Below are 115,343 nucleotides of genomic sequence, written 5' to 3'. Positions count from 1 at the left end.
GCGGACCCGGCGCCGACTGCCGGCGCTTGAACTCGTTCAACAGCACCAGCCGCACCACCCGGCGCACCACGTCGGCATGGAAACCCTGCGCCACGATCTCCGCCTGCGACTGCTCGGCCTCGATGAAGCGGGCCAGGATCGCGTCCAGTTCGTCGTACGGCGGCAGCGAATCCTGGTCGGTCTGGTTGTCGCGCAGTTCGGCCGAAGGCGGGCGTTCGATCACCGCCGGCGGAATCCGTTCGGCTTCGCCGGCGCGCACCGCCAGCGCATTGCGCCAGCGCGACAGGCGGTACACCACGGTCTTGTAGACGTCCTTCAGCGGCGCATAGGCACCGCACATGTCGCCGTACAAGGTGGCGTAGCCCACCGCCATCTCGCTCTTGTTGCCGGTCGCCAGCAGCAGCCGGCCATGCTTGTTGGACAGCGCCATCAGCATCGCGCCACGAATGCGCGACTGCAGGTTTTCCTCGGTGGTGTCGGCGCCCTTGCCGGCGAACGCCGGAGTCAGCGCCCCGATGAACGACTGGTAGGTCGGCTCGATGTCGATCACGTGATAGTCCACGCCGAGCAGCTCGGCCTGCGCGCGTGCGCCGTCCAGCGACAACTGCGAGGTGTAGCGGGTGGGCATCATCACCGCGGTGACCCGCTGCGCGCCCAACGCCTCGACCGCCAGCGCCAGCGTCAGCGCGGAGTCGATGCCGCCGGACAGGCCCAGCAGCACGCCACCGAAGCCGTTCTTGTCGATGTAGTCGCGGGTGCCGCGCACCAGTGCCGCGTACAGCGTCGCCTCCAGCGAGGCGTCGGCGGCAACCGGCCAGTCTTCCGCCGACAAGGTGCGTGTGGCCGGATCGAACTCGGCCCACAGCAGCGCATCGACGAAGGTCGGCGCGCGCGCGGCGACCGAGCCATCGCCGTTCACCAGCAGCGAGCCGCCGTCGTAGACCACCTCGTCCTGCCCGCCGACCAGGTTGAGGTAGGCGATCGCGCAGCCGGTTTCGCGCGCCCGCGCCTGCAGCACGGCCTCGCGCTCGGTCTGCTTGCGCTCGTCCCACGGCGAGGCGTTGATCACCACCAGCAGCTCGGCGCCGGCCGCTGCGGCCTGCGCCGCCGCCTCCGGCTGCCACACGTCCTCGCAGATCAGCAGGCCGACGCTGACGCCATCGATCACGCTCGTGACCGAGGCGTGGCCGGGGCGGAAATAGCGCTTGTCGTCGAACACACCGTAATTCGGCAGCGCCTGCTTGTGCGCGGTGCAGTCCACCCTGCCGTCGCGCAGCAGGCTGGCCGCGTTGAACACCTCGCCCTCGCTGTGCGGGTGGCCGACCAGGGCCGCGATGCCATTGGTCGCCGCCGCCAGGGCGGCCAGCTCGCTATCGCAGGCGGCCAGGAAGCTCGGCCGTAGCAACAGGTCCTCCGGCGGATAGCCGCTCAGGGTCAATTCGGGAAACGCCACCAGCGCGGCGCCGCCGCTGCGCGCCCGCGCGATCAGGTCGCCGGCTTTGGCGGCATTCGCCGCCACCGCACCGACCGGGAAATCGTATTGGGCCAGTGCCAGACGCAGCCTTGCCATGAACGTGCTCCAGAAATGACGAAGGCCGCGACGAATCGCGGCCTTCGCATTTTAGTTCACCCGGTCCCGACTTACTTCATCAGCTTCGCGAGTGCCTTGCCCAGATCCGCCGGCGACTTCACCGTGGTGACGCCGGCCTTCTCCAGCGCGGCGAACTTCGCCGCGGCGGTGCCCTTGCCGCCGGAGATGATCGCGCCGGCGTGGCCCATGCGCTTGCCGGCCGGAGCCGAGGCCCCGGCGATGAACGAAACGACCGGCTTCTTCACGTACTCGCCGATGAACTCGGCGGCGTCTTCCTCGGCGCTGCCGCCGATCTCGCCGACCATGATGATGCCTTCGGTCTGCGGGTCGTCCTGAAAGAGCTTGAGGCAGTCGATGAAGTTGAGCCCGTTGATCGGGTCGCCGCCGATGCCGATCACCGTGCTCTGGCCGAGGCCTTCGTTGGTGGTCTGGAATACCGCTTCATAGGTCAGCGTGCCGGAGCGCGAGACCACGCCGACCCGGCCCTTGCTGTGGATGTGACCGGGCATGATGCCGATCTTGCATTCGCCCGGGGTGATGATGCCGGGGCAGTTCGGCCCGATCAGCACGATTTCCGGATGCTGCTGCAGCACGTTCTTCACGCGGAGCATGTCCAGCACCGGGATGCCTTCGGTGATCGCCACGATGACCTTGATGCCTGCGTCGATCGCTTCCAGGATCGAGTCGGCCGCGAACGGCGGAGGCACGAAGATCACGGACGCGTCGGCGCCGGTTTCGAGCACGGCTTCATCGACCGAGTTGAAGACCGGCAGGCCGATGTGCTCGGAGCCGCCCTTGCCCGGGGTCACGCCGCCGACGACCTGGGTGCCGTAGTCGAGGCACTGCTGTGCATGGAAGGTGCCCTGCTGGCCGGTGAAGCCCTGCACGATCACCTTGGTGTTCTTGTTGACCAAAACGCTCATTCGATTACTCCTCAGGCCTTCGCGGCAGCCACGGCTTTCTGGGCCGCGTCGTTGAGATCATCCGCCGGCGTGATCGCCAGGCCGGAATTGGCCAGCAGTTCGCGGCCCTGATCGACATTGGTGCCCTGCAGGCGCACCACCACGGGAATCTTCAGGCCCACTTCCTTGACCGCGGCGATGATGCCCTCGGCGATCAGGTCGCAGCGCACGATGCCGCCGAAGATGTTGACCAGGATGCAGCGCACCTTGTCCGAGGACAGGATCAGCTTGAACGCCTCGGTCACGCGCTCCTTGGTGGCGCCGCCGCCGACGTCGAGGAAGTTGGCCGGCTCGCCGCCCGCCAGCTTGATCACGTCCATCGTGGCCATCGCCAGGCCGGCGCCGTTGACCATGCAGCCGATCGAGCCGTCCATCGTCACGTAGTTGAGGTTGTACTTCACCGCGGCGGCTTCGGCCGCGTCTTCCTGGGTCAGGTCGCGCATGGCGGCCAGGTTCGGGTGACGGAACTCGGCGTTGTCGTCGGAGTTGACCTTGCCGTCGAGCGCGGCGAGATTGCCGTCTTCCAGCACCGCGAGTGGATTGAGCTCGACAAGTGCCAGGTCCTGCTCGTTGAACAGCTTGTACAGGCCCAGCATGATCTTCGTCAGCTGGTTGACCTGCTTCGCATTCAGATCCATCGCGAAGCCGAGCTGGCGGCACTGGTACGGCTGCAGCCCTTCGACGAAATCGATCACGATGGTGTGGATGTCTTCGGGCGTGTCCTTGGCGACCTGCTCGATGTCCACGCCGCCGTGCTTGGAGGCGATGAACGAGACGGCCTTGCTGTCGCGATCCACCAGGATCGACAGGTACAGCTCGCGGGCGATGTCGGTGGCGTCGGTGACCAGCACCAGGTTCACCGGCAGCGCGCGGCCGGCCGACTGGTAGGTTTCCATGTTGGTGCCCAGCATGCCCTTGGCGGCGGCGCGCACGTCGTCGAAGCTGCGGCAGAACTTCACGCCGCCGGACTTGCCGCGGCCGCCGGCGTGGATCTGCGCCTTGACCATCCATTGCGTGCCGCCCAATGCCTTGGCGGCATCGACGGCGGCGTCGGGGGAGTTGGCGACCTTGCCCGGCGGCACGGCGATGCCGTACTGCGCGAACAGTTCTTTGGCCTGGTATTCGTGGAAATTCATTCGATACCTCGAGCGAACGGAGAAACGATGGCGGCCGCACGCATGTACTTCAGCGTGGGTCAGGAAGGTCGGACGGCGGATGGACGCGCTGCCGGAATTGCAGTGCGCCGCCGGATGAAACCGGCCATACGCGCAATACGGCCGCCTATTTTCGCGGAAGCGGGCGCCGATGGAAAGGGCCGCCCGCCCGGAACGCCCGCGCAGGGCGCTCCAATGCGCTTCCCGGCACGACGGCACAGGGCCGATCAGCCCGTCTATACTCGGCCGGAACCCTCGGGAATGCCCTGATCCATCCAGTACAGGCGGCATATGTCCAGCTCAGCACCCTTGACTGTCCCGCGCGCAGGCACCGCGACGATCCGCCACGAGCTCTCGTTCCTCAACGCCTTCCGGCTGGTGCAGGCGCTGGTCTACGTGGGCCTGGCATTCAGCCCGCCGGGTCTGGGCTGGCCGGAACTGGCCACTCCCGATTTCGCCCGCGCCGTGACCACGGCGTATCTGATGTTTGCCTTGGTCGCCCTGCTGTTCAACCGGCGCAGCATGCCGTATGCGCGCACGGTGGTGGCGACGACCCTGGCCGTGGACATCACCGCCGCCGTGCTGGCGATCGCCGCGATGCACGACGCGCGCATCGGCATCGCGATGATGCTGGCGGTGAACCTCAGCGCCGGCGCGCTGATCCTGCCGCTGCGGCTGTCCAGCTTCTTCGCCGCGCTGGCCACGCTGGGCATCCTCGGCCACACCTTGTTCGGCACATCGGCGAACAACCCCGGTGACCGCGACCTGCTCGAAGCCGCGCTGTTCGGCCTCGCCTACTTCGCCACCACCACGCTGTGCCACGTGCTGGGCCGGCAACTGCGCGCCACCGAGGCGCTGGCCGAGCAGCGCAGCACCGACCTGGCCAACCTGGCCCAGGTCAACGAACTGATCATCCGCCGCATGAAGACCGGCGTGCTGCTGGTCGACGACGCCAACCGCATCCACCAGATCAACGAGTCGGCGTGGATGCTGATGGGCAACCCCGGCGCCGACCAGCGCGACCTGGGCCAGCTGGCGCCGGAGCTGTCGCGCCGGCTGTACCACTGGATGACCTCCGGCAAGCTCGACGAAACCGCCACCCAGCTCGCCGACGGCGTGCCCGAGGTGGTGCCGCGCTTCACCCGGCTGGCGCCGAACGACGACTCGCACGTGCTGATCTTCCTCGACGACACCTCGCTGCTGTCGCGCCGCGCCGAGGAGCTCACGCTCACTTCGCTGGGCCGGCTGTCCGCCTCGATCGCGCACGAGATCCGCAACCCGCTGGCAGCGATCCGCTACTCGGCGCAGCTGCTGGCCGAGTCCAAGAGCATGGACGCCACCGACCAGCGCATGGTCGAGATCATCAATAACCACTGCATCCGGCTCAACGAGATCATCGAGAACATCCTGCAGCTGTCGCGGCGCGAGCGCTCGCGCCCGGAGACGCTGGACCTGGGCCACTGGGCGCAGAACTTCGTCGACGAATACTGCCAGGGCAACGACCTCGGCGCCGATTCGCTGCGGGTGATCGCCGGCAGCGGCGCCCCGGTGGCGGCGGTGGCCGACCCGCAGCAATTGCAGCAGGTGGTGTGGAACCTGGTGCAAAACGCGCTGCGCTACGGCCGCCTGCCCGGCGAACCGGCACGGGTGATGGTGGTGACGCGGCAGGGCGAGCACGGCGTGCCGATTCTGGAAGTGATCGACCGCGGCCCCGGCATCGCGCCGAAAGTGGCCGCGCAGATCTTCGAGCCGTTCTACACCACCCACGAATACGGCACCGGCCTGGGACTGTACCTGGCCCGGCAGATGAGCGACGCGAACCAGGCGGCGCTGGAGTACGTGCGCGTGGCCGGCGGCGGCAGCTGCTTCCGGCTGGTGCTGACTCCGCCGGCGCGCAGCCCGGCCGACGCCGCCGAAACCGCCCAGGCCGACGCCACGCGCTGAGCGAAGCCCGCGGACAGGCTCTCAGGTCGAACGCACGATCAGGCTGACCGGCAGGCATTCCGATTTGGCCGCCTCGCCATCGATCAGCGCCAGCACCTTGCGTGCCAGCAACATGCCGCCTTCCTGCCAGTCCTGCCGCACCGAACTCAGCGGCGGCAGGAAGCTGGCGCCCAGCGGCATGTCGTCGTACCCGACCACCGAGACATCGGCCGGCACCGAGCGCCCCAGGTCCAGCGTGGCGCGGATCGCGCCCATCGCGAGCAGGTCGTTGCAGGCGAAGATCGCATCGAAGCCGACCTTGCGCTCATGCAGCGAACGCACCGCGTCCATGCCCGAGTCCACGGTGAACTCGTCGCGCCGCATCAGCAGCGGCTTGATCCCGCGCACCGCCAGCGCGTCGATGAAACCGTTCAGGCGCTCGAAGATTTCCGGGTGGCTGGGATTGCCGATGAACACCGGACGGCGCCGGCCCAGCGCGATGAAGTGCCGCGCCACCACCGCGCCGCCGAGGCGGTTGTCGCTGCCCACCACCACGTGCGCGTCGCTGGCCGACTGCGCGCCCCACACCACCATCGGCAGGCACAGCTTGTCGAACCGGCGCACCGCGTCCTGGTGCGCGCCCTGACCCAGCAGGATCAGGCCGTCGGCCGCCTGCACCGCCGCCGCACTGGCGCCCTGGCGGGTGGTCAGCAGCACGCTGTAGCCGGCTGCGGTGAGTTCCTGCGAAATGCCGCCCAGCAGCACCAGCGGGTACGGGTCGAACATGGTGCGATCGGTGGACGGCTTCATCTCCACGATCACCGCCACGGTATGGCTGCGGCGCAGGCGCAGGTTGCGCGCGCTGATGTTGAGCTTGTAGCCGCGCTCGCGCGCCAGCGCCTGGATCCGCTCGCGGGTTTCCGGGTTGACCAGCGGGCTGTCGCCCAGCGCCCGCGAGACGGTGATCTTGGATACCCCGGCCAGTTGCGCCAGGTCGGCCATGGTCAGGCCGCCTGACGCGTTCTTGCGCGCGCCCTTCTTGCTCAACTATCTGATCCTTCATTGGCTTGGCCGATCCGATGCCGCGACGCTGCCGGACTGCAGCGATGGCGCGAACCGGCGCTTGCAGTGTGTCGACATTCGTCACGCCGATGCAACCTCGCCCCGGCCCGCCGCCGGCCATACGCCGCTGCGGATGCAAAGTTACGAACCCACGCCCCTCCTTCGACCCGGATCGTGCTCATGACAAGTCCGTGCAACTAAATGTTATCGGTATCTTGATACCGATAACATTTGCTGCCAAGCTCGCCGCCAGCCGCGGCCTGGCGGGCCCATCGGCCTGACGCGCCAGACGGAGAGACGGGGGTTCTATGGTGGATCACTACGCAGCGGTGCCGCTCGATGCCGAGGTGTTGACGCTCGGTGGAAGGGCTGCGGCCGACCCCTGGCTGCTCGTTCGCCACGGCACCGACCCGGCTGGCTTTGCGCAGGACGAAAGCCTTTTCGCGCTGGCCAACGGCACCCTCGGCGTGCGCGGCAACCTCGAGGAAAGCGACAGCGCGAGCCAGGCCACCCTGCTGTCCGCCGTATGGGAACGCAGCCCGATCGAGTACCACGAGCGATTCCCCGGCTTCGCCACGCACACCGACACGCGCATCCCGGTTGCCGACGCTGCGCGCATCCACCTGCGCCTCGGCGACACGCCCGTGCGGCTCGACCAGGGCGAATGGCTGTATTTCGAGCGTGCGCTCGACCTGCGCCAAGGCTGCTACCGGCGCCGGCTGCGCTGGCGATCGCCGGAGGGCGCCACGCTGGAGATCGAGGCCGAGCGCATCGTGAGCCTGGAGGATGCCGGCCTATTGGCGATCCACTATTGCGTGCGCTCGCTCGACTACGCCGGACCGATCACGCTGGAATCATCCATCAGCACCGCGCGCGAAGCCGTCGAACAGGGTCTCGATCCGCGCATCGGCAGCCGCATCAATGGCGGTCTCGGCACCTGTGACGCCCACGCCGAGGAAGACCTCGCCTGGGTCGGCCAGCAGACCACGCATAGCGGCATCCGGCTGGTCTGCGCGCAACGGCACCGGCACGCCGGTGACTTGCAGTTCCGCTACGCCAACCTGGCGCCGCACGGCGTCACCCAGGTCTACGAGGGCGTCCTTGCGCCGGGCCAGACGGTCACCCTGGACAAGTACGTCGCCTACGCCTTCACCTCGCCGTTCGCCGGAGACCAGGCAAACGATCTGCTCGCACGTGCGCAGGCCTCGCTGGGCACGGCCAGCGCACTCGGTTATCCGGCGCTGCTGGCACGCCAGGCCAGGGCGCTGTCCGCGCTATGGGCGCAGGCCGACCTTGCCATCGACGGCGACCCGGCGACCGAACAGGCGCTGCGCTTCAACCTGTTCCACGTGTTCCAGTCGAGCAGCCGCGACAGCCACGGCAGCACCGCCGCCAAGGGCCTCACCGGCGAAGGCTACGAAGGCCACTATTTCTGGGACGCCGAGGTGTTCATGCTGCCGGTGCTGGCCACCCTGGCGCCGGAGCTGGTACGCGCGATGCTGACGTATCGCCACCGCACGCTGGACAACGCGCGCCGCCACGCGCGCGAGCTCAACCATCCGCGCGGCGCGCTGTACGCGTGGCGCACGATCAGCGGCGACGAGTGCTCCTCGTACTTTCCCAGCGGCTCGGCGCAATACCACATCAACGCGGCGGTGGCGTGGGCGATCCGCCTCTACGTCGACGCCAGCGGCGACGACGCGTTCCTGCTCGAATGCGGCGCCGAAATGCTGTTCGAGACCGCGCGCGTCTGGCTACAGGTCGGGCACTTCAGCGCGCGCCATGGCGGCGCGTTCTGCATCCACGAGGTGACCGGGCCGGACGAATACTCCGCCCTGGTCGACAACAACCATTACACCAACCGCCTGGCGCAGCGGCACCTGCAGGACGCCGCCAACGTCGCCGACTGGATGGCGCTGACGTACCCGGTCGAACACGCCGCCCTGCGCGCACGGATCGACCTGCACGCCGACGAGGTGGCCCAGTGGCGCCGCGCCGCCCAGGCGATGCACCTGCCGATCGACGCCATACTCGACATCTTTCCGCAGGATGACGGCTTCCTCGACAAGCCGCGTCTGCCGGCCGGGCTCGCCGGTACGCCGGGCAGACAACCGCTGCTGTTGCGGCTGCATCCGCTCACCATCTACCGCCACCAGGTGTGCAAGCAGGCCGACACGCTGCTCGCCCTGATGCTGGCGGGCGAACAGGTCGATGCCGCCGCGAAGCGCCGCAACTTCGATTACTACGAAGGCATCACCGTCCACGACTCCACCCTGTCGGCATCCACGTTCGCGGTGATCGCGGCCGAAGTGGGCTACGCCGACAAGGCGCATCGTTACTTCCTCGACACCTTGCGCGTCGACCTGGACGACCTGCACGGCAACGCGGCACATGGCCTGCACATGGCGGCGATGGCCGGCAGCTGGCTGGCGCTGACCTGGGGTTTCGGCGGACTGCGCGTGCACGATGGCCTGCCCGCACTGGCGCCGCGGCTGCCGGCGGCGTGGAGAAGTTACCGCTTCGGGCTGCGCTGGCGCGATACGCATCTGCGCGTGGAGGTCGATGGCGACGGCGTGCTGTACACCCTCACCGAGGGCAGCGCACTCACCTTCCTGCACGACGGCCTGCCGCAACGCCTGCACGCGGGCCATCCCCTGCGCCTGAAGTGCGCCGGCTTCGTCGATGCCGGGGCGGTGCCGCTGAAGGCGGTGATCTTCGATCTGGACGGCGTGATCGCCGACACCGCGGTAGTACATCACGCCGCCTGGAAAAGACTGGCCGACGAGATCGGCGTGCCGTTCGACGACGCCACCGGCGAGCGCATGAAAGGCGTCGACCGGCGCGGCTCGCTGGACATCCTGCTACAGGCCGCGACGCGCCCCTACACGGAAGCCGAGAAGCACACGCTGGCTACACGCAAGAACGATTATTACCGCGAGCAGATCGAGCATTTAGGGCCGCGGAACCTGCTGCCCGGCGCGCGCACGGCGATCGAACAGGTGCGCCAGGCCGGGCTCAAGGTGGCGCTGGCTTCGGCCAGCCGCAATGCCGGCTTGCTGCTGGAGCGCCTGGGCATCGCCGATCTGTTCGACGCCGTCGTCGACGCCAACCGGATCAGCCGCTCCAAGCCCGATCCGGAAATTTTCCTCGCTGCGGCAAACGCCCTCGGGGTGGCGCCGGACGAGTGTATTGGCGTCGAAGACGCCGCGGCTGGCATCGCCAGCATTCACGCCGCGGGGATGGCGGCGGTGGGAATTGGCCAGCCACTGGCGCTGGCCAAGGCAGACCTGGTGTTACCAAGCATCGCAGCATTCGACATCGGCACCTTTACAACAACCCGAACGGCCAACTGGCGTGGACCTGTCGTCAGACAGGCCGCGACCCAAACTGAAACTGATGGGGAGGACGTGACATGGGCAACAGCAAGCAAATGAATCGATTGATACTGTCGGCGGCCATCACGGGCATTCTCATGTCCGCGACGGCGATGGCGCAGGACAGCACGCAGGCGCAAGACACCCAGGCGACCACCACGCCGGCCACCGCCAAGAAAACCCCGCCGCGGCAGGCCAACGCCAAGACCACCACGACCCTGCAACAGGTCGTGGTGACCGGTTCGGCCACCGGCGTGAAGAAGATCGACGCGAGCTACACGCTGACCACCGCCGATGCCGAGCAGATCAAGCAGGCCAATCCCAAGAGCACGGCCGACCTGCTGAAGATCGCGCCCGGCCTGTGGCCCGAATCGACCGGCGGCCAGACCGGCGCCAACATCGAGATCGCCGGCTTCCCGGGCGGCGGCGACGCGCCATTCAACACGGTGCAGATGATGGGTTCGCCGCTGTACGGCATGCCGACCCTGTCGTTCTTCGAGCAGACCACGATCTTCCGCCTCGACGACACCATCGAGCGGGTCGAGATCCTGCAGGGCGGCCCGTCGGTAGTCTTCGCGGACGGCCAGATCGGCGCCACCGAGAACTTCATCCTCAAGCAGGGCACCGAGGTGCCGTCCGGCAGCATCGGCGTCACCTACGGCTCGGAAAACCTGAAGCGCGTCGACGGCTTCTACGGCTTCCAGCTCGCACCGAACTGGTACGGCAGCGTGGGCGGCTTCTATCGCGACTCCGACGGCGTGCGCGACCCGCAGTTCGCGGCCGACAAGGGTGGCCAGCTCACCGCCACGCTGACCCATGATTCCGACAACGGCACGATGATGTTCTACGCCCGCCGGCTGGACGACAAGAACCAGTTCATCACGCCGATCCCGCTGATCCAGAATGGCACCGACAACTTCAGCGCGTATCCGGGCTTCGATCCGCTCAAGGACACCTACAACAGCAAGTACATCCAGCATGTGTTCCTGGCGGGCTACCCGGGCGGCGGCACCCACGCCGACCTCGCCAACGGCCGCGGCGCGAAGATGAACTTCTTCGGCGGCAACTTCGACTACGACCTGGGCAACGGCTGGACGATCAGCGACAAGTTCCTGATCGACGCCGGCGACGTCGACACCAACGCGCTGTTCTCCGGCTCCAACCCGGCCACGTTGAACGACGAGCTGTACAACACCCCGAGCAGCCAGGGCGGCTTCGAGCTTCCGGCCGGGTCGGCCACGGCGACTTACGCCGGCCCGGGCGGCGGCGCGGTCGATCCGAACCAGAGCGTGATCCACCAGGGCTGGTGGTACATCCACAAGCACCTGAAGAACATCAACAACGACTTCCGCCTCAGCAAGGAGATCTTCGAGGGCAACACGCTGACGGCGGGCGTGTACCTGGCGCACTACACGATGGACGACAAGTGGGCGCTCGGCAACCAGATGCTGATGACGAATACGCCCAACGCGCGTCCCATCATGGTGAGTTACAACGACGCCGGCACCATCAAGCAGCTGACCGACAACCAGGGTTTCCTCGACAACGGCGGCTTCAACATCGCCCAGCACGGCAAGGCCACCAACAAGGCGTTCTATCTGTCCGATTCGTGGCGCGTAGGCCCCTGGTTGTTCGATGCCTCGGCGCGTCTCGAGAACCAGGACGCGACCAACAACGTATGCAATCTCACCAACGTCCCGCTGGACGGCGATCCGAACACGCTCTACAACAACTCGGTACCGGTGTGTAACGGCACTTTCGCCAACACCAACTACAACAAAACCCACACCTCGTGGACCGTCGGCGCCAACTACCAATTGGCCGACAACATGAGCGTGTACGTGCGTGCCAACAAGGGCGTGCATTTTGCCGACTTCGACAACGGCATCCGCGGCGCCACCACCGGCAACACCGCTCCGGTGCAGAAGATCCAGAACCTCGAGGGCGGCTTCAAATACCAGTCGGATCTGATCTACGCCGATATCAGCATTTACCACAAGCAGTTCAATGGCCTGTCGTTCCAGCCCACGGACGGCGCCGGCACGCCGGTGGGAGCGCCGGCGCTGTACGGCTCCGATTCCAAGGGCATCAACCTGTCCGGTGCGATCACCCCGATCGAGAACTTGAAGCTGATGCTGGTGGCCAATTACCTCGACGGCCACTACTCGCACAATAATTCCTGCTTCAAGTTCACCAACGTGGTGACCGGCGTGAGCGGCTGTCAGTTCATCAATGGCGTGCAGTTGCAGCGCCAACCGAAGTTCCGCTACATGTTCACGCCGAGCTACCGGATACCGTTCGCATGGGGCGACGTGACCGCCTTCGTGACCTATACGCATGTCGGCCCGCATACGCAGGATCAGTCGGGCCTGCAGCAGCTTGGCACTTACAGCACATGGGACTTCGGCGTGATCGCCAACGTCCAGAAGAACTGGCAGCTGCGCCTGCAGGGCACCAACGTCACCAACGAGCTGGGCCTGACGGAAAGCAACTCGCGCATCTTCGGTACCGCCGTTTCCGGCGGCGTGATCCTGGCCCGGCCACTGGAAGGCCGCGAGATCAACTTCCAGGTGAAGTACCTGTTCTAGTTCAGCGGCACGCGTGGTCCGGGCCGTACCTCAGAGCGGCCCGGACCGCGCTTTTCCGAAGCACGACTTTCCTGAAGCCGGACACGCCGTAGCACCGGGGGTGACATGAACCGAATCCGCATGATCATTGCGCTGGCGCTGATCTACATGATCTTCGCGATCCTGCTCAACAGCGTTGGCACGGTGATCCTGCAGTCGATCGCCACCTTCGGCATCGACAAGCCCGAGGCCAGTGCGCTGGAACGCTACAAGGACCTCACGATCGCGTTCACCTCGTTCCTGGTCGCCTCGTTCCTGCCCATGTTCGGCTACCGGCGCTCGATGATGCTGGCCCTGGCCATCGTCGGCGGCGCCTGCCTGTTGATGCCGCTCTACCCCAGTTTCCTCACCACGCGGCTGCTGTTCGCCTGCGTGGGCGTCGGCTTTGCGATGACCAAGGTCTGCGTGTATTCCTCCATCGGCCTGCTCACCACGGACCGCATCGCCCACTCGCGGCTGACCAACACCATCGAAGGCCTGTTCATGGTCGGCGTGCTCGGCGGCAACTGGATCTTCAGTGCATTCGTCGACCCGCTGCACCCGGGCAATCCGGTGTGGTTCAACGTGTACTGGCTGCTGGCCGCTGCCTGTGCGCTGGTCATCTTGCTGCTCGGGAGCAGCCGGCTGGACGAAAGCGCCGCGCATGCGCACGGGCACAACAATTCATTCTCCGACTCGCTGCTGGAGATGCTGCAGCTGTTCGTACGGCCGCTGGTGTACGTGTTCCTGGCCTCGGCGTTCCTGTACGTGCTGATCGAACAGAGTTTCGGCACCTGGCTGCCCACCTTCAACAACGAGATCCTGAAGCTTCCCAACGCCATGAGCATCCAGTTCGCCAGCATCCTCGCCGGCATGACCGCGCTGGGACGCATCGGCGCCGGCGTCGTGCTCAAGCGCGTGCGCTGGCATGTGCTTCTCAATGTATGCGTGGTGGCGATGGCCGTGCTGGTCATGGTGGTGCTGCCGTTGGCGCGCGGTGTCGTGGCGCAGCCGCACGTCGGCTGGTTCAACGCGCCGATCGCAGCGTACCTGATCCCGCTGCTCGGCCTGCTGATGGCGCCGATCTACCCGGTGATCAACTCGGTGGCGCTGAGCTCGCTGCCCAAGCCGATGCATGCGGCGATGACCGGGTTGATCGTGGTGTTCTCCGCGCTCGGCGGCACCATGGGTTCGTACATCACGGCGCGGGTGTTCGCCAGCTTCGACGGCATCCACGCGTTCTATTTCTCGCTGCTGCCGATGACCCTGATCCTGGTCACGCTGTTCTTCTTCAAGCGCGAAACCGACCGCGCCGCCGTCCCCGCCGTCTCACCGGCAGAAGCGCTGCCATGAGCCTCAGCCGCCGCGAATTTCTTGCCGCCAGTGTCGCCGCCGCGGGCGCCGCACTGGGGCCGGGCATGGCCGCGGCGACACCCGCCCGCGCCGCCGCACCTGCGGCCAGCCGCCAGGATGATCGGCCCGGTCGCAACGTGCTGCTGATCGTGGCCGACGACCTGGGCTATGACCTGGGCTGCTGCGGCGGCATGCTGAGGACGCCCGTGCTCGATCGGCTGGCCCGCGAAGGCAGCCTTTTCACCGACGCGTATGCCGCCGTGTCGTCGTGCAGTTCGAGCCGCGCGACGCTCTACACCGGCCTCTATTCGCACACCAATGGCATGTACGGCCTGAGCCACGACGTGCACAACTTCTCGCTGCTGGACAACGTGAAGACCTTGCCGTGGATGCTGAAACAGGCCGGTTACGCCACGGCCCTCGTCGGCAAGCTGCACGTCAAGCCGCTGGCCTTGTTGGACTACGACGCGTGGCTGCTGCCGGAGCAGGCCGGCAACCGCGACGTCGCCGCGATGGGCCATGCAGCGGGACACTGGATGCGCGCGCAGGCGGGACGGCCGTTCTTCCTCACCGTCGGCTACAGCGATCCGCACCGCGCCGGCGATCCCTCGCAATTCGGCAACACGCGCGACTGGCCCGAAGTGAAGCGCGAACGCTACGCGCCGGCCGACGTAGCGGTGCCGTCGCACCTGCCCGACCTGCCGGAGGTGCGCGCCGACCTGGCGCAGTACGGCGAAGCGGTCAGCCGGCTCGACAGCGGCGTCGGCGTGCTGTTGCAGGAACTCGAAGCCAGCGGCCATGCGGACGACACCCTGGTGATCTTCCTCAGCGACAACGGCCGGCCGTTCCCGGGCGCGAAGGACAACCTCTACCACGAAGGCATCCGCCTGCCCTTGATCGTGCGCTCGCCGCAGCAGCGCAAGCGCAACCTGCATAACCGGGCGATGGTCAGCTGGATCGACATCACGCCCACGATCCTGGCCTGGGCCGGTGCGGCGGTGCCCGCGGACTACCATTTCCTGCCGCTGCCGGGGCGCTCGCTGCTGCCGGTCCTGGAGCACGAGAACCCCGCCGGCTGGGACCGCGTGTTCGCCACGCACAGCTTCCACGAGATCAACCAGTACTACCCGATCCGCTCGCTGCGCACGCGCAGCTACAGCTATTTCCACAATCTCGAGCCGAGCCTGGAAGTGCCGATCGCCAGCGACGTGGCGCTGTCGCCGAGCTGGAAGGCGATCGTCTCGACGCCCGGCGTCCGCCTCGGCAAACGCACGCTCGAAGCCTTCCGGCACCGTCCTGCCGAAGAACTGTACGACCTCGCCGCCGATCCCGACGAGGTGATCAACCTGGCCGACGATCCCGCGCAAGCCGCCGCGCTGGCCGACCTGCGCAAGCAACTGGCCGCATGGCGCACTGCCACGCACGACCCGTGGATGGCTGGCGTCACCGACCCGTTCGGCCCCGCGCATTGAACCGCCCCGCCCCGTGACCCGAGGAGCCATGTCGAGATGATTTCGCCACGCCACCACCTGCTTCCAGGCATCGCGCTCGGCCTGTTGCTGGCCAGCGCCAGCACGCGCGCCGTCGCCACCGACCCCAGCTTCCTGCTCACCGGCACGGCGGAAAATTTCGGCACGTATTTCCCCAGCTACCTGGCCAACGGCTATTTCTCCACGATGACCTCGGTGCGCGGCACCGAGGGCAACCGCGCGTACATGGTCGCGTTCATGGATTACAAGCCCGGCGACATCGCGCGTCCCGCCGCGATCCCCGGCTGGAGCGAGATCGACTACAACCCCGGCGGCGGCTGGCTCAATTCGACCCGCATCGACAAGAAGATCTTCGTCGACTACGCGCAGACGCTGGACATGCACGGCGGCACGCTCACCACGAGCTATCGCTTCGACTATGCGAACAAGTCCACCGACATCCAGGTCACCACGTTCGTCAGCCAGGCCTCGAACCACCTGGCGGCGACGCAGCTCTCCATCACGCCACAGTTCGACGGCAGCGTGCAGCTGACTTTCCCGATCCGGCTGTGGTCGGAACACCAACCGCGCTTCCCGATCGCCAGCATGACTGGCGACGAGATGATCGCGGCGGTGATCGCCAGCGGCCAGACGCTGGACAACAAGCCGGTGCCGACGCCCGACCGCGCCGCCGTGTGGTATCCCGGCTACACCCGCGTACTCGCCAGCGACGGCGACACGAAGGCGCTGACGCTGTGGCTGGACGGCCGCGCCGAACACGGCCTGACGATGGCCGAGGCCGCCGCGATCGGGCTGCCGCCGGGTCTCGCGATCGAAAGCGTGAAGCTGGAAAAAGGCCCGTACAAGCTGTCGCTCAACCTCACCGCCAAGGTGCAGAAGGGCAAGACCTACACCTTCACCAAGTACATCGCCGCATCCCGGCAGAACTGGGGCGGCGACGCCCGCGACGACGTGGCGCTGGCCAGGGCCGCGCGCCAGAAGGGCTTCGCCGCGTTGCTCGCGGAACACCAGGCCGCCTGGCATGCGCTGTGGAAGTCCGACATCGTGGTCGACGGCGATCCGGACGTGCAGCGCGCCGTGCATTCGGACCTGTACTACCTGCTGTCCAATTCCACGGTAGGCACGGCCTGGCCGATGGGTGCCTGCGCGCTGACCCCGGGCTACGCCGGCCATGCGTTCTGGGACAGCGATTCGTGGGTGTTCCCCGCCCTGCTCCTGCTGCACCCGGAACGCGCCAAGCCGATCGTGATGTTCCGCGCGCGCACCATGCAGCCGGCGCGCGAGCGTGCCAAGCAGTACGGCGTGAAGGGCACGATGTACCCGTGGGAGGCCGATCCGGAAACCGGCGTCGACCATACGCCGCACTTCGCCTACGGCGTGTTCCGCGAGATCCATGTCAACGCCGACATCGCGATCGCGCAATGGCAGTACTACCTCGCCAGCGGCGATGGTGCCTGGCTGAAGCAGCATGGCTGGCCGGTGATCCGCGAGATCGCGCAGTTCTGGGTCAGCCGGGTCACGTACGACAAGGCGCAGGATCGCTACGAGATCCATCACGTCACCTCGCCCGACGAGGCCTACGACGACGTGCCGAACGACTCGTTCACCAATGCCGCCGCACGCAAGTCGCTGCAGATCGCGATCAAGGCCGCGAAGCTCGTCGGCGCCGCGCCCGATCCGCAATGGGCCACGATCGCCGCGAAGATGTACATCCCGTTCGACGAGAAGAACCAGCGCCATCTCGACTTCGACGCCTCGGTGCCGCACGACAAGATCACCTGGATGGGCTCGTCGCTGGCCTGGCTGATGTATCCGAACCTCGACCTGCCGATGTCGCCGCAGGTGCGCCGCAACGACTTCGCGTTCCAGTTGCACGAACTGAAAGTGCATGGCGACGACCCGAACGAAATGATGATGGTGATGCTCGCCGTCGGCGCCGCCGAATTGGGCGACGACAAGGCCGCCGGCGAGTGGATCCAGCGCAACCTGGTCGGCTTCCTGAAACCGCCGTTCAACGTGCGCACGGAAACCGTCGCCAACAACGCGGGCTACATCCTCGCGACGTCGGCCGGCTTCGTGCAGAGCTTCGTCTATGGCCTCAGCGGCCTGCGCATCGAGGACGACGGCCTGGCCGAGGCGTATGCGCCGGTGCTGCCGCCGGGGTGGAAATCGCTGACGCTCAGGCGCATCACCTTCCGCGGCAAGCACTACGACATCCGTATCGATCGCGATGCCGACGGCAAGGCGAAGCTGACCCGCACCGCGATCTGAAACATCGCCACCATGCCGCACCTGGATGGACCGGGTGCGGCCAGCGACAACCGGCGAGGCCGGGGAGGTCGAGATGAAGCGCGCATCCCGTCGACGGTGGCACCTCGCGGCACTGGCCGTCATCGGCCTTGGCGGTGCCGTCGGCGCGCGGGCCGCGACCGATCCCAGCTTCCTGTTGACGGCCACCGCGAAGGACTTCACCCACTACTTTCCCGGCCAGCTCGGCAACGGCTACCTGTCGACACTGACTGCGCCGCGCGGCACCGAGGGCAACCTGGCCTACCTGGTCGCGTTCATGGACTACGCGAAGGGCGATATCGCACGCCCGGCCGCGGTGCCCGGCTGGAGCGAGATCGACTACAGCACGGGCGACTCGCCGGCCGGCCACTTCTGGCTCAACCAAGTCGCGCTGGACCCGGCCGTGTTCCAGGACTACCGGCAGCAATTGGATATGTACGAGGGCACGCTCACTACGCGCTACCGCTACCTCGACCATGGTCGGGCCACGCGCATCGAAGTGACGAGCCTGGTCAGCCAGGCCTCGCCGCACCTCGCCGCGACCCGGCTGTCGATCACGCCGGAGTTCGACGGCGAGGTGCAGCTGTCGTTCGCGCTGAACCTGTGGGCGCCGCATCAGCCGCGCTTCCCGCTGGCGCGCCTGACCGGCGATGAAATGCAGGAGGCGGTGGCGGCGCACAACCTGAAGCTCGAACCGGTCGCACCGGCCACGCCCGACCGTGCAGCGCTCTGGTACCACGGCGACACGCATGTCACCGCCGCCGATGGCGACGCGGGTGACCGCACGCTATGGCTAGACGGCCACGCCGAGCAAGGTCTGTCGATGGCCGAGGCGGCCGCGATCGACCTGCCCGCGGGCCTGCAGCCCACCGACCTGCGCGTGTACCGAAGCAGCTACCGGCTGGCGCTGAACCTCACCGCGAAAGTGCGCAAGGGACAGACCTACACCTTCACCAAGTTCGTCGCGCTGTCGCGCGCGGGCTGGGGTGGCGATGCGCAGCAGGATCGCGCGCTGGCCAACGCCGCACGCACGGCCGGCTTCGAGCGCCTGCTCGACGCGCACCGCCATGCCTGGAGCGAACTCTGGACATCGGACATCCGCATCGACGGCGATCCGCAGGCGCAGCAGATCGTCCACTCCGACCTCTATTACCTGCTGTCCAATACCACCCCCGACACCGCCTGGGCGACCGGTGGCTGCGGCATGACGCCCGGCTACGCCGGCCACGTGTTCTGGGACAGCGACACCTGGGTCTTTCCCGCGCTGCTGTTGCTGCATCCGCAGCGGGCGAAATCGCTGGTGATGTTCCGCTCGCGCACCTTGCCGGCGGCCGAAGCGCGTGCGCAGGCACGCGGCCTGCGCGGCGCGATGTTCCCGTGGGAGGCCGACCCGCAGAACGGCAGCGAGCAGACGCCGCACATGGCCTACGTGCTCGGCGAGCGCGAGATCCACGTCAACGCCGACGTCGCCATCGCGCAGTGGCAGTACTACCTGGCCAGCGGCGACCGCCAGTGGCTGGCCCGCTACGGCTGGCCGGTGATCCGCGACGTGGCGGATTTCTGGGCCAGCCGCGCGACCTGGGTGGCAGACAAACACCGCTACGAAATCCACCACGTCACCTCCGTGCTGGAGGCCTACAACGACGTACCGAACGACACGTTCACCAACGCCTCGGCGCGCAAGGCGCTGAACATCGCCGTGGCCGCCGCGTCCGTCGTCGGCGTGAAGTCGGACCCGCACTGGGCCGATGTCGCCGCGCAGCTGCACATCCCGTTCTCGGCGAAGGACGGACACCATCTCGATTTCGACGAAAGCGTGCCGCACGACATCGACGCCTGGGGCGCCACCGCCCTGCCGGCGCTCGCCTATCCCTCGCTGGACCTGCCGATGAGCGCCGAGGTGCGTCGCAACGATTTCGACTACGCGATGGGGCTGATCGAGCGGTCGCGGCAGGAGCCGAACAGCATGGGGCTTTCGCCCGTGTCGATCGCCGCCGCCACGCTGGGCGACGCGCAGACGGCCGGCGCGTGGTTCCAGCGCAACCTCACCACCCACGTACTGAAGCCGCCGTTCAACGTGCGCACCGAGACCGCCAGCAACAACACCGGCTATTTCCTGACCGCCTCGGGCGGCCTGCTGCAAAACATCCTCTACGGCTTCACCGGCCTGCGTATCGAACAGGGCGGACTGGTCGAGGCCTATGCGCCGGTGCTGCCGCCGCCGTGGAAGTCGTTCACGCTGAAGCACGTCAGCTTGCGCGGCCGCTACTACGACATCACGGTCCGCCGCACGGCCGACGGCAAGCCGGAACTGGTCCGCCACGCACTCTGAACTGCCGCGCCACCCCGACTTGACGAGGAGAAAGACCATGCCTGCAACACGCGCCCCACGACTGATGCAAACCGTCCTGTTCGGCGCCGGCCTGCTCTGCATCGGCATGTTCGGCGCCCCGGCGTTCGCGCAGGCGCAACGGCCCGGCGTCGACAGCCGCGGCAACGTGAGCGTGCCTGCCTTCGTCGTGCCGTACTCGGCGTACGCGTCGCCCCAGGCGCAACGGCAGTTCCAGCGGATGCTCGAACAAAGCCGGCACGCGCCGGGCATCGGCTCGATCGCTGCCAGTCGCGCCTACTACGACAGGATCAACACCGATCGCGCCGATCGCATGAAGAAACTCTATCCGGTGAAGATCCACACCGAGACCATCGGCGGCGTGCCCACGGACGTGGTGCTGCCGGCACAGGGCATCGCCGCGGGGCAGCGGCACCGGGTGCTGATCAACCTGCACGGCGGCGCCTTCCTGTGGGGCGCGCACAGCGGCGGGCTGGTGGAGGCGATCCCGCTGGCCAGCCTGGGCCGGATCAAGGTCGTCAGCGTGGACTACCGGCAGGGGCCGGAACACGTGTTCCCGGCCGCCAGCGAGGACGTCGAGGCGGTCTACCGCGCCCTGCTCAAGCAGTACCCGGCGCGGAACATCGGCATCTACGGCTGCTCCGCCGGCGGCGTGCTCACCGGCGAGGCGGTCGCGCGGATCATCACCAAAAAGCTGCCGGTGCCGGGAGCGATCGGCACCTTCTGCGGTTCGATCAGCGACCTTGGCGGCGATTCCGCCTACGTGGCGCCCGTGCTGAGCGGCGACCCGCCGCCCGCCGGACCGCTCAAACTGGCCGACCTGCCGTACTTCAAGGGCGCCAGCGCCAGCGACCCGCTGGTATTCCCGGCCAACTCCCCCGTGCTGCTGGCGAAGTTCCCGCCGACCCTGCTGATCACTGGCAGCCGCGATTTCACCCTGAGCTCGGTCCTGCACAGCCAGGCCCTGCTGACCGCGGCCGGGGTGGATACCGAGCTGCATGTCTGGGATGGCATGTGGCATTCGTTCTTCTCGGACCCGGACATGCCCGAATCGCGCGAGGCATATGCCGTGATGGTGCGCTTCTTCGACCGCCGGCTGGGGCATTAGCAGTCTTTGCCCCGCAGCGCGGGGCCGGGTATTCTCTGTTGCATCGATAGCCACGCGCCGTGCCATGAACCCACAGACCGTCCTGGTCATTGACGACGAACGCGACATCCGCGAACTGCTGACCATCACGCTGGGGCGAATGGACCTGCAGGTCGACGCCGTGGGTACCGTCGGCGAGGCACGCCGCGCACTGGCCGAACGCAGTTACGACCTGTGCTTCACCGACATGCGGCTGCCCGACGGCAATGGCCAGGAGGTGATCGAGCTGATCGCCGCCAACCATCCGGACATGCCGGTGGCGATGATCACCGCCTACGGCAACGTCGACGCCGCGGTGAACGCGCTGAAGGCCGGCGCGTTCGATTTCGTCTCCAAGCCGGTCGACATCCAGATGCTGCGCGGACTGGTGCGCACCGCCCTGCGCCTGGCCGAGGAAAAACGCAACGGCGGTGCCGCGGCGAAAACCGGCGATTCCGGCGACCGCCTGATCGGCGACTCCGCGGCGATGCAACAGGTGCGTTCCACCATCGGCAAGCTGGCGCGCAACCAGGCGCCGGTCTACATCGCCGGCGAATCCGGCGTGGGCAAGGAACTGGTGGCCCGGCTGATCCACGAGCAGGGCCCGCGAGCCAGCGGCCCGTTCGTGCCGGTCAATTGCGGCGCGATCCCGTCCGAGCTGATGGAGAGCGAGTTCTTCGGCCATCGCAAGGGCAGCTTCACCGGCGCCAGCGTGGACAAGGAAGGCCTGTTCCAGGCCGCCCAGGGCGGCACCCTGTTCCTCGACGAGGTGGCCGAGCTGCCGCTGCACATGCAGGTGAAGCTGCTGCGCGCGATCCAGGAAAAAGCGGTGCGCCCGATCGGCGGCCGCGACGAGATCCCGGTCGACGTACGCATTCTCTCGGCCACCCACAAGAACCTCGGCCAGCTAGTCGAGCAAGGCCAGTTCCGCCAGGACCTGTTCTACCGCATCAACGTCATCGAGTTACGCGTGCCGCCGCTGCGCGAACGCCGCGGTGACGTGCCGCAGCTGTCCGCGTTCATCCTCAAGGCGCTGGCCGGCAAGAGCGGCGAAAGCGTCGGCCAGCTGTCGCCGTCCGCCCGCGACGCGCTGGACGCGTACGAATTCCCCGGCAACGTGCGCGAGCTGGAAAACATCCTCGAACGCGCGATGGCGATGTGCGACGGCAGCACCATCGAAGCGGCCGACCTGATGCTGCCCCAACGCAGCGCACGGCCTGGCCAGGAAGCGGCGACACCGGGCCAGCAGCCGCAGCCACCGGCAGCCGCCAGCGCCAACGGCGGCCTCGACGACTACATCAGCAACCTCGAGCGCACCGCCATCGTCAAGGCGCTGGAAGAATCGCGCTACAACAAGACCGCCGCCGCCCGCAAACTCGGTATCACCTTCCGCGCACTGCGCTACAAGCTGAAGAAGCTCGGCATCGACTGAGGCAGCACGCTCACACCGAGCGCGTCGCTTCCACCGGCAGCACGGCGGCGGCGCGCCGCGCCGGACCGAACACGGCCAGCTGGCCGAGCAGCCACAGCAACAGCGCACCGACGCCGAGCAGCCACAGCGGCATCCGCGGCAGTTCGTAGTGCGTCATCAGCGACAGGTTGGCGGCGATGCCGAGTGCCACGCCCAGCGCCACGCCGATGCCGACGATCAGGGCGTTCTCGGTCTGGAAATAACGCAGGATGTCGCCGCGCGTCGCGCCCAGCGCACGCCGCACGCCGATGGATCGGCGCCGCTGGCCAACCCAGAAGCTGCTCAAGCCCACGGTGCCGCCGGCCGTCGCCAGCAGCAACAAAACGCATATCGCGCCCATCATGATCGCCACGCCGCGGTCGGTGGCATAAGCCTTTGCGCGTGCCTGTGCCAGCGTAACCACGCCGTCTTCCGGGCTGATCAGGCGCATGCGGTTCTGCGCAAGCAGCGCTGCCGGCGCCGACTGCAGCACCGCGGCCAGTCGCCCCGCCTGCGCACGCACCAGATAGACCACGCCATCATCGGGACTGGCACGAAGCGCCGGCACCAGCACCGTGTCCTCATCGATCGAACGCGTGCCGCTGCCCGCGTAACTGCCTTGCAGCCGATCGACCATACCGATGATCGTGCTCGGGCCGTCGTCCCTAAGATAGATGCGCTGGCCCATGGCTGAACCATCGGGGAAAAGCTTGTGGGCCAGGTTGCGCGTAATGATGATGACGGCTGGCACCACCTTGTCGTTCGGACCCAGGCTGCCAATCTCGTCGGCGCGGAAGTTGCGGCCGGCCACCAGCTTGAGACCGAACGTGTCGAGCGTGTGCTCGTCGGAAAAATAGGTGAAAGCCAGCTGCGGCTTCGCCGTCTGCTCGATCCGACGCTTGATGCGTATCACACGGCCGCCGCCACCAAACGGGTAGCCCTGAGTGGCAAATGCATCGCGCACGTCCGGCAGGCCACGCAAGGTCACCAGATCGGCGCGCATCTGTGCATGAATATGCGACACCTCCGGCTGGTCGATCCACTGGTTGTCGATTGCGAACAGATGCGCCTCGTCGGTACCGCTTGGGCGCGACAGGTGCACCACCCGCGTCTTGACGATGAACAGCGCATTGCTGACCACCGCCAGGGTCAACGCGATCTGCAGCACGATCAGCAGCGTGGCCATCTTGTGCCGGCGCAGCGCGGCAAGGATCGGGTGCAGCTGCATGGTCGCTTTCATCCGTTCGACTTCAGCTGCCACGCCGGTTGCACCTGCGCGGCGCGCCAAGTGGGATAAAGCGCGGCAATCAGCGTGGCGAGCACCGCGACCAGCACGGTCAGCAGGAACAGCGACGCATCCAGCCGCGCCTGCCGGGCGATCTCCGGCTCGAACACCTTGCCGATGCCGGCCATGCCCAGCGCCGTCAGCAGCAGCCCCAATACACCGCCGGCCAAACCGATCGCCGCCGCTTCGGTCAGGAACTGGCGATAGATCACTCCGCGCGACGCCCCCAGCGCGCGGCGCACGCCGATCTCTGGCGCGCGACGCATGAAGCGGGCCAACATCAGGCCGATCACGTTGACGAGGCAGATCAGCAAAAAGCTCACCGAGACGATCATCGATAGCTCTGACGCTTTCGGTATCACGTAGAAGTTATCTTGGTGCAGCCACTGCATGACATCGGACAGGCGCACGTTCGGTGGCCAAGCGAAACGACCGAGGCGTTGCTGCTCGGCCGCGTAGTTGCGCAGCCAGTCGCGGTAACGCGCTGCGTCGGTGCGCGTGGGAAGTTCCACCCAGGCCGCGATCCATGCGCATTCACTGTGCAGGACACTGCTCCAGTCCGGCAGGTCGGGATCGACGGTATTCGTGCTGCAATAGAACTGGCCCGAGGTGGCTTTCTGCAGATCGATGGCGCGGCTGAACGGGAGATAGAGCTGTCGCGGATGATCGAAGGGATAGTACGTACTGGCCACGTCGAAGAAGCGCGGGCGCGGCTCCCAGTCGTCCAGCACGCCGACGATGCGATAGACGTGCGCATCCAGGCTGATCTCACGACCCACGCTGTCGGCGCCGCCGAACAGCTTCTGGTTGAGCGCGCTGCTGATCACCACTACGGCCGCGCGCTGGTCGTCATCATGGACCGACCAACCGCCGCCATAACGAAACCGCGCGTCGAACATCGCGAAGAAATCGCTGCTGACCGCATCGCCTTCCTGCGGAAACGGCGGCTGCCGCGCATCGTCCGGCAGCAAAGTCCACTTGCTGCCGTAGATCAGCACCTGCCTCTTCGCCTGGCGCGCGTGCAGCAACGCCATGGCGTCGGTATAGCTGAGCAGGATCGGCGGCTCGCCCTTCCAGTTGTGCGCCGGCCCGAAGTTGTCGATCTGCGGCACGAACAGCTGGTTCGACTTCCACGGGATCGGGTCGGCCGCGGCAGCGCGGAACACCGCGAAGCTGACCATGCAGGTGGCGACGCCGCAACCCATCAGCACAATCACCAGCGCGGTCAGCGCCTTGCTGCGGCGGAAGCTGCGCAGGGCCAGATCAAGGTAGTACGCGAACATCCCTGTCCTCCCGGTCGCCCCATCCGCGCAACTCACGCATCGGCCGCGTTGCCGGCCGTGTCCAACGCCTTGCGCAAGGTGCGCAGCAGCACCTGGGTGGTGACCGGCTTGTCGATCACGTAGAGGTGTTCCAGCGGGGGCAATTCGTGCAGGTCCGGCGTGGCGCCGGGGCGCGCCAGCAGGATCACCGCGCCGCTGTAGCCCTGCTCGATCAGCGCGGCCAGCGTGCGCACGCCGGTGAACAGGTTCATGTCGGCGTCCAGCACCACCAGATCGGGCAGGCCGGCGGCCTCGATCCATTGCAGCGCGGCGGTACCGCTCTGGCTGGCATGGGCCTGGTAACCGTAGGCATCCAGCGTATCGGCCAGCAGGGACAGCTGGCCGGCCTCTTCCACCACCACCAGCACGCGTTCGGCGGCGCCTTCCAGGTTGTCGCCATCGTCCAGTCGGTCGCCGTCTGCCACCGGTTGCTCCAGCGGGAAATACAGGTCGAAGCGAGTGCCGCGGCCCGGCTCGCTATCCACCCGCATCACGCCGCCATGACTGTCGACGATCCGCTTGCATGACAGCAGGCCGAGTCCGGTACCACCCTCCTTGGTGGTGAAGAACGGCTCGAATATCTGATCGAGCACAGCCTGATCCATGCCGGGGCCATCGTCGATCACGCTGATGCACAGGTAACGGCCCGGCCGCGGCTGCTGCTCCGGCAGGAAGAAGTCCGCCGACAATGACGTCTGCGCCGCCTCGACGCGCAGGTGGCCGCCGTCCGGCATGGCCTGGATCGCGTTCAGGCACAGGTTGAGCAGGCATTGCTGCAGTTCGGTGTGGTTGCCTTCGAACGACAGCTCGGGATCGTCGATGACCAGTTCCATCGATACCGCGCGCGGCACGCTGCCCTGCATCAGCAGACCGAACGCGCTGAACAGCGCGCCCAGCCGCACCTGCTCCGCGCGGCGCGCTCCGCGCGCGAACGACAGCATCGAGTGCACCATGTCCAGGCCGCGCTTGCCGCAGTCGCGCACCAGCTTGCCCAGCCGCGCCAGGCGCGGGTCGTCCTGGTAATCCTGCAGGCTGTCGCCGGCCAGCAGCAGCGGCTGCAGCAGGTTGCGCAAGTCGTGGCTGAGGCCGCCGGCGAGCATTGCCAGGCTCTCGAAACGTTGCGCGCGGATCAGCTCCGCCTCGGAGCGGCGGCTGGCCCGGCGCGCCTCGGCCTCGCTCAACGCGCGGCGCACCGCGCTGGCCAGCCGGGCCGGGTTCTGCTTCAGGATGTAGTCGGTGGCGCCGTTGCGCAGCGCCTCGATCGCCGCCTCCTCGCCCAGCGTGGCGGAGACGAAGATGAACGGCAGGTCCTCGTCGCGCTGGCGCAGCAGGTCGAGCGCGTGCTGGCCGGAAAAGCCGGGCATGCTGAGATCCGACAGCACGATGTGCGGCCTGAACTCGGTCAGCGCGGCGAGGAAGCTGGCCTCGTCGTCGACCAGGCGCACCTCGTAGCTGATGTGGTCCGCGTCCAGCTCGGCCAGCACCAGTTCGGCGTCGAGCCGGTTGTCTTCGACCTGCAGCACCCGGATGGTCGGCATCGCCCGTGATTGCCGGTTTGGCATCTAATTCACCGCTGCTGTTCTGCATCGTTCCCGGCGCCCGCAAACAACCTGCGGACTGCGCGGATCACTGTTTCCCCTTGCCCCGTCGTTCGTTCAGTCCTGTTCGGGCGCCTGGTTGAGCACCGCCCAGAACTGTCCCAGCGTGCGCACCGCATCGAAGAACTGGTCCACGTCGACCGGCTTGATCACGTAGGCATTGGCGCCCAGGTCCCAACTGCGCGCCAGATCGCTTTCCTCGCGCGAGGACGACAGGATCACCACCGGGATCCGCCGCAGCTTCTCGTCGGCGCGCATCGCGGTCAGCACGTCCAGCCCGTTCATGCGCGGCATCTTGATGTCCAGCAGCACCACCGCCGGATCGCCCGGATCGCGCGAGGCCCACGCACCGCGGCAGTAGAGGTAGTCCATGCACTCCACGCCGTCTTCCACGTGCACCACCGGGTTGACCAGGTGCGCCTCGCCGAGCGCGTCCATCGCCATCTCGGCGTCGGCCAGGCTGTCCTCGACCAGCAGGATGGTACGCAGGTCTTTCTTGTTCATGCTCGGCCCTCAGGTGCGTGCGCCGGCGGCATCGGTGGCCGGCAGCGAAAAATGGAAATGGGCACCGCGCCCCGGCTCGGCCTCGGCCCAGACGCGACCGCCGTGGCGCGCCACGATCCGTCGCACGTTGGCCAGCCCGATCCCGTTGCCCGGGAATTCCGAAGCGCGGTGCAGGCGCTGGAACACGCCGAACAACTTGTCCGCATACTGCATGTCGAACCCCGCACCGTTGTCGCTCACCGTGAATTCGTAGTCGCCGCTGCGCCCCTGCTGCACGCTCACCGCGATGCGCGCCACTTCGCAGTGCCCGGTGTACTTCACCGCGTTGCCGAGCAGGTTCTGCCATACCGTGCGAAGCATGTTCTCATCGCCGATCACCATCGGCAACGGCGCTATGGTCCACACGATACGCCGATCCGACACGCCCGATTCGGCCAGCACGCGGGCCTCGTCGACCAGCGACTGCATGTCCACCGCCTGCAGCCGCAACGCGCCGCGGCCGAGGCGCGAGAACACCAGCAGGTCGTCGATCAGCACGGCCATGCGCTGCGCCGAACTGGCGATCACTTCGATGTAATGGCCGGACTTCTCGTCGACATGGTCGCCCAGGTGCTGCTCCAGCTTGCGCGCGAACCCGGCGATGTGGCGCAGCGGCGCGCGCAGGTCGTGCGACACCGAATAACTGAACGCCTCCAGCTCGCGGTTGACGTCGGAGATCTGCGACACCTTGCCTTCCAGCTGGCGATTGAGCTCGTTCACCTGCTGCTCGGCCAGCGCGCGCGTGGTGACGTCGCTGACCGTCAACAGCAGCGCCGGCGTGCCGCCATCGTGCTGCTGCAGACGCCGCGCATTGATCACCACATGCCGGTCGACGCCGTCGACGGTGCGCTGGACCATGTCGTAGTCCCACAGTTCGCGATCGCGCAGCAGCACGTCGTTCAGGCGCTGCAGCAGCACGCTGTCGCTCCAGGCGCCGTCGCCGATCCGCGCCAGCGGCTGGGCGCGTTGCCCCGGGTCCATCCCGTACAGCTCGCTGAAGGCGTTGTTCACCAGCAGGCTGTTCAGGTGCTCGTCGAACAGCGCGATCGGCTCGCGTACCGCCTGGAAGATCATCTGCGAACGCATCACCGCGCGACCCTCGCGGGTCTCCGCCAACTGGCGCCGGCCGATCTGCCGCTCGGAAGCGATCACGATGATGGTCAGCAGCAGGATCTGCGCCAGCGCGGTGATCGAGAGCACGATGCGTCCGTCGAGTGATTGCCGCGTGGCTTCCGCCTGGCGCTGCTTCAGCAGGCCGTCCTCGATCTCCACGATGCCGGCGATTTGCGCATTCATCCCGAACAGGTCGTCGGCGTCACGCAGCGACTGCCGGGCACCGCCCGCCTCGCCCTGCCGCAGCCTGGCCAGCGCCTGGTTCATCAGGGTGACGCGGCCGTTGACGCTGCTGACCAGCGAGCCCATCAGGGTCTGCTGGTCGGGGTTGTTGCGCGTCATCCGGCGCAGTTGCTGCAGCAGCGGCGGCACTTCCTTGACGACCCGCTCGGCGCGCGCATGCGTGGCCTCGTTCACGTCGCCTGCCAGCAACCGGTAGGTCGCAGCCTCGCTGTCATGCACGACATAGGCAACGCGGTAGGCCAGCGACTTCACTTCGGTCGAACGGGTCACCCACTCGGTGGCCCGCTCCGTATCGCGCGACCCCTGCAGCGTGACGATGTACGGCAGGCCGACGATGATCAGCATCGCCAGCAGCAGGCCGGCGGTACGCCAGCGAATGATGCTTCCCGTTTTCATCCCGCTCGCCGCATCGGCAGACCCACGATGGAGGGTTCCCGCCGCATTCTGGCATGTTTTATCCGCGCCTCGCCCAAGTCGCGCGGGCGCCGCTCACCCACCGTAATGGCTCATCGCGGCCGCCCGGTCCGTCGCCGCACGGCCCCAGTCCCGGTTCGGTTCGGCCTGCATGGTGAAATGCAGTTCGCCGCCGGCCACGATCTCGCCGTGGCGCAGATACGTGCGCTGCAGCGGCTTGCCGTTCAGGGTTACCGCGCCGACATAGGGGTGCGCATCGTCCAGCGGCGACGCGGTGATCGTGAACGTGCGGCCGTTGCCCACATGGATCGCGGCGCGCGACACGAACGGCCGGCCGATCGCGTACTCGTCGCTGCCCGGCGTCACCGGGTAGAAACCCAGCGCGGTGAACACGTACCAGGCCGACATCTGGCCGAGGTCGTCGTTGCCGCTCAGGCCGTCGGGGCGCGGTGCGTACTGGCTGTCCATGATCTGCTTCAGCCGCTGTTGCGTCTTCCATGGCGCACCGGCGTAGTCGTAGAGATAGGCGATGTGATGGCTGGGCTCGTTGCCGTGCGCGTACCAGCCGATCAGCCCGGTGATGTCCTCGACATGCTTGAAGTGCGACGGGTCGACCTTCGCCTCGAACAGCGCATCGAGCTTGGCCACGAACCTCGCGTCGCCGCCCATCGCGGCGATCAGCCCGGCCACGTCCTGCGGCACGTACCAGGAGTACTGCCAGGCGTTGCCTTCGGTGTAGTCGCTGCCGTAGCCGGCCGCTTCCGGATCGAATGGCTCGCGGAACGCGCCGTCGCTCAGCCGCGCGCGCATGAAGCCGGTTTTCGGATCCCATGCATGACGCCAGTTCGCCGCCCGCTTGCTGAAGGTGGCGGCGACGTCGGTCTTGCCCATCGCTTTCGCCATCTGCGCCAGCGACCAGTCGTCGTAGGCGTACTCCAGCGTCTTCGAGGCGCCTTCGGGTTCCTTGTCGATCGGCACGTAGCCGAGCTTCATGTAGTCGGCCAGGTCGCCGTACGGCGCGTAGGTGGCGCTGGCCACCATCGCCTGCAGTGCCTTGTCCGCATCGAAGCCACGCACGCCCTTGATGTACGCATCGGCGATCACCGGCACCGCGTGGTAGCCGATCATGCACCACGTCTCCAGCCCCTGGTACGCCCACACCGGCAGGATGCCGAACGGGCTGGCCTCGCGCGCGGCGATCAGCGAGCGGATGAAATCGGTGCTGCGCCCGGGATTCAGCAAGACCATCAAGGGTTGCTGCGCACGGTAGACGTCCCACAGCGACCAGGTCGAATGGAACTCGAAGCCGTCCGCTTTATGCACCGCATGATCCGGCCCGCGGTACTCGCCGTTGACGTCCATGCTCAGCGTGGGCGACAGCATGGCGTGGTACAGCGCGGTGTAGAACTGCGTCTTCGCGGTCTTCGGCGCATCCACGTCGATCACCGCCAGCGCCTGGTCCCAGGCGGCTTTCGCCTCGGCGCGGCGCGCGTCGAAATCCCAGCCCGCGCCATCTTTGTCCAGGTTGGCGAGCGCATTCGCCTCGCTCACCGGCGAGATCGCCACCTTCACCTCCAGCGGCTGCTTCAGCTTGCCGAAGTCGAACACACCGACCAGCGCGCGGCCGTCCTGCGCATCGCGATCCTCGGCCTGGTTGCCCGGCCCCTTGAAGCCCTTGTAGGTGATGTCGGCCTCGCGGTTGAGCAGCTCGCGCGAGGTCATCGGCTGCGAGAAACGCATGGCGAAGCACAGCTCCCGCCCCGGCGCCCAGCCGCGGGTGGTGCGGCAACCCGTGACGGTGCCGTCCGCGTGCACGCGCAGGCTCGACCACAGCACCTTGCCGGCGTAGTCGTAGATGCTCGGGCGCAGGTCCAGCAGCACGTGGGCCGGCTTGCCGGCCGGGAAGGTATAGCGGTGCCAGCCGATCCGGCGCCCGGCGGTGAGTTCGGCGCGCACGCCGTAGTCGCCCAGCGTCACCGCGTAGTAGCCGGCCTGCACCACTTCGCTGTCGTGCGAGAAGCGCGAGCGATAGCCGCTGCCCGGCCTGGCCGGGTCGCCCGGTTCCAGCCGCACGTCGCCAGCAATCGGCATCACCAGCACGTCGCCCAGGTCCGAATGGCCGGAGCCGGAGAAGTGCGTGTGCGAGAACCCCAGGATGCTGCTGTCGCCGTACTGGTAGCCGGCGGCCCACTTGTAGGCGTGCTTGAAATCCGGCATCGCGGTGTCCGGCGACAGCTGGATCATCCCGAACGGCACGGTGGCGCCGGGAAAGGTGTGGCCATCGCCGCCGGTACCGATGCGCGGGTCGACCGCCGCGGCATGGCCCTCCGCACGGGTAGCGGCATGCAGCACGCCGGCAGGTGTCAGCGCCGCCATGCCGACCGCGGCACCAAGCAGACAGGGAAGCACGCCATGCAACTGGATAGTCATCGTCAGTCTCGCTATTGGAACGATCCAAACCGGCACGCTAACATCCGCTGCCGGACAAGGCATGTTGCGCCGCGACGTGCCCAATGGTCCTGGTAAGTTACATTTGGATCGTTCTAACCAGGCGAAACTGCATGCCGAACCATACCCCTGTGGGACGCAAGGTGACCCTGAACGACATCGCTGCCGGCTGCGGCGTATCGCGCGCCACGGTGTCGCTGGTGCTGCGCGGCAGTCCGCTGGTGAACAAGCTTACCCGCGCCCGGGTCGAGGAGGAGCTGCGCCGGCAGGGCTACGTCTACAACCGTGCCGCGGCGAACCTGCGCCGGCGCACCTCGACCAGCATCGCGCTGGTGCTGAACGACCTGGCCAATCCGTTCTTTGCCGAATTCGCCGCCGGCGTGGACGAGACGCTGGCCGCCGCCGGCTTCGTCACCCTGCTTGGCTGCACCGGCGAGTCGCCGGCGCGCGAACAGGCGGTGCTGGGCTCGCTGCTGGAACACGGCCCGGCGGGGATCATCCTGTCGCCGGCCGAACACAGCAAGGCGCACGACGTGCTGGCCGTGGTCGGGCGGCGTGTGCCGCTGCTGCTGTTCAACCGCGAACTGGGCGGCGCGCTGCCCGAATTCGCGCACTGGGACCAGCTGATGCTGGACAACCAGCATGGCGCCCGCCTGGCCACCGAGCACCTGATCGCCCGCGGCCACCGGTACATCGCGTTCTTCGGCGGCCATCACGATTCCAGCTCGTGCCGGCAACGCCACGCCGGCTATGTGGAGGCGATGCACACGGCCGGGCTGCGCACCGAACCGTACTGGCGCATCGAATGCGCACCGACCCGGCTGGACGCCGCCCACCACGCGCCCGCCCTGTTCGCCGGCGCACTCGCCCCCACCGCGGCGGTCTGCTACAACGACGCGGTCGCGCTGGGCCTGGTGCTCGGCCTCAACCAGCGCGGCCTGCGCCCTGGCCACGACTTCGCGCTGACCGGCTTCGACGACATCGCCGAGGCGGCGCTCGGCATGCCGCCGCTGACCACCTTGTCGGCCGCGCCGCACAAGCGCGGCCAGCAGGCGGCGCAACTGGTGCTGCAGCGCCTGCAGCAACCACAGGCCGCCAGCCAGCAGACCGTGGCGCCGGTACAACTGATCGTTCGCGAAAGCAGCTGCCCACCACCTACCGCCTGACCACACCACACTCTCCCGGGGAATCCACATGGCCTTCGCCCAAGTTCCGTCACCGACGCCCGGCTCGCCTGCCCATGGCGAGCGCTATACCGATTACCCGATGGCGATGGGCGTGCTCACCACCATCTTCTTCATGTGGGGCTTCCTGACCTGCCTCAACGACATCCTGATCCCGCACCTGAAGTCGATCTTCCAGCTCAACTACGCCCAGGCGATCCTGGTGCAGTTCACCTTCTTCGGCGCGTACTTCCTGATGGCGCTGCCGGCCGGCCGGCTGGTCGCCGCGCTCGGCTACAAGAAGGGCATCGTGGCCGGACTGGCGATCGCCGGCGTCGGCGCGCTCGGCTTCTGGCCGGCGGCCAGCCTGCACCTGTACCCGGCCTTCCTCGGTGCGCTGTTCGTGCTGGCCACCGGCATCACCGTGCTGCAGGTGGCGGCCAACCCATACGTGGCGCTGCTGGGTCCGGAAAAGACCAGTTCGAGCCGGCTGACCCTGGCGCAGGCGCTGAATTCGCTGGGCACCACGCTGGCGCCGCTGTTCGGCGGCCTGCTGATCCTGTCCAATGTGGTGAAGAGCCCGGCCGAACTGGCCGCGCTGGAACCGGCGCAGCGCCTGCTCTACGACACCCAGCAGGCGCAGGCGGTGCAGTTCCCGTACATCGGGCTGGCCGTGGTGCTGTTCCTGCTGGCGATCTTCGTGTGGCTGTTCCGCCTGCCGGCGCTGACCGAGGCCACCGACAGGGGCGACCATGACCGCCACGGCTTCGTCGAGGTGCTGCGCCATCCGCACGTGCTGTTCGGCGTGCTCGGCATCTTCTTCTACGTCGGCGCGGAAGTGTCGATCGGCAGCTTCATGGTCAACTACCTGTCGATGCCGGAGATCGGCCACATCAGCGAGCAGCAGGCCGCGCACTACGTGTCGTGGTACTGGGGCGGCGCGATGGTCGGCCGCTTCGTCGGTTCGGCGCTGATGGCGAAGTTCTCGCCGCGCAAGCTGCTCGCCCTGTTCGCCGCGATCAACGCGCTGCTGGTGCTGACCACCATGCTCGGCAGCGGCGCCGTGGCGATGTACAGCATCATCGCGATCGGACTGTTCAACTCGATCATGTTCCCGACCATCTTCGCGCTCGGAATCGAACGGCTCGGGCCGATGACCAGCAAGGCGTCCAGCCTGCTGATCATGGCGATCGTGGGCGGGGCGATCATTCCTTACGTGCAGGGCGTGTTCGCCGATCACATCGGCCTGCAGCACGCGTTCTTCCTGCCGCTGCTGTGCTACCTGTACATCGTGTTCTATGGCCTCAGCGGCTCGCGCATCCGCAGCATCGCGGCGCCGGACACCGGCGGGAATCGCTGAGCATGCCCACACGACCCATCCTGTGCTTCGGCGAGGCACTGATCGACCTGCATGCCGACGGCCTCGACGAGCGTGGCTTCGCCGCGCGCTTCACGCCGTTCGCCGGCGGCGCGCCGGCGAACGTGGCGGTCGCCGCCGCACGGCTCGGCGGGCATGCCCGCTTCGCCGGCATGCTGGCGCGCGACCGCTTCGGCGACTTCCTGCTCGACAGCCTGCAGCAGGCCGGCGTCGGCACCGCCGACGTCGCGCGCACCGATACGGCGAACAGCGCGCTGGCCTTCGTCACCCTGGATGCGCATGGCGAACGCAGCTTCAGCTTCTACCGCGACAACACCGCCGACCTGCTGTTCCGGCCGGCCGACTTCCGCGCCGACACCTTCCGCGACGTCGCCGTGTTCCACGTCTGCTCGAACAGCATGACCGACCCGACACTCGCCGCAACCACCCGCGAAGGCATGCAGCGCGCGCATGGCGTCGGTGCGCTGGTCAGCTTCGACCTCAACCTGCGCCCGGCGCTGTGGCCGGCCGATGCCGATCCGCACCCGCTGCTGTGGCCGGCATTGCACCTGGCCGACGTGGTGAAGCTGAGCGCCGAGGAATTCGCCTGGCTGGCGCCGGACGGCGAACAGGCCGCGCTGGACCGACTGTGGCTGGGCCGTACCCGGCTGGTGGTGGTGACCGACGGCGCCAAGCCGCTGCGCTGGTTCCATCCCGACGCCGAAGGCGAGCTGCCCGGTTACACGGTCGCCGTGGTCGACTCCACCGCCGCCGGCGATGCCTTCATGGGCGGCCTGCTGTGCTGCCTGGCCGAACTCGACGCCGACGCCGAACGGATCGACCGGCTGGTCACCGAACTGCCGCGCCTGCACGCGATGCTGCGCTTCGCCGCCGCCTGCGGCGCCCTCACCGTCACCCGCCAGGGCTCGTTCGCCGCGATGCCGCGCGGCGACGAGGTGCTGGCCTTCATGGAACAACAGGCATGAACGCCACCCCCGATTTCCGCTCCGCCGACTTCCTGCGCGAGCACATCGCGCAGACGATGGCGTTCTACCACCCGCGGGCGATCGACCCGGAAGGCGGCTTCTTCCACTACTTCCGGGACGACGGCACGATCTACGACCGCACCCACCGGCACCTGGTCAGCAGCACCCGCTTCGTCTTCAACTACGCGATGGCGGCGATCGAATTCGACAACGCGGCGGCTTCCACCAGCGAATACCTTGAAGCGGCGCGCCACGGCCTGCGCTACCTGCGCGAAGTGCATCGCGACCCGTACACCGGCGGCTACGCCTGGACGATCCGCGACGAGCAGCCGGAAGACCGCACCAACCATGCCTACGGCGTGGCCTTCGTGCTGCTCGCCTACGCCAGCGCGCGCAAGGCCGGCATCGCCGAGGCCGCGGCCTGGATGGACGAAACCTGGAACCTGCTGGAGCAGCGCTTCTGGGACGCCGACGCCGGGCTGTACCGCGACGAGGCCGATGCGAACTGGCACTTCAGCGACTACCGCGGCCAGAACGCGAACATGCACATGTGCGAGGCGATGCTGGCCGCCTACCAGGCCAGCAACGAACCGCGCTATCTCGACCGCGCGTACACCCTCGCCGACCACATGACCCGTCGCCAGGCGGCCCTGGCCGGCGGGCTGGTGTGGGAACACTACGACCGCCACTGGAACATCGACTGGGACTACCACCGCGACGACCCGAAGCACCTGTTTCGCCCGTGGGGCTTCCAGCCCGGCCACCAGACCGAATGGGCCAAGCTGCTGCTGATCATGGAGCCGCTGCTGCGCGCACGCGGCTACGACGAGGACTGGCTGCTGCCCACCGCGCGGCAGCTGTTCGACACCGCGCTGGCGCGCGCCTGGGACAGCGAGTACGGCGGCATCTGCTACGGCTTCGCGCCCGACGGCAGCGTCTGCGACGACGACAAGTACTTCTGGGTGCAGGCCGAATCGCTGGCCGCCACCGCGCTGCTGCATGCGCGCACCGGCGAGCCGGCCTATGACGATTGGTACGGGAAATTGTGGGCGTACGCGTGGCAGCATTTCATCGACCACCGCCACGGCGCCTGGTACCGCATCCTCACCCGCGACAATCGCAAGTACAGCGACGAGAAAAGCCCGGCCGGCAAGACCGACTACCACACCATGGGCGCCTGCCACGAAGTGCTGGCGCTGTTGCGCGCCGGCGGCCAGCCGTGGTCCACCACCCTCCCCCAAGGCACTGCATGATGAAGTTCGCGATTTCCCTCGCCGTCACGGCCGCCACGCTGCTGGCCGCGCCCGCGTTCGCCGCCGACAGCGCCCCCGCGCGCTTCGACCCGCTGCAGACCTTCGCCCCGTACAGCTATCCGCAACCGGCTACCGCGTACCGCTCGGCCAGCGGCAAGCCCGGCCCGCTGTTCTGGCAGAACCGCGCCGACTACACGATCACCGCCACGCTCGACCCGGCCACGCGCCTGCTCAGCGGCAGCGAGGTGATCAGCTACACCAACCACAGCCCCGACGCGCTCGACGTGCTGTGGCTGCAGCTGGACCAGAACCGCTATCGCCGCGACGCCCGCGGCGCGTTCACCAGCAAGTTCCCCACCGAGTTCACCGACGGCTACAAGATTGCCTCGGTCGAGGTGGACGACGCGCACGGCCGCAGGCAGCCGGTGAAATGGCTGGTTTCCGACACGCGCATGCAGGTGCAGCTGCCCACGGCGCTGAAGGGCAACGGCGGCAGCCTGCGCCTGCATGTCGCGTGGAGCTACACCGTGCCCGGCGAATTCGGCGGGCGCACCGACGTCAACCCCAGCAAGAACGGCGAGATCTTCGAGATCGCGCAGTGGTACCCGCGCATGGCCGTCTACGACGACCTGCGCGGGTGGGACACCGCGCCCTACCTCAACAGCGAGTTCTATCTGGAATACGGCGATTTCGACTACGCGATCACCGTGCCGTGGGACATGCTGGTGGCCGGCTCCGGCGAACTGGTGAACCCCGACGAGGTGCTGACGAAGACCGAGCGGCAGCGGCTGGAGCAGGCCCGCCGCAGCGACGCCACCGTGATGATCCGCACGCCGGAAGAAGTGACCCAGCCGTCCAGCCGTCCGAAACAGAGCGGCACGCTGACCTGGCACTTCCGCATGCAGAACACCCGCGACGTCGCGTTCGGCGCCTCGAAGGCATTCGTGTGGGACGCCGCGCGGATCAACCTGCCGGAGGGCAAGACCGCGCTGGCGATGTCGGTCTATCCGGTCGAGAGCGGCGGCAACGCCGCCTGGGGCCGCGCCACCGAATACCTCAAGGCTTCCACCGAGTACTTCTCGAAGCAGTGGTATCCGTACCCGTGGCCGGTGGCGATCAACGAGGCCGGCACCGCCGGCGGCATGGAATATCCGGGCATCACCTTCGACCACAAGCTGGCCAAGGGCAAGAACCTGCACATGGTGATCGCGCACGAGATCGGGCACAGCTGGTTCCCGATGATCGTGGGCAGCAACGAGCGCCGCGACGCGTGGATGGACGAGGGCTTCAACACCTTCATCGACGTCTATGAGGACGACGCCTTCAACCACGGCGAGTACGCACCCAAGCGCGACAGCGAGTACGCGCCCGGTGGCGGCAACCCGGCCGACGAGATCGCTGCCGTATTGGCCGACCCCGCCGCGCCCGCCCCGCTCAACGGCGCCGACATGACGCCGGAGAAGTACCGTCACCCGATCAGCTACTTCAAGGGCGCGTTCGGCCTGGTGTTGTTGCGCGAGCAGATCATCGGGCCGGAACGCTTCGACCCGGCGTTCCGCCGCTACATCGCCACTTGGGCGTACAAGCACCCCAGTCCGTCGGACTTCTTCCGCTTCATGGAAAGCGACACCGGCGAGGACCTGGGCTGGTTCTGGCGCGGCTGGTACGAGCACAACTGGCAGCTCGACCTGGCCGTGCAGAAGGTCGCCTACACCGGCGGCGACTACCGCAAGGGCGCCGACGTCACCGTGGCCAACCTCGACCGGCTGGTGCTGCCGGCCACGCTGCAGGTGGTCTACGACGACGGCAGCAAGCAGGACATCCGCGTGCCGGTGGAAACCTGGCAGCAACACCGCAGCTACGTCATCCACGTGGCCGGCACGCGCAAGCTGGTGTCGGCCACCATCGATCCGGCGCACGCGCTGCCGGACGCCAACCGCGGCAACAATACATTGAAGGTGAAGTAAAACCCTCCCACCTCCCCACCAGAGGGAGGGGACCGACGCGGCAAGCTTTGCTCCTTCCCCATCGACCATGCGCCGCAAACGCCTGGACAAACAGCAGAAAGCCCGCGCAAGGCGGGCTTTTTGCCAACACATGGGTGTTGTCTAGAACGGAATCTCGTCGTCCGCGAAGCCGCTGTCGGCCGGGGCCGGGGACTGGCGCGGCTGGTTGCCGTAGTCGCCGCCGCGCGACTGGCCGCCGCCCTGGCGCTGAGCGCCGCCCTGCGGACGTTCGCGCTGGAAGCCACCGCCACCACCGCCGCCCGCGCCGCCTTCGCTGCCGCCGCCGAGCATCTGCATCTCGCTGGCGATGATGTCGGTCGAGTAGCGCTCGACGCCCTGCTTGTCCGTGTACTTGTCGGTGCGCAGCGAGCCTTCGATATAGACCTGGCGGCCCTTCTTCAGGTATTCGCCGGCGATCTCGGCCAGCCGGCCGAACAGCTTCACGCGGTGCCACTCGGTGCGCTCCTGCTTCTCGCCGCTCTGCTTGTCGGTCCACGATTCGGAGGTGGCCAGGTTGAAGCTGCAGATGGCGGTGCCGCCGCCGGTGTGGCGCATTTCGGGGTCCGCGCCCAGGTTGCCGACCAGGATGACTTTGTTGACGCCACGTGCCATGGGAATGTCCTCGTTGAGCCGGCCGCAAGTATGCGATGGGTTGCGGCCGGAGTGGTGAATCAGGCTGGCTATCATAACCGCGGGAAGGGCCGAGTCCAGACGCGGAAAACCTGAACCGCGGGTCGGCGCCGTCCGCTGCCGGCGGTCGGCACCGACCCGCGCATGCCCGGGCGTTCAGTTCACGATGAAGCGGTGGCCCACGCCGGGCTCGGTCTTCAGCCAGCGCGGGTTGGCCGGATCGTCGCCCAGTTTCTGCCGCAGCTTGCCGATCACGATGCGCAGATACTGGCTGTCACTAGTGTGAGTCGGCCCCCACACCTCGCGCAGCAGCTGCTGCTGGGTGACCACGCGACCGGCGTGCTGCAGCAGCAGCGCCAGCACGGCGTATTCCTTGCGGGTCAGTGCCAGCGGCGCACCGTCCAGGCTCACCTCGCGTCGTGCCAGGTCGACGGCCAGATGGCCGTCGTCGTAACGCGGCGGATGTTCCGGCTCGCCCGGCCGGTTGCGCAGCAGTGCGCGCAGTCGCGCCATCAGTTCCTGGATGCCGAACGGCTTGGTCATGTAGTCGTTGGCGCCTTGGTCCAGCGCGCTCACCTTCTCGCTCTCGGTGTTGCGCACAGACAGCATCAGCACAGGCAGCTGGCTCCACTGGCGCAGTTCGGCCAGCACCGCGTGGCCCTCCATGTCGGGCAGGCCGAGGTCGAGGATCACCAGGTCCGGCGACTGCGTGGCCGCCAGCGCCAGGCCTTCCGCGCCGGTGGCGGCCAGCAAGACCTCGTAGCCTTCGGCGCGCAGGCCGATGTCGAGGAAGCGGCGGATCTGCGGCTCGTCGTCGATCACCAGCACGCGGGGCGAGGAATTCATGGCGCACGGTCGGGGGGTGGGGGCAGCGGCAGGGTAATACGGATCGTGGTGCCGCCGCCGTCGCGCGGCAACGCCTCCACGCTGCCGCCGTGCGCACCGATCATGCCGCGGCAGATCGCCAGGCCGAGGCCGGTGCCCTGGCTGGCACGGTCGCCGCGCGACACCGAATAGAACATGTCGAAGATCAGCGCCCGCTCCGCCTCCGGGATGCCGGGGCCGCGGTCGCTGACGTCGATCAGCAGCCGGTCGCCCTCGCCGCGCACCACGAGTTGCACCGCTTCGTCGGCCGGCGAGAAGCGCGCGGCATTCTCCAGGATGTTGAACAGCGCCTGTTCGATCAATGCCGGATGCACGAACAGCAGCAGCGTGTCGGACGGCAGCATGGTCTCCACTCGCAGTGTCGGAAACAGCTTGCACAGGCGGCCGACCGCGGCGGCGACGATCTCGGCGACATCGGTCCAGTCGCGGTTGAGCTTGAGCGTACCGTGGCCGAGCCGGGTCATGTCGAGCAGGTTCTGGATGTAGCGGTCCAGCCGCTGGCCCTCGCCCAGGATCGCCTCCAGCAGCTCGCGGCGCTCGCCCGGCGGCAACTGTTCGCCGTAGCTGGCCAGCGTGTCGGCCGCGCCGATCATCGAGGCCAGCGGCGAACGCAGGTCATGCGATACGGACGACAGCAGCGCGTTGCGCAGGCGCTCGGTCTCGCCCTGCACGCGGGCTCCCTCCAGTTCGTCGGCCAGGCGCGCGCGTTCCAGTGCCTGGCCGATGTCCTGCACCATCGCCAGCGCCAGGCTGCGCTGCTCCTGGTCGGGCGCGCTGCTGTCCGCGGCAAAATGCAATGCGGCCACGCCAAGCCGGTTGTCCTCGCCGCCGAACGGCAGCATCCAGCACGGCGCGGCGTTGAGCGTATCGGTATGCCGCCCGGCCTGTGCCGCGTGCCGTTCGCTCCAGTCGGCGGCGGCCAGGTCCTGCGCCGACAAGGCGAATTCACGCGGTGCGCAGGCGGCTACCTGCAACCGGCTGCCGGCATCGCGGACGAGGATCGCCGCCTCGCCGCGCAAGGCCTGCGCCAAGGCTGCCGCACCGACCTTGCGGATGCCCTCGGCATCGGCGCTGGTGGCCAGCCGCTGGCCCAGCGCCAGCAGCGCGCGCGACTGCACCTGGGCGGAACGCAGCGATTCCACCTGGCTGGCCAGCCGCGTCGCCAGGTGGCTGCATACCAGCGCCACGATCAGGAACAGGCTGACCGCCAGCACATCGTCGAAATTCGCGATCGCCAGCGTGTAGCGTGGCGGCGCGAAGAAAAAGTTGTCGCCGAGGAAACATAGGATGGCGGTATAGACGGCCACCGCCATGCGCGTTCGCACCGCCACCGCCAGCACTGCGGTGAGGAAGATCAGCGACAGGTTGGCCACCGACAGGTAGCGATCGGCGACAAAGGACAGCGCCAACGCGACCAACGTGGCGAGCGTGGCGTAGGCGTATTCGCCGCGCGAACCCCGCCCGCCGGGAAAACGCAGCCGTCGCCGCGACGCCGCCCGCTCGCTCGGCGTGGCGATGATGGTCAGCTCCAGGTGCGCGCCGCGGCGCAGCAGCTGCTGGGTCAGCGAGCGGCCTACCATGCGTGCCAGCAGGCGCTCGCGGGTACGTCCCAGCAGGATCTGGCCCACGCCCTCGCGGTCGGCATGCGCCAGCAATTCGTCGGCGATGGTCGCGCCGCGCAGCACCACGGTGTCGCCGCCGAGCCGGCGCGCCAGCCGCAGCGCCGCCTCCAGCCGCTCGCGCCGGGCCGGCTCCAGCCGCGCGCCGGTGTCGACGAAGGCCACGCTCCACGGCGCGCCGCGGCGCTCGGCGATGCGCCGTGCCACGCGCACCAGGTATTCGCTCTGCGCATGGCCATCGATTGCCGCCAGCACGCGGCGGCGTACCGGCATCGTGCCGCCGCGCGCCAGCATCGACTCGCGCAGGTCGCTGTCGACGTGTCTGGCCATGGTGTCCATCGCCAGCTCGCGCAGCGCGCCCAGGTTGGTCGGCGAGAAGAAAGCATCCAGCGCCGCCGCCGCGGTCTCCGGCACATAGACCTTGCCCTGCTTCAGCCGCCCGATCAGCTCGCGCGGCGGCAGGTCGACCAGCACGATGTCGCGGGCGCGGTCGAGGAACGCATCCGGCACCCGCTCGCGCACGCTGACCCCGGTGATCCGCCGCACCTGGTCATGGAGGCTCTCCAGATGCTGCACGTTGAGCGCGGTGTATACCTCGATGCCGGCGTCGAGCAGCTCGGCGATGTCCTGCCAACGCCGCTCATGCCGCCCGCCGGGCAGGTTGCTGTGGGCCAGTTCGTCCACCAGCAGCACGGCCGGCCGGCGCTCCAGCGCGGCATCCAGATCGAACTCCGTGAAATCGCGGCCCTGGTAGTTCACCTTCCGACGCGGCAGCACCTCCAGCCCTTCCAGCAGCGCCGCCGTCTCGGCGCGCCCGTGCGTCTCGACCAGGCCTACCACCACGTCCACGCCCTGCCGCTTCAATTCACGCGCAGCCGACAGCATGGCGTAGGTCTTGCCCACGCCCGCCGCGGCGCCGAGGAACACCTTCAGCCGCCGGCTGTCGTCGTGCGCCGTACCGAGCAGGGCATCGGCGCGTGCTTCGCGGGAGGGCTCGCTCATGCCAGGGTCGGTCCGGGAAATGGCGCTACGGTAGCGCGATCAGCTGCCATGCGTCTGCGCCGCATCCAGCGCCAGGTTGAGCTGCAGCACGTTCACCCGCGGTTCGCCGAGCAGGCCGAACTGGCGGCCGCGGGTGCAGGCGTTCACCAGCGCCTGCACCCGCGCAGGATCCAGCCCGCGCACCCTTGCCACCCGCGCCAGCTGGTACTGCACCGCGGCGGGACTGATTTCCGGATCGAGCCCGCTGCCCGAGGCGGTGACCAGGTCCACCGGCACCAGTGCCTGGTTGCCCGGGTCGGCCGCACGCAGCGCGACGATGCGCTGCTTCACCGCCTCGGTCAGCGCCGGGTTGGTCGGGCCGAGGTTGGAGCCCGACGAAGCACCCGCGTTATATGCATTCGGCGCGGTCGCCGACGGCCGGCCCCAGAAATACTTGGGGTCGGTAAATGACTGACCGATCAGCACGGAGCCGACCGGCTTGCCGTTCCTCACGATGAGGCTGCCGCTGGCTTGCTGCGGGAAGATCAGCTGGGCCAGCCCGGTGGCCGCCAGCGGATACAGCACGCCGGTGATCACGGCCATCAGCAACAGCAGGACCAAGGATTGGCGCAATAGTTTGTTCATAGGACGTCCTCAGAAACTACCTTGCAGCATCACGAAGCCGCGCGAACCGCCGACATCGCGCGTGTCACCGACATCGAGGAAGCTGGAAGTGCGGCGGTAGAAATCCGCGTTGGTGGCGTAGGTGAGGCCTGCACTCAGCGACCAGTGCGCGGCGGCCAGGTACTTCAGCGTGGCGCCGATATCGCTGTAGCTTGGATCGCGCGCGCCGTTGGCCAGCGGCGTGGCCAAGATGGTGGTGTAGTGCGTGTGGCCGGCATGCAGCGCCAGGCTCCATGCGTCGTTCAACGGGAAGGTGGCGTCCAGCTGCAGGTAACCGGTGCCTCTGGAATCACCGCGATAGCCCTGCTCCGTGCCCACCCCGAAATAATCGGTGAGCGCGCGGCTGTACTTCAGCGTGAACTGCCTCCAGCCCACCGCGACGTTGGCCTCGACCGTATTGGGCGAACGCGATGCGAGCCCGGCCTGATCGAGATTGGCACCGGGATAGGCGTAGCCATAGATGCCGGCACGCCATGACCATTCGTTGTTGATCGCCAGGCCGTAGCTGGCGTACAAGTCCAGTTCCAGCGTGCCGCCTGGATAGCTGCGCTCGCTGACGCTCGAAGCCCAGAAGCCGGCGGCAAAACTGTCCGGATCGGTGTAGTCGCCGCCGCCCTGGATCGCCGGCCGGCCCCAGCTCTGGGTGAGGCCGCGGAACAGGTAGTCGGAGGTCAGCGCGACATTGCCGGTGATGCTGCTTGCCGGCATGCCGTTGGCGAGGCCGGGGACGAGTGCCGCGGCAACCGTGGCGAGGGCGAGGGCGAGGGCGCGCATCAGGACAGCCCCAGCAGGACCAGCGACAGGTCGATCAGCTTGATGCCGACAAACGGCACCGCGATGCCGCCCAGCCCGTAGACCAGCAGGTTGCGGCGCAGCAGCGCGGCGGCGCCGAGCGCGCGGTACTTCACGCCCTTCAGCGCCAGCGGGATCAGGCAGATGATGATCAGTGCATTGAAGATCACCGCCGACAGGATCGCGCTCTGCGGCGTGGCCAGATGCATCACGTTGAGCGTATCGAGCGCCGGGTAGGTGGTGGCGAATGCGGCCGGGATGATCGCGAAGTACTTGGCGATGTCGTTGGAGATCGAGAACGTGGTCAGCGCGCCGCGGGTGATCAGCATCTGCTTGCCGATCTCCACCACCTCGATCAGCTTGGTCGGGTTGGAGTCGAGGTCGACCATGTTTCCGGCCTCCTTCGCGGCCTGCGTGCCGGTGTTCATCGCCACCGCCACGTCGGCCTGCGCCAGTGCCGGCGCGTCGTTGGTGCCGTCGCCGCACATCGCCACCAGCCGGTTCTCGGCCTGGATGCTGCGGATCAGTTTCAGCTTGGCTTCCGGCGTGGCCTCGGCGAGGAAGTCGTCGACGCCGGCCTCGGCCGCGATGGCCGCGGCGGTGAGCGGGTTGTCGCCGGTGATCATGATGGTCTTGATGCCCATCCGACGCATCTCGGCGAAGCGCTCCTTGATGCCGCCCTTGACGATGTCCTTCAGCTCGATCACGCCCAGCGCGGTCGCGCCCTCGGTGACGATCAGCGGGGTGGCGCCGCGCCGCGCGATGTCCTCGGCCATCCGCCTGACCGACGGCGGCAGGTGGCTGCGGTTGGCCTCCAGGTACTTCTCCACCGCATCCAGCGCGCCCTTGCGGATGAGGCGCGTACCGATGTCCACGCCGCTCATGCGGGTCTGCGCAGCGAACGGCACGAACTGCGCCTGCAGGGTCTCTAGCTGCTGCTCGCGCAGGCCGAACCGGTCCTTCGCCAGCACCACCACGCTGCGCCCTTCCGGCGTCTCGTCGGCCAGCGAGGCGAGCTGCGCGGCTTCGGCCAGGATGCTCTCCTCCACGCCGGGCGTGGGCAGGAACGCCACCGCCTGGCGGTTGCCCAGGGTGATCGTGCCGGTCTTGTCCAGCAACAGCACGTCGACGTCGCCGGCCGCCTCCACCGCGCGGCCGGAGGTGGCGATCACGTTGGCGCGGATCATCCGGTCCATGCCGGCGATGCCGATCGCCGACAGCAACGCGCCGATGGTGGTGGGGATCAGGCACACCAGCAGCGCAATCAGCACCGTGAGCGTGATCGGGCTGCCGCTGCCGGCGGCCTGCACGCTGTAGATCGAATACGGCAGCAGGGTGGCGCAGGCGAGCAGGAAGATCAGGGTGAACTTGGCCAGCAGGATGGTCAGTGCGATCTCGTTCGGCGTCTTGCGCCGTTTGGAACCTTCCACCATCGCGATCATGCGGTCGAGAAAACTCTCGCCCGGATTGCTGGTGATGCGCACCACCAGCCAGTCCGACAGCACGCGGGTGCCTCCGGTGACCGCGCTGCGGTCGCCGCCGGATTCGCGGATCACCGGCGCGGATTCGCCGGTGATCGCGCTCTCGTCCACGCTGGCCGCGCCGATCACCACCTCGCCGTCGCCAGGCATCTGCTCGCCCGCCTCGACCAGCACCTGGTGACCGCAGCGCAACTCGCTGGACGGCACGAAGGTGATCGCCGCATGGCGGTCAGCCGTAGCCAGCTTCTTCGCGATGACATCCTTGCGCGAGCCGCGCAGCGCATTGGCCTGCGCCTTGCCGCGCCCTTCCGCCAGCGCCTCGGCGAAGTTCGCGAACAGCAGGGTGAACCACAGCCACAAGCTGACCCAGAAGATGAAACCGATGGGCGCCTCGCCGTGGCCGGCGAGCGCCTGCGCCCATAGCAGGGTGGTCAGCACGCTGCACACGAACACCACGAACATCACCGGATTGCGAAACTGCACCCGCGGTGACAGTTTGCGGAACGCATCGGCAACGGCCGCGAGCACCAGCTCGCGATGGAAGCCACTTGCAGCTTGGGTACGTGCGGTCATGGCTCAGTGTCCCGACATCAGGGATTCGGCGATCGGCCCCAGGGCCAGTGCCGGCAGAAAGGTCAGCGCGCCGACCACGATCACCACACAGGCCAGCAGCGTGACGAACAGCGGCGTGTGCGTGGGCAGCGTGCCGGCCGATTCGGGCACATGCCGTTTGGCGGCGAGCGAGCCGGCCATCGCCAGCATCGCGATGGCCAGCGGAAAGCGTGCGAAGAACATGCAGGCACCCAGCAGCGTGTTCCAGAACGGCGTGTCGGCCGACAGCCCGCCGAACGCGCTGCCGTTGTTGTTGGAAGCCGAGCTGACCGCGTAAAGGATCTCGCTGAAACCGTGTGCGCCGGGATTGGCCACACCCGCTGCGCCGGCCGGCACCATCACCGCGATCGCCGTGCCGATCACCACCAGCGCGCACGGCAGCAGCACCGCAAGGCTGGCCATCTTCATTTCGTAGGCTTCGATCTTCTTGCCGAGGTATTCCGGCGTGCGGCCCACCATCAGCCCGGCGATGAACACCACCACCACGGCAAAGGCGAGCATGCCGTACAGGCCCGAACCGACACCGCCGAAGATCACCTCGCCCAGCTGCATCAGCCACATCGGCACCAGGCCGCCGAGCGGGGTCAGCGAATCGTGCATCGCGTTCACCGCGCCGCACGAGGCGGCCGTGGTGATCGCCGCGAACAGGCCGGACGAGGCGATGCCGAAGCGCGTCTCCTTGCCCTCCATGTTGCCGCCGGCCTGCAGCGCCGTGGCGCGGGCATCCACCGCCAGTCCATGCAGCGCCGGGTTGCCGGCCTGCTCCGCCGCGACCAGGCCGATCGCCAACGGGACGAAGATCAGCAGCATGGTGGCGAGGATCGCCCAGCCCTGCCGCCGGTCGCCCACCAGCTTGCCGAACATCACACACAGGCCGCCGGGGATCAGGAAGATCGCCAGCATCTCGACGAAATTGGAGAACGGCGTGGGGTTCTCGTACGGATGCGCCGAGTTCGCATTGAAGAAGCCGCCACCGTTGGTGCCGAGCAGCTTGATCGCGATCTGTGAGGCGGCCGGACCCATCGGCAGGGTTTGCGTGCTGACCGCCGTCTGCATGCTCACGTCGTGGCCGGCGGCGTCCTGCGCGGTCGTCGAATAACTGCTCGCCTGCAGCACCGGCACGTCGACATACGGCCTGAAGTTCTGCACCACGCCCTGCGAGACCAGCAGCAGGCTCATCAGCAGCGACAAGGGCAGCAGCACGTACAGCGTGCTGCGCGTGAGGTCGACCCAGAAGCTGCCCAGGCCGCTCGCACTGCGCCGGCTGAAGCCGCGCACCACCGCCACCAGCACCGCGATGCCGGTCGCCGCGGAGAGGAAGTTCTGCACCGCCAGGCCCAGCATCTGGGTCAGGTAGCTCATCGTCGATTCGCCGGCGTAGCCCTGCCAGTTGGTATTGCTGGCGAAGCTGATCGCGGTGTTCATCGCCGAATCCGGCGACACCGCGGCGAAGTGCTGCGGGTTCAGCGGCAGCCATGGCTGTGTCCGCTGCAGCGCATAGACGGCCAACAGGCCGAGCACGTTGAACAGCAGCATGGCCAACGCGTAGCGCTTCCAGCCCATCTCCTCGGTGCTGCTGATGCCGCACAGGCGATAGATGCCGCGCTCCGCGTGGCCGCCGAAGCGGGTGATGCGGTTCGGCGCCTCGGCGAACACCAGCGTCATGTAGCTGCCGACCGGCTTCACCAGCAACAGCAAGACGAGCAGGAACAGGCCGGTCTGCAGGAAGTCGTTGGTGGTCATTCGAACCACTCCGGCTTGAGCAGGGCCACGCACAGGTAGCCGGTCAACGCCACCGCGATCAGCGTGGCGAGGACATAAAGGACATTCATGGCAGGTAACTCACGCTTGGGAGGGCGGATGAGCAGAGCGGAAGATGCGGTTCATTGGCGCGGGCCAAGCCGGTCGCAGATCAGCAGGAAGCCCAGCGCGGACGCGCACAGCACGAACAGGAACAGCAGGTAGACGAAATCCATCGAAGCCGCCTCAAGGATGAGGCGGGCACTGTAGGAAGCGCCGTATAAGAAAGGGGTAGCGATTCGGCCGATCCGCGTATGCAACGCGTAAATTTTCGGTGCGCAGCGATCAGCCGGTGGCGCGTGCGACTCCGTCATCCGCAACGCCCACCGGCGCGGGCAGCCGATCGACCGGATAGCCGGCCGCGTCCCACGCATCCAGGCCGCCAAGCAACGGACGTACCCGGCGGTAACCCTGCGCGATCAGGATTTTGGCGACCCTGGCCGCGGACACCTCGTTCGGGCAGTTGCAGTAGACCACCAGCTCGCGATCGAGCGGGATGTCGTGCACGCTGCGGTCGATACCGCGGTCGTCGAGCAGCAGTGCGCCGGGAAGCACCCGTGCATCGAGCAGCCGCGAGCCCTCCGCCCGCACGTCGAGCACCACCGGTGCCGGCTCCGACTTCAGCGCCCGCTCCAGTTCCTCGACCGTGATGCGCGCCATCCGCAGCGTGCGCAGCAGATGCCGGCGTTGCCACCAGCGCGCGACGACGTACAGCGCCAGCAGACCCAGCAGCACTTCCAGCGCGAGCGTGCCGGCATTGGCGATGGCCGCCAGCAGGTCGTCGATCTGCGCGGCGAAGACATAGCCCAGTCCGATCGCCACCGCGGCCCACAGCAGCGAACCCAGTCCGTCGAACAGCACGAACGCGGACGGTGCCAGGCCCATCGCGCCCACCAGCGGCGGCGCCACCGTGGCCAGCCCGGGCACGAACTTGGCGATCAGCAGGACCTGCCCGCGCCAGCGCTGGAACTGCAGTTCGGAGCGCTGCACGCACGAATCCGGCGACAGCGAGATGCGGCACAGCAGGCGCATCACGCCCGCACCGTAGCGCCGCCCGGCCGCATACCACAGCGCGTCGCTGAGCAGGCACGCGACCACGGTGACCAGCAGCACGCCGAGCGCCGGCACCTGCCCGCCCGCCGCCAGCGCACCGGCCACCACCAGCGTCGGCACCGCCGGCACCGGCGCACCGAGCTGGGTCACCAGCACGTTGAGGAACACCAGCAGCATGCCGTACTGCGCGATCAGCGCGATGATTTCATGAGCCATCGGAACGGTACTCGATGCACGATGCGGCCACGCCGCGCGCACCATGATTGGGCCGCCGGGAGGCTATTGCAAACCCCCCGGGTTCCTAAACGGGCAGTGGCTGTGCGACGGCAGCGCGGCCGATCCGCCGCGAGCCGGCGATCACCAGCGGCAGCCACAGCAGGGTCAGCGCCGCGGCGCAGACGAACACGCCGTCCGGGCCGAGCCGGCCCAGCGCGATGCCGCCGAACGTGCCGCCCACGAATGCGCCGACGAACTGGCTGGTCGAGTACGCACCCATCGCCGCACCGCGCAGGTGCGCCGGCGCCAGCCGCGACACCAGGCTGGGCAAGGCTGCCTCCAGCAGGTTGAAGGCGGAAAAGAATACCGCCGCGGCCACGCCGAACACGGCGATGTGGCTGCCGGACAGCGCGAAGCCGAGCAGGGCCAGCCCGATCGCCACCACGCACACCATCACGATGCGCAGGCTCTGCGCGATCTCGCGCATGTGGTGCATGGTTGCGCCCATCACGAAGGCGGCCACCGTCATCACCGGCAGGTACAGCTCCCAATGACGGTTCACCGGCAGATGCAGCGTGTTCGCCAGCAGCAGCGGCAGCCCGACGAAGCTGGCGGTGAGCAGCGCATGCAGGAAGAACACCGAGCCGTTCAACACCAGCATGCGGCTGTCGCGCAGCATCGCCAGCATCTGGCCGAAGCCGGCCGCGGCCGGCGCACGGGCGCGCGCCGGCGTGGGTACGATCAGCCACAGCAGCGCCAGCGAAACCAGCGCCAGGATCGAGGTGGCGGCGAACAGGCCGGGCAATCCGGCGATCGCCTCCAGCGGCGGTCCCAGGATCAGCGCCAGCAGGAACGCCAGGCCGATCGACACGCCGATGATGCCCATCACCTTGCCGCGGTTCTCCTCGGCGGTGAGATCCGCCGCCAGCGCGATGCCGGCGCCTGCCACCGCGCCCATGCCCTGCACCGCGCGACCGATCGCGATGCCGGTGAGCGTGTGCGACATCGCCGCGATCAGCCCGCCCAGCGCGAACAGCAGCAAACCCAGGGTGATCGCCGGCTTGCGCCCGACGCGGTCGGACAGCAGCCCCAGCGGAATCTGCAGCAGCACCTGGCCGATGCCGTAGACGCCCAGCGCCAGCCCGATCATGAAGCCGGTGGAGCCGGGCATCGTCTTCGCGTACAGCGAGAACACCGGCATGATCAGGAACAGGCCGAACAGGCGCAGGCTGATCACGCAGGCCAGCGTCAACGCGCTGCGCAGTTCCAGGCTCGTGAGTTTGCTCACCGGGGAAGGGATGTCGATAGAGGCATTGCCGGCATTATAAGGTCGCGCCCCCTGCAGCGGTTTGTGGCGACATGTCGCGGCGCAACTTCCTGCAACCCCTATAATCACGTCCTACGCCGCTGTGATGCCTCCATGAATTCGATGCCCGCCGACGCCACCCGCCCCGCCGACTTCGCCCAGGTGCGCGACCTCGCCGCCGCCGACATGCAGCGGGTCGATGCGCTGATCCGCCAGCGGCTGTCTTCCGACGTGGTGCTGATCAACCAGATCGCCGACCACATCATCGCCGGCGGCGGCAAACGGCTGCGCCCGATGCTGCACGTGCTGGCCGCCGGTGCCGCCGGCTACCGCGGCGAACGCCACACCAAGCTCGCCGCGATCATCGAGTTCATCCACACCTCCACCCTGCTGCACGACGACGTGGTCGACGAGTCCGACCTGCGCCGCGGCCGCAAGACCGCCAACGCGCTATGGGGCAACGCCGCCAGCGTGCTGGTCGGCGACTTCCTGTACTCGCGCTCCTTCCAGCTGATGGTGGAACTGGACGACATGCGCATCATGCGCATCCTCGCCGACACCACCAACACGATCGCCGAGGGCGAAGTGCTGCAGCTGCTCAACATCGGCAACGCCGACGTGAGCGAGTCTGCCTATCTCGCCGTGATCGAACGCAAGACCGCCGTGCTGTTCGCCGCCGCCACCGAACTGGGCGGCATCCTCGGCGGCCTGCCCGAGGAACAGGTGGCCACACTGCGCCACTACGGCATGGAACTGGGCTACGCGTTCCAGATCGCCGACGACCTGCTCGACTACACCAGCGACGCCGGCACGCTGGGCAAGAACATCGGCGACGACCTCGCCGAAGGCAAGCCGACCCTGCCGCTGATCTACGCGCTGGAGAAGGCAAACCCGGAACAGGCGCAGTCGCTGCGCCACGCGATCGAGCACGGCGGCCTCGACTCGCTCGACCGCATCATCGCCTCGATCCGCGACTCCGGCGCCCTGGAACGCACCCGCGAGCGCGCCCTGCGCCATGCCCACGCCGCCCGTGCCGCCCTCGCCACCCTGCCCGCCTCGGCCCACCGCGATGCGCTGGCCACCCTGGCCGACTATTCGGTGCGGCGCACGTTCTGAATCATCCGCGACGGCCTTGCTCGCTCCCCTGCTGCGCAGGGGAGGAGCCGGACGTGAAATGCGTGCCGTGCATTGGCCCACCCACGGAAACCCATCGTTCAGCCAACGGCGCTGGCAGCCTCGCCGTCAATCGGCCAGACTTCGCCCATGTTCCGTCTGCGCTCAACCCGCTGGCTGTGGTGTCTCGCGGCGACCCTGCTGCCGCTGGTGGCGGCGTATGCCGCCGGGGACGGCTGGCGCTACGACACGGTGCACAGCCAGGTCGTCTTCAGCATCAGCCACAACGGCTACTCGCGGCCGTTCGGGCGGCTGCACATCGCGCGCGGCTGGCTGCGTTTCGACCCGAACGACTGGAGCACGGCGGCCACCGAACTGGACATCGACCTGGCCAGCCTGGACATGGGCGACGCCGACTGGAACAAGGCCGTGTGCAAGCCGGCCCTGCTCGACTGCGCGAACCACCGTTACGCGCACTTCCGCAGCACCAGCGTGGAGCGCAAGGACGACCAGCACGGCGTCCTGCACGGGCAGCTGACCTTGCGCGGCGTCACCCGTCCGCTGGACCTGGCGTTCACCTTCAACCGCGCCGCCAAGACCATCTACGAACCGCACAAGGTGGCCGGCTTCTCGGCCACCGCCAGCCTGGACCGCAACAGCTTCGGCATCACCGCCAACCCCAATTCGATCGGCGCTCAGGTCAGCGTGTGGCTGGAACTGGAGGCGACCAGCGACGAGCACGCCGTTCCATCCACGAAGGAGCAACCATGAGTCTGCGCAGCAACGACCGCCAGTGGGGTTCGGTCGCCAAGTTCTTCCACTGGGTCATCGCGCTGGGCATCCTCGGCAACGGCCTGTTCGGCTTGCTGATGGATCTGGCGCATTCGCCGATGCAGAAGATCAACTGGCTCGCCCTGCACAAGTCGATCGGCCTGACCGTGCTGGCGCTGGTGCTGCTGCGCATCGCATGGCGCTGGGCCGACCGTCGTCCGCCCGACGAGCCCATGCCGCGCTGGCAGCGGCTCGCCGCGCAGGCGACGCATGGCGTGTTGTACGTGCTGATCGTGCTGCTGCCGCTCAGCGGCTGGTGGTTCAACTCGGTCACCGGCAAGCCGCTGCAGTGGTTCAAGCAGTTCAACCTGCCGGCGCTGGTGGCGAAAAACGACGAGCTGCGCGATTTTGCGCACGGCGTGCACGAGTACCTGTTCTGGTTCCTGCTGCTGGTGCTGGTGGCGCATGTCGGCGGCGCGCTGAAGCACCACGTGTTCGACAATGACAACGTGCTGCGCCGGATGCTGCCGTTCGGCCGCCTGCGCGCACGCTCCCCCTCCGAAGGAGATCGACCATGAAACGCCTTGCCATCCTGCTGCTGTCGCTCGCCCTGCCCTGCGCCGCGGCGGCCGCCGATTACACCGTGCAGCCGGCGGGCAGCACGCTCGGTTTCAGCAACACCTTCCAGGGCGAATCGTTCAATGGCCAGTTCGGCCAGTGGACCGCGGCGATCAGCTACGACCCGGCGAACCTCGCCAGCTCGAAGTTCGACGTGGAAGTGACCCTGGCCAGCGTGAAGACCGGCGACGCCGACCGCGACGGCGCCCTGCCCGGCCCGGATTTCTTCGACACGGCGAAATTCCCGAAGGCGCACTTCGTCACCACCGGCTTCCGCCAGAGCGGCGGCAAGGTGATCGCCGACGGCACGCTCACCCTGCGCGGCGTGACCAAACCGGTGAGCCTCGAGGTGACGTTCAAGCCGCAGGCCGGTGGCGCCACGCTGGACGTGGCCGGCACGGTGAAGCGGCTGGACTTCGGCGTGGGCACGGGCGATTACGCCGATACCTCGGTGATCGGCGGCGACGTGAAGGTCATCGCGCACCTGCAATTGGCACCGAAGTAACGCCGCCGCGATGGCGAGCGACACGTTGTGGCAGCGCCTGCGCGGCTGGATCAAGCCCGACATGATCAGGCCCGGCGGGATCAAGCCCGACGGGATCAGGCCTGATCCGACCGGCCGCACGGTCACGCCGCCGCTTCGCGACACCGCCGGCTCGACGCGGGTGGCCGACAGCCTGCGCGCGCTGCTGGACGACCCGACCATCCCGGCCGCGGTGCGCAGCGAGCTGGCCGGCGACTTCGCGCGCATCGAGGCCATGCTGGACAAGCTCGAGCGCGGCGAATTGCATGTCGCCGTGTTCGGCCGCGTCTCCGCCGGCAAGTCCGCGCTGGGCAATGCCCTGCTGGGCCGCGAGGCGTTCACGGTGGGCGTCCTGCACGGCACCACCACCGACGCCGAACACGCGATGCTGGACGAGGCACAGCACGATGGCCTGGTGCTGATCGACACGCCTGGCATCAACGAACTCGATGGCGAGGCGCGCGAACGCCTGGCGTTCGAGGTGGCCGAGGTCAGCGACCTGGTGGTGTTCGTCTGCGACGGCGACCTCACCCGCGAGGAACTCGATGCGCTGAAGACGCTCGCCGCCACCCAGCGCCCGCTGCTGCTGGCGCTGAACAAGGCCGACCGCTACGGCCGCGACGAACTGGACAGCCTGCTGCAGCATTTGCGCCTGCGCGTGGCCGGCCTGGTGCGTGCGGAAGACGTGCTTGCGGTGGCGGCGCATCCGGCCGCGCAGCGCGTGGTCGAGGTCGACGCGCGCGGGCACGAACAGGTTCGCGAGCAAGCGCGCCTTCCCGACGTCGCCGCCTTGCGCGAACGCCTGCTGGCGATCGCCGCGCGCGAAGGCAAGACGCTGTCAGCGATCAACGCCGGGTTATATGCCGGCCGGCTCACCGATCAGGTCAGCACACGCATCGCGCAGACGCGCCAGGCCGTGGCCGCGAAACTGATCCGCCAGTACTGTCTCGCCAAGGGCGTGGCGGTGGCGCTGAACCCGATCCCGGTGGCCGACCTGCTCGCCGCCGCCGGGCTGGACGCGGCGATGGTGGTGCAGCTGTCGCGCGTCTACGGCCTGCCGCTGACCCGCGCCGAATCCGGCCGGCTGGTGGCGGTGATCTCGGCGCAGCTGGCCGCGCTGATGGGCGCGATCTGGGGCATGCAGCTGGTCGCTTCCGCACTGAAGGGCATGAGCGCCGGCCTGTCTGTCGTGGTCACCGCCGCGGCGCAAGGCGCGCTGGGCTGGTACGCCACCGTGCTGATCGGCCGCGCCGCCGAACGCTACCTGATCGCCGGCAAATCCTGGGGCGAAGCCGGCGCCAAACGCGCCGTCGCCAACATCGTCGCCAACCTGGACCGCGACTCGATCCTGCGCGAGGCGCGCGAGGAAATCCTCAAGCGGCTGAAAGCGCGCCGCGCATAGCCCCATGTTCCTCCCCCTGCTGGCAGAGGGAGGTCAGGAGGGGGTAAAGCTCCTGACTTTGGATCAAGATCAAGAGCGAACCCCACCCCAACCCTCCCCTGCTTTGCAGTGGAGGGAGTTCACTTCGCCAGAAATGCGCGCACCGCGGCCGCATCGAACGGCCAATCCAGTTCACGCCCGTCCCGTCCATCACGCAATACCGGCACGCGGGTACCGTAAAGCTGTTCCAGCGCAGCGCTGTCATCCACCCACACGCTGTCGAAATCCGGCGAATGCGCCTCGGCCAACACGGCCAGCGCGAGGTCGCACAGGTGGCAGTAGTCGCGCTGGTACAGGATCAGGTCGGACATGCGTTTGCGAATGGACTGCCAAAGACAAGGGTGCCGCGTAGAATAGCCGGTTCATCCCCCTCCCCAGCAGTGCAGCCATGGCCGTCAGCGTATTCGACCTGTTCAAGATCGGCATCGGACCTTCGTCGTCACACACGGTGGGGCCGATGCGCGCCGCCGCGCGTTTCGCCGAACACTGGCTGGAGGAGAAAGGCGTGCTGGACCGCATCGCCCGCGTGCGCGCCGAGTTGTACGGCTCGCTGGCGATGACCGGCCGCGGCCACGGTACCGACAAGGCCGTGCTGCTCGGCTTCGAGGGCCAGCACCCGGATACGGTCGATCCCGACCAGATCCCCGCCACGCTCGAACGCATCCGCGGCACGGGTCGCATCCGCCTGCTGGGCAGGCACGAGATCGCCTTCGACGAAAAAGCCGACCTGGTCTTCAACAAGCGCCAGAAGCTGCCGTTCCACACCAACGGCATGCGCTTTTCCGCCTACGACGCCGACGGCAACGAGCTGGCCAGCCGCGACTACTACTCGGTCGGCGGCGGCTTCGTGGTCAACACCGACGAGGCCGCCGAGGACCGCATCGTCGCCGACACCACTGCCCAGCCCTACCCGTTCAGCAGCGGCGACGAGATGCTGGCGCTGTGCAAGCAGCACAAGCTGACCATCGCCCAGCTGATGATGGCGAACGAGAGCGTGTGGCGCCCCGAGGCGGAGACCCGCGCCGGCCTGCTGACCATCTGGAAGGCGATGCAGGACTGCGTCAACCGCGGCCTGCGTTCGCCCGGCGTGCTGCCCGGCGGCCTGAAGGTCACCCGTCGCGCGCCGGCGATGGCCGAGGAATTGCGCAACGCGCCGGAAGCCGCGCTGCGCGATCCGCTGACCATCCTCGACTGGGTGAACCTCTATGCGCTGGCGGTGAACGAGGAAAACGCCGCCGGCGGCCGCGTGGTCACCGCGCCCACCAACGGCGCCGCCGGCATCGTGCCCGCGGTCGGCCACTACTACCTGCGCTTCTGTCCCAAGGCAGACGACGACGGCATCATCGAATACCTGCTCACCGCCGCCGCGATCGGCATCCTGTACAAGGAAAACGCCTCGATCTCCGGCGCCGAAGTGGGCTGCCAGGGCGAAGTCGGCGTGGCCTGCTCGATGGCCGCCGGCGGCCTCACCGCCGCGCTCGGCGGCAACGTGATGCAGGTCGAGAACGCCGCCGAGATCGGCATGGAACATAACCTCGGCCTCACCTGCGACCCCATCGGCGGCCTGGTGCAGATCCCCTGCATCGAGCGCAACGCGATGGGTTCGGTCAAGGCCATCAACGCCAGCCGCATGGCATTGAAGAGCGACGGCAAGCACCGCGTCAGCCTCGACAAGGTGATCAAGACCATGCGCGACACCGGCCGCGACATGAAGGACAAGTACAAGGAAACCTCGCGCGGCGGCCTCGCGGTCAACGTCATCGAGTGCTGACCCACGAACTGACCTCGCCCTCCGGCAACACGCCCTTCCTTCCATGCAGCGGAGGGGAAATCCGGAGGCGCCAGCGCCACGCATGACCTCTGCGGGGTGACACGGGGTGGCCAGTTCTGCAACCATCAGCCTCTTTTTGGCGCATCCGACGCCCTCCGCAGGAGCTTCCATGTCCCAAGCCAGCCAGATCCGCCGCGACGTCGGCCCGTTCGCCCTGATGCTCACGGGCCTGGGCTCCATCATCGGCTCCGGCTGGTTGTTCGGCGCGTGGCGCGCGGCGCAGATCGCCGGTCCCGGTGCCATCTGGGCCTGGGTGATCGGCGCGGCGATCATCATGACGGTGGCGCTGACCTATGCCGAACTGGGGGCGATGTTCCCCGAATCCGGCGGCATGGTGCGTTACGGTCATTACTCGCACGGCTCGCTGGTCGGTTTCATCGCGGCGTGGGCGAACTGGATCGCGATCGTCTCGGTGATCTCGGTGGAAGCCGAGGCCTCGGCGCAGTACATGTCGTCGTGGAAGTGGCAGTGGGCGAAGGACCTGTATCACCAGATGCCCGGCGGGCACGGCGAGCTGAGCACCAACGGCCTGCTGATCGCCGCGGCGCTGGTGGTGATGTATTTCCTGTTCAACTTCTGGAGCGTGAAGCTGTTCGCGCGCTCGAATACCGCGATCACCCTGTTCAAGCTGGTGATCCCCGCGCTCACCGCGGTGCTGCTGATCGCCAGCGGTTTCCATGCCGAGAATTTCAGCGTCGGCATCCACGGTGAACTGCACAAGACCGACTTCCCCTCGATCCTCACCGCCGTGGCGATCGCCGGCATCGTGTTCAGCTTCAACGGATTCCAGAGCCCGGTGAACCTGGCCGGCGAAGCGCGCAACCCGGGCAAGAGCATCCCGTTCGCGATCGTCTGCTCGATCTTGCTGGCCACGGTGGTCTACGTGCTGCTGCAGGTGGCGTTCATTGGCGCGGTGCCGCGGGAAATGCTGGCCAACGTCGGCTGGCACGGAATCGACTTCAGCTCGCCGTTCGCCGACCTGGCGATCATCCTGGGTCTGCAGTGGCTGGCCACGCTGCTGTTCATCGATGCGGTGATCAGCCCCAGCGGCACCGGCATGACCTATACCGCCACCACCGCGCGGATGCTCTACGGCATGGAGCGCAACGGCACGCTGCCGAAGATCCTCGGCCGCGTGCACCCGAAGTGGGGCATCCCGCGCCCGGCGATGTGGGTGAACCTGGCGGTGTCGTTCATGTTCCTGTTCTTCTTCCGCGGCTGGGGTTCGCTGGCCGCGGTGATCTCGGTCGCCACGATCATCTCCTATCTCACCGGCCCGGTCAGCGTGATGACGCTGCGGCGCACCGCACCGGGGCTGCACCGTCCGCTCCGGCTGAGCGGCCTGTCGGTGCTGGCCGGGATCGCCTTCATCATGTCCACCGAATTGCTGTACTGGGCGAAGTGGCCGCTGACCGGCGAAATCATCCTGCTGATGGTGGTCGCGTTGCCGGTCTACTTCTACTACCAGGCCAAGGCCGGCTGGCACGATTTCGGGCGGCAGATGAAGGGTGCCTGGTGGCTGGTGTTCTACCTGCCCACGCTGGCCCTGGTCTCCTGGGCCGGCAGCACCATCTTCGGCGGCAAGGGTTACCTGTCGTACGGCGTGGACCTGGCCGTGGTCGCCGTGATCGGCCTGGTGTTCTACCTGTGGGGCGTGAAGTCCGGCTGGCGCACGCCGTCGGTGGAAGCGGCGGAACTGGAGGCGAAGATCGATCCGAACGCGCCGCTGGTACCGCCGGATGAAGCGACCGCGGAGCGCATCACCGGGCACTGAGCCCGGCCATCCGTTCGACCCGAACGCGCGGCGACGAGCCGCGCGTTCTTGTTTTCAGCGAACGGCCGCCCGCTCGCGGCCGACCAGCGACAGCAGCACCAGCACGATCGCCAGCACCCCGTAGGCCCCGGCGAACTGCCACACGATGCCGCGCGAGGCCGCATCGAGCAGCCACGGCAGGTAGATGCCGCCGGACAGCTCGACCGAGTGGATCACGCCGAACAGGCTCAACGCCCCGCCGAGCAGCAGGATCAGCGCGGCGCGCAGCGGGCGCCGGTCGATCAGCGCCACCACGAAGCTGGCCCAGACCATCGAGGTGATGATGAAGCCGTTGCCCAGCACGGTGATCACCGCCAGCTCGGAGATGCCGTGCGTGCCGTCGTTGAACAACTGGGCGAAGTGTTCGGGCGAGACGTAGGCCGGGTCGCTCAGCTTGATCGTGAGCATCCGCGCGATCGCCGGAAAGAAGCTGAACACCACCGCGGCCGCGTAGCGCATCGGCGTCGCCTCGAACGCCTGCACGGTGATGCCGATCGCCACGAACACCAGGATCGGCGCCAGCACCGGCAGCGGCACCAGCTCGACCAGGTTCGACAGATAACCGAACACGCCGCCCAGCCCGATCACGATGCCGGTGAGCAGGGTGTAGCCGCTGCGTGCGCCCATCGCCTTGTACGACGGCTGGCCGATGTACGGCGTGGTCTGCGCCACGCCGCCGCAGAAGCCGGCCGCCAGCGTCGCCAACGCCTCGACCAGCAGGATGTCGCGGGTGGAATAATCGTCGCCGGCGGCGCGCGCGCTTTCGGTGACGTTGATCCCGCCCACCACCATCAGCAGGCCGAACGGCAGGATCAGCGGCAGGTACGGCACGATGTACGCAAGCCCGTCCACCCACTGCAGGGTCGGCCACGGCAGCGCGAAACGCCATTGCCACGCCGCCGGCGCGTGGTAGCCGGCACCCAGCCAGCCCAGCGGGCCAAGCCCGTAATACAGCAGTGCGCCGAGCACGAACGCCACCAGCACGCCGGGCAGGCCGAACGGCATCCGCGCGTGCGCCACCAGCGCGTACAGCACCACGCCGAGACCGGCAAAGCCCACCACCGGCAGCTTGAGGATCTCCACCAGCGGCAGGAAGCCCATCAGCACCAGCGCGATGCCGGCGATCGAACCGAGCAGGCCGGCTCGCGGCACGCGCCGCTGCACCATCGCGCCGAAGAACGACAGCACGAACTTCAGCACGCCCATCACTACCAGCGAGGCCATGCCCAGCTGCCAGGTGGCGATCGCCGCGGCGTGTTCGTCCATGCCACCCTGCCTGAAGCCGAGGAAGGCCGGGCCGAGCACCAGCAAAGCCATGCCGATGCTGGTCGGCGCATCCAGCCCCAGCGGCATCGCGGTGACGTTGTCGCTGGCGCGGCGCCGCGCCAGCCGGCGCGCCATCACGGTATAGGCGAGGTTGCCCAGCAGCACGCCCAGCGCGGTGCCCGGAAACATGCGCAGGAACACGATGTCCGCGGGAAAGCCGAACAGGCCAATCAGCGCCGCGGCGAGGAAGCCCATGATGGACAGGTTGTCCACCACCAGGCCGAGGAAGCCGTTGAGGTCGCCGGGGGCGAACCAGCGATTGCCTGGAGTGTTCACGCGGGAAACCTGCCTGGGGTCTGTACGGATGGGTGGCGGCTCAGAATGACACGTCCGCCGGCTGGGTCACGCGCAGCACCGACTGATCGCCGGTGCGCCGCTTCCACGCCGTGCGGATCGCCTCGACCTTGGCGCGGTTCGCCGGCGTGTTCGGATAGTCGATCACCAAAAGTTTGGAACGCAGCCGCTCGGGACTCGGCTGCTGCGCGCCCTGCCACTGGCCGTAGACGTCGAGCACGCTGAGACCGTCAGGGAAGCGCGGCGTCACCTCGCGGTCGAGGAACTCGCGCCAGGCCTGCTCGCTGATGCCTTGCTGCGGCTGGTCGGCCGGGCCCAGGCCGAAGTACAGCCGGGTGTCGACCCAGCCCTGCGCCTGTGCCGGATGAGTCGCGCCGTCGTGCCGCACCGCGCCCGGCGCCGCGCAGCCGGCAAGCAGGGCGAGCAGGAGTGCCAGCGTGGCCAGCGGGCGGGCATTCATCGAGCCATGCTCTTTTGCATTGGACTTCCGGATGTACGGGCAGGCGTGAGTATCGGCAGCAACCGTGCTGTGGCGCAACCGGGAACGACGGCGCTACCCGGCCGAGCACATTGTCGAAATCGCACCGCCCGGTTCGTCGTTCCTGAAAGCTCCCGCCCCTCTCGCCCAAAAAGGAAACCGCCCATGTCGCGCAAGACCCACACCCTCGCCCACACGCTCGGCCTGCTCGCCTGGTTGTCGCTGACTACCGCCAGTGCCGCCGAGGTGACATACCAGCTGGACCCGAACCATACCTACCCCAGCTTCGAGGCCGACCATCTGGGCGGGCTGTCGGTATGGCGCGGCAAGTTCAACCACAGCAGCGGCACGGTGACGCTGGACAAGGCCGGCGGCAACGGCACGGTGAATGTCGTCGTGGACATGAAGAGCGCCGACTTCGGCCAGGACCAGCTCAACAAGGGAGCCCAGGGCAAGGAGCTGTTCGAGTCGGACACGTACCCGACCGCGACCTACCAGGGCAAGCTCGCCAACTTCGTCAACGGCGCGCCGACCGCAGTGGTGGGCCATCTGACCCTGCACGGCGTGACCCGTCCGCTGACGCTGAAGATCAACAGCTTCAAGTGCATGCCGCACCCGATGCTGAAACGCGAAGTGTGCGGCGCCGACGCGCTGGCCACGTTCCAGCGCGACGCGTTCGGCATGGACGCCGGCAAGCCCTACGGCTTCAGCATGGCGGTGACGCTGCGCATCCAGGTCGAGGCGATCGCGGTCGAGGGCAGCGCTCCCGCCGCCTGAGCCGGCTCAGGCCAGCGCCAGCACGTCGCCCAGCAGCGCCTGCGCGGTCACCTCCGGTCCCGCGCCCGGGCCCTGGATCACCAGCGGCTGGGCGTGGTAACGGGTGGTGGTGAGCGCGAACTGGTTGTCGGTGCCGTACAGCCGCGCGGCGGGATGGGTGAGCGGCACTTCGACCAGGCCGACGCGGGCATGCCCGCGCTGGTTGAGCCGCGCCAGGAAACGCAGCACGCAGCCGCGCGAGCTGGCCTGCGCATGGCGTGCGGCCAGCGGCGCGTCGAGTTCCTCCAGCCGCGCCAGGAACGCTTCGGTGGTGAGCGCGCGCAGCGACTCGGGCACCAGGCCATCCACCTGCACCTCGTCGGTGCCCAAGGCGAAACCGGCGTTGCGCGCGATGATCAGCAGCTTGCGCGCCACGTCCTCGCCGGACAGGTCCGAGCGCGGGTCGGGTTCGGTATAACCGAACTGGCGCGCCTCGCGCAGCAGCTCGGAGAACGGGCGGCTGCCGTCGTACTGGTTGAACAGCCACGACAGCGAACCGGAAAACACGCCTTCCAGCGTGAGCAGGCCGTCGCCGCAGGTGCGCAGGCGGCGCAAGGTGGACAGCACCGGCAAGCCGGCGCCGACGGTGGCCGAATCGCCGTAGCGAGCGCCGCCGGCCAGCGCGGCCTGCAACGCACGCCAGCCGGACAGCTCGCCGCCGGCCAGCGCCTTGTTCGCAGTGACCACGTGATAGCCGCGTGCCAGCCACTCGGCATGGCGCGACGCCAGCGCCGCGCTGGCGGTGGCGTCGATGATCACCTTCGTCGCCGCGGCGCTGTCGTCCAGCGCCGCGAGCAGGCTGGCGTTGTCGCGCGGGGCACCGTGCTGGTTCAGCTGTTCGCGCAGGTTGCGCTGGGCCAGGCTGACCGGATCGGTCTGCTGGCGGCGCGAGTTCGCCGCGCCGACCAGCCGCAGCGAACCCGCGGCGGAGGTGTTGAGCAGCTTCAGCAGCGCGCCGCCGACCACGCCGGTGCCGAGCAGCACGATCGCGATGGTGGAGGACGCTTCGCTCCTGGCGCTCGCCGCGCGTTCGGCCAGCACCACGCTCATGCGAGCACCCGGCGTTTGGACGTCCCTACGGCCGCGGCGCGGGCCAGCGCCGCGTCGAGGTCGCGCAGCAGGTCGTCGCCGTCCTCGATGCCTACCGACAGGCGCAGCAGGCTGTCGGCGATGCCGGCGGTGCGGCGCGCCTCCGGCGCCATCGACGCGTGGGTCATGGTGGCCGGGTGCGCGATCAGGCTTTCCACCCCGCCCAGCGACTCGGCCAGCGAGAAGTATTCGAGGCCGTCGACGAACGCCTCGATCTGCGCCACGTCGCCGTCCAGCTCGAAGCTCAGCATCGCGCCGAAACCCTGCTGCTGGCGCGCCGCCAGCGCATGGCCGGGATGGCCGGCCAGGCCGGGGTAGTAGACCTTGCGCACGGCCGCGTGCGCGTCCAGCTGTCCGGCGATGCGCGCGGCGTTCTCCTGGTGCTGGCGCAGCCGCACGCCGAGCGTGCGCAGGCCGCGCAGGGTGAGGTAGCTGTCGAACGGCGCGCCGGTGAGGCCGTTGCAGTTGGCCCACCACTTCAGCTGCTCGGCCACTGCCGCATCGCGCGCCACCGCCGCGCCACCCACCACGTCGCTGTGGCCGTTGATGTACTTGGTGGTGGAGTGCACCACCACGTCGGCGCCGAGCAACAGCGGCTGCTGCAGCGCCGGCGACAGGAAGGTGTTGTCAACCACCAGCAAGGCGCCCACCGCGTGCGCGGCCTGCGCCACATGGCGGATGTCGGTGATCCGCAGCAGCGGATTGGACGGCGTCTCCACCCACACCAGCGCAGGCTTGCGCGCCAGGCCGGCGGCCAGCGCCACGCTGTCGGTGAGGTCGGCGAACTCGACCTGGAAGCGGCCCTTCTTCGCCCACGCGTCGAGCAGCCGCCAGGTGCCGCCGTAGCAGTCGTGCGCCGCCAGCACGGTGGCTCCGGCCGGCACCAGTTCCAGCGCCAGCGCCACGGCCGACATGCCGCTGGAGGTCACCACCGCGCCAACGCCCTGCTCCAGTTCCGCCAGTGCATCGCCGAGCAGGTCGCGGGTGGGATTGCCGCTGCGCGAGTAGTCGTACGCGCGCTTGCGGCCGAAGCCCGCGAAGCTGTAGTTGGTCGACAGGTGCAGCGCAGGCACCACGGCGCCGTGCTGCGTGTCGCTCTCGATCCCGGCGCGCACGGCGCGGGTACAGGGGGCGGGCTCGGTCATCAGGTATCTCCGGTTCTTGTTGTGCGGGGACGGGGAATCAGGCCAGCGCTTCGCGCAGCAGCGGCGCGAGCTGTTCGGGTTCTTTCAGGAAAGCGTCATGGCCGTACGGCGACTCGACCACTTCCAACGTGGCCGGACCATGCAGGCGGCGCTGCAGCTCGCACAGGTCGGCCAGCGGCACCAGCCGGTCGGAGGGGAAGCCGATCAGCGTGGCCGGGGTGGGAATCCGCTCGGGCTTGATGTCGTGCAGGTCGATCGACTCGGACAGTGCGAGGAAGCGGTCCGCGTCGAAGCGTTCGACGAAACGGCGGCCCTGATGCGCCAGGTAGTCCTCGACCGGGAAATGGAAACGCTCCTCGCGCCATTCCGGGCCGCCGGCGAAACGCCGGCCGAACTCGGCGCTGCCGCGGTAGGTGGTGATCGCCAGCTGGCGCGCCAATGCCAGCGCCTCGTCGGCCTGGCCGCTGGCCTGGCCCAACCGCACGATGCCGCGCTGCACGCTGCGCTGCGCGGTGCTGAGCGGATGCGGCCGGTGCGCGCCGGCCAGCAGCAGCAGGCGCTCGACGCTGCGCGGATGCCGTGCGGCGAACGCCAGCGCCACCATCGCGCCATAGGACGAACCGATGAAAGCGTGTGCCTGCGCGATGCCCAGTTCGCCCAGCAGCGCAGCCAGTGCGTCGGCCTGGTCCTCGCTGGACACCGACCCGGCGCCGAGCTGGTCCGGGGTGAGCCAGTCGATCGCCAGCACGCGCCAGCGCTCGAGGTCGACCGCCGCGCCGCTGCCGACCAGCGCCTGCCACCAGCCCGGTGCGGCGTCGCCGTCCAGCGCGGTGACGTCGCGGTCGGCCGAGATGCCGCCCTGCACAATCACGGTGGGCCCACCCGCCGCACCGCACCACAGGTAGCTCACTTCGACCTCGCGCGGGCCGCTGCCGTACTTCGGGCTGAGCCGCAACCGGCGCGTGCTGCGCTGGGCGGTCAACCGCACGCACGGCTCGGGAAGAACGGCAAAGGCGGCCTGGCCGGCTTCGGTGCAGCGGGTTTCGGGCAGGAACGTCATGGAACTCTCTCCGGTCGGCATCGCCCCGCGAAGGACCGGAAAGGCCGCCAACCCCGGATTCGGCGGCAGACCGCCGCAAGCCGGATGACGCCCATCTTCCGGTGGATGCCGAAGCACCTCCGCAGGAGTTGGCACCGTGGCGGAAACGCTCCGCAGGTTGCCCCGGCTTCAAAGGGCCTGTCCCTCAGCCGGTCTCGATGAGTGGAGCGGATATTGAATGCTCCATGGCGTCATGTCAATAGACGTCTAAACGTCTAGGCGTATATATGTTTATTCGATCAAGTCATTTGTCTGCATGGTGTCGCGGGATATGCTCACTGCACCGCAACATCACCGGAGATCCGCATGAGCCTGCAACTGGGCGACACCGCCCCCGACTTCACTCTCGACTCCACCGAAGGACCGATCCGCTTCCACGACTACGCCGGCGGGCAGTGGGTGGTGTTCTTCTCGCACCCGAAGGACTTCACCCCGGTGTGCACCACCGAGCTCGGCGCGTTCGCCAGCCGCAAGGCCGAGTTCGATGCGCGCAACGCGCGGCTGCTCGGCCTGTCGGTGGATTCGGTGGCCGACCACCAGGGCTGGGCCAAGGACGTCGCGGACGTCGGCGGCACCGCGCTGAACTACCCGCTGCTGGCCGACCCGGCGCTGGAAGTGGCGAAGCTGTACGGCATGTTCCATCCCAAGGCTGATCCCAAGGTCACCGTGCGTTCGGTCTTCATCATCGACCCGAACCGCAAGGTGCGGCTGATCCTCACCTACCCGCCCAGCGCCGGGCGCAACGTCGACGAGGTGCTGCGCGTGCTCGACTCGCTGCAGCTCACCGACGGCCGCAAGCTGACCACCCCGGTGGACTGGCAGCCCGGCGACGACGTGATCATCGCGCCCTCGGTCTCCGACGACGACGCGAAGAAGCTCTACCCCGGCGGCTGGAGGACGCTGAAGTCGTACCTGCGGCTGGTGCCGGCGCCACTGGCCTGACGCCTTGCTCCCTCCCCTGCTTGCAGGGGGAGGAGCAGAATCGACATCCCTCTCCCGAACCTTCGCCCATGAGCATCCCCGACCTCTCCGCCGCCATCGGCCATACGCCGCTGCTGCGCCTGCGCCACGCCTCCGCGCTGACCGGCTGCGAGATCCTGGGCAAGGCCGAGTTCCTCAATCCCGGCGGCTCGATCAAGGACCGCACCGCGTTGGGCCTGCTGCTGGATGCCGAGCGGCGCGGGCTGATCCGCCCCGGCGGCAGCATCGTCGAGGGCACCGCCGGCAACACCGGGATCGGGCTGGCCCTGCTCGGCGCCAGCCGCGGCTATCGCACGGTGATCTTCATGCCGGAGACGCAGAGCCGCGAGAAGATCGACGCGCTGCGCATCGCCGGCGCCGAAGTGCGGCTGGTGCCCGCGGTGGCGTACAAGGACCCGAACCACTACGCGCACCAGGCCCGCGCCCACGCCGAGGCGGCGAATGCCGCCGATCCGGGCAGCGCGTGGTTCGCCAACCAGTTCGACAACACCGCCAACCGCGACTGGCACGAAGCCACCACCGGCGGGGAGATCTGGCAGGACGCCGGCGGCCACGTCGACGGCTTCGTCTGCGCCGCCGGCACCGGCGGCACCCTGGCCGGCGTCGGCCGCGCGTTGAAGGCACGCCACCCCGGCGTGCGCATCGCGCTGGCCGACCCGGAAGGCTCGGCACTGGCCAGCTACGTCAACACCGGCGAGTTGGTCGCCAGCGGCAACTCGATCAGCGAAGGCATCGGCTCCAGCCGGGTCACCGCGAATTTCGACGGCGCACCGATCGACCTGGCCTGGTCGATTCCCGACGACGAGTCGGTGCCGCTGCTGCATCGCCTGCTGGCCGAGGAAGGCTGGTGCACCGGCGGCTCCAGCGGCGTCAACCTCGCCGGCGCGATCCGCCTGGCGCGCGAACTCGGCCCCGGCCGCACCATCGTCACGGTGCTCGCCGACGCCGGCACGCGCTACCAGGCCAAGCTGTTCAACCCGGCCTTCCTGCGCGGGAAAGGCATCCCGGTGCCGGACTGGCTGGCGCGGGCGTTTCCGGGCTGAGCCTCCCGCACAGCCATCGCCGCTTCATGCGCGTCCTGCTAACGTAATCGGATGACTCCCCACCCCGACACGTCCGCGCTGCACGACCGGCTGCAGCGCGACGGCTTTGCCTTCGTCACCGCCGACATCATGCGCGACCTGCTGCAAGCGCAGGCACTGACCGACTGGCCCGCGTTCGCCGCCAGCTGGAACGACCTGGCGCCGGACACCTACCTCGCCGCCAGCGGCCGCCACCGGCGGCGACGACATGCCACGTTCTCCGCCGATGCCGGCGACGGAATCCGCCGCGAGACGCATCAGCCGCACTACCAGAGCCTCAAGTACAACCCGCTGCAGGGCGACATCCAGCGCTGGTTCGAACCGGTGCTGCCGGCGATCGCCGATGGCGCCAGCCTGCGCCGCATCCTCGGCTTCTGCCACGACTGCTTCGGCGCGCTGGCTCCGGCCACCCGCCACTGGCACGTCGAAGTGCACCAGTTCCGCATCGAGGCACGCGCCGACGAGGCCGGCGAGCCCACGCCCGAAGGGGTGCACCGCGACGGCGTCGACTACGTGCTGGTGCTGCTGATCGACCGCGAGAACATCGAGCGCGGCACCACCACCATCCACGCCGCCGACCGCAGCCTGCTGGGCAGCTTCACGCTGACCCACGCGCTGGACGCGGCGCTGGTCGACGATGCCCGCGTGTTCCACGGCGTCACCGCGGTCACGCCGCTCGATCCGTCGAAGCCGGCGCACCGCGACGTGCTGGTGGTGACGTTCAAGGCCACCGCGTAGCGCGGCGTGCCCGTTCGGCACTTTCCACGACCAGCGCAACATTCGCCTTACTTCGCATCGCGTAAGATGGCGGCCTCATCTTTCGCAGGCGCCGCCATGTCCCTCGATTCAACACATCGCGGGATTCCTGCGAGCGCGGCGCCGCCGGACGCCCATGCCGACCGGCTGAAGTTCAACGGCGACAACAGCTTCCATCGCGAACTGCGCCGCCGTGTCGATGCCGAGTTCAAGCGCAGCGGCACCCGCCAGCGCGACAGCGCGCAGATGTACCTGAAGACGGCCATCATCCTCGGCGTGTTCGCGCTCGCCTACGTCGCGCTGGTGTTCCTCGCCGGCACCTGGTGGCAAGGCCTGCTGCTCGGCCTCGTGCTGGGCATCGCGATGGCGGCGATCGGCTTCAACATCATGCATGACGGCGGCCACCAGGCGTATTCGGAGCGGCGCTGGGTGAACCGGCTGATGGCGCTGGCGCTGGACCTGGTCGGCGGCAGCTCGTACATCTGGCAGTGGAAGCACGCGCGCTTCCACCACACCTGGGTCAACGTGGCCGGGCATGACAGCGACATCGACCTCGGCGTGCTCGGCCGGCTGTCGCCGCAGCAACCGCGGCGGCCGTGGCATCGCTGGCAGCACCTGTACCTGTGGCCGCTGTACGGCGTCACCGCGATCCGCTGGCACCTGTACGGCGACTTCCGCGACATGGCGACCGGTACCGTCGGCGAGCGTCCGTTCGACCGCCCGAAAGGCTGGGACCTGGCCGGGTTCGTCCTCGGCAAACTGGTGTTCTTCACCCTCGCGTTCGGCCTGCCGCTGTTTTTCCATGCGTTCGGCACGGTACTGCTGTTCTACGCGCTGGTCTCGGCGGTCGCCGGCGTGCTGCTGGCGCTGGTGTTCCAGATGGCGCACGTGGTCGAGGAAGCGGCGTTCCCGCTGCCGGACGAAAGCGGAAGGCAGATGGAGACGCCGTGGGCGATCCATCAGCTGCAGACCACGGTGGACTTCGCCCGCGGCAACCGCGTGCTCGGCTGGCTGATCGGCGGCCTGAACTTCCAGGTCGAGCACCACCTGTTCCCGCGCATCTCGCACGTGCACTACCCGCTGGTCGCCCGCGTGGTGGAAGACACCTGCCGCGAGTTCGGCGTGACCTATCGCGAACACCGCACGTTCGGCGCGGGCATCGCCTCGCACTATCGCCTGCTGCGGCGGCTGGGCAAATCGGCGGCCGCCAGCGTGCCTGCGTTGGCACCGGCATGAGCAGGGCGCGAACCGGCGCCGGCATTCCCGCGTTGCGGTCGGCCAGGGCGGCTGCGACACTCCGCCGCTGAGGCGCCGCCCGGCGCCATCCGAAGGGAAGCCGTCATGTCCATTGCCGCCAACATCGTCATCGCCGTGATCGCGCTGCTGCACCTGTGGTTCCTGATCCTGGAAATGTTCCTGTGGACCCGTCCCTCCGGCCGCCGCGCGTTCGGCACCACGGTGGAATTCGCCGAACAGTCGAAGGCGCTTGCCGCCAACCAGGGGCTCTACAACGGCTTCCTCGCCGCCGGACTGGTCTGGGGGCTCTGTCTCGGCGGCGCCGGCTTCCACGTGAAGGTGTTCTTCCTCGCCTGTGTTCTGCTCGCCGGGATCTTCGGCGGGCTGACCGCAAGCCGGAAGATCCTGTGGATCCAGGCGATGCCGGCGCTGATCGCACTGGTGCTCATCCATCTGACCTGATGGCGCAGACACCCATGTCGACTCCTTCGCGCGAAACCGTCGGACAACGTTTCGATCCTGCGCTGATGCAACACGCCCGCGAAAAAACCTGGGCCGCGCTGCACGGCATCCGCGAGCGCATGCGCCCGGGCATCAGCGAAGACGAAGCGAAGGCCGCGGCGCTGGACGTGTTCCGTGGGTTGGGCTACGAGCGGTTGTGGCATCCGGTGCTGATCCGCATCGGCGCGAACACCACCAAGACGTACCGGCAACGCTCCGATCCGAACGTGCGGCTGGGCGAGAACGACAGCTACTTCATCGACCTCGGCCTGGTATTCGACGGCCACGAGGGCGACGTGGGCGATACCTTCGTGGTCGGCCACGCGCCGCAGCGGCAGGCCTGCGCGGAGGCGGCGCGCACGCTGTTCGGCGAAGTGGCCGATGCCTGGCGGGCACAGGGGCTGAGCGGCCAGGCGCTGTATGCGTTCGCCGGCGAACGCGCCGAGGCGATGGGCTGGCGGTTCAATCATGCGATCAAGGGGCATCGGGTCAGCGACTTCCCGCACTCGATCCATCAGGGCGGCGACCTCGGCGACCTGGAGGCATCGCCATCCAGCGGGCTGTGGATACTGGAGATCCAGATCGCGCATCCGACGGAACCGTTCGGCGCGTTCTACGAGGATCTGCTGGCGCGCTGACTGGCGCGGGCACGGCAAGCGCCTGCAGGCCATCACCCGAAGTGAACGGCAAGCGCGCTATGCTGAAGCCTCATCCGGGCCCTGTCTGGATTTCAGGCTGTCCCGCATGCCGTCGTATCTGAAGCCCGTGCCCACTCCCGCCGCGACCGCCGGCAAGGGTGGCTCATCGGCGAAGCCTCGCAAACCGCCAGCAGCCAGCACCATGATCGTCGGCATCGGTGCCTCGGCCGGCGGGCTGGAAGCATTCAAGACGTTTTTCACGCACATGCCGGCGGACAGCGAGCTGGCCTTCGTGCTGGTGCAGCATCTGGCGCCCGATCACAACAGCCTGCTGGCCGAGCTGATCGGCCGCAGCACCAGCATGCCGGTGCTGGAGGCGACGCACGGCATGCGCGTCAAAGCGCGGCATGTCTATGTCATTCCGCCTAACACCACCCTGACCATCGCCGACGGCGTGCTGCAGGTATGCAAGCCGGCGCCGCCGCGCGAGCATCGCTGGCCGATCAATACCTTCTTCACCTCGCTGGCCGAAGACCAGGGTGATTGTGCCGTGTGCGTGGTGCTCGCCGGCACCGGCAACGATGGTGCGCAGGGGTTGCGCGCGGTCAAGGATCACGGCGGGCTGGCGCTGGCGCAATCCGGATACGGCGACGAGGCGATGACCGGCATGCCGGCCAACGCCGTGGCCACCGGGCTGGTCGACGCCGTCATGCCGGTGGCCGAGATGCCGGCACGCCTGCTGGCCTATCAGAAGCAGATGCACGCCGCGCATCAGCGCAAGGGCCACGACGGTGTGCGCGGTGACGTAGCCGCACACCTGGAGACCATCTGCGAACTGCTGCATGAGGAAGTCGGCCACGACTTCAGCCAGTACAAGGAAAAGACCCTGCTGCGGCGCATCCAGCGCCGCATGCTGGTGGCGCAGACCGAAACCGTCACCGACTACATCGACTATCTGCGCCAGCATCCGCACGAGCACGAACTGCTGTTTCGCGAGTTCCTGATCGGGGTGACCGAATTCTTCCGCGACCCGGTCGCATTCGAGGCGCTGCGGACGCTGGCGATCCCGGCGATGCTCGCCGACCGCACCAGCGCCGACGTGCTGCGCGTCTGGGTGCCCGGCTGCGCCACCGGCGAGGAGGCCTACTCCATCGCCATCGCGCTGCGCGAGGCGATGGGTTCGCGACTCGGCCCCAAGGTGAAGGTCTTCGCCACCGACATCGACGACCAGGCGATCGGCCGTGCCCGCGCCGGACGCTATCGGGCGCCATTGAACGGCATCTCGCCTGAACGGCTGGAGCGCTGGTTCACCAAGGATCGCGACGACTGGTGCGTAGTCAAGCAGATCCGCGAGATGTGCGTCTTCTCGCCGCACAGCGTGATCAAGGACCCGCCGTTTTCGCGGATGGACCTGGTTTCCTGCCGCAATCTGCTGATCTACATGAACAACGATCTGCAACAGCGGCTGGTGCAGTCGTTCCACTATGCCCTGCGCCCCGGTGGATTCCTGCTGCTGGGCCCGTCGGAACGATTGGCACGCAATGCCCGCCTGTTCGACGAGCTGGACAAGAAGCAGCGCCTTTATGTGCGTCGCGAGGACGCGCACGCCCGCCCGCACAACTTCCTGAGCGCACAGCCTCGCCCGGCCAGCAGCGCCGTGCATGCGGCGCATTCGTCACGGCACGCCGAGGACCTGATCGACCAGCATGTGCGCCAGGCGCTGGAACCGTGGTCACCGGCCTACGTGGTGATCAACGCCGGCCAGGAGGTACTGCGTTTCGGCGGCGACACCCGCCGTTACCTCGCGCCTTCGTCCGGCGCAGCCAGTCTCAACCTCTTCCAGTTGCTCGACAAACCCTTGCGCGCACCCGTGCGTGCAGCCGCCTTGCAGGCCTTCGCCAGCGGCAAGCGGGTGATCCGCGAAGGCCTGATCGTCCAGTCCGGCGGACACGATCAGCTGCTGCGCCTGATCGTGGAGCCGCTGAACGACAGCGACGGCAAGGTCGAGATGTGCGTGGTGGCCTTCAGTGAACTCGAACCCCCGCCGCGCCAGGTCGAGCCGCTTCCCGACGGCGAGCTCCCCACCGATTCGGCACGGATGCATGCGCTGGAAGAGGAACTGCGCGGCACCCGCATGCAGCTGCACAGCGCGATCGAACTGCACGAAACAGCCAGCGAAGAACTGAAATCGGCGAACGAGGAATATCAATCAGTGAATGAAGAGTTGCAATCCGCCAACGAGGAGCTGGAAACCTCCACTGAAGAGATGCAGTCGATCAACGAGGAACTGCAAACCGTCAACACCGAACTCAACAGCAAGAACGAGGCCCTGAACCGGCTCAACAGCGACATACGCAACCTGCTCGACAGCACGCACATCGCCACCCTGTTCCTCGATCGCGACCTGCGCATCCGCAGCTACACGCCGGCGGTGACCGGCCTGTTCCACCTGCGCGCCGGCGACAAGGGCCGCCCGATCACCGAGATCTCGCCACGCATCGCCTATCCGGAACTGGAGCAGGACGTGGGGCGGGTGCTGCACGACCTGGCGGTCACCGAGCGCACCTTGCAGGGTACCGGCGAGGCACCGACCTTCCTGCTGCGCATGCGGCCTTATCTGACCGTCGACAATATTGTCGATGGCGTGGTGCTGACCTTCGTCGACATCACCGAAAGCCAGCATCTGAACGTCGAGCATGCACGGCTGGCGGCAATCGTGAACTCCTCGCGCGATGCCATCTTCGGTTTTTCCCTGGACGAGCGGATCACCAGCTGGAACGTCAGCGCCGAACGCATTTTCGGCTTGCCCGCCAACGGGGTGGTTGGCCAGCCGTTGAGCCTGCTGCTGCCACCCGAGCCGTCCGACGAGGTGACGACGTTCTTCGCCAGCCACACGCGCCCGCTGCGCCTGGCCGAGTTCGAGATGACCTGGATGCGGCCGAACGGCGAATCGGTGCCACTGGCCATCAGCTACTCGCCGGTATGCGATCCGGAAGGCACCCTGTTCGCCGGCAAGCTCATCGCGCGCGACATCACCGAGCGGGTGCGCGCGGCCCGCCACAACGAGATGATGCTGGCCGAACTCAACCACCGGGTGAAGAACACGCTGGCCTCGGTGCAGGCGATCGCCGACCAGACCGTCGCCAATGCGCCGGACCTGCCCGCCTTCAAGGAAAGCTTCCTGGCGCGATTGCTGGCGCTGTCGCACACCCACAACCTGCTGGCCCGGGATGCCTGGACTGGCGCGCCGCTGGCCGACATCATCCATAACGAACTGGCGCCGTACCGGAACGACAGCGACGCACGCACGAACGACGCACGCGTAAGGCTCCACGGCGAAGCTCTCACGCTGCCGCCGAAACACGCATTGGCGCTGAGCATGGCCCTGCATGAACTGGCCACCAACGCCGGCAAGTACGGATCGCTGTCGGTGCCCGAGGGCCTGGTCACCGTCACCTGGGCGACACGCACGACCGACCAGCATCCATGGCTGCACCTGCAATGGACGGAAAGCGGTGGCCCCGCGGTCGAACCACCAACACACCGCGGCTTCGGCTCACGCCTGATCGACGACGGCGTACCGTACGAACTGGGCGGCGAAGTGGCGCTCGAGTTCCCCCGCAACGGTGTCATCTGCACCATCGATGTGCCGTTGAATGAGGATATTTGCTGATGATCACCGATAAAAACATGCCCTGCATCCTGCTCGCCGAAGATGAAATGCTGCTGGCGATGATGCTGGAAGATCACCTCAACGCATCGGGCTACCGCGTACTCAAGGCCGCCCGCCTGGCCAAATGCCTGCAGCTGGCCGAGTCCGCAGCGATCGACCTGGCCATCCTCGACATCAACCTGGCCGGCGAAGTCAGCTTTCCCGTGGCCCTGGTGTTGCGCCGTCGCGGCATTCCGTTCGTGTTTTCCTCCGGCTATGACGACGGCGACATGCCCGAAATCTGGCGCAAGCAGAAAACCCTGCAGAAGCCCTACGACACCCGACAGCTGACCGCGACACTGGCCGCCCTGCGCGCCGCCGCCTGACACCCTGTCGTCGAGCATGCGGCGCATCGCCGGCGGCCGACTGTTGAAAAAATCCGTGCCAGACTGCATCTGAGCGGTCTCATCCCCGCGTTTACCTCAACGCCTATCTGGAATCCGGACCGTGGCCCGCAAGAAACCCCTGACCCTCTATCGCAACATCGGCATCATCGCGCACATCGACGCGGGCAAGACCACGACCACCGAGCGCATCCTCTACTACACCGGGCGCAAGCACCAGATCATCGACGTGCACGACACCAAGGACGGCAAGGGCTCCACCACCACCGATTACATGGAGCAGGAGCGCAAGCGCGGCATCACGATCCAGTCGGCGGCGGTGACCGCGGAGTGGAAGGGCCACCAGATCAACGTGATCGACACGCCCGGACACGTCGACTTCACCATCGAGGTCAACCGCTCGCTGCGCGTGCTCGACGGCGCCGTGGTGGTGTTCGACGGTGTCGCCGGGGTGGAGCCGCAGACCGAGACCAACTGGCGCCTGGCCGACCAGTACAAGGTGCCGCGCATCTGCTACGTCAACAAGATGGACCGCATCGGTGCCAGCTTCGCGCATTGCGTGAAGGGCATCCGCGAGCGCCTGGGCGCCAACGCGCTGCTGTGCCAGGTGCCGCTGGGCAGCAGCGACGAATTCGTCGGCATGGCCGACCTGGTCGCCGGCGTGGGCTATCTCTGGGCCTCCGACGACAAGGACAGCGTGTGGGAAACCGTGCCGCTGGACGAGATCAAGGCGCGCCTGACGTTCGGCGCCAGCGCCGACAACGCGTGGATCGCCGACCTGCCGAAGCTGCGCCAGGACCTGCTGGAAACCGCGCTGGCGCTGGACGACGACGCGTTCGAGCGCCTGCTGAACACCGGCGAGTTCGACCCGGCCGTGCTCAAGCAGTGCATCCGCCGCGGCACCGTCACCGGCGAACTGGTGCCGGTGCTGTGCGGCTCGTCGTACAAGAACAAGGGCGTGCAGCAGCTGCTGGATGCGGTCGTCGACTACCTGCCCTACCCCGGCGAGAACGGCGGCATCGCGATGGTCGACGAGGACGGCAACGTCATCGGCGAGCAGGTCGTGACTGACGACGCGCCGGCGCGCGCGCTGGCGTTCAAGGTGATCAACGACCAGTTCGGCACGCTCACCTTCTGCCGCATCTATTCCGGCGTGATCAAGAAGGGCGACACCCTGCTCAACGTCACCCGCGGCAAGAAGGAGCGCGTGGGCCGCATCGTCGAGGTGCAGGCCGACGACACCCGTGAAATCGACGAAGTGCGCGCCGGCGACATCTGCGCCTTCGTCTCGATGAAGGACACCGAGACCGGCGATTCGCTGGCCGACCCGGCGCATCCGGCGTTGCTGGAACGCATGCGCTTCCCCGACCCGGTGATCAGCGTGTCGGTGGAACCGAAGAACCGCAACGACGTCGACAAGCTGTCCAGCGCGCTCTACAAGATGGTCAAGGCCGACCCGTCGCTGAAGCTCGAGGTGGACCAGGAAACCGGCCAGACCGTGCTCAAGGGCATGGGCGAGCTGCACCTGGAGGTGACCATCGACCGCATGCGCACCGAGCTGGGCGTGGAAGCGAACATGGGCAAGCCCCGGGTCAGCTTCCGCGAGGCGTTCGGCAAGACCGTCGAGCACACCTACACGCACAAGAAGCAGACCGGCGGCTCCGGCCAGTTCGCCGAAGTGACGATGATCTTCGAGCCGGGCGAACCGGGCTCGGGCGTGGTGTTCTCCGACGAGGTGGTCGGCGGCCGCGTGCCGCGCGAGTACATTCCGGCGGTCGAGCATTCGGTCAAGGCCGAATCGCAGGAAGGCCAGGTCGCCGGCTACGAGGTGGTCGACTTCAAGGCGCGCCTGATTGACGGCAAGTACCACGACGTCGACTCCTCCGCGCTGGCGTTCGAGATCGCCGCGCGGCAGTGCTTCCGCGAGGCGCAGAAGCTCAGCAAACCGAAGCTGCTGGAACCGATCATGCACCTCGAAGTGGTGATGGAGGCCGACTACCTCGGCGACGTCATCGGCGACATCAACCGCCGCCGCGGCACCGTCAGCGACCAGGGCCACAAGGGCAGCTCCGCCTTCGTGCAGGGCTTCGTGCCGCTGGCCGAGATGTTCGGCTACATCAACTTCCTGCGCTCGGCCACCCGCGGCCGCGGCACCTTCACCATGGAGTTCGACCACTACGAGGACGTGCCGGCCGGCATGGTGGAGAAATTGATGGAGAAGGAGGCCAAGTAAGGCCTCGCCTTCGACCGGGCGCCGGCGATGTCAGCCGGCGCAAGGCAGCGAACCCGGGGAGCGATCCCCGGGTTTTTCTTTGTGCGTATCGTTGTAGCGTTCCGCCACGGTGAGGCGGATGATGTGGCGCTGTCACATCCTGCCGAATCATGAAACGGGAGATGCCAAGATGAGAACGTCCGGGACGGTTTCCTCGATGCTGGCAGCGTGGCTGCTGGTGTTTTCTGTGAGCGGATATGCCAGCGACAACGGCATGGCCGTCGACGCGGCGAAATACGCCAACCGCGCCACCCTGCCGGATTTCACCGCCACCGCCTGCCCTGACAACCCGCGCGCCCTGGTACAGGTCAAGGGCAGTCTGTATCGCCACACCACCGGCCCCGGCCTGGCTGTGCACAGCGGCTTCGTGCTGATCACCAAGGAAGGCGCGCTGGTGATCGACCCCGCAATGACCTGCACGGCGACCTGGCTGCGCGACGAGATCCGGCACCGCTTCAACGTGAAGGTGAAATATGTCGTCTACACCCACGGCCACGCCGACCACATCAGCGGCGGCCAGGTGTTCCAGCAGGATGGCGCGATTGTGGTGGCCAACCAGCGGGCGCTCGAACCGATCGTCGGCGAAAAAATCCCCACCGCGCTGCCCGATCGCGTATTCGACACCGACATGACGATCACCCTGGGTGGCGAAACGGTGCTGTTGCACCGGGTCGCGCCCAGCCATTCGGACAGCATGACCATGGTGCTGTTCCCCAAGTACAAGGCGCTGCAGTGCACCGACGTCTGCGAAAGCAAGTCGATGCCGTACAACGACTTCCTCGACTTCTACTACCCCGGCTGGATCGAGACGCTGGACTGGGTGGCAAAGCAGGACGTGGACATCATCGACGTCGGCCACTACAGCCCCGCCACCAAGGCCGACGAAGCGGCACTGCGCACCTACATGGTCGACCTGCACCAGCAGGTGCTGGATCTGGTGCGCGCGGGCCAGCCGTGGGATCAGCTCTACCGCAACGTGAAGTTCAGCGACGAGGTGAGGCACTGGACGGCCTTCGACGTCATGCACACGTTGAACATTGTGGGCATGTACCGCTGGGTATCCAACCACCGCCGGGGCGAGTGGTAGGACCACACGGCAACCGAAATATGCGATCCGGCGGAAGGTGTACCGAGGCTGTCGGCGACGGCGTGCCCGTGCTGTTCGACAGCGACGCCTCCGTTCCTGTACCGAAGAGAAACGGGGGTGGAGCACCCTGGCCCTGGTGAGCAGTAGCATATGGTCCGACCGCAGGCAGCGATGTTGCCTGCATCCGGGTGCCGGGGGGCACCTCTCCATCTCGACCAGGGAATATCATGACTACTCTCCGCACGCGGCCGACCTTGCTTGCGCGGCCTCTCCGTATCCATCAGCGACCGCTGGCCGCCGCCTGTGCCGCCCTGCTCGGACTGACCCTGGCCGGCGCGGCTTCGGCGCAACAAGTGCAGGAACAGACGACCACGCCGACGGGCAGCCAGACGGCACCGGTCGACCAGAAGGTCGACGCCAGCGCAAAGAAGAACAAGAAGTCCGAGAACACGGTGAGCAATCTCGACGCCGTCATCGTCACCGGCATCCGCGGCAGCATCGAGAACTCGCTGAAGGCCAAGCAGAACTCGGACAACATCATCGAGGCGATCTCGGCCGAGGACATCGGCAAGCTGCCGGACGCGAGCATCGCCGAGAGCCTGTCGCGCGTACCGGGCCTGGCCACCCAGCGCCTGAACGGCCGCGCCAACATGATCTCGATCCGCGGCACGGACCCCGGTTTCGCCGGCACCACGCTGAACGGGCGCGAGCAGGCCACGATCGGCGAGAACCGCGGCGTCGAATACGACCAGTACCCGTCCGAGCTGATCAGCGGCGTGGCGATCTACAAGACGCCCGACGCCAGCCTGATCGGCCAGGGCCTGTCCGGCACGGTCGACCTGCACACCATCCATCCGCTGGACCTGCCCAACCGCGCCTTCGCGGTCAACCTGCGCGGCGAGCACACCAGCAACGGCAAGCTCAACCCGGGCAGCGGCGTCGGCGACATGGGCCACCGCGCCAGCATCTCCTACATCGACCAGTTCTTCGACCACACCCTGGGCCTCGCGGTGGGCTTCGCCCATCTCGACTCGCCGATCCAGGAAAAGCAGTACCAGGCCTGGTGGTGGAGCATGAATAACGGCCCGGGCAGCGCCGAGGACAACTGGGGCGCGCCGCACACGCCCGGCATGCCCGACGGCGTGATCTCGCAGGAAGGCATGCAGCTGCGCGCGCAGTCGCTGACCCAGAAGCGCAGCGGCCTGATGGCCGTGCTGGAATGGGCACCGGGCGACCACTACCACTCCACGCTGGACCTGTACCACTCCATCTTCGGTGAGAAGAAGTTCACCAACGGCGCACAGTGGTCGAGCAGCCCGTGGGACAACGTCAGCTACTCCAACGTCGGCGTCACGCAGGCGCAGCCCTACCCGATCGTCACCTCCGGCACCATGGACGGCATCGCGCCGATCCTGCAGAACCAGTACACCAAGGAACACGACAAGCTGTTCTCCGCCGGCTGGAACAACCAGTACGACTTCGACAACGGCTGGACAGCCACCGCGGACCTTTCGTACTCCAGCGCGAAGAAGAAGCTGCACGACGCCTACCTGTTCACCGGCCTGGCCGGCGGCGCCTTCACCAGCGTCGACTTCCGCACCCCGCTCGGCAACGGCTACCCGTACTTCTCGCCGGCAGTGAACCTGGCCGACCCGTCCCAGGTGGTGTTCACCGACCCGGACGGCTACGGCTACAACGGCCGCCAGGAGTTCGACACCCAGAAGGACACCATAAAGGCCGTGCGGCTGGAAGTGAGCCACCCCCTGGGCTGGATCTTCAGCAGCATGAACCTGGGCGTGAACTACTCCGACCGCACCAAGACCAAGCAGGCCGACGTGCAGTTCGCCTGGTTGAACGGCAACGGCTCCACGGCGGACACTTACGACAATCACTTCAGCGCACCGGTGAATTCCGCCTTCCTGTGGGCACCGACCTCGCTCGGCTACGGCGGCATTCCTGGCGCGCTCAGCTACAACGTGCTGGCCGCGCTGGCGAACCAGTTCTACCTGACCGAGCGCAACGGACAGGGCGACTGGAGCCGCAACTACACGGTGGAAGAGAAGGTCCCGGTGGCCTACGCCAAGTTCAATATCGAGACGACGCTGGGCAACGTGCCGCTGACCGGCAACGTGGGCGTGCAGTTCGTGCGTACCGACCAGTCCTCCACCGCACTGCAGACCAACGGCGACACCCTGGTCGGCCACATCACGGACGGCGCCAAGTACAACAACGTGCTGCCCAGCCTGAACCTGGTGGCGCATCTCACCGACCGCCAGTACCTGCGCTTCGGCCTGGCCAAGACCATGGCGCGCGGGCGCATCGATGACGAGAAGGTCGCCACCTCGGCCGGCCTGTCGAAGGTGCTGCAGGGCCCTGGCGCCGGCCAGGTGCTGTGGTCCGGCAGCGGCGGCAACCCGAAGCTGAAGCCGTACGTGGCGGTCGGCACCGACCTGTCGTACGAGTTCTATTTCGGCAAGTCCAGCTACTTCGCCGCGGCGGTGTTCAACAAGAACCTGCTGAACTACATCTACAACCAGACCACGCTGGACTACGACTTCTCGCACTACACCAACAACGACCCCACGCTCACCCCGACCAGCAACATCGGCTCGTTCACCCGGCCCGCGAACGGCACCGGCGGCAAGATGCAGGGCCTGGAACTCTCCGGCGCGCTGGAAGGCGGGCTGCTGGCGCAGGCGCTGGACGGCTTCGGCGTGCTGGCCAACTTCTCGCTGACCAACAGCAACATCCCGAAAAACTCGATCTCGTCGATCCCCGGCGGCCCGTCGACCTTGCCCGGGCTGTCGCGCAAGGTCGCCAACCTGGCGCTGTACTACGAGAAGTACGGCTGGTCGGTGCGCGTGGCCGAACGCTACCGCTCGTCCTTCACCGGCGAAGCCGTGGCGCTGTTCGACCAGCTCGGCTACACCAAGATCCTGGCCAACCGGCAGACCGACCTCCAGCTCGGCTACGCGTTCTCCGAGGGCAGCCTGAACGGCCTGTCGCTGCTGCTGCAGGTCAGCAACCTCAGCAACACGGCGGACAAGAGCGTGCAGATCTCCGGCCTGCCCAACAACGTGCAGCTGACGCGCCCGCTGGAGTACGACACCTGGGGCCGCACGGTGATGTTCGGCGTGAACTACAAGCTGTAGGCGACCCGGCAAGCGTGGGAAAGCCATGGAACCCGGGGAGCGATCCCCGGGTTTTTCATGGAGTGCCCGTCACGCGGAAAGATGCTCATACAGGATCACCGCGCCCACGCCGATCAGGATGATGCCGCCGATGATCTCGGCGCGCTTGCCGACCATCCCGCCCAGCACGCGGCCCAGCATGACGCCCAGCGTGACCATGGTGAACGTGCACAGGCCGATCACCACCGCCACGACGGCGATGGGCGTGTCGACGAAGGCCAGCCCCACGCCCACTGCCAGCGCGTCGATGCTGGTGGACAGGCCGGTGATGGCGAGGCCGACGACGCCGTGCTTCCTCGCCTCGTCGACCGGCTCGTCCGCGTCCGGCTTCCATCCGTTCCAGATCATGTGCAGGCCCAGCACCAGCAGCAGGCCGAACGCGATCCAGTGGTCCCACGCCTCGATGTAGCGCGAGGCGCCCTTGCCCAGCAGCCAGCCGATCACCGGGGTGATCGCCTCGATCACGCCGAAGATCAGGCCGGCGCGCAGCGCCTGGCTGAGCCGAGGTCTGGTCATGGCGGCGCCCTTGCCGATCGCCGCCGCGAACGCGTCGGTGGACATGGCAAAGCCGAGCAGCAGGATGGAGATGGGATTCATGGGTGGCCAGGTCGGTCGGGCAAAGGCGCAACGGCACGACGGCGCGCCCCACCGCTGTGGCGCCGTCAGCCGTTGGTCTCGCCAACCAGGATCGGTGTCTTCGCCACGGCAGGATAAGCCGAGCATGTTGACGAAGACGCCTCGCGGAACGAGGCAGGCTACTCCCCAAAGGGTGTCGCGCTGCCGGCATGACCGCCAGCGCGGCGGCTAGGTTAGCACAGCGGCGCGGCGAACCCGGCAGATGCAGGCAGGCGAACCGCCGCGCATACTCGGATTTCGTTCAAGACATGCACAGGGGACCTCGCATGAGAGCACCACGAGCACTTGGGCCCGCCGCAGCGGCCGCGCTGGCCTTCTGCGCCGGCATCGGCATGGCTCACGCCGGCACCGCCGCCGCGGCGCTGCCCGAAACCATGGGCATGCTGAAGCATGCCATCAGCATCCCCACGGTCGAGGGCGAGCACCAGGTGCCGGTGCTGGCCTCGTATCTGGCCGGCAAGCTCAAGGCTGCCGGCTTTGCCGACAGCGATGTCGAGATCATCCCGGTGGGCGAAACCGCCGCGCTGGTGGCGCGCTATCGCGGCACCGGTGAAGGCAAACCGATCCTGCTGTCCGGGCATATGGACGTGGTGGCGGCGAAGCGCCAGGACTGGACCCGCGACCCGTTCACCCTGATCGAGGAGAACGGCTACCTCTACGGCCGCGGCAGCGCCGACATGAAAACCGCCGTGGTGGTGCTGGTCGAGACGCTGATCCGGCTCAAGCGCGAGGGCTTCAAGCCGCGCCACGACCTGATCCTGCTGCTGTCCGGCGACGAAGAGACCACGATGGCCTCGACCCGCGAACTGGCGAGGCGCTACCACGACGCCGAGTTCCTGCTCAACGCCGATGCCGGCGGCGGCATCTTGAACCCCGATACCGGCAAGCCCGCGCTGTACCAGATCCAGGCCGCCGAAAAGACCTATGCGGACTTCCACATCAGCCTGGCCTCGGCCGGCGGACACTCCAGCGAACCCAACGACGATAATGCGATCTATCGGCTGGCGCGCGTCATCGACCGTGTCGCCAGCTACCAGTTTCCGCCGCTCAGCAACGAGATCACGCTCGCCTCGCTGCGTGCGCTCGGCGCCAACACGCCCGGCCCGCTGGGCGCGGCGATGACCCGCTTCGCCGCCCACCCCGATGACGCTGCCGCCGCGGCCACCATCTCGGCCGATCCCGCCTATGTCGGCCAGATCCGCACCACCTGCGTGGCCACCATGCTCAACGGCGGCCACGCACTCAACGCGCTGCCGCAAAGCGCCAGCGTCAACATCAACTGCCGCATCTTCCCGGGCACCCCGGTCGACAGCGTGCGCGACACACTGGTCAAGGTGATCGACGACAAGTCCGCAACCGTCGCCGTGCTGCCACCCCCGCCCGTGGCCAGCCCCGCCTCGCCACTGCGCCAGGACGTGATCGCCGCCGTCACCGCCGCCGTGCACGCGCGCTTCCCTGGCATCGAAGTGGTGCCCAGCATGTCCGCCGGCGCCTCCGACAGCATGTACTTCCGCAACGCCGGCGTCCCCAGCTACGGCATCGATGCCGCCTTCACCAAACCCGACGACACCTTCGCCCACGGACTCAACGAGAAGCTGCCGGCCTCGGAAGTCGAAGCGGGGCTGGAGTTCTGGCATCGGGTGTTGGTGCAGTTGGCCAAGTAAAGGCGCTGATTTTTTGGCCGATGCAACATCAAAAATACCTTGGGTTCCGCCACCATGCAGAAGATTCGCGCTGGGCGTTTACTGGCAACCGCCACTTCAATGAGCCTTTTTACGGTCGCTGCAAGTGCAGATGCCGGCGTTCCTATGCTGTTCGTGACCTTTCCGGCCATGGTCGTGTCTCTTATACCAATTGTTCTAGTGGAGACCGTCGTGCTTGCGCGGGCTCTCAAAACAAGAGCTGCCCTACTAGCGAAATCCACGGCTATCGCCAATGTGGTTTCTACGATTATCGGAATTCCCTTGACTTGGGTTGCGTTGGTAATTTTAGAGCTTGTCACCGACGGCGGATCAGCACACGACCTGACCACACCCTTGCAGAAATTTCTCGCAGTGACATGGCAGGCACCGTGGCTCATTCCATACGAGCGAGAGTTGTACTGGATGGTCCCGGCAGCGTCTCTCGCCCTTCTCGTTCCATTCTTTTTTGCATCATATTTTATCGAGGCACCCATAGTGGCTCGCCTTGAACGGGGGTTTCCAGCATCGCAAGTAAGAGCAGCCGTATTTCGCGCCAACGTTGCCAGCTACATAGGCTTGGCAATTTTTAATATCGCGTGGTTGATGTGGTCAATCGAGTATGCACCGAGGATGTAGCTGGCTATTTCTCAAATCCAACCGCTTCATGAAAGCGAGGGTGCAACCCAGGTCGTGAACGCCCGCCTTTGGCGGCGCCCCAACCGGGGAAGTCGGTGACGCAAGGCCATCGACCATTCCACGCTACAATTACCGGTTCGCGCTCCAGCCAACCCGCACCCCATGCCCACCCATCTCCAAGAAACCCGCCGCCGCCGCACCTTCGCCATCGTCAGCCACCCTGACGCGGGCAAGACCACGCTGACCGAGAAGCTGCTGCTGTTCGGCGGCGCGATCCAGATGGCGGGGTCGGTGAAGAGTCGAAAGACGTCGCGCAGCGCCACCTCGGACTGGATGGCGCTGGAGAAGGAGCGCGGCATTTCGGTGACCTCGTCGGTGATGCAGTTCCCGTACGACGGCAAGATCGTCAACCTGCTCGACACGCCGGGACATGCGGACTTTTCCGAGGACACCTACCGCGTGCTGACCGCGGTGGATTCGGCGCTGATGGTGATCGACTGCGCCAAGGGTGTGGAGGAGCGCACGATCAAGCTGATGGAAGTGTGCCGGCTGCGCGACACGCCGATCATGACCTTCATCAACAAGCTCGACCGCGAGGGCCGCTCGCCGATCGAGCTGCTGGACGAGGTGGAGTCGGTGCTGGGCATCGCCTGCGCCCCGCTGACCTGGCCGATCGGCATGGGCAAGCGGCTGAAGGGCGTGTACCACCTGGCGCTGGACGAGGTGCACATCTTCGAGCAGGGCAAGAATTTCACGCGGCAGGACTCGACCATCTTCAAGGGCCTCGATGCGCCCGGCCTGGCCGAGAAGATCGGTGTCGAGGCGATGCGCGAGCTGCGCGAGGAACTCGAACTGGTGCAGGGCGCCGCGCCCTCGTTCGACATCGACGAGTACCTGGCCGGCCGGCAGACGCCGGTGTTCTTCGGCTCGGCGGTGAATAACTTTGGCGTGCAGCTGCTGCTGGATTTCTTCGTCGAGCACGCGCCATCGCCGCGCCCGCGCGCCACCACCACGCGCGAGATCCAGCCGGAGGAGGACAAGCTTTCCGGCTTCGTGTTCAAAATCCAGGCGAACATGGACCCGGCGCACCGCGACCGCGTAGCGTTCATGCGCGTGTGCTCGGGAACCTACAACGCCGGCATGAAGATGATCCAGACGCGCACCGGCAAGGAGGTGCGCATCGCCAACGCGCTGACCTTCATGGCCAGCGACCGCGAGATCGTCGAGACGGCGTATCCGGGCGACGTGATCGGCCTGCACAACCACGGCACCATCACCATCGGCGACACCTTCACCGAGGGCGAGCTGGTCACGTTCACCGGCATCCCGAACTTCGCGCCTGAGCTGTTCCGCCGCGCGCGACTGCGCGACCCGCTGAAGATGAAGGCGCTCCAGAAGGGCCTCGCGCAACTGAGCGAGGAAGGCGCCACCCAGTTCTTCCGCCCGCTGATGTCGAACGACCTGATCCTGGGCGCAGTCGGCGTGTTGCAGTTCGAAGTGGTCGCCTACCGGCTGAAGGACGAGTACAACGTCGACGCCAGCTTCGAGCCGGTGACGGTAACCACCGCGCGCTGGGTGCATTGCGACGACGAGAAGAAACTGGCCGAGTTCCGCGAGAAGAACGCGATGCACCTCGCCATCGACGGCGCCGGCGAACTGGTCTACATCGCGCCGACGCGGGTCAACCTGCAGCTGGCGCAGGAGCGCTGGCCGCAGGTGCGCTTCGCCAATACGCGCGAGCATGCGGCGGCGGTGGAGCTGTAGCAGCAACGCGACGCCGCTGCTAACGTGCGGGTCTTTGCCGGGGGACCCAAGCATGCACGACCAGACCATCGCCTTCACCACGCCGCCCGATGCGCCACGCTGGATGCGCTGGTTGCTGTTCTCGCCGCTGGCGCGGATCGCGATCTTCGTGCTGCTGTTCATGGCGCTGAGCTTCGCGACAGGCGCGCTGATGCACGCGCTGGGCTGGCTCGGCAAGGACGCCCCGGCCACCATCCACGGCCTGGCACAGTTGCTGATGCGCGCACTGCCGGCGCTGCTTGCCTATCTCCTGCTGGTTCGGCTGGTAGAACGCCGCCCGATCATCGAACTGGCGCCACGCCGGCTGCTGCCGGATGGCGCCGTCGGCGCGGCCGCCGGCCTGCTGCTGTTCAGCGCGGTGGTCGGCGTGCTGTACCTGCTGGGCAGCTACCACGTCACCGGCACCAACCCGGATGCGCCATGGGTACCGGCCCTGCTGATGGTGGGACTGGGTGCCGGCATCGGCGAGGAGATCATCTGCCGCGGCGTGCTGTTCCGCATCGTCGAGGAAGGGCTGGGCAGCTGGTGGGCGCTGCTGGTCTCGGCACTGTTCTTCGGCGCGGCGCACGTCGGCAACCCCGGCGCCACACTATGGAGTTCGGCGGCGATCGCGATCGAGGCCGGCCTGCTGTTCGGCATGATCTACCACCTGACCCGCTCGCTGCCGCTATGCATGGGCCTGCACGCGGCCTGGAACTTCGCCCAGGGCACGATCTACGGCATCCCGGTCTCCGGCACCCCGGCTGACGGCTGGCTGGTGTCCACCCGCAGCGGTCCGGACTGGCTCAGCGGCGGCGTGTTCGGCGCCGAAGCGTCGGTGGTCGCGCTGGGCCTGTGCTCGCTGTGCACGCTGGCCTTGCTGGTCATCGCGCTGCGGCGTGGCTCGATCGTGCCGTGCCGGCCGTGGCAACTGCTGCTGCAGCGGTTCAGCCACCGCTGAACCACCGCGTCCGACCGACTATGGTTCGGCGACGGCACCGGCTACCCTGTCGATGGCGCGGTCGCCGATGCGGCGGTCGCAGAACGGACCGCCTACCGAGCCGCGGTGACCTGCATGCAGCAACCTATCCGCCCGAAGAAGAATTCATGGCTGGCCGATCAGCCGATACGGCGCAAGATGATGCTGGCGATCGGCCTGCTGCTGGGCCTGTTCCTGCTGACCAGCCTGATCACCCTGCACTCGCTGCGCGAGCAGGAAAACAACCGCCGCTGGGCGACGCACACCTATCAGGTGCTGCTCGAACTCGATCATGCGCAGCGCGCCCTGCAGACCACGCAGATCGGCGCGCGCGGCTACATGCTGACGCAACGCGCCGACCAGCGGGAGATGTTCGACAGCGGCACCAGGGACCTGCGCGAGCGCATCGCCCACCTGCGCCAGATGACTGCCGACAATCAGCTGCAGCAGTTGCGCATCGATTCGCTGGAAAAGATGGCCACCCAGTGGCAGCGCGAGATGAAGTCCAACGCGATCGACGCGATTGCCCGGCTGAAGAGCGCCGATACGACAGCGATGGCGCTGGAGTTGCAGCATATCCAGTCGAACTATCTGGCGAACCGCACGGTTCGCAGCGAGGACATGTACGCCGTCATCGACCAGATGGTGGCCGAGGAAAGCCAGCTGCTGACGGTGCGCAACCGGCAACTCGACAGCGCCCTGGTCACCACCAAGTGGATCAACATCTTCGCGATCCTGCTCGGGGTCCTGCTCGGCATCACCGTGATCCGGCTGACCTCGCAGCTGGTGACCCGGCCGCTGCGTCGGCTTACCGACATGATGACGCGGCTGGCGAATCACGATCACGATTTCGAGATCCGCCGGCTCGACCGCCGCGACGAGGTCGGTGAAATTGCCCGCGCGCTGCAGGTGTTCAAGCAGATGTCGCTGGATACCGAGGCGCAGACCTGGGTCCGATCCCGCGTGTCGGACATTTCGCATGTGCTGCTGCAGGCCACCACGCACAAGGATTTCGCGCAATGGCTGGCCAGCGAACTGGTGCCGCTGTGCAAGGCCGGCGTGGGGCTGTTCTATTCCTTCGATGACGCGCGCCATCGCCTCGATCTGCTGGGCAGCTACGGCCTGCGCCTGAACAACCGTACGGCGGACCACTACCTGCCCGGCGAAGGACTGGTGGGCCAGTGCGCGATCGAACGCAAGCCCATCATGCTCGACGACGTGCCGGAAAATTACCTGCACATCGACTCGGGCAGCGGCGAGGCGCTGCCACGCCACGTCGCGATCCTGCCGGTGCTCTACCGCGATACCCTTATCGGCGTGCTGGAACTCGCCGGCTTCGGGCCGCTCACCGCACAGCAGAAACAGCTGCTGGACGAACTGCTGCCGATCGTGGCCTTGACCCTGGAGAACCTCAACCGCGCGATCAGCACGCACGACCTGCTGCTGCAGACGCAGGAACAGGCCGACGACCTGCGCGTGTCCGAACTGGTGATGCGCCAGCAGAAGGAGGTGCTGCGCGACAGCAACGAGGCGCTGCAGACGAAGACGGCCGAACTGGAGGAACAGTCCGCACGGCTGATCGCCTCCGAGGAAGAGCTGCGCGTGCAGGCCGATGAGCTGCAGGCGTCCAACGAGGAACTGCGCGAGAAGACCGACAGCCTGAACCGGCAGAAATACGTGCTGGAGGACCTGCAGCAGGAAACCGCCGACAAGGCCGCCGAGCTGGCCCGCGCCAGCCAGTACAAGTCCGAGTTCCTGGCCAACATGTCGCATGAACTGCGTACGCCGCTGAACAGCCTGCTGATCCTGTCGCGCAGCCTGGCCGACAACGACACCGGCAACCTCGACGAGGAACAGATCGAGTCGGCGCGGATCATCCACGACGCCGGCAACAGCCTGCTGCACCTGATCAACGACATCCTCGACCTGTCCAAGGTCGAGGCCGGCAAGATGGAACTGGTGATCGACGACCTGGCGCTGGCCGAGCTGGGGCAACGGCTTCGGCGCACGTTTGTGCATGTGGCGGAGGAAAAGCGGCTGGGCTTCACGCTGGACATCGACCCCGGCCTGCCCTCGATCCTGCGCACCGACGGCGGCAAGCTCGAGCAGATCGCCAACAACCTGCTCAGCAACGCGTTCAAGTTCACCGCCGATGGCGCGGTGAGCCTGCGCATCGGCCGCCCAGGCAGCGACGTCGAGATCCCCGAGGCACTCCGCGGTCAATCGCTGATCGCGATGACGGTGAGCGATACCGGCATCGGCATTCCGCAAGACAAGTTCCAGCGCGTCTTCAACGCGTTCGAGCAGGTGGATGCCGGCACCAGCCGCCAGTTCGGCGGCACCGGGCTGGGCCTGGCGATCTCGCGGCGGATGACGCAACTGCTCGGCGGCGATATCGTGCTGCGCAGCGAGAGCGGCCGCGGCAGCCACTTCAGCGTGCTGCTGCCGGAGACGCCGCCCGCGACTTCCGGGTCCGCCGAAGACATGCCGCGCGCCAGCACAACCCGGCTCAGCCGGGCCGCCTCGCCGTATCTGCCGCCGAACGGCAATGGCCGCGATGCGCCACCGCCGGACCAGACCACGATCCTGGTGATCGAGGACGACCCTGCCTTCGTGCGCATCCTGATCGACATGATCCAGCGCAAGGGCTATCGCGCGCTGGCCGCCGGCGATGGCGCATCGGGCCTGCAACTGGCGCGCGAGCATCGCCCCACCGGCATCCTGCTGGATGTCTCGCTGCCGGTAATGGACGGCTGGAGCGTACTCGACCAGCTCAAGGCCGACGATGCCACCCGGGCGATCCCGGTGCACTTCATCTCGGTCGACGACGGCGGTACGCGCGGGCTGGAGCGCGGCGCAGTGGGCTTCCTGACCAAGCCGGTCAGCCGCGAATCGATCGGCCTGGCACTCGAGCGCCTGCTGCATTCCGCTGCCGGGCAGCCACAGCGCCTGCTGATCGTGGACGACGACGCCGACTCGCGCACCGCCGTTCATATCATGCTGCGCAGCGACAAGCTGCAGATCGACGAAGCGGAGTCAGCGGAGGACGCGCTGGAGAAGATCGCCAGCACGGATTACGACTGCATCGTGCTCGACCTGGGCCTGCCCGGCATGTCCGGGCTCGAACTGCTGGCGCATCTGGCGCAGACCAGCAAGGGCGTGCCGGTGGTGGTGGTGTACTCCGGCCGCGAACTGAGCCGCGACGAGAACCTGAGGCTGCGCCAGTACACCGACGCCATCGTGCTCAAGGGCGCGCGCTCCACCGAGCAGCTGCTCGACGAGGTCAGCCTGTTCCTGCACAGCATCCGGCAGGCGCCGCCGCGAAGCGCCGCCGAACCGGCGGTGGGCAGCGAGCTGGCGGGCCGTCGCGTGCTGCTCGTGGACGACGACATGCGCAACCTGTTTGCGCTGTCCAAGGTGCTGCGCGGCTGGGGGCTGCAGGTGAACATGGCGCAGGACGGGCCCAAGGCGCTGAAGATGCTGGCCGACGACGAAGCGCCGGAGCTGGTGCTGATGGACATCATGATGCCGGGCATGGATGGCTACGAAACCATCCGCGCGATCCGCGCACAGCCGCATTTCGCCAGCCTGCCGATCATCGCGCTGACCGCCAAGGCGATGCGCGGCGATCGCGAAAAGTGCCTGGAGATGGGCGCCAGCGATTACCTGTCCAAACCGATCGACACCGACAAGCTGGCGGCGCTGATGCGCGTGTGGCTGCAGCGCTGAGCACCGTGCCACCTCGCTCGAACCCGACGGGATGGTGCAGCAGTTCACGCCGGCCATGACCGCCAACGGTTAAGGTTGGCCAAGGAGAACCGCTCCGCTACCGACATGAACGCGATGCCACCGAAAATCCTGGTCGTCGACGATACCGCCGCCAACCTGGTCGCCATGCGCCGACTGCTCGCCAACAGCGGCGCGCAGCTGTTCGAGGCGCGCAGCGGCAACGAGGCGTTGGCGCTGTGCCTGGACCACGCGTTCGCGCTGATCCTGCTCGACGTCAACATGCCCGACATGGACGGCTTCGAGGTGGCTGGCCTGTTGGGCGAAGCCGAGCACCTGCGCGACACCCCGATCATCTTCGTCACCGCCGCCTACGCCGACGACATGAACCGGCTCAAGGGCTACCGTTCCGGCGCGGTGGATTACATCGCCAAGCCGATCAACGACGTGATCCTGCAGTCGAAGGTGCGCGTGTTCCTGGAGCTGTACGCGGCGCGCGCCAAGCTGCAGCACACGCTGGACGAGCTGGCCGAGCGCAACCAGCAGCTGACCCAGGAGATCGCCGAGCGCGAGCTGATGGAGGCGATGGTGCGCCATCAGGCCCACCATGACGCCCTGACCGGCCTGCCGAACCGCATCCTGTTCCACGACCGCCTGCATGGCGCGATCCAGCGCGCAAACCGCCACCACAGCCAGTTCGCACTGGCCTGCATCGACATCGATGGCTTCAAGCACGTCAACGACAGCCATGGCCATGCCGCCGGCGACGCCTTGCTGCAGGAGATCGCCGCACGGCTGTCGGCCCATTTGCGCAGCAACGACACGGTGGCCCGGCTGGGCGGCGACGAGTTTGCGCTGGTACTGGAGGACATCGAGGATCCACAGCTGGCCATGCAGCTGTGCGAAAAACTGTGCGTGGCGCTGGGCGAGCCTTATGCGCTGCGCGTCAACGGCCACCTGATCGAGGTACGCGTCGGCGCCAGCATCGGCATCGCCGCGTATGCGCCAAGCGAACATGCAGACGCCGACGAACGGCTGATGCATGCGGCCGACCATGCCATGTACGAAGCCAAGCGCGGCGGCAAGAACCGCTGCGCGCTGGCGGACTGACGCCCCGTTCAATCGCGCTTGCGCGGCGACACCCACATCAGCACGCGCGCACGGAAGACCGTCTCGTCAGCGCTGTCCACCACCTCGACCCTGACCGGCCACTCGTGGCCGCCATCGGGCACGGGCGTAGCCAGTTCGGGAGTGGCGATGCCGTGCATCGTGCCCACCGCCTTCTTCAGGTACTCGACGCTCATGCCCTTGGGAATCCAGCGCATGTCGGCCGGAATGGTCGCGTCGGTCATCACTCCGGCACTGAGCTCGGCCAGGTTGCACAGCGCGATCGCGTGCACGGTGCCGATGTGATTGTGCACGCGGCGCCGGTCGCGGATGCGCACCTCGCAGCGGCCCGGCGCCAGCGCCACGAAGCGCGGTGCGATCGTGGCGAAGTACGGCGCCCTGAAACAGACCAGTCGCGAGAATATCCAGTGGCCCGCCGGCCAGCGCGTGATGCGACGGTACAGCGACAACACCGAGGCACTCATCTTTTGCCCTCCGGGACAAAGAACCGACCCGCAAGACGGGCCGGTCGGTCAGATCGATTTACGCGGCGTCGGCCCGCGTCTTGAACGCACGCAGCTCGTCCGTATCGAAGTCGTCCACCGAGATGAACTCGAACACGCCTTCGCGCACGCGCCTGAGCAGCTCGGCCTCGGCCTCGGAAATCACCCCGGCCTGCTGCGCCTCGGCAAGCTGGCCCAGGTAGTCGTGCGAGCTGAACTGGCCAGCCTTCAACGCCTTGCCGAACTTGCGGTCGACCGGCTCGGCGGCGATCACGTCGGGCAGCAACGCCTTCATGCGGCCGATCGTGTTGTTCGCCGTGGGCGTGGTGTAGACCCAGTCGGTGAGTCGATCGAGCGCTTCGTTCGGCGCCGTGAGCAGCGCGGCGACACGACGGCCGAGGCGATCGGACGGCGGCACTTCGCGGCGCCCCAGCGGGAACACCAGCGCGCGCAGCAGCCACGCCACCGGGCGCACCGGGAAGTTGCGGATCGCGCCGTCCAGCGCGTTCTGGATCAGCCACATGCACTCATGGAAGCCCCAGGCCAGGAACGGACGATCGGCTTCCGGCCGGCCGTTGTCCTCGTACTGCTTGAGCATGCTGCTGGCGATGTACAGGTAGCTGAGCACGTCACCCAGGCGCGCCGACAGCTTCTCCTTGAATTTCAGCTTGCCGCCGAGCACGCCCATGAACACGTCGGCGCACAGCGCCAGCGCGGCCGAATAACGATCGAGCTTGCGGTAGTAGCGGCGGGTGTAGTTGTCGCCGGCGGTCTCGCCGATGCGCGCACCGCTCAGTCCCATCGCGAAGCTGCGCACCGCGTTGGAGATGCCGAAGCCGATGTGGCCGAACAGCAACCGGTCGAACGTCTTCAGCTGCTCGCCGCGATCGGCGATCGACAGCGCCTGCATTTCCTTCAGTACGTAGGGATGGCAGCGGATCGCACCCTGGCCGAAGATCATCAGGCTGCGCGTCATGATGTTGGCGCCTTCCACCGTGATCGCGATCGGCACGCTGGCCCAGCCGCGGCCGGCGTAGTTCTTCGGGCCCAGTTGCACCGCCTTGCCGCCGTGCACGTCCATGGTGTCGCTGGCGATCTGCCGTGCCCACTCGGTGGCGTGGTACTTGGCGATCGCCGACGGCACCGCCGGCTTCTCGCCGCGGTCGACCGCGGCGGCGGTAGCGCGCGACAGCGCCGCGGTGGCGTAGGTGAGCCCGCCGATGCGCGCCAACGCTTCCTCGACGCCCTCGAAGCGGGCCACCGCCAGGCCGAACTGCTTGCGCATGCGCGCGTACGCGCCGGTGGCCAGCGCCGAGGCGCGCATGCCGCCGGTGGCGTTCGACGGCAGCGAGATCGCGCGGCCCACCGACAGGCATTCGACCAGCATGCGCCAGCCGTGGCCGGCCATCTGCGGGCCGCCGATCAGCACCGACAACGGCGCGAATACGTCCTTGCCGCGGATCGGGCCGTTCTGGAACGGGATGTTCAGCGGGAAGTGGCGGCGGCCGATTTCAAGGCCGGGCGTGGAGCGCGGCAGCAAGGCCAGGGTGATGCCGAGGTCTTCCTTGTCGCCGAGCAGGTGCTCGGGGTCGTACATGCGGAAGGCCAGGCCGACCACGGTGGCCACCGGCGCCAGCGTGATGTAGCGCTTGTCGAAGGTGAGCCTGATGCCCAGCGTCTCCGCACCGTCGACCACCTGCCTGCAGACGATGCCCACGTCGGGGATCGAGGTGGCGTCGGAGCCGGCGTACGGGCCGGTCAGCGCGAAGCAGGGAATCTCCTCGCCCACCGCCAGGCGCGGCAGGTAATGGTTCTTCTGTTCTTCCGAGCCGTAGTGCAGCAGCAGTTCGGCCGGCCCCAGCGAGTTCGGCACCGCCACCGTCGAGGACACCGTCGCCGACATGGTGGACAGCTTCTGCAGCACCGCCGAATGCGCCAGCGCGGAGAACTGCAGGCCACCGTACTGCTTCGGGATGATCATGCCGAAGAAGCGGTTCTTCTTGATGAAGTCCCACACGTCGGGCGGCAGGTCGGCCAGTTCGTGGGTGATCTGCCAGTCGTCGATCATCCCGCACAGCTCTTCCACCGGGCCGTCCATGAAGGCCTGCTCCTCCACGCTCAGTTCGGGTTTGGGCTGCTTCAGCAGTTCGTGCCAGTCCGGCTTGCCCGAGAACAGTTCGCCCTCGAAGCCGACCGTGCCGGCTTCCAGCGCGGTCTGCTCGGTCTCCGACAGCTTCGGCGTGACCCTGGCGAACAGCTTCAGCAGCGGCAGGCTGATCTGCTTGCGGCGGAAGTCCACCAGCAGCAGCGGCAGCGCGATCGCCAGCTCGACGATCAACAGGATCGCCGTGGTCCACGGTGCGTGGGCCAGCAGCCCCACCACCAGCGTGGCGACGATCGTGACGATCGCCCAGGTGCGCAGGCTGCTGCGATGATAGGCACAGGCACCGGAGGCAATCAGCGCCGCCAGCAGGGTCAGTATCACGGACATCTCAACACCTCATTGCGATTGAACGGCGCCGGCGACGCGCCGGCCGGCGGGTAACGGATCAAGACTCTGCACGAAGCGCACGACCTCGCGCGTGAATGCGTCGTTCGCATCGCCCGCCACCATGTGCGTGGCGTGCGGCAGTTCCACATGTCGCGCATGCGGCACCAGTTGCAGGAATTCGTCGACGGTGGCGCGCGACACCACGTCGCTGCGCGCGCCCGACAACAGCAGCACGGGCACGTCGATCTTCGTGGCGGCGGCTTGCAGGCGCGGCTGGTAGCGCTCGCTTTCCTGCACCAGATCGCCGGCCAGCAGGGCCGGGTCCCAGTGCCAGCGCAGGCGTCCGTCGGCACTTTCGCGCAGCAGCGGGCGCAGTTGCTGCTCGCTCTTGCGTTCGCGCCGCTGCGGCAGGTAGGCGGCGATCTGTTCGGCCGCGTCGGCGTAGTTCGCGAAGCCGTCCGGATGCGCCTGCATGAAGGCGAGGATGCGTTCCACCCCCGCGGTTTCCCAGCGCGGCGTGATGTCGACCAGCACCAAGGCGCGGAACGGCGACGGCCGCATCTCGCCGGCCAGCACGATGCCGAGCAGGCCGCCCATCGACGCGCCCACCAGGATCGGCGGCTGCGGCTGCGCCACGGCCAACCGCAGCAGATCGTCGGCGAACTGGTCCATGTGGTAACCGCTTTTGGCATCCGCGCCACCCGCCACCCGGTCGCTCTCGCCGTGACCGCGCGCATCGAACGTGACGCAACGGCAACCCGCCTGCGCCAGCGCCGCGGCCGCACCGCCCCAGGCGCCGCGGGTCTGGCCAAAACCATGCGCGAACAGCAGCGCCGGATTGCCATCCGGGCGACGCGTCTCCATCGCCAGGCTCAAATCGGCGACGGGGAAGCGGCTGATGGCATCGGGAGCACGGATGTCGTTTTCCATACGGATGAGTATGGATTGCCTCGACAAGCGCCGTCAACCACGCCGCCGCGTAATCCCGATGGCGCAGCAAATTGCCATGACATTCAGTCAGATGGATGCCACACATTACAAATGCACGGGGTGTGGCTACCATACGCACATGAATGTCAGTAGCAAGCCAGAACGTACCCGCCTGTCGGCGGAGGATTGGGAACTTGCCGCCCTGCAGCTGATTGCCGAACAAGGCGTCGGCGCACTGGCCGTGGAGGCCCTGGCGCGCCGGCTGGGCGTGACCAAGGGCAGTTTCTACTGGCATTTCCGCACCCGCGAAGCCCTGCTGCACGCCGCGCTGGAGCGCTGGGAGCAGTACGGCGAGCGTGAGGTGCTGGGCCAGATCGAACAGATCACCGACCCGCGCAAGCGCCTGCCCGAACTGTTCCGCCGGGTGGCGCACGAGTTGCAGCCGCACCGCGTGTACGCCGCACTGCTGAAGGCGCTCGACCATCCGCAGGTGGTGCCGGTGATGGCGCGCGTGTCGCAGCGGCGGATGGAGTTTCTCACCACCGCCTATCGCGAGGCCGGCCTGGCCCCGCCGCAGGCGCTGAACCGGGCGCGGTTGACCTACGCCGCCTACGTCGGTTTCCTGCAGCTGAACTTCACCCTGGGCCTGCCGCGGCTCAACCACGAAGAGTTCGACGCCTACGTCGAACACATGATCACGACCCTCATCCCGGCCTGACCAGGCCCAGCGGAAGTCCCCGAACGGCGCCATCTGGCGCCGTTCTTGTTGCATCGGACCTTGCAATACCAGTGCACGCAAACTACCGTTTCAGATCACTTTTCCTGAAGACCTCAAGAGGACACGATGGCCAGCAAGCTGGAAGCGCTCGAACAGTGGGTCAACCAGGCGGCGGCGCTGACCCGCCCCGCACAGATTCACTGGTGCGATGGCTCGGACGCCGAATATCAGACCCTGGTGCAACAAATGCTGGCCGACGGCACCCTGATCGAACTGAACCAGCAGACCCATCCGGGCTGCTACCTGCACCGCTCCCACCCCTCCGATGTCGCCCGCGTCGAGCAGCTGACCCTGGTCTGCCATCCGGACAAGGACGACGCCGGCCCGAACAACCACTGGATGGCCCCGGCCGAGGCGCACGCGAAGATCGATGCGCTGTTCGACGGCTGCATGGAAGGCCGCACCATGTACGTGATCCCGTACTGCATGGGCCCGATCGACTCGCCGCTGGCACGCTGCGGCGTCGAGATCACCGACAGCCCGTACGTGGTCGCCAACATGAAGATCATGACCCGCATGGGCGCCGCCGCGCAGGCGCGGATCGAGCGCGAGGGTTCGTTCGTGAAGGGCCTGCACTCCGTCGGCGAGCTCGACCCCGCACGCCGCTGGATCATGCATTTCCCCGCCGAGCTGTCGATCAAGTCCTACGGCTCCGGTTACGGCGGCAACGCGCTGCTGGGCAAGAAGTGCCACGCGCTGCGCATCGCCAGCCACCAGGCGCGCAGCGAAGGCTGGCTGGCCGAACACATGCTGATCGTCGGCATCGAGAACCCGCGGGGCGAGACGCACTACGTCGCCGCCGCCTTCCCGTCCGCCTGCGGCAAGACCAACCTGTCGATGCTGATTCCGCCGGAAGGCTATCTGCGCGACGGCTGGAAGGTGTGGACGGTCGGCGACGACATCTGCTGGATGCGCCCCGGTGCAGATGGACGGCTATACGCGATCAACCCAGAGGCCGGCTTCTTCGGCGTGGCGCCGGGCACCAGCGACGCCACCAACCACAACGCGCTGAAGAGCATCTCGCACGACACCATCTTCACCAACGTCGCCGTCACCGCCGACAACCAGCCATGGTGGGAAGGCCTGCCCGGCACCCCGGTCACCGACTGGCAGGGACGTCCGTACGATCCGGCCAACGGCCCGGCCGCGCACCCGAACTCGCGCTTCACGGTCAGCGCGAAGCAGTGCCCGACCTGGTCGGAGATGGCCGAGGCACCGCAAGGCGTACCGATCAGCGCGATCGTGTTCGGCGGCCGTCGTCCCTCGCTGCTGCCGCTGGTGATGGAAGCGCGCGACTGGACCCACGGCGTGCTGATGGGCGCGGCGATGGGCTCGGAAACCACCGCCGCCGCCACCGGCGCGGTCGGCGTGCTGCGTCGCGACTCGATGGCGATGAAGCCGTTCTGTGGCTACCACTACGGCGACTACTTCGCGCACTGGCTGTCCTTCGACCGGCCCGGCGCGAAGCTGCCGAAGGTGTTCCACGTCAACTGGTTCCGCAAGGGCGCCGACGGCAAATTCCTGTGGCCGGGCTTCGGCGACAATCTGCGCGTGCTGGAGTGGATGATCAACCGTGCCGAAGGCCGCGTCAGCGGCGTCGAGACGCCGATCGGCATCCTGCCGGGCGAGGGCGAACTCAAGCTGGACGGGCTCAAGCTCGACCGCGCCAGGCTCGATGAATTGCTCGATGTGGACAACGCCGGCTGGCAGGCCGAGTTGTCCGCCATCGGCGAATACCTGGAGAGCTTCGCCCCACGCCTGCCCGAACGCCTGCGCCAGGAGCAGCAGCGCGTGGCCCGGGCGCTGGAAGATGACGCCGGCCAGGCACACCGCGAAGCCGTCGCCTCCTGAGGCATCCCGATCGCGGGCAGGTCACCCCGACTGCCCGCGATGTTTGCAGGCCCGCCATCGCGGCCGCCGTTCAAACCCTTTCGCGCAACGCCGCATCCAAGCTGGCAAGATGATCGCCGCCTGTCCTGCCCTTGGAAGTTCCATGTCGCCCGCCTCAACGCGAGCCAACGACAGCGATGACGTGCGTGCCGCGGCTGCCGGCGACCGTCACGCGTTCCAGCGGCTGTACCAGCTGCACGTGGGCCGCGTGCATGGTGCGGTGTACCGGCTCGCCGGCTACGACCACGCCCGCGCCGAAGACCTCACCCAGGATGCGTTCATCCGCGCCTGGCAAAAACTGCCCGGCTTTCGCCACGAGAGCGCGTTCGGCACCTGGCTGTACCGCCTCGCGGTGAACGTGGCGTTGATGGACATCCGCGCCCGCGGCGCCGACCCGGTCAGCATGCTCGACGACGAGCATCTGCCGGACACCGGCGAAACACCGTTCTGCGCCGCCGAGCGCGAGGAACTGGAACGTGCGATCGGCCAGCTGCCGCCACGTGCCCGCGCCGTGCTGGTACTGCACGACATCGAGGGCTGGCGGCACGAGGACATCGGCAGCGAACTGGGCATGGCGGTCGGCACGTCGAAAGCGCAACTGCATCGCGCCCGCGGCCTGCTGCGCAAAGTATTGGGAGAAAGCTCATGAACGAATTCGAATGGCGCCGTCAGATGCGCGACCTGCGCCAGCCGCTCACGCCACAGCGCGACCTGTGGGCCTCGATCGACGCCGCACTGGAAGACGCCGAACGCACGCAAGCATCCGCCAACCCGGCCTTGCGCGAGCCTCGGCTGGCCCATCGCCGGCGTTGGCTGGTCGCCGCCAGCGTCGCCGCGTCGCTGCTGCTGGCCGGCGGCATCGGCTGGCGCGTGCTGCAGATACCGACGGCCACGCCGGTAGCCGGCAACACGAAGGCTTCCGGCAACTGGAAGCCGTCCGACCCACGGCTCGCCGGCGCCGCGATCGAACTGGACGCTGCACAGATGGAGCTGCAACTCGCGATCCAGCAGGCACCGGATTCGCCGTCGCTGCAGCGCCTGCTCGGCCGCACCGAACAGCAACAGACGCAACTGCGCCAACTGGCCAACCAGGCCGGCTGACACCACCAGGAACGATCATGAAAACCGCCCGCTACCTTCCCCTGCTGCTGTGCTTCTGCATCGGCCAGGCCCTCGCCGACACGCCGATCCAGCTGCGCCATGACGCCACCCCGACCGCCCGCGTCAGCATCAGCAATATCGCCGGCACGGTGAACGTGACCGCATGGGACCGCAACGAAGTGCAGGTCAGCGGCCGCCTCGGCGACGGCGCCAAGCCGCTGGCGATCACCGGCAGCAACGGCGACCTGGAGATCAAGGTCGAGCCGCAGGGCGGCTCCGGCTGGTTCAACTGGGGCGGCGACAGCAAGATGGCGCCGACCACGCTGGAACTGCACGTGCCCAAGGCGGCCTCGCTCGACGTCGACGTGATCAGTGCGCCGCTGGTCATCGATGGCATGGACGGCGGCAGCATCCAGGTCAATACGGTCAGCGGCAAGGCGCGCATCAACGCACGCACGCCCTCGCTGAAGGTGGACAGCGTCAGCGGCGGCATCGAGCAGGCCGGGCATGCCGAGCAGGCCGCGCTGCAGACCGTCAGCGGCGAGATCCTGGCGCCGGCGCTGGGCCGCGATGTCGAACTGCAGACCATCTCCGGGCGTATCCAGGCCAACGGCGGACCGTGGCAGAAGCTCACCCTCAGCACGGTGTCCGGCGACGTGCAGCTCATCGGCTCCCTGGCCGCCGGCGGCAGCATCGGCATCGACAGCATGAGCGGCGACGTGCAGCTTCAACTGCCCGCGAACACCTCCGCCAGCCTGCATGCCAGCAGCTTCAGCGGCGACCTGCGCAGCGATTTCGGCACGCCGAAGGAGCCCGAACACGGCCCCGGCAGCTCGCTCGATGTCCGCCTCGGCGCGGGCGCCGGCAAGATCAACATCGAGACCTTCAGCGGCGACCTGCGCGTGCGCAAGCAGGACTGAGCGCGAGCCATTCTCCCAAACGAAAAACGCCGTCGCATGGCGACGGCGTTTTCATGACTGCCGGGAATACGGCCCGGCCGATCAGAGATCCTGGTGATACTGCACGTACGGTGTGCGCGACTGGTCCGGTTCCGGACCCGCCGGCGTATTCGCCGGGGCACCGGACGACCACAGGTTTTGCGCACCAACGCTCAGCGAGCCGCGCCATGGCAGGCGCCAGGTCACACCCAGGTCGATGCTGTTCCAGCGGCGGTCGGCATTGAGCCCGCCGGGGATGCCGGCCTGCGGCTGCATCGTGCGACCGATCAGCACGCCGCTCACCGGGCCGTGGTCGACGCCGAAACTCAACGCCTTCTGGTCCAGCGTGTCGATGCCGAGCAGGTTGCCCGGCAGCAGGTGGATGCGGCCCACGCTGGCACCCAGGTCAATACCGCTCTTGTTGCCCAGGGCCAGCCGGCCATGCGCATTGAGCTGGGAGCTGCTGTCGAAGCTGGACAGGCCATCCACGCCCGGCGCGGCGCCCGGCAGTACGCGCGGCAAGACGTTCCTGTTCGGCGTGGTGTTGGTGCCGACGCTGACACCGACGCTGTAACGGCCCGCGTCATAGGTGGCGCCCACTTCGCTGCCGAGCACGCGCAGGCCCGGATTCGTCCAGGAATGTTCGCTGACCTCCGCATGCGCCTGCAGCCGTGGCCCCAGCCCGTATTCCACGCCGGTCGTCGTCACCGTGGAGGCATCCACCACCCGCAACGCCAGCGGCGCATTCTTGCGCAGGGCCTCGGCACCGGTGCTGCGATCCGCCCTGAGCGCGAACAAGCGGCCATCGGCACCACGCCACAACGGCACGATGATGCCGGGTTCGACCTCGGTTACCTGATCCGGCGGCTGCGCCAGCAGGCGCTGCGCCATGTCACTGTTGTCGCCCACAGACTGCCCGGCCGCGGTGAGCGGCAGCAGCAGGATGAGCAGCAGGGCGGACAGGCGGCGCATACGATGGACCGGTGACTCACTCAATGGAGGATACTTGGGCTCCACTATACCCCGTTTTACGTTTTGCTAACACCCCAAAAACCCACTCCAACGCACAAAAACGGCAGGATCCGTCTCCTTTCTGACCCCTTCTCCGCCCGCGGGTTCCCCCCTCGAAAAACTGGCGAGGGAGCAGACTTACACGTTATAAAGGCGGGATAAAGGCATGCCACGTCGATCCAGCCAGGTCGCCCCGGAACCAGCCGCAGTCCAATGAGCGCCACACCGACGATCCGTTCATCCCAACCACCGCCGGTGGCTCGGGATCTTGCGGCCCTGCACGCGGCGGTCGAACGGCTGTTCGAAGCGCCCGACGCCGCCGGCGTGATGGAAGTCTGCGAACTCATGCTGGGCAATTTCGGCATCCATGGCCGCTTGCGTTGGCGACGCATGGACGAGCAGCCCGCTCCTCTGGCCGGGCAGATGGAACTGGCCGAGGATCCGCAGGGCCCGCGTACCCTGATGCTCGAATGGGCCGACCTGCCGCTGCCCGAGGTCGTACACGACCGCCTGGACTGGCTGGGCCGGCTGGCCGACATCCGCTTGCGCCAGCTGGCCGAAACCAGCCGCCTGTACGAGGCGATCTCGCGCCTGGCGCTGGCCGAACGGCTGCAGCGCGCGCTGTACGCGATCGCCGAACAGGCCGGCGCCGAACACGACATGCCCGAGATGATGCGCTCGCTGCATGCCATCGTCGGCAGCCTGATGTACGCGGAAAACTTCTACATCGTGCTGTACGACGCCGCCACCGACACCGTCCGCTTCCCCTATTACGTCGACATCGCCGATACCGACCCGCCCCCGCCGGACCAGAGCCTGCCGCTGCACGACATGCTGCACAGCCTGACCTGGAACCTGCTGCAGGAAGGCCGCCCGCTGATGGGCTCGCTCGAGGAACTGAAGCAGCAGTTCGGTGACCGTTTCGTGCTGCTCGGTCCCCGTTGCGAGCACTGGCTGGGGGCGCCGCTGCTGCGCGCCGGCCGCGTCGTCGGCGGCATCGTGATGCAGAGCTATCGCGCCGACACCCATTATTCGCGGCACGACCTGGAGCTGCTGAACTACGTGGCCCAGCATGTGCAGACGGCGCTGGAGCGGCGCGAGGCGCACATCGAGCTGGGCCGCCGGGTGACCGACCGCACCGCTGCGCTGCGCGAGGCGAACCGCGTGCTGCGCCAACAGGTGCTGCAGCGCCAGCGCGGCGAGCGCCTGCAGGCGGCGCTGTTCCGCATCGCCGAGTTGGCCAACACCTCGGACAGTCTGGACAAGTTCTACGCAGCCATGCACCAGGTGATCAGCGGCCTGCTGTACGCGCGCAACTTCTATATCGCGCTGATCGACGAGGAGAACGGCCACCTCACCTTCCCCTATTCGGTGGACGATGTGGACAGCGTGCGCCCGCCGCGCGCGCATGGGCGCGGTGCCACCGAGTACGTGCTGCGCCACGCCAAGCCGTTGCTGGCCACGCCGGCGGAGATCGATCGGCTCAGCGCGCAGGGCGAGATCAGCCACTTCGGCGCGCGCTCGGTGTGCTGGCTTGGCGTGCCGCTGATCTGGGGCGGCAAGGCGATGGGCGTGCTGGCGCTGCAAAGCTACTCGCCCGAGCACACCTACAACGAGCGCGACCAGGAGTTGCTGACCTTCGTCAGCTACCACATCGCCAACGCGCTGCAACGCAAGCAGGCCGCAGCGGCGCTGAAACACGCCTACGCCGGGCTGGAGCGCCGCGTCACCGAGCGCACCCGCGCGTTGGCGCTGGCCAACCGCGACCTGCGCGAACAGATCGCCGAGCGCGAGCGCGTCGAGCGCCGGCTGAAGTACGAAACCCTGCACGACTCGCTGACCGGCCTGCCGAACCGCACCCTGCTGCTGCAGCGGCTGGAGCAGGCGATGCAGCGCTACGTCGCGAACCCGAGCGAACAGTTCGCCGTGCTGTTCATCGACCTGGACCGCTTCAAGGTGATCAACGACTCGGTCGGTCACCTGGTCGGCGACGACCTGCTGTTCCAGGTTGGCGGCCGCATCCGCGCGTGCCTGAAGACGCGCGACGTCGTCGCGCGCCTGGGCGGCGACGAATTCGCGGTGCTGCTGGAAGGCATCGTCGATACCAACAAGGCGACGCTGATCGCCGAGCGCATCATCAGCGAGCTGCAGACGCCGTTCCGGCTCGGTACCAAGGAGATCTTCACCTCCGCCTCGATCGGCATCGCCCTGTCCAGCCCGCATTACCGCCAGCCCGAGGAACTGCTGCGCGACGCCGACGCGGCGATGTACAACGCGAAGGACGGCGGCCGCCACCGCGCGGCGATGTTCGACGACCGCCTGCGCCGCGAGGCACTGTCGCTGCTGGACATGGAGAGCGACCTGCGCCACGCGCTCAGCCGCAACGAGTTCGAGCCGTTCTACCAGCCGATCGTGGAACTGGCCGACGGCCGCGTCACCGGCTACGAGGCGCTGCTGCGCTGGCACCACCCGGAACGCGGCCTGCTGGCGCCGAACGATTTCCTGTTGATCGCCGAAGAGTGCGGCTGCGCCGAGGCGATCGACTGGCAGATCTTCGAGCAGGTGTGCACCCAGGCGGTGCGGCTGATCGGCACCGAGGGCTTCATCAGCATCAACGTGTCCGGCCGGCACTTCCGCTCCGCCGACCTCGACCAGCGACTGCTGGCACTGTTCGACCAGTACGCCGTGCCGACGCGCTGCATACGCATCGAGGTCACCGAGCACGCGCTGCTGGAGAACCCGACCCAGGTCAAGCAGATGCTGCAGAACCTGCGCAGCCACGGCGTCGGCATCGCGCTGGACGACTTCGGCACCGGCTATTCCTCGCTCAGCTACCTGCACCAGTACCCGTTCGAGACGCTGAAGATCGACCGCTCCTTCATCACCGAACTGCCGCCCGACGACGCCGAGACGCAAGGCCTGGCGCTGGTGCGCGCGATCCAGGTGCTGGCCGACTCGCTGCAGATGAAGGTGATCGCCGAAGGCATCGAGGAAGAATCGCAGCGGCAGGCGCTGCTGCGCGTCGGCTGCCGCTACGGCCAAGGCTTCCTGTTCGCCGAGCCGCAGCCCGCCAGCACGTGGCTCGGCACCGACAAGCCGCTGCTGCTGGCCTGATCGGCCCTCATCGCTACTGCGCCGTCCCCGGTGCACCGGGTGCCGCGGCTTCGCTGAGCAGGTGTTCGGCATCAATGCGGTCGAAGTGGTAGCGCTGCGCGCAGAACTCGCAGACCACCTCGATTTCGTCGCCGCGGGCGGCCAACGCCGCCTCCACTTCGTCACGGCCGAGCGAGCGCAGCATCGCCGTGACCCGCTCGCGACTGCAGCTGCAGCCGAACGCCAGCGGGCGCGGCTGGAACAGGCGCACCGACTCCTCGTGATAAAGCCGGTACAGCAACTGCTCCGGCGCGATGGCCAGCAGTTCCTGCGCGCCCAGGGTGGCGGTCAGGTGCACCACGCGATTCCATGCATCGTCATCCCGCACGGCATCGCGGCCGCCTTCGCCCGGCATCTTCTGCAGCATCAGGCCGACCGCATGTTCGCCGTCGGCGGCCAGCAGGATCCGTGCGGGCAATTGTTCGGACTGCACGAAATAGTCTTCCAGCGAACCGGCCAGATCGGCGTGCCGCAGGTCGACCAGGCCCTGGTAACGCTGGCCGCGATCCACGTTGCCGATGGTGATCGCCATGATCGCGTCGGCCAGCGCATCCAGCGCCAGCGGCTCGGACAACGGTTCGTTCCAGCGCGCCAGGCCGCGCAGGCGGCCCTGGTCGCTGCACTCGGCAAACAGCAGGCGCAACGCGTCCGAACTCTTCAGTTCGATCGACAGCGCGCCGTCCAGCTTGATGTTGCCGGTCAAGAGCGCGCTGGCAGCCAGCGCCTCGCCCAGCAAGGCATGCAGCGCCGATGGGTAGTCGGCGCGGCCGGCCACTTCGCGCCAGGCCGGCCCCAGCCGCACCAGGGTGCCGCGCACGCCGGCGCGTTCCAGCAGGAAGCGATGCAGCACGTCTTCGACAGGCAGGTTTTCCACGGCGGACGGTCTCTATTGAGGGCAAGTGCCACAGATGGGGGCACGACGGCATCCGGACAACGCCCCTTATACTGCCCGCATCTTCCCACGCGTACCGCCATGCCCTCTCCGTTCCGCCGTGCCCCGCTGGTTCGTCTGCTGCGCTCGCTGGCGATCCTGCTGCTCGCATGGCTGGCGCTGAGCTGGCTGGTGGTGCTGGTGCTGCGCTTCGTGCCGCCGTGGACGTCGGCGATGATGATGGAGCGCCAGCTCGGCGCGTGGATCCACGGCGAGAAGGACTTCCGGCTGCGCCAGCACTGGGTGCCGTGGACGCAGGTGTCGGCCTGGGTGCCGCTGGCGATGGTGGCCGGCGAGGACCAGAAGTTTCCCTACCACCACGGCTTCGACCTCGATTCCATCCAGGACGCGCTCGACGCGGCCGACGACGGCAGGCGCCTGCGCGGCGCCAGCACGATCAGCCAGCAGACCGCCAAGAACCTGTTCCTGTGGAACGGCCGCAGCTTCGTGCGCAAGGGGCTGGAGGCCTACTTCACCGTGCTGATCGAACTGACCTGGCCGAAGCAGCGCATCCTCGAGGTGTACATGAACATCGCCGAGCTGGGCAACGGCGTCTATGGCGTGGGCGCAGCCAGCGAGGCGTACTTCCACACCACGCCGGCGCGGCTCGGTCCGGCCCAGGCCGCCCGCCTCGCCGCGGTGCTGCCCAACCCGCGGCGCCTGCATGCGGACCGGCCCAGCGCCTACGTGCAACGCCGCGCGGACTGGATCCAGCGGCAGATGTACCAGCTCGGCGGGCCCGCCTATATCGAAGGCCGCGGTCCGCCGCGCGCACGGCGCTGAGCCGCTGCGCGGATTCACAACTTCACTACACGCCGGCGCCATGGCGGAGCTAGACTCGTGCCCAGACGGCCCGCCCGGGCCGGTGGGAGACCCAAGCATGAGCCAGGTCAAACATCTGCTGCAAGGCAAGGGCAACGCGATCTACAGCATTGCACCGGATGCGCCCGTACTCGAGGCGATCAAGCACATGGCCGAGCATCGGATCGGCGCGCTGCTGGTGATGCATGGCGAGCAACTGGTCGGCGTCATGTCCGAACGCGACTACGCGCGCAAGGTGATCCTGCAGGGCCGCTCCTCGTCGCAGACCGCCGTGTCCGACATCATGAGCGGCAACCCGCTGACCGTCGGCCCGGATACCGACGTGTTCGACTGCATGCGCCTGTGCACCGACAGCCGCATCCGCCACCTGCCGGTGGTGCAGGACGGCAAGGTGGTCGGGGTGATCTCGATCGGCGACCTGGTCAAGGCGGTGATCGACGCGCAGGCCGAACAGATCGAGCATCTGCAGCGGTATATCACCAGTTAGGCCGGGAATCGGGAATCGGGAAAACGCAATCCGCCAGATTCAAACTGGCGGCGTTTTACCACCGTCGCCCCGCATTTGATCGTCAGGCGCCAGATCGGGTGACCAGCCGGCACGCCTCGCCACCATGGCCGCCAGCGTGGCGACGCCGACACCGGCCAGGGCCAAGCCGCCGATACCCCAGCCCAGCATGCGCAAGCCGCTCACCGCGCTGGTCACCACCACGTCACCGAATCGCCATATCGCGGTTTCGACGAAATTCTTGCCCTTGTAGCGCGTCTCGCGCGGCACCCTCGTGTACAGCGCATCCACCGCCGGCTTGGTCATGCCGTAGGCGAAGCCGCGCGTGATCACCATCATCACCGCCAGCAGCGGCACGCTGTAGCTGAAGAACATGAAGTTGCCGTCACCGACCAGCGCCACGGCAGCCAGCAAGGCCACATTCACCAGCGATGGCACGACCAGCCCCCAACCCGCACCACGACGCACCAGCAACCACGGCGTCACACTCAGCTGCAGCACCGCGCCAAGCAGATTGGTAGCCAGATCCAGATCGTTGTAGAACAACGTGCGCGCAACCGTGCTGGTGAAATGCGCCTTGGCGTAATCGGCTACCAGCGCATAGGCCAACGTGCCGATGCCGTCGCCGAACAACATCAGCAAGGCCATGTAACGCAGGAACGGACGCGACCACAACTCCCTGATGCCGGCCCACAGCGAGCCGCCAATCGCCTCATCGGCACGGCTGCCCGCTTGTCGGTCGTGCTGCGTGGAAAGCTGCAGCAACAGCATCATCGAAAAGCTCAATGCCAGCGCCGAGACCACCAACAGCGGCGCCACGCCGATCAGCTGCACCAGAAGCTTGGTCACCAACGGGCCGAAGACCGCGCCGCCCATGCCGCCCAGCGCGATCAGCGAAAACACCCGCCGTGCCTGATCGCTGGAGAAGATGTCCGCCATGAAGCTCCAGAACAGCGACACCACGAACAGGTTGAACACGCTGGCCCAGACGAAAAACACCACACCCAGCTCGCGCGCGCCGATGCGATCCTGCTCCATGAAGGCAGGTACGAACGCGAGCAGGCACAGGATGAAGAAGCTGTAGCTCCAGCCAAGCAATTGCCTGCGCCGGAAGCGCGCCACCAGCATGCCGAACACCGGCGTCAACAGCAGCATCACCACGAACACCGCGCCGTAGAACAGCGGCAGTGACTGCGAGCCGACCGCACCGCTCAGCTGGCCCATGACTGGCCGGATGATGTAGTACGAAGTCATCACGAAAAAAAACGCCAGCGCGGACAGCATCGGCGCGGCGGCTTGTTCCACAACGGTTTGGCGGGGCAAACTCACGGGCACATCCAGCGTGGGGCGCGGCAAGCCTAGCATGCGGCCATGTCCATCCAGCAAAGCTATGGAGAAGCCTTGAACCACTACGACTACGTCATCGTCGGCGCCGGCTCGGCCGGCTGCGTGCTGGCCAACCGGCTCAGTGCCGACCCGGCCACACGCGTGCTGCTGCTGGAAGCCGGCCCCTCAGACTGGAATCCGCTGATCCACATGCCCGCCGGCATCGCCCGCCTGGCCACCAACCGAACGCTCAACTGGAACTACCGCACCGAGCCGGAGCCCGCGCTCGGCCAGCGCCGCCTGTGGTGGCCGCGCGGGCGCACCCTGGGCGGCTCCAGCGCGATCAACGCGATGTGCTACATCCGCGGCGTGGCGGCCGACTACGACCGCTGGGCCGAAGCCAGCGGCGATCCGCGCTGGTCATGGCGCGAAGTGCTGCCGTGGTTCCTGCGCAGCGAGGACAACAGCCGCGGCGCCAGCGCGCTGCACGGCACGGGCGGTCCGCTCGGCGTTGCCGACCTGCGTCACCGCAACGTGCTGTCGGAGACCTTGATCGACGCGGCCGAAAGCGCCGGCTTCCCGCGCAACGACGACTTCAACGGCGAGCAGCAGGCCGGCTTCGGGCTTTACCAGGTGACCCAGCGCCACGGCACGCGTTGCTCCAGCGCGACGGCGTTCCTGAAGCCCGCGCGTCAACGCGAAAACCTGCACGTGCGCACGCATGCGCTGGTCGAGCGCGTGCTGATCGAGCAGGGCCGCGCCGTCGGCGTGCAGCTGCGCCGCGGCCGGCATGACGCCGAGCGGATCGAGGCCGGCGAGGTGATCCTCGCGGCGGGCGCGATCAACACGCCGCAACTGCTGATGTTGTCCGGGTTAGGCCCCGCCGACCACCTGCGCGAACACGGCATCGCGGTGGTCGCCGACGTGCCCGATATCGGCGCCAACCTGCAGGACCACCTGGACATCTGCACGCTCGACGCCAACCCGGGCAAGCTCAGCTACGACCACCTCAACGAGCTGTCCGCCGGCCTGCGCTGGCTGCGCCACCGCGACGGACCGGGCAGCTCCAACGTGGCCGAGGCTGGCGGTTTCGTGCGCAGCCGCTTCGCCGCCGACGCGCGCTGCGACCTGCAGTTCCACTTCGTGCCCGCGCTGCTCGACGACCACGGCCGCCATCGCCTGCCCGGCTACGGCTACACGCTGCATGCGTGCTACCTGCATCCGCGCAGCCGCGGCCGGCTGCGCCTGCACTCGGCCGACCCGGCGCAACCGATCGCGATCCACGCCGATTACCTCAGCGACCCGGAAGGCCACGACATGAAGATGATGATCGAGGCCGCGCGGCTGTCGCGCGAGATTCTCGATCAGGCGGCATTCGCGCCGCATCGCGGCGCGCCGGTGTTTCCCGAGCGCCGGATCGGTACCGATGCCGAGTACGCCGACTTCATCCGGCGCAAGGCGGAAACCATCTACCACCCGGTCGGCACCTGCCGCATGGGCAGCGACGACCGCGCGGTGGTGGACAGCGAGCTGCGCGTGCGCAACGTGGACGGCCTGCGCGTGGTCGACGCCTCGGTGATGCCGAGCCTGCCCAGCGGCAATACCAACGCACCCACGATCATGATCGCCGAGCGCGCCGGCGCCTTGATCCGCGGCGAGGCCTGAGCGCTCCTACATCGGCAGCGGACAGTGCAGGCTGGCGCAGATCACGCGCAGTAGTTCCGCCTCTTCCACGCTGACCACGCCGTCGGCCTGAATCGCGCCGACCAGACTCTGGATCACCAGTTCCTTAGCGACCGGCAGCAGTCCATCCAGATCATCCAGCGCACGTTCGAGCGGTGCCTGCCACGCCGCCGGCGGTGGCGCCCATGCGATCGCCTCCCCCGGGAAGGCTTGCTGCATCGCCACGAGCCAGGCGCGGCGGGCGCTCGCCTCGTCGGAACAGCCGCCTGACGCGACGATAGTGCAAACCAGGATCAGGCTGTCGCGGCAGGCCGGGAGTTTCTTCAGCCCATCGACCGGCGCACGGCGAGGCTGGCTGGCCTCCTTGAGCTGCAGACGCAGCAGGCGTGCAAGGCAATATTCGTTGAGATCGACCCTGCCATCGGCCTTGACCAGCGCGTCGAGCGCGACCAGCAGGGTCTGCTGACGCCCTTCCGGCAATTGCTTCAATGCGGGAAACGCCAGCGAGGCCAGCGGCAGGCGTGCCATCGGCGGGAGCTGCGCTACTTCGCCATTGAACGCCTGCACGGTTTGCAGCACATCATCGCCGAAAGCATCGGCAACGATCCGCCGCTGCGCCGGCTGCAGCGCCGCCTCGGTCGACGTGGCCAACGCCAGCATCACGGCAAGCGCGGACTCGGGCTGCTGCACGGCCCCGGTCAGCGCAGACGGCATGGCCTGACGCACCGAGGCAGCACGTTGAAAACGGGGCGCCGATGCCGTGCCGCCGACGACAGCACCACCGGCCAACACGGCGGGCAGCGCGGACGGCATGGCCATGCCCGGAACAACGCCTTGCGTCGCCGCCGGCTTGTCGGCGATCGGGGTGGCCGACGCCGTGGCTGTCGGGTGCTGCAGCGAGGCGGCCAGCCGGGCCAGCTCTTCCTCGCGGAAACCGGGCTCGAGCGCACGGATGCGCTGCAGCAGCGGCGGGTGCGTGGCGAACAGCGCATTGAACGTGCCGGCCTCGCCGAACAGCATGTGCGCCACCTCCTGCTTGTTCGCCACCTGCAGGGTGGAGCCTTCGGCGAAGATCGCGATCTTCTTCAACGCGCCGGCGATGCCGTCGGTCTGGCGGGTGAACTGCACGGCCGAAGCATCCGCCAGCGATTCGCGCGAACGCGCCACCGCGGCCTGGATCAGCCGCCCGAAGAAATAACCGATGTAGCCGACCACCATCAGCGCCAGCCCGATCAGCCATACCTGGCCGCCACCCCGACGGTTGCCGCTGCCGCCGAACCAGATCACCCGGCGCCCCACGATCGCCAGCACCAGGATGCCGAACAGCAGGCCCATCAGGCGGATGTTGAGCCGCATGTCGCCGTTCAGCACGTGGCTGAACTCGTGCGCGATCACGCCCTGCAACTCGTCGCGGCTGAGCCTGTCGAGGCAGCCCCGGGTCACGCACACCGCCGCGTCGGAGGCCGAATAGCCGGCGGCGAATGCATTGATGCCCGCTTCGTCGGCCATCAGGTAGATGTCCGGCACCGGCACGCCCGCGGCGATGGCGACTTCCTCGATCACGTTGCGCAGCCGCCGCAGTTGCGGGTCGCTGGTATCCGGCGGCACCGGCACCGCCCCCACGCTTTCGGCCACCGCCTTGCCGCCGCTGGACAGGCTCATGATGCGGAACAGCGAACTGAGCCCGATCCCGGCGATGACCGCGGCGCTGCTCGCGAACAGCAGCGGCAGGTTCGATGCCACCGGCTCGCCGTCGGCCGCATGATGGCCCATGGTGAGCCATACCACCGCGTCGATCGCCGCCACGATCGCCACCACCGCCAGCACGAACAACACCACCAGCCGCCGGCTGCTGCCGCGCACGCGCGCCTGTTGCGCAAAGAAATCCATGGAAGCTCCCGGGTGGCGCCACGGCATGCGCCGCGACGCGACGGCGATCAGCTGAAGGAAACCTTCGGCACCTCGCGTACGGCCGGATCCTCGATCTTCAGCGGCTCGGCCGCGGCGAAGCCGAAGCTGTTCGCCACGAACGAGGCGGGAAAGACTTCGCGCTTGTTGTTGTAGGTCAGCACCGAGTCGTTATACGCCTGGCGCGCGAACGCCACCCGGTTCTCCGTGGACGTCAGCTCTTCGGAGAGCTGCATCATGGTCTGGTTCGCCTTCAGGTCGGGATAGGCCTCCTGCAACGCGAACAAATGGCCCAAAGTCTGGGTCAAAGCATTTTCACTGCTGGCCAGCTGCTGCATCGCGGCCGGATCGCCCGGGTTGGCCTTCGCACCGGCCAGCCCGCTGACCGCCGCGTTGCGCGCCTGCACCACCGCCTCGAGCGTGCCGCGTTCGTGCGCGAGGTAGCCCTTGGCGGTCTCGACCAGGTTCGGAATCAGGTCGTGGCGCCGGGTGAGCTGGACGTCGATCTGCGCAAATGCGTTCTTGTAGCCGTTGCGCGAGGTGACCAGTCCGTTGTAGATCGCCACGAAGTACAAGACAATCAGGACAACGACAATCAGAAAAATGATCAGACCCATCGTCGAGCTCTCCACCCTGAGGCGCATCCCCACGCCGGAACCACGCCAGAATACCATGCAGTTTCATAAGATCTTCTTGCTGATCGCGGGCGCACTGGGGCTGGCCTGCACGCCGGTCTGCGCCACCGCGCGCACCACTTCCCCGGCTTCCGCCCCGTCGCCGGCCAGCGTCGGCAACGTGCCGCAGCAACTGCCGTCGCCGCGCGTCAAGCAGACCCTCGCCGACTACCAGCGCTGGCTGAACCGCCTCGCCCAGCGCGACGCCGTCGCCGGCCTGGCCACCGCGGTGGTGATCGACGGCAAGGTGGTCTACGAGGGCACCGTCGGCTACGCCGACGCCTCCACCAAACAGCCGATCACCCCGGATACCGTGTTTCGCCTCGCCTCGCTGTCGAAGGCGTTCGCCACCGCCATCGCCGGCCTGCTGATCGACGACGGCAAGCTCGGCTGGGACACGAAGCTGGTCGACGTGCTGCCGTACTTCAAGCTGAAGAACATGCAGGCCGCATCGCAGGCCACGGTCAGCGACATCCTGGGACAGCGGCTGGGCCTGCCGCGCAATACCTACGACAACATGCTCGAGGGCGACACGCCCTACGAGGAGCTGGTGCGCAAACTGGACGAAGTCGACATGGTCTGCGGCGTGGGCCAGTGCTACGGCTACCAGAACGTCGCCTTCAGCATGATCGGCGACGTGGTGCTCGCGCGCACCGGCGACTTCTTCTATCACCAGGTCGACAAGCGCATCTTCTATCCGCTGGGCATGAACACCGCCAGCTACGGCCGCGCCGCGCTGGAATCCAGCAAGAGCTGGGCACGCCCGCACCGCGCCACCAGCCGGGGCTGGGTGCCATTCGAACCGAACGAAACCTACTACCGGGTCGCGCCGGCGGCCGGCGTCAACGCCAGCCTGCGCGACATGGAGAAATGGCTGATCGCCCAGATGGGCGGCCGCCAGGACGTGCTGCCCACCTCGCTGCTGGACGTGCTGCACGCTCCCGGCGTCGCCACGCCCAGCGAACTGCATGCCACCGCCTGGCGCAGCGGACGCCTGACCGCCGCACACTACGCGCTGGGCTGGCGGGTCTATGAATACGGTGGCGAAACCCTGATCTATCACGCCGGCGCCGTGGCCGGTTATCGCACCATGATTGGCTTCTTCCCGAAGTACCGCGCCGGCGTGGTCACCCTGTGGAACTCCACCGGCCCCACGCCCAGCGGGCTGATGCCGATGGTGTTCGACGATCTGCTGGGCCTGCCGCACGTGGACTGGGCCCACATCGAAGGCCCCGCCAAGCCGGCAGCGAAGTCCAGGGCGAAATCCCGGCCGCGCGTGCATCGCCGCGCGCCACGCCACCGCTGAACCCGCAACCGCCCAAAAGAAAGCGGCGCATGCGAAACATGCGCCGCCCGGGTTGCTGCAGTCACGCCACGATCAGAGTTTGAACTCGATCCGCTGCTGCTTGACGCTGGAAACGGCGACGCCATTCTTCATCGCCGGATTGAAGCGGTAGCGCTCCACCGCGTCGATCGCCGCACGGTCGAAGACATGACGTGGTTGCGACTCGACGACCTTCACGTCGCTGGTCGTGCCGTCGGGATCGACCGTGAACGAGACCACCACCCAGCCTTCCTGGCGTGCCCGCATGGCAGCCGTGGGGTAGCGCGCCGCCGAGCCCTTCACCAGCACCGCCGCCGTGGTCGCGCCCGCACCAGCCGCGCTGCCGCCGTCCGCACCCGCGGCATCGCCGCCTGCCGCCGGCGCATTCGCCGCCGCCTGCTGGCGTGGCTGCTGCGTCGCGCTCGCCTGCTCGGCCTTTTGCTGCTCGGCCAGCTGGGCCTTTTGCTGCTCGGCCAGCTTGTCCGCCGCCTGTTTGTCCGCCGCTGCCTTCTGGGCCGCGAGCTGGGTGGCCTTCTCCTGATCGAGCGCCAGCTGTTGCTGCTTGTCCAGGGTCTTGCGCTGGGCATCGAGCTTGGAACGGAGAATGGTCAACGTGAAGTTGGCTGGGTCGGCCTTCGCCAGCAGATCGATCTGGCGCTGCGCTTCGCCGAAGTCGCGCGAGTTGATCGCCTGTTCGGCCGAGGTGGCGGCGAACGGGAACGTCTCGCGCAACGCATCGGAAGCCACCTTGTTGCCGGGCTCCTTTTCCAGCACGCGCAGGTAGAACTCGAACGCATTGTTGCCGGCCGGCGCCAGGTAGCGCTGCTCGTTCATGGCGGTGCGCGCCTCGGCAAGCAGCTGGTTGAGATCCATCGCAGCCACGTTGGCCGGCGGCGGCGCCGTCCGCGTCGCGGTGGAAACCGGTGTGGACGGATGGCCGCCCGAGTCGGCCATGACCAACTCCTGGTGCGGCTTGATAATGAGGAACCACGCGCCCACGGCAAGCAGGGCAAAGATGGCGATGATGGCAATGACCAAGGGCCGAACGGCCCCACGCGCATGCCGGCGCGTATCAAGTATGTATCGGGTATCCATGGTCTCTCACTGAGTGTCGACAGATACCCGCGCTTTTTCCCCCTGTCCATCCAGGAGCAGTGAATCCCCCGGATTCACCGCGGCGCGGATGTGCAGAAGGTAACTCCAATGGCGCAGCACGGCAAATCGCGTGCGGAATCACGACACCTGACCGGAATCCGGTCCAGGGATGCGGCGCAGGACAACGGTGGAGATCGCCGGAAACACGGCGGGCAGCGCCGGCGTCGAAGGGGAGCGCGGCAGGCGCCGCCATCGCGGGATGGATTCTCCAACCCCTGAAACGAAGCGTCCCGGCCAGGCCGGGACGAATCTTCTCGAAGTGCTCTCCCCGCGCTGGGCACCGCGGGGAGAGAAGTCGATTGCTTGTCTTATTGTGGGTGTCGCTTGTCGTGTTGCTTGCAGCCTTACTTCTTCGCTTTGGCTTTCGCGGTCTTGGTGGCCTTCACCACCTTGGCCGGTGCAGCTTTCTTGGCGGCGGCCTTCTTCGGCGCAGCCTTCTTCGCAACCTTCTTCACAGCAGCTTTCTTGGCGGCTGCCGGCTTCTTGGCAGCTTTCTTGGCGGCCGGCTTCCTAGCAGCAGCCTTCTTGGCGGCCGGCTTCTTGGCAACCGGCTTCTTGGCGGCGGCCTTCTTCACGGCGGGTTTCTTGGCGGCGGCCTTCTTGGCGGCCGGTTTCTTTGCAGCGGATTTCTTGGCAGTGGCCATGGTTCGTCTCAGCTCCTCATCAGTTGGCAGTGGTTGCCCAGTAAAAGCGTGCAGGAACGCTTCGACCAACACGTCACTGTTGGTAGCGTGCCGAAGATTGTTCACTTGACGGTGGGTGCGCAAATCAGAAAGCCGCCGCAGGACATGCAGCGGAATCGAGACAGTGATCTTGCGTACTGCATTGGCCTTTTCACCGTGCTCGACATAGGGCTTGATGAATTTCGTTGTTGCCATAAAACGCATTCCCCGTGATCTGTTGCGAAAGCTATCCCCGAAGATTTCGCCTGTCAATTGATTTTAGTCATGAAATCAATCCGGTCCACCCCGCCCCAAACCCGCCGGAGGCCTGCC

86 protein-coding genes and 1 riboswitch (1 of these 87 only partly in view) are annotated in these 115,343 nt (G+C 67.5%); of the genes, 49 read left to right on the top strand and 37 right to left on the bottom strand.

Going from position 1 to position 115,343, the window contains the following annotated elements; translation table 11 throughout:
* The 3 genes from ABIE04_RS14795 to sucC form a co-directional block, all read right to left on the bottom strand.
* A protein-coding gene (locus ABIE04_RS14795) for an NAD+ synthase (RefSeq protein ID WP_354551888.1) crosses the window boundary here: on the bottom strand, positions 1-1,570 show its 5' portion. Its footprint begins 62 nt before the window's first position; only the first 1,570 of its 1,632 coding nucleotides appear in the window; the start codon lies at positions 1,568-1,570; its stop codon lies beyond the left edge, outside the window.
* 71 nt (positions 1,571-1,641) lie between these two features.
* Positions 1,642-2,514, bottom strand: coding sequence for a succinate--CoA ligase subunit alpha (gene sucD, locus ABIE04_RS14790; protein ID WP_354551886.1), 873 nt, complete (start codon positions 2,512-2,514; stop codon positions 1,642-1,644).
* A gap of 11 nt (positions 2,515-2,525) precedes the next feature.
* Positions 2,526-3,998, bottom strand: a complete 1,473-nt coding sequence (gene sucC, locus ABIE04_RS14785; RefSeq protein WP_354551883.1) for an ADP-forming succinate--CoA ligase subunit beta — start codon at positions 3,996-3,998, stop codon at positions 2,526-2,528.
* On the opposite strand from sucC, the gene ABIE04_RS14780 reads away from it, so the two are divergent.
* Positions 3,999-5,651: a sensor histidine kinase gene (locus ABIE04_RS14780; RefSeq protein ID WP_354551881.1), complete on the top strand. Its 1,653-nt coding sequence runs from the start codon at positions 3,999-4,001 to the stop codon at positions 5,649-5,651.
* 21 nt (positions 5,652-5,672) lie between these two features.
* Here the strand turns inward: ABIE04_RS14780 and ABIE04_RS14775 are convergent, their stop codons facing one another.
* Positions 5,673-6,677, bottom strand: coding sequence for a LacI family DNA-binding transcriptional regulator (locus tag ABIE04_RS14775; RefSeq protein ID WP_354551879.1), 1,005 nt, complete (start codon positions 6,675-6,677; stop codon positions 5,673-5,675).
* A gap of 323 nt (positions 6,678-7,000) precedes the next feature.
* Here ABIE04_RS14775 and pgmB point away from each other — a divergent pair, with 323 nt between their 5' ends.
* From pgmB to ABIE04_RS14735, 8 genes are all read left to right on the top strand, one after another.
* Positions 7,001-10,126 carry a beta-phosphoglucomutase gene (pgmB, locus tag ABIE04_RS14770; RefSeq protein WP_354551877.1) on the top strand — a complete coding sequence of 1,042 codons (3,126 nt, stop codon included), beginning with the start codon at positions 7,001-7,003 and terminating at the stop codon, positions 10,124-10,126.
* Positions 10,123-12,654, top strand: a complete 2,532-nt coding sequence (locus tag ABIE04_RS14765; RefSeq protein ID WP_354551875.1) for a TonB-dependent receptor — start codon at positions 10,123-10,125, stop codon at positions 12,652-12,654. Before pgmB ends, ABIE04_RS14765 begins: the two co-directional genes overlap by 4 nt.
* 105 nt (positions 12,655-12,759) lie before the next feature.
* Positions 12,760-14,025 (top strand): MFS transporter, encoded by a 1,266-nt coding sequence (locus ABIE04_RS14760; protein WP_354551873.1) that lies wholly within the window; start codon positions 12,760-12,762, stop codon positions 14,023-14,025.
* A complete protein-coding gene (locus ABIE04_RS14755) occupies positions 14,022-15,497 on the top strand; it encodes a sulfatase family protein (protein ID WP_354551871.1) in 1,476 nt (491 codons plus the stop codon). Before ABIE04_RS14760 ends, ABIE04_RS14755 begins: the two co-directional genes overlap by 4 nt.
* A gap of 36 nt (positions 15,498-15,533) precedes the next feature.
* Positions 15,534-17,786 carry a glycosyl hydrolase family 95 catalytic domain-containing protein gene (locus ABIE04_RS14750; protein WP_354551869.1) on the top strand — a complete coding sequence of 751 codons (2,253 nt, stop codon included), beginning with the start codon at positions 15,534-15,536 and terminating at the stop codon, positions 17,784-17,786.
* Positions 17,787-17,859: 73 nt separating this feature from the next.
* Entirely contained in the window at positions 17,860-20,136 is a 2,277-nt protein-coding gene (locus tag ABIE04_RS14745) for a glycoside hydrolase family 65 protein (RefSeq protein WP_354551866.1), read from the top strand.
* A 37-nt stretch (positions 20,137-20,173) separates the two neighbouring features.
* On the top strand, positions 20,174-21,262 hold the full coding sequence (locus ABIE04_RS14740; RefSeq protein WP_354551864.1) for an alpha/beta hydrolase: 1,089 nt from the start codon (positions 20,174-20,176) through the stop codon (positions 21,260-21,262).
* Between the two features lie 64 nt (positions 21,263-21,326).
* Positions 21,327-22,712, top strand: coding sequence for a sigma-54-dependent transcriptional regulator (locus tag ABIE04_RS14735; protein ID WP_354551861.1), 1,386 nt, complete (start codon positions 21,327-21,329; stop codon positions 22,710-22,712).
* A 10-nt stretch (positions 22,713-22,722) separates the two neighbouring features.
* On the opposite strand, the gene ABIE04_RS14730 is transcribed toward ABIE04_RS14735, so the two are convergent.
* From ABIE04_RS14730 to ABIE04_RS14705, 6 genes are all read right to left on the bottom strand, one after another.
* On the bottom strand, positions 22,723-23,970 hold the full coding sequence (locus tag ABIE04_RS14730; RefSeq protein WP_354551857.1) for an ABC transporter permease: 1,248 nt from the start codon (positions 23,968-23,970) through the stop codon (positions 22,723-22,725).
* The gene (locus ABIE04_RS14725) at positions 23,967-25,298 is read right to left on the bottom strand and encodes an ABC transporter permease (protein WP_354551852.1); all 1,332 of its coding nucleotides are present in this window, start codon (positions 25,296-25,298) and stop codon (positions 23,967-23,969) included. The genes ABIE04_RS14730 and ABIE04_RS14725 overlap by 4 nt, the downstream gene beginning before the upstream one ends.
* Before the next feature lie 32 nt (positions 25,299-25,330).
* On the bottom strand, positions 25,331-26,899 hold the full coding sequence (locus tag ABIE04_RS14720; RefSeq protein ID WP_354551848.1) for a response regulator: 1,569 nt from the start codon (positions 26,897-26,899) through the stop codon (positions 25,331-25,333).
* A 93-nt stretch (positions 26,900-26,992) separates the two neighbouring features.
* A complete protein-coding gene (locus ABIE04_RS14715; protein ID WP_354551844.1) occupies positions 26,993-27,439 on the bottom strand; it encodes a response regulator in 447 nt (148 codons plus the stop codon).
* A gap of 9 nt (positions 27,440-27,448) precedes the next feature.
* Positions 27,449-29,230 (bottom strand): sensor histidine kinase, encoded by a 1,782-nt coding sequence (locus ABIE04_RS14710; protein WP_354551840.1) that lies wholly within the window; start codon positions 29,228-29,230, stop codon positions 27,449-27,451.
* Positions 29,231-29,323: 93 nt separating this feature from the next.
* On the bottom strand, positions 29,324-31,624 hold the full coding sequence (locus ABIE04_RS14705; protein WP_354552764.1) for a GH92 family glycosyl hydrolase: 2,301 nt from the start codon (positions 31,622-31,624) through the stop codon (positions 29,324-29,326).
* A gap of 185 nt (positions 31,625-31,809) precedes the next feature.
* Here ABIE04_RS14705 and ABIE04_RS14700 point away from each other — a divergent pair, with 185 nt between their 5' ends.
* From ABIE04_RS14700 to ABIE04_RS14680, 5 genes are all read left to right on the top strand, one after another.
* A complete protein-coding gene (locus ABIE04_RS14700) occupies positions 31,810-32,862 on the top strand; it encodes a LacI family DNA-binding transcriptional regulator (protein ID WP_354551836.1) in 1,053 nt (350 codons plus the stop codon).
* Between the two features lie 100 nt (positions 32,863-32,962).
* Complete coding sequence (locus ABIE04_RS14695; RefSeq protein ID WP_354552762.1) at positions 32,963-34,219, top strand: sugar MFS transporter; 1,257 nt, start codon at positions 32,963-32,965, stop codon at positions 34,217-34,219.
* Between the two features lie 2 nt (positions 34,220-34,221).
* Positions 34,222-35,202, top strand: coding sequence for a carbohydrate kinase family protein (locus ABIE04_RS14690; RefSeq protein WP_354551832.1), 981 nt, complete (start codon positions 34,222-34,224; stop codon positions 35,200-35,202).
* Positions 35,199-36,455, top strand: a complete 1,257-nt coding sequence (locus ABIE04_RS14685) for an AGE family epimerase/isomerase (RefSeq protein ID WP_354551828.1) — start codon at positions 35,199-35,201, stop codon at positions 36,453-36,455. The genes ABIE04_RS14690 and ABIE04_RS14685 overlap by 4 nt, the downstream gene beginning before the upstream one ends.
* On the top strand, positions 36,452-38,422 hold the full coding sequence (locus ABIE04_RS14680) for a M1 family metallopeptidase (RefSeq protein WP_354551824.1): 1,971 nt from the start codon (positions 36,452-36,454) through the stop codon (positions 38,420-38,422). The genes ABIE04_RS14685 and ABIE04_RS14680 overlap by 4 nt, the downstream gene beginning before the upstream one ends.
* Positions 38,423-38,563: 141 nt before the next feature.
* Here ABIE04_RS14680 and ssb read toward each other — a convergent pair whose 3' ends face one another.
* The 10 genes from ssb to ABIE04_RS14630 all read right to left on the bottom strand — a co-directional run bounded on the left by ssb (position 38,564) and on the right by ABIE04_RS14630 (position 50,502).
* Positions 38,564-39,073 (bottom strand): single-stranded DNA-binding protein, encoded by a 510-nt coding sequence (gene ssb / locus ABIE04_RS14675; RefSeq protein WP_354551820.1) that lies wholly within the window; start codon positions 39,071-39,073, stop codon positions 38,564-38,566.
* A 174-nt stretch (positions 39,074-39,247) separates the two neighbouring features.
* Entirely contained in the window at positions 39,248-39,937 is a 690-nt protein-coding gene (locus ABIE04_RS14670; protein WP_354551815.1) for a response regulator transcription factor, read from the bottom strand.
* On the bottom strand, positions 39,934-42,597 hold the full coding sequence (locus tag ABIE04_RS14665; protein ID WP_354551811.1) for a sensor histidine kinase KdpD: 2,664 nt from the start codon (positions 42,595-42,597) through the stop codon (positions 39,934-39,936). The genes ABIE04_RS14670 and ABIE04_RS14665 overlap by 4 nt, the downstream gene beginning before the upstream one ends.
* 39 nt (positions 42,598-42,636) lie before the next feature.
* On the bottom strand, positions 42,637-43,221 hold the full coding sequence (kdpC, locus tag ABIE04_RS14660; RefSeq protein WP_354551807.1) for a potassium-transporting ATPase subunit KdpC: 585 nt from the start codon (positions 43,219-43,221) through the stop codon (positions 42,637-42,639).
* Positions 43,222-43,230: 9 nt separating this feature from the next.
* Positions 43,231-44,034: a TorF family putative porin gene (locus ABIE04_RS14655; RefSeq protein WP_354551803.1), complete on the bottom strand. Its 804-nt coding sequence runs from the start codon at positions 44,032-44,034 to the stop codon at positions 43,231-43,233.
* The gene (gene kdpB, locus ABIE04_RS14650) at positions 44,034-46,106 is read right to left on the bottom strand and encodes a potassium-transporting ATPase subunit KdpB (RefSeq protein ID WP_354551799.1); all 2,073 of its coding nucleotides are present in this window, start codon (positions 46,104-46,106) and stop codon (positions 44,034-44,036) included. The genes ABIE04_RS14655 and kdpB overlap by 1 nt, the downstream gene beginning before the upstream one ends.
* Before the next feature lie 3 nt (positions 46,107-46,109).
* Entirely contained in the window at positions 46,110-47,888 is a 1,779-nt protein-coding gene (gene kdpA, locus ABIE04_RS14645) for a potassium-transporting ATPase subunit KdpA (RefSeq protein WP_354551795.1), read from the bottom strand.
* Positions 47,885-47,977, bottom strand: a complete 93-nt coding sequence (gene kdpF, locus ABIE04_RS14640; protein ID WP_082547600.1) for a K(+)-transporting ATPase subunit F — start codon at positions 47,975-47,977, stop codon at positions 47,885-47,887. The genes kdpA and kdpF overlap by 4 nt, the downstream gene beginning before the upstream one ends.
* A 253-nt stretch (positions 47,978-48,230) precedes the next feature.
* A complete protein-coding gene (locus ABIE04_RS14635) occupies positions 48,231-49,202 on the bottom strand; it encodes a DedA family protein/thiosulfate sulfurtransferase GlpE (protein WP_354552759.1) in 972 nt (323 codons plus the stop codon).
* A 97-nt stretch (positions 49,203-49,299) separates the two neighbouring features.
* The gene (locus ABIE04_RS14630) at positions 49,300-50,502 is read right to left on the bottom strand and encodes an MFS transporter (protein WP_354551788.1); all 1,203 of its coding nucleotides are present in this window, start codon (positions 50,500-50,502) and stop codon (positions 49,300-49,302) included.
* Positions 50,503-50,634: 132 nt separating this feature from the next.
* Between ABIE04_RS14630 and ABIE04_RS14625 the strand changes: the two genes are divergently transcribed.
* The 5 genes from ABIE04_RS14625 to ABIE04_RS14605 all read left to right on the top strand — a co-directional run bounded on the left by ABIE04_RS14625 (position 50,635) and on the right by ABIE04_RS14605 (position 54,947).
* A complete protein-coding gene (locus tag ABIE04_RS14625) occupies positions 50,635-51,636 on the top strand; it encodes a polyprenyl synthetase family protein (RefSeq protein WP_354551784.1) in 1,002 nt (333 codons plus the stop codon).
* 147 nt (positions 51,637-51,783) lie between these two features.
* The gene (locus ABIE04_RS14620) at positions 51,784-52,404 is read left to right on the top strand and encodes a YceI family protein (RefSeq protein ID WP_354551779.1); all 621 of its coding nucleotides are present in this window, start codon (positions 51,784-51,786) and stop codon (positions 52,402-52,404) included.
* Complete coding sequence (locus tag ABIE04_RS14615) at positions 52,401-52,982, top strand: cytochrome b (protein WP_354551775.1); 582 nt, start codon at positions 52,401-52,403, stop codon at positions 52,980-52,982. Before ABIE04_RS14620 ends, ABIE04_RS14615 begins: the two co-directional genes overlap by 4 nt.
* Positions 52,979-53,527, top strand: coding sequence for a YceI family protein (locus ABIE04_RS14610; protein ID WP_354551771.1), 549 nt, complete (start codon positions 52,979-52,981; stop codon positions 53,525-53,527). Before ABIE04_RS14615 ends, ABIE04_RS14610 begins: the two co-directional genes overlap by 4 nt.
* Before the next feature lie 10 nt (positions 53,528-53,537).
* Positions 53,538-54,947 carry a GTP-binding protein gene (locus tag ABIE04_RS14605; protein WP_354551766.1) on the top strand — a complete coding sequence of 470 codons (1,410 nt, stop codon included), beginning with the start codon at positions 53,538-53,540 and terminating at the stop codon, positions 54,945-54,947.
* Positions 54,948-55,066: 119 nt separating this feature from the next.
* On the opposite strand, the gene ABIE04_RS14600 is transcribed toward ABIE04_RS14605, so the two are convergent.
* Complete coding sequence (locus ABIE04_RS14600) at positions 55,067-55,297, bottom strand: glutaredoxin family protein (protein ID WP_354551762.1); 231 nt, start codon at positions 55,295-55,297, stop codon at positions 55,067-55,069.
* A 77-nt stretch (positions 55,298-55,374) separates the two neighbouring features.
* On the opposite strand from ABIE04_RS14600, the gene ABIE04_RS14595 reads away from it, so the two are divergent.
* Positions 55,375-56,757: an L-serine ammonia-lyase gene (locus tag ABIE04_RS14595; protein ID WP_354551758.1), complete on the top strand. Its 1,383-nt coding sequence runs from the start codon at positions 55,375-55,377 to the stop codon at positions 56,755-56,757.
* 169 nt (positions 56,758-56,926) lie between these two features.
* Positions 56,927-58,591: an APC family permease gene (locus tag ABIE04_RS14590; RefSeq protein ID WP_354551754.1), complete on the top strand. Its 1,665-nt coding sequence runs from the start codon at positions 56,927-56,929 to the stop codon at positions 58,589-58,591.
* 54 nt (positions 58,592-58,645) lie between these two features.
* On the opposite strand, the gene ABIE04_RS14585 is transcribed toward ABIE04_RS14590, so the two are convergent.
* Positions 58,646-60,232, bottom strand: coding sequence for a hypothetical protein (locus ABIE04_RS14585; protein WP_354551749.1), 1,587 nt, complete (start codon positions 60,230-60,232; stop codon positions 58,646-58,648).
* A gap of 40 nt (positions 60,233-60,272) precedes the next feature.
* On the bottom strand, positions 60,273-60,710 hold the full coding sequence (locus ABIE04_RS14580; protein ID WP_354551745.1) for a DUF3574 domain-containing protein: 438 nt from the start codon (positions 60,708-60,710) through the stop codon (positions 60,273-60,275).
* A 183-nt stretch (positions 60,711-60,893) separates the two neighbouring features.
* Here ABIE04_RS14580 and ABIE04_RS14575 point away from each other — a divergent pair, with 183 nt between their 5' ends.
* Positions 60,894-61,505 (top strand): YceI family protein, encoded by a 612-nt coding sequence (locus ABIE04_RS14575; protein ID WP_354551740.1) that lies wholly within the window; start codon positions 60,894-60,896, stop codon positions 61,503-61,505.
* Between the two features lie 6 nt (positions 61,506-61,511).
* Here ABIE04_RS14575 and ABIE04_RS14570 read toward each other — a convergent pair whose 3' ends face one another.
* The 3 genes from ABIE04_RS14570 to metX are packed head-to-tail and all read right to left on the bottom strand — an operon-like array spanning position 61,512 to position 64,838.
* Positions 61,512-62,594, bottom strand: a complete 1,083-nt coding sequence (locus ABIE04_RS14570; protein WP_354551735.1) for a homoserine dehydrogenase — start codon at positions 62,592-62,594, stop codon at positions 61,512-61,514.
* Positions 62,591-63,778, bottom strand: a complete 1,188-nt coding sequence (gene metB / locus ABIE04_RS14565; protein ID WP_354551731.1) for a cystathionine gamma-synthase — start codon at positions 63,776-63,778, stop codon at positions 62,591-62,593. Before metB ends, ABIE04_RS14570 begins: the two co-directional genes overlap by 4 nt.
* 37 nt (positions 63,779-63,815) lie before the next feature.
* Positions 63,816-64,838, bottom strand: a complete 1,023-nt coding sequence (metX, locus tag ABIE04_RS14560; protein WP_354551727.1) for a homoserine O-succinyltransferase MetX — start codon at positions 64,836-64,838, stop codon at positions 63,816-63,818.
* An 88-nt stretch (positions 64,839-64,926) separates the two neighbouring features.
* Positions 64,927-65,042: riboswitch (SAM riboswitch) on the bottom strand.
* Between the two features lie 141 nt (positions 65,043-65,183).
* On the opposite strand from metX, the gene ABIE04_RS14555 reads away from it, so the two are divergent.
* From ABIE04_RS14555 to ABIE04_RS14505, 11 genes are all read left to right on the top strand, one after another.
* Positions 65,184-65,819 (top strand): peroxiredoxin, encoded by a 636-nt coding sequence (locus ABIE04_RS14555; RefSeq protein ID WP_354551723.1) that lies wholly within the window; start codon positions 65,184-65,186, stop codon positions 65,817-65,819.
* Between the two features lie 68 nt (positions 65,820-65,887).
* Positions 65,888-66,901, top strand: coding sequence for a cysteine synthase A (locus tag ABIE04_RS14550; RefSeq protein WP_354551719.1), 1,014 nt, complete (start codon positions 65,888-65,890; stop codon positions 66,899-66,901).
* 51 nt (positions 66,902-66,952) lie between these two features.
* Positions 66,953-67,678: a 2OG-Fe dioxygenase family protein gene (locus tag ABIE04_RS14545; RefSeq protein WP_354551715.1), complete on the top strand. Its 726-nt coding sequence runs from the start codon at positions 66,953-66,955 to the stop codon at positions 67,676-67,678.
* Positions 67,679-67,774: 96 nt separating this feature from the next.
* On the top strand, positions 67,775-68,932 hold the full coding sequence (locus ABIE04_RS14540) for a fatty acid desaturase family protein (protein ID WP_354551711.1): 1,158 nt from the start codon (positions 67,775-67,777) through the stop codon (positions 68,930-68,932).
* Positions 68,933-69,037: 105 nt separating this feature from the next.
* Positions 69,038-69,394 (top strand): DUF1304 domain-containing protein, encoded by a 357-nt coding sequence (locus ABIE04_RS14535; RefSeq protein WP_354551707.1) that lies wholly within the window; start codon positions 69,038-69,040, stop codon positions 69,392-69,394.
* A 14-nt stretch (positions 69,395-69,408) separates the two neighbouring features.
* Entirely contained in the window at positions 69,409-70,071 is a 663-nt protein-coding gene (locus tag ABIE04_RS14530) for a M24 family metallopeptidase (protein ID WP_354551702.1), read from the top strand.
* A gap of 202 nt (positions 70,072-70,273) precedes the next feature.
* Entirely contained in the window at positions 70,274-73,744 is a 3,471-nt protein-coding gene (locus ABIE04_RS14525) for a chemotaxis protein CheB (RefSeq protein WP_354551699.1), read from the top strand.
* Positions 73,744-74,109, top strand: a complete 366-nt coding sequence (locus ABIE04_RS14520; protein ID WP_354551698.1) for a response regulator — start codon at positions 73,744-73,746, stop codon at positions 74,107-74,109. The genes ABIE04_RS14525 and ABIE04_RS14520 overlap by 1 nt, the downstream gene beginning before the upstream one ends.
* Before the next feature lie 121 nt (positions 74,110-74,230).
* The gene (gene fusA / locus ABIE04_RS14515) at positions 74,231-76,360 is read left to right on the top strand and encodes an elongation factor G (RefSeq protein ID WP_354551697.1); all 2,130 of its coding nucleotides are present in this window, start codon (positions 74,231-74,233) and stop codon (positions 76,358-76,360) included.
* Positions 76,361-76,529: 169 nt separating this feature from the next.
* A complete protein-coding gene (locus tag ABIE04_RS14510) occupies positions 76,530-77,486 on the top strand; it encodes an MBL fold metallo-hydrolase (RefSeq protein ID WP_354551696.1) in 957 nt (318 codons plus the stop codon).
* A gap of 227 nt (positions 77,487-77,713) precedes the next feature.
* The gene (locus tag ABIE04_RS14505) at positions 77,714-80,638 is read left to right on the top strand and encodes a TonB-dependent receptor (protein WP_354551694.1); all 2,925 of its coding nucleotides are present in this window, start codon (positions 77,714-77,716) and stop codon (positions 80,636-80,638) included.
* Between the two features lie 69 nt (positions 80,639-80,707).
* Here the strand turns inward: ABIE04_RS14505 and ABIE04_RS14500 are convergent, their stop codons facing one another.
* Positions 80,708-81,274 carry a manganese efflux pump MntP gene (locus ABIE04_RS14500; protein WP_354551690.1) on the bottom strand — a complete coding sequence of 189 codons (567 nt, stop codon included), beginning with the start codon at positions 81,272-81,274 and terminating at the stop codon, positions 80,708-80,710.
* Between the two features lie 305 nt (positions 81,275-81,579).
* Between ABIE04_RS14500 and ABIE04_RS14495 the strand changes: the two genes are divergently transcribed.
* The 6 genes from ABIE04_RS14495 (at position 81,580) to ABIE04_RS14470 (ending at position 91,228) form a co-directional block, all read left to right on the top strand.
* Positions 81,580-82,977 (top strand): M20/M25/M40 family metallo-hydrolase, encoded by a 1,398-nt coding sequence (locus tag ABIE04_RS14495; protein WP_354551686.1) that lies wholly within the window; start codon positions 81,580-81,582, stop codon positions 82,975-82,977.
* Positions 82,978-83,031: 54 nt separating this feature from the next.
* Positions 83,032-83,631 carry a hypothetical protein gene (locus ABIE04_RS14490; protein ID WP_354551682.1) on the top strand — a complete coding sequence of 200 codons (600 nt, stop codon included), beginning with the start codon at positions 83,032-83,034 and terminating at the stop codon, positions 83,629-83,631.
* Between the two features lie 162 nt (positions 83,632-83,793).
* Entirely contained in the window at positions 83,794-85,395 is a 1,602-nt protein-coding gene (locus tag ABIE04_RS14485; protein WP_354551677.1) for a peptide chain release factor 3, read from the top strand.
* Between the two features lie 52 nt (positions 85,396-85,447).
* Complete coding sequence (locus ABIE04_RS14480; RefSeq protein WP_354551673.1) at positions 85,448-86,374, top strand: CPBP family intramembrane glutamic endopeptidase; 927 nt, start codon at positions 85,448-85,450, stop codon at positions 86,372-86,374.
* 114 nt (positions 86,375-86,488) lie between these two features.
* Complete coding sequence (locus tag ABIE04_RS14475) at positions 86,489-90,121, top strand: response regulator (RefSeq protein WP_354551668.1); 3,633 nt, start codon at positions 86,489-86,491, stop codon at positions 90,119-90,121.
* Positions 90,122-90,235: 114 nt separating this feature from the next.
* Entirely contained in the window at positions 90,236-91,228 is a 993-nt protein-coding gene (locus ABIE04_RS14470; RefSeq protein ID WP_354551664.1) for a diguanylate cyclase domain-containing protein, read from the top strand.
* An 8-nt stretch (positions 91,229-91,236) separates the two neighbouring features.
* Here the strand turns inward: ABIE04_RS14470 and ABIE04_RS14465 are convergent, their stop codons facing one another.
* The 3 genes from ABIE04_RS14465 to ABIE04_RS14455 are packed head-to-tail and all read right to left on the bottom strand — an operon-like array spanning position 91,237 to position 95,083.
* Entirely contained in the window at positions 91,237-91,710 is a 474-nt protein-coding gene (locus ABIE04_RS14465) for a hotdog fold domain-containing protein (RefSeq protein WP_354551659.1), read from the bottom strand.
* A gap of 58 nt (positions 91,711-91,768) precedes the next feature.
* On the bottom strand, positions 91,769-94,219 hold the full coding sequence (locus tag ABIE04_RS14460) for an acyl-CoA dehydrogenase (RefSeq protein WP_354551655.1): 2,451 nt from the start codon (positions 94,217-94,219) through the stop codon (positions 91,769-91,771).
* A 9-nt stretch (positions 94,220-94,228) separates the two neighbouring features.
* Positions 94,229-95,083 carry an alpha/beta fold hydrolase gene (locus ABIE04_RS14455; RefSeq protein ID WP_354552757.1) on the bottom strand — a complete coding sequence of 285 codons (855 nt, stop codon included), beginning with the start codon at positions 95,081-95,083 and terminating at the stop codon, positions 94,229-94,231.
* A 205-nt stretch (positions 95,084-95,288) separates the two neighbouring features.
* Between ABIE04_RS14455 and ABIE04_RS14450 the strand changes: the two genes are divergently transcribed.
* The 5 genes from ABIE04_RS14450 (at position 95,289) to ABIE04_RS14430 (ending at position 99,838) form a co-directional block, all read left to right on the top strand.
* Positions 95,289-95,867: a TetR/AcrR family transcriptional regulator gene (locus ABIE04_RS14450; RefSeq protein WP_354551650.1), complete on the top strand. Its 579-nt coding sequence runs from the start codon at positions 95,289-95,291 to the stop codon at positions 95,865-95,867.
* 126 nt (positions 95,868-95,993) lie between these two features.
* Positions 95,994-97,778 carry a phosphoenolpyruvate carboxykinase (GTP) gene (locus tag ABIE04_RS14445; protein ID WP_354551646.1) on the top strand — a complete coding sequence of 595 codons (1,785 nt, stop codon included), beginning with the start codon at positions 95,994-95,996 and terminating at the stop codon, positions 97,776-97,778.
* A 142-nt stretch (positions 97,779-97,920) separates the two neighbouring features.
* Positions 97,921-98,466: an RNA polymerase sigma factor gene (locus ABIE04_RS14440; protein WP_354551641.1), complete on the top strand. Its 546-nt coding sequence runs from the start codon at positions 97,921-97,923 to the stop codon at positions 98,464-98,466.
* Complete coding sequence (locus ABIE04_RS14435) at positions 98,463-98,918, top strand: hypothetical protein (protein WP_354551636.1); 456 nt, start codon at positions 98,463-98,465, stop codon at positions 98,916-98,918. The genes ABIE04_RS14440 and ABIE04_RS14435 overlap by 4 nt, the downstream gene beginning before the upstream one ends.
* Before the next feature lie 17 nt (positions 98,919-98,935).
* Positions 98,936-99,838, top strand: a complete 903-nt coding sequence (locus ABIE04_RS14430; RefSeq protein ID WP_354551632.1) for a DUF4097 family beta strand repeat-containing protein — start codon at positions 98,936-98,938, stop codon at positions 99,836-99,838.
* Positions 99,839-99,919: 81 nt separating this feature from the next.
* Here ABIE04_RS14430 and ABIE04_RS14425 read toward each other — a convergent pair whose 3' ends face one another.
* On the bottom strand, positions 99,920-100,828 hold the full coding sequence (locus ABIE04_RS14425; protein WP_354551627.1) for a hypothetical protein: 909 nt from the start codon (positions 100,826-100,828) through the stop codon (positions 99,920-99,922).
* Positions 100,829-101,080: 252 nt separating this feature from the next.
* On the opposite strand from ABIE04_RS14425, the gene ABIE04_RS14420 reads away from it, so the two are divergent.
* The gene (locus tag ABIE04_RS14420) at positions 101,081-103,981 is read left to right on the top strand and encodes a bifunctional diguanylate cyclase/phosphodiesterase (RefSeq protein ID WP_354551625.1); all 2,901 of its coding nucleotides are present in this window, start codon (positions 101,081-101,083) and stop codon (positions 103,979-103,981) included.
* Between the two features lie 13 nt (positions 103,982-103,994).
* On the opposite strand, the gene ABIE04_RS14415 is transcribed toward ABIE04_RS14420, so the two are convergent.
* The gene (locus tag ABIE04_RS14415; protein ID WP_354551623.1) at positions 103,995-104,894 is read right to left on the bottom strand and encodes an Hsp33 family molecular chaperone HslO; all 900 of its coding nucleotides are present in this window, start codon (positions 104,892-104,894) and stop codon (positions 103,995-103,997) included.
* Between the two features lie 99 nt (positions 104,895-104,993).
* On the opposite strand from ABIE04_RS14415, the gene mtgA reads away from it, so the two are divergent.
* Both mtgA and ABIE04_RS14405 read left to right on the top strand, forming a co-directional pair.
* A complete protein-coding gene (mtgA, locus tag ABIE04_RS14410) occupies positions 104,994-105,734 on the top strand; it encodes a monofunctional biosynthetic peptidoglycan transglycosylase (RefSeq protein WP_354551621.1) in 741 nt (246 codons plus the stop codon).
* Positions 105,735-105,831: 97 nt separating this feature from the next.
* On the top strand, positions 105,832-106,260 hold the full coding sequence (locus ABIE04_RS14405) for a CBS domain-containing protein (RefSeq protein WP_214557788.1): 429 nt from the start codon (positions 105,832-105,834) through the stop codon (positions 106,258-106,260).
* Positions 106,261-106,299: 39 nt separating this feature from the next.
* Here the strand turns inward: ABIE04_RS14405 and ABIE04_RS14400 are convergent, their stop codons facing one another.
* Complete coding sequence (locus tag ABIE04_RS14400; protein ID WP_354552755.1) at positions 106,300-107,562, bottom strand: NTP/NDP exchange transporter; 1,263 nt, start codon at positions 107,560-107,562, stop codon at positions 106,300-106,302.
* Between the two features lie 87 nt (positions 107,563-107,649).
* Between ABIE04_RS14400 and ABIE04_RS14395 the strand changes: the two genes are divergently transcribed.
* Entirely contained in the window at positions 107,650-109,269 is a 1,620-nt protein-coding gene (locus tag ABIE04_RS14395) for a GMC family oxidoreductase (protein WP_354551618.1), read from the top strand.
* A gap of 6 nt (positions 109,270-109,275) precedes the next feature.
* Here ABIE04_RS14395 and ABIE04_RS14390 read toward each other — a convergent pair whose 3' ends face one another.
* Both ABIE04_RS14390 and ABIE04_RS14385 read right to left on the bottom strand, forming a co-directional pair.
* Positions 109,276-111,177 (bottom strand): M48 family metalloprotease, encoded by a 1,902-nt coding sequence (locus tag ABIE04_RS14390; protein WP_354551616.1) that lies wholly within the window; start codon positions 111,175-111,177, stop codon positions 109,276-109,278.
* Positions 111,178-111,224: 47 nt separating this feature from the next.
* The gene (locus ABIE04_RS14385) at positions 111,225-111,812 is read right to left on the bottom strand and encodes a LemA family protein (RefSeq protein ID WP_354551614.1); all 588 of its coding nucleotides are present in this window, start codon (positions 111,810-111,812) and stop codon (positions 111,225-111,227) included.
* Positions 111,813-111,867: 55 nt separating this feature from the next.
* On the opposite strand from ABIE04_RS14385, the gene ABIE04_RS14380 reads away from it, so the two are divergent.
* Positions 111,868-113,175 carry a serine hydrolase domain-containing protein gene (locus tag ABIE04_RS14380; protein ID WP_354551612.1) on the top strand — a complete coding sequence of 436 codons (1,308 nt, stop codon included), beginning with the start codon at positions 111,868-111,870 and terminating at the stop codon, positions 113,173-113,175.
* A 72-nt stretch (positions 113,176-113,247) separates the two neighbouring features.
* On the opposite strand, the gene ABIE04_RS14375 is transcribed toward ABIE04_RS14380, so the two are convergent.
* On the bottom strand, positions 113,248-114,288 hold the full coding sequence (locus ABIE04_RS14375; RefSeq protein WP_354551610.1) for an energy transducer TonB: 1,041 nt from the start codon (positions 114,286-114,288) through the stop codon (positions 113,248-113,250).
* Between the two features lie 404 nt (positions 114,289-114,692).
* The gene (gene metJ, locus ABIE04_RS14370; protein WP_214557794.1) at positions 114,693-115,226 is read right to left on the bottom strand and encodes a met regulon transcriptional regulator MetJ; all 534 of its coding nucleotides are present in this window, start codon (positions 115,224-115,226) and stop codon (positions 114,693-114,695) included.
* Between the last annotated feature and the right edge of the window lie 117 nt (positions 115,227-115,343).

The sequence above is a fragment of the Rhodanobacter soli genome, from assembly GCF_040548735.1.
Lineage (GTDB): Bacteria > Pseudomonadota > Gammaproteobacteria > Xanthomonadales > Rhodanobacteraceae > Rhodanobacter > Rhodanobacter soli_A.
Note: the sequence above shows the minus strand (reverse complement) of the source record. Positions and strands in the feature narration are given on the sequence as shown.

Bases quoted from the DNA above. Each gene is read 5' to 3' on its own strand.
- ABIE04_RS14535 (WP_354551707.1), top strand. From the start codon at position 69,038: ATGTCCATTGCCGCCAACATCGTCATCGCCGTGATCGCGCTGCTGCAC.
- ABIE04_RS14375 (WP_354551610.1), bottom strand. From the start codon at position 114,288: ATGGATACCCGATACATACTTGATACGCGCCGGCATGCGCGTGGGGCC.
- ABIE04_RS14605 (WP_354551766.1), top strand. From the start codon at position 53,538: ATGGCGAGCGACACGTTGTGGCAGCGCCTGCGCGGCTGGATCAAGCCC.
- ABIE04_RS14525 (WP_354551699.1), top strand. From the start codon at position 70,274: ATGATCGTCGGCATCGGTGCCTCGGCCGGCGGGCTGGAAGCATTCAAG.
- ABIE04_RS14750 (WP_354551869.1), top strand. From the start codon at position 15,534: ATGATTTCGCCACGCCACCACCTGCTTCCAGGCATCGCGCTCGGCCTG.
- ABIE04_RS14740 (WP_354551864.1), top strand. From the start codon at position 20,174: ATGCCTGCAACACGCGCCCCACGACTGATGCAAACCGTCCTGTTCGGC.
- mtgA (WP_354551621.1), top strand. From the start codon at position 104,994: ATGCCCTCTCCGTTCCGCCGTGCCCCGCTGGTTCGTCTGCTGCGCTCG.
- ABIE04_RS14395 (WP_354551618.1), top strand. From the start codon at position 107,650: ATGTCCATCCAGCAAAGCTATGGAGAAGCCTTGAACCACTACGACTAC.
- ABIE04_RS14505 (WP_354551694.1), top strand. From the start codon at position 77,714: ATGACTACTCTCCGCACGCGGCCGACCTTGCTTGCGCGGCCTCTCCGT.
- ABIE04_RS14455 (WP_354552757.1), bottom strand. From the start codon at position 95,083: ATGGAGACGCGTCGCCCGGATGGCAATCCGGCGCTGCTGTTCGCGCAT.
- ABIE04_RS14400 (WP_354552755.1), bottom strand. From the start codon at position 107,562: ATGCTGTCCGCGCTGGCGTTTTTTTTCGTGATGACTTCGTACTACATC.
- ABIE04_RS14430 (WP_354551632.1), top strand. From the start codon at position 98,936: ATGAAAACCGCCCGCTACCTTCCCCTGCTGCTGTGCTTCTGCATCGGC.
- ABIE04_RS14425 (WP_354551627.1), bottom strand. From the start codon at position 100,828: ATGCGCCGCCTGTCCGCCCTGCTGCTCATCCTGCTGCTGCCGCTCACC.
- ABIE04_RS14725 (WP_354551852.1), bottom strand. From the start codon at position 25,298: ATGTTCGCGTACTACCTTGATCTGGCCCTGCGCAGCTTCCGCCGCAGC.
- sucC (WP_354551883.1), bottom strand. From the start codon at position 3,998: ATGCCGCCTGTACTGGATGGATCAGGGCATTCCCGAGGGTTCCGGCCG.
- ABIE04_RS14610 (WP_354551771.1), top strand. From the start codon at position 52,979: ATGAAACGCCTTGCCATCCTGCTGCTGTCGCTCGCCCTGCCCTGCGCC.
- ABIE04_RS14380 (WP_354551612.1), top strand. From the start codon at position 111,868: ATGCAGTTTCATAAGATCTTCTTGCTGATCGCGGGCGCACTGGGGCTG.
- ABIE04_RS14730 (WP_354551857.1), bottom strand. From the start codon at position 23,970: ATGAAAGCGACCATGCAGCTGCACCCGATCCTTGCCGCGCTGCGCCGG.
- ABIE04_RS14600 (WP_354551762.1), bottom strand. From the start codon at position 55,297: ATGTCCGACCTGATCCTGTACCAGCGCGACTACTGCCACCTGTGCGAC.
- ABIE04_RS14595 (WP_354551758.1), top strand. From the start codon at position 55,375: ATGGCCGTCAGCGTATTCGACCTGTTCAAGATCGGCATCGGACCTTCG.
- ABIE04_RS14385 (WP_354551614.1), bottom strand. From the start codon at position 111,812: ATGGGTCTGATCATTTTTCTGATTGTCGTTGTCCTGATTGTCTTGTAC.
- ABIE04_RS14615 (WP_354551775.1), top strand. From the start codon at position 52,401: ATGAGTCTGCGCAGCAACGACCGCCAGTGGGGTTCGGTCGCCAAGTTC.
- ABIE04_RS14490 (WP_354551682.1), top strand. From the start codon at position 83,032: ATGCAGAAGATTCGCGCTGGGCGTTTACTGGCAACCGCCACTTCAATG.
- ABIE04_RS14540 (WP_354551711.1), top strand. From the start codon at position 67,775: ATGTCCCTCGATTCAACACATCGCGGGATTCCTGCGAGCGCGGCGCCG.
- ABIE04_RS14755 (WP_354551871.1), top strand. From the start codon at position 14,022: ATGAGCCTCAGCCGCCGCGAATTTCTTGCCGCCAGTGTCGCCGCCGCG.
- ABIE04_RS14405 (WP_214557788.1), top strand. From the start codon at position 105,832: ATGAGCCAGGTCAAACATCTGCTGCAAGGCAAGGGCAACGCGATCTAC.
- ABIE04_RS14450 (WP_354551650.1), top strand. From the start codon at position 95,289: ATGAATGTCAGTAGCAAGCCAGAACGTACCCGCCTGTCGGCGGAGGAT.
- pgmB (WP_354551877.1), top strand. From the start codon at position 7,001: ATGGTGGATCACTACGCAGCGGTGCCGCTCGATGCCGAGGTGTTGACG.
- ABIE04_RS14480 (WP_354551673.1), top strand. From the start codon at position 85,448: ATGCACGACCAGACCATCGCCTTCACCACGCCGCCCGATGCGCCACGC.
- ABIE04_RS14475 (WP_354551668.1), top strand. From the start codon at position 86,489: ATGCAGCAACCTATCCGCCCGAAGAAGAATTCATGGCTGGCCGATCAG.
- ABIE04_RS14550 (WP_354551719.1), top strand. From the start codon at position 65,888: ATGAGCATCCCCGACCTCTCCGCCGCCATCGGCCATACGCCGCTGCTG.
- ABIE04_RS14690 (WP_354551832.1), top strand. From the start codon at position 34,222: ATGCCCACACGACCCATCCTGTGCTTCGGCGAGGCACTGATCGACCTG.
- ABIE04_RS14510 (WP_354551696.1), top strand. From the start codon at position 76,530: ATGAGAACGTCCGGGACGGTTTCCTCGATGCTGGCAGCGTGGCTGCTG.
- ABIE04_RS14570 (WP_354551735.1), bottom strand. From the start codon at position 62,594: ATGAGCGTGGTGCTGGCCGAACGCGCGGCGAGCGCCAGGAGCGAAGCG.
- ABIE04_RS14435 (WP_354551636.1), top strand. From the start codon at position 98,463: ATGAACGAATTCGAATGGCGCCGTCAGATGCGCGACCTGCGCCAGCCG.
- ABIE04_RS14495 (WP_354551686.1), top strand. From the start codon at position 81,580: ATGAGAGCACCACGAGCACTTGGGCCCGCCGCAGCGGCCGCGCTGGCC.
- ABIE04_RS14765 (WP_354551875.1), top strand. From the start codon at position 10,123: ATGAATCGATTGATACTGTCGGCGGCCATCACGGGCATTCTCATGTCC.
- ABIE04_RS14460 (WP_354551655.1), bottom strand. From the start codon at position 94,219: ATGTCCGTGATACTGACCCTGCTGGCGGCGCTGATTGCCTCCGGTGCC.
- ABIE04_RS14670 (WP_354551815.1), bottom strand. From the start codon at position 39,937: ATGAATTCCTCGCCCCGCGTGCTGGTGATCGACGACGAGCCGCAGATC.
- ABIE04_RS14665 (WP_354551811.1), bottom strand. From the start codon at position 42,597: ATGAGCGAGCCCTCCCGCGAAGCACGCGCCGATGCCCTGCTCGGTACG.
- ABIE04_RS14710 (WP_354551840.1), bottom strand. From the start codon at position 29,230: ATGAAAACGGGAAGCATCATTCGCTGGCGTACCGCCGGCCTGCTGCTG.
- ABIE04_RS14390 (WP_354551616.1), bottom strand. From the start codon at position 111,177: ATGGATTTCTTTGCGCAACAGGCGCGCGTGCGCGGCAGCAGCCGGCGG.
- ABIE04_RS14685 (WP_354551828.1), top strand. From the start codon at position 35,199: ATGAACGCCACCCCCGATTTCCGCTCCGCCGACTTCCTGCGCGAGCAC.
- sucD (WP_354551886.1), bottom strand. From the start codon at position 2,514: ATGAGCGTTTTGGTCAACAAGAACACCAAGGTGATCGTGCAGGGCTTC.
- ABIE04_RS14760 (WP_354551873.1), top strand. From the start codon at position 12,760: ATGAACCGAATCCGCATGATCATTGCGCTGGCGCTGATCTACATGATC.
- kdpB (WP_354551799.1), bottom strand. From the start codon at position 46,106: ATGACCGCACGTACCCAAGCTGCAAGTGGCTTCCATCGCGAGCTGGTG.
- kdpF (WP_082547600.1), bottom strand. From the start codon at position 47,977: ATGAATGTCCTTTATGTCCTCGCCACGCTGATCGCGGTGGCGTTGACC.
- ABIE04_RS14465 (WP_354551659.1), bottom strand. From the start codon at position 91,710: ATGAGTGCCTCGGTGTTGTCGCTGTACCGTCGCATCACGCGCTGGCCG.
- ABIE04_RS14520 (WP_354551698.1), top strand. From the start codon at position 73,744: ATGATCACCGATAAAAACATGCCCTGCATCCTGCTCGCCGAAGATGAA.
- ABIE04_RS14500 (WP_354551690.1), bottom strand. From the start codon at position 81,274: ATGAATCCCATCTCCATCCTGCTGCTCGGCTTTGCCATGTCCACCGAC.
- ssb (WP_354551820.1), bottom strand. From the start codon at position 39,073: ATGGCACGTGGCGTCAACAAAGTCATCCTGGTCGGCAACCTGGGCGCG.
- ABIE04_RS14620 (WP_354551779.1), top strand. From the start codon at position 51,784: ATGTTCCGTCTGCGCTCAACCCGCTGGCTGTGGTGTCTCGCGGCGACC.
- ABIE04_RS14745 (WP_354551866.1), top strand. From the start codon at position 17,860: ATGAAGCGCGCATCCCGTCGACGGTGGCACCTCGCGGCACTGGCCGTC.
- metB (WP_354551731.1), bottom strand. From the start codon at position 63,778: ATGACCGAGCCCGCCCCCTGTACCCGCGCCGTGCGCGCCGGGATCGAG.
- ABIE04_RS14545 (WP_354551715.1), top strand. From the start codon at position 66,953: ATGACTCCCCACCCCGACACGTCCGCGCTGCACGACCGGCTGCAGCGC.
- ABIE04_RS14680 (WP_354551824.1), top strand. From the start codon at position 36,452: ATGATGAAGTTCGCGATTTCCCTCGCCGTCACGGCCGCCACGCTGCTG.
- ABIE04_RS14695 (WP_354552762.1), top strand. From the start codon at position 32,963: ATGGCGATGGGCGTGCTCACCACCATCTTCTTCATGTGGGGCTTCCTG.
- ABIE04_RS14625 (WP_354551784.1), top strand. From the start codon at position 50,635: ATGAATTCGATGCCCGCCGACGCCACCCGCCCCGCCGACTTCGCCCAG.
- ABIE04_RS14445 (WP_354551646.1), top strand. From the start codon at position 95,994: ATGGCCAGCAAGCTGGAAGCGCTCGAACAGTGGGTCAACCAGGCGGCG.
- ABIE04_RS14575 (WP_354551740.1), top strand. From the start codon at position 60,894: ATGTCGCGCAAGACCCACACCCTCGCCCACACGCTCGGCCTGCTCGCC.
- kdpC (WP_354551807.1), bottom strand. From the start codon at position 43,221: ATGAACAAACTATTGCGCCAATCCTTGGTCCTGCTGTTGCTGATGGCC.
- ABIE04_RS14705 (WP_354552764.1), bottom strand. From the start codon at position 31,624: ATGGCGGCGCTGACACCTGCCGGCGTGCTGCATGCCGCTACCCGTGCG.
- ABIE04_RS14735 (WP_354551861.1), top strand. From the start codon at position 21,327: ATGAACCCACAGACCGTCCTGGTCATTGACGACGAACGCGACATCCGC.
- ABIE04_RS14720 (WP_354551848.1), bottom strand. From the start codon at position 26,899: ATGCCAAACCGGCAATCACGGGCGATGCCGACCATCCGGGTGCTGCAG.
- ABIE04_RS14485 (WP_354551677.1), top strand. From the start codon at position 83,794: ATGCCCACCCATCTCCAAGAAACCCGCCGCCGCCGCACCTTCGCCATC.
- kdpA (WP_354551795.1), bottom strand. From the start codon at position 47,888: ATGACCACCAACGACTTCCTGCAGACCGGCCTGTTCCTGCTCGTCTTG.
- ABIE04_RS14715 (WP_354551844.1), bottom strand. From the start codon at position 27,439: ATGAACAAGAAAGACCTGCGTACCATCCTGCTGGTCGAGGACAGCCTG.
- ABIE04_RS14530 (WP_354551702.1), top strand. From the start codon at position 69,409: ATGTCGACTCCTTCGCGCGAAACCGTCGGACAACGTTTCGATCCTGCG.
- metJ (WP_214557794.1), bottom strand. From the start codon at position 115,226: ATGGCAACAACGAAATTCATCAAGCCCTATGTCGAGCACGGTGAAAAG.
- ABIE04_RS14420 (WP_354551625.1), top strand. From the start codon at position 101,081: ATGAGCGCCACACCGACGATCCGTTCATCCCAACCACCGCCGGTGGCT.
- ABIE04_RS14555 (WP_354551723.1), top strand. From the start codon at position 65,184: ATGAGCCTGCAACTGGGCGACACCGCCCCCGACTTCACTCTCGACTCC.
- ABIE04_RS14590 (WP_354551754.1), top strand. From the start codon at position 56,927: ATGTCCCAAGCCAGCCAGATCCGCCGCGACGTCGGCCCGTTCGCCCTG.
- ABIE04_RS14700 (WP_354551836.1), top strand. From the start codon at position 31,810: ATGCCGAACCATACCCCTGTGGGACGCAAGGTGACCCTGAACGACATC.
- ABIE04_RS14780 (WP_354551881.1), top strand. From the start codon at position 3,999: ATGTCCAGCTCAGCACCCTTGACTGTCCCGCGCGCAGGCACCGCGACG.
- metX (WP_354551727.1), bottom strand. From the start codon at position 64,838: ATGACGTTCCTGCCCGAAACCCGCTGCACCGAAGCCGGCCAGGCCGCC.
- ABIE04_RS14580 (WP_354551745.1), bottom strand. From the start codon at position 60,710: ATGAATGCCCGCCCGCTGGCCACGCTGGCACTCCTGCTCGCCCTGCTT.
- ABIE04_RS14655 (WP_354551803.1), bottom strand. From the start codon at position 44,034: ATGCGCGCCCTCGCCCTCGCCCTCGCCACGGTTGCCGCGGCACTCGTC.
- ABIE04_RS14440 (WP_354551641.1), top strand. From the start codon at position 97,921: ATGTCGCCCGCCTCAACGCGAGCCAACGACAGCGATGACGTGCGTGCC.
- ABIE04_RS14470 (WP_354551664.1), top strand. From the start codon at position 90,236: ATGCCACCGAAAATCCTGGTCGTCGACGATACCGCCGCCAACCTGGTC.